88 protein-coding genes and 1 pseudogene are annotated in these 93,073 nt (G+C 72.3%); 57 read left to right on the top strand and 32 right to left on the bottom strand.

Features of this window, described 5'->3' with window-relative positions; genetic code table 11:
• Positions 1 to 120 precede the first annotated feature (120 nt).
• From ACWGO8_RS00965 to ACWGO8_RS00935, 7 genes are all read left to right on the top strand, one after another.
• On the top strand, positions 121 to 879 hold the full coding sequence (locus ACWGO8_RS00965) for a hypothetical protein (RefSeq protein WP_452041292.1): 759 nt from the start codon (positions 121 to 123) through the stop codon (positions 877 to 879).
• Positions 880 to 928: 49 nt separating this feature from the next.
• Complete coding sequence (locus ACWGO8_RS00960; RefSeq protein WP_452041291.1) at positions 929 to 1,654, top strand: hypothetical protein; 726 nt, start codon at positions 929 to 931, stop codon at positions 1,652 to 1,654.
• Positions 1,651 to 2,382 carry a hypothetical protein gene (locus ACWGO8_RS00955; protein ID WP_452041290.1) on the top strand — a complete coding sequence of 244 codons (732 nt, stop codon included), beginning with the start codon at positions 1,651 to 1,653 and terminating at the stop codon, positions 2,380 to 2,382. The genes ACWGO8_RS00960 and ACWGO8_RS00955 overlap by 4 nt, the downstream gene beginning before the upstream one ends.
• 29 nt (positions 2,383 to 2,411) lie before the next feature.
• Positions 2,412 to 3,143, top strand: coding sequence for a hypothetical protein (locus tag ACWGO8_RS00950; protein WP_452041289.1), 732 nt, complete (start codon positions 2,412 to 2,414; stop codon positions 3,141 to 3,143).
• Positions 3,144 to 3,214: 71 nt separating this feature from the next.
• Entirely contained in the window at positions 3,215 to 4,345 is a 1,131-nt protein-coding gene (gene ispG / locus ACWGO8_RS00945; RefSeq protein WP_376957263.1) for a flavodoxin-dependent (E)-4-hydroxy-3-methylbut-2-enyl-diphosphate synthase, read from the top strand.
• A gap of 76 nt (positions 4,346 to 4,421) precedes the next feature.
• Positions 4,422 to 5,420, top strand: a complete 999-nt coding sequence (locus tag ACWGO8_RS00940; protein ID WP_452041288.1) for a hypothetical protein — start codon at positions 4,422 to 4,424, stop codon at positions 5,418 to 5,420.
• A 73-nt stretch (positions 5,421 to 5,493) separates the two neighbouring features.
• Positions 5,494 to 5,673: a hypothetical protein gene (locus ACWGO8_RS00935; RefSeq protein WP_452041287.1), complete on the top strand. Its 180-nt coding sequence runs from the start codon at positions 5,494 to 5,496 to the stop codon at positions 5,671 to 5,673.
• Positions 5,674 to 5,675: 2 nt separating this feature from the next.
• Here the strand turns inward: ACWGO8_RS00935 and ACWGO8_RS00930 are convergent, their stop codons facing one another.
• On the bottom strand, positions 5,676 to 7,106 hold the full coding sequence (locus ACWGO8_RS00930) for an RNB domain-containing ribonuclease (protein WP_452041286.1): 1,431 nt from the start codon (positions 7,104 to 7,106) through the stop codon (positions 5,676 to 5,678).
• An 86-nt stretch (positions 7,107 to 7,192) separates the two neighbouring features.
• Here ACWGO8_RS00930 and ACWGO8_RS00925 point away from each other — a divergent pair, with 86 nt between their 5' ends.
• Positions 7,193 to 8,959, top strand: coding sequence for a proline--tRNA ligase (locus ACWGO8_RS00925; RefSeq protein WP_452041285.1), 1,767 nt, complete (start codon positions 7,193 to 7,195; stop codon positions 8,957 to 8,959).
• A 54-nt stretch (positions 8,960 to 9,013) separates the two neighbouring features.
• Here the strand turns inward: ACWGO8_RS00925 and ACWGO8_RS00920 are convergent, their stop codons facing one another.
• On the bottom strand, positions 9,014 to 9,829 hold the full coding sequence (locus ACWGO8_RS00920; RefSeq protein ID WP_452041284.1) for a DUF1206 domain-containing protein: 816 nt from the start codon (positions 9,827 to 9,829) through the stop codon (positions 9,014 to 9,016).
• A gap of 187 nt (positions 9,830 to 10,016) precedes the next feature.
• On the opposite strand from ACWGO8_RS00920, the gene ACWGO8_RS00915 reads away from it, so the two are divergent.
• Positions 10,017 to 12,026, top strand: a complete 2,010-nt coding sequence (locus ACWGO8_RS00915) for a PhoX family protein (protein WP_452043504.1) — start codon at positions 10,017 to 10,019, stop codon at positions 12,024 to 12,026.
• 103 nt (positions 12,027 to 12,129) lie between these two features.
• Here the strand turns inward: ACWGO8_RS00915 and ACWGO8_RS00910 are convergent, their stop codons facing one another.
• Positions 12,130 to 13,269, bottom strand: coding sequence for a glycosyltransferase (locus ACWGO8_RS00910; RefSeq protein WP_452041283.1), 1,140 nt, complete (start codon positions 13,267 to 13,269; stop codon positions 12,130 to 12,132).
• Complete coding sequence (locus tag ACWGO8_RS00905; RefSeq protein WP_452041282.1) at positions 13,266 to 13,916, bottom strand: TetR/AcrR family transcriptional regulator; 651 nt, start codon at positions 13,914 to 13,916, stop codon at positions 13,266 to 13,268. The genes ACWGO8_RS00910 and ACWGO8_RS00905 overlap by 4 nt, the downstream gene beginning before the upstream one ends.
• 231 nt (positions 13,917 to 14,147) lie before the next feature.
• Between ACWGO8_RS00905 and nusA the strand changes: the two genes are divergently transcribed.
• The 4 genes from nusA (at position 14,148) to rbfA (ending at position 18,927) form a co-directional block, all read left to right on the top strand.
• On the top strand, positions 14,148 to 15,146 hold the full coding sequence (gene nusA, locus ACWGO8_RS00900) for a transcription termination factor NusA (protein WP_376957094.1): 999 nt from the start codon (positions 14,148 to 14,150) through the stop codon (positions 15,144 to 15,146).
• A gap of 27 nt (positions 15,147 to 15,173) precedes the next feature.
• Positions 15,174 to 15,437 (top strand): YlxR family protein, encoded by a 264-nt coding sequence (locus ACWGO8_RS00895; RefSeq protein ID WP_452041281.1) that lies wholly within the window; start codon positions 15,174 to 15,176, stop codon positions 15,435 to 15,437.
• An 87-nt stretch (positions 15,438 to 15,524) separates the two neighbouring features.
• Positions 15,525 to 18,269: a translation initiation factor IF-2 gene (infB, locus tag ACWGO8_RS00890; protein WP_452041280.1), complete on the top strand. Its 2,745-nt coding sequence runs from the start codon at positions 15,525 to 15,527 to the stop codon at positions 18,267 to 18,269.
• Between the two features lie 151 nt (positions 18,270 to 18,420).
• On the top strand, positions 18,421 to 18,927 hold the full coding sequence (gene rbfA / locus ACWGO8_RS00885; protein WP_376957089.1) for a 30S ribosome-binding factor RbfA: 507 nt from the start codon (positions 18,421 to 18,423) through the stop codon (positions 18,925 to 18,927).
• 50 nt (positions 18,928 to 18,977) lie between these two features.
• On the opposite strand, the gene ACWGO8_RS00880 is transcribed toward rbfA, so the two are convergent.
• Positions 18,978 to 19,895, bottom strand: a complete 918-nt coding sequence (locus ACWGO8_RS00880; RefSeq protein WP_452041279.1) for a LysR family transcriptional regulator — start codon at positions 19,893 to 19,895, stop codon at positions 18,978 to 18,980.
• Between the two features lie 58 nt (positions 19,896 to 19,953).
• The gene (locus ACWGO8_RS00875) at positions 19,954 to 20,844 is read right to left on the bottom strand and encodes an A/G-specific adenine glycosylase (RefSeq protein ID WP_452041278.1); all 891 of its coding nucleotides are present in this window, start codon (positions 20,842 to 20,844) and stop codon (positions 19,954 to 19,956) included.
• 48 nt (positions 20,845 to 20,892) lie between these two features.
• Between ACWGO8_RS00875 and ACWGO8_RS00870 the strand changes: the two genes are divergently transcribed.
• Positions 20,893 to 21,495 carry a hypothetical protein gene (locus tag ACWGO8_RS00870; protein WP_452041277.1) on the top strand — a complete coding sequence of 201 codons (603 nt, stop codon included), beginning with the start codon at positions 20,893 to 20,895 and terminating at the stop codon, positions 21,493 to 21,495.
• Between the two features lie 18 nt (positions 21,496 to 21,513).
• On the opposite strand, the gene ACWGO8_RS00865 is transcribed toward ACWGO8_RS00870, so the two are convergent.
• Positions 21,514 to 22,509, bottom strand: coding sequence for a ketopantoate reductase family protein (locus ACWGO8_RS00865; protein WP_452041276.1), 996 nt, complete (start codon positions 22,507 to 22,509; stop codon positions 21,514 to 21,516).
• 57 nt (positions 22,510 to 22,566) lie between these two features.
• Between ACWGO8_RS00865 and truB the strand changes: the two genes are divergently transcribed.
• The 4 genes from truB to ACWGO8_RS00845 are packed head-to-tail and all read left to right on the top strand — an operon-like array spanning position 22,567 to position 25,291.
• Positions 22,567 to 23,475 carry a tRNA pseudouridine(55) synthase TruB gene (gene truB, locus ACWGO8_RS00860; protein ID WP_452041275.1) on the top strand — a complete coding sequence of 303 codons (909 nt, stop codon included), beginning with the start codon at positions 22,567 to 22,569 and terminating at the stop codon, positions 23,473 to 23,475.
• The gene (locus ACWGO8_RS00855; protein ID WP_376957078.1) at positions 23,472 to 23,840 is read left to right on the top strand and encodes a hypothetical protein; all 369 of its coding nucleotides are present in this window, start codon (positions 23,472 to 23,474) and stop codon (positions 23,838 to 23,840) included. The genes truB and ACWGO8_RS00855 overlap by 4 nt, the downstream gene beginning before the upstream one ends.
• 24 nt (positions 23,841 to 23,864) lie before the next feature.
• On the top strand, positions 23,865 to 24,362 hold the full coding sequence (locus ACWGO8_RS00850; protein ID WP_452041274.1) for a hypothetical protein: 498 nt from the start codon (positions 23,865 to 23,867) through the stop codon (positions 24,360 to 24,362).
• Positions 24,359 to 25,291 carry a bifunctional riboflavin kinase/FAD synthetase gene (locus ACWGO8_RS00845; RefSeq protein ID WP_452041273.1) on the top strand — a complete coding sequence of 311 codons (933 nt, stop codon included), beginning with the start codon at positions 24,359 to 24,361 and terminating at the stop codon, positions 25,289 to 25,291. Before ACWGO8_RS00850 ends, ACWGO8_RS00845 begins: the two co-directional genes overlap by 4 nt.
• A gap of 28 nt (positions 25,292 to 25,319) precedes the next feature.
• Here ACWGO8_RS00845 and ACWGO8_RS00840 read toward each other — a convergent pair whose 3' ends face one another.
• Positions 25,320 to 25,991, bottom strand: a complete 672-nt coding sequence (locus ACWGO8_RS00840; RefSeq protein ID WP_452041272.1) for a hypothetical protein — start codon at positions 25,989 to 25,991, stop codon at positions 25,320 to 25,322.
• A 26-nt stretch (positions 25,992 to 26,017) separates the two neighbouring features.
• Here ACWGO8_RS00840 and ACWGO8_RS00835 point away from each other — a divergent pair, with 26 nt between their 5' ends.
• The 8 genes from ACWGO8_RS00835 to ACWGO8_RS00800 all read left to right on the top strand — a co-directional run bounded on the left by ACWGO8_RS00835 (position 26,018) and on the right by ACWGO8_RS00800 (position 34,617).
• A complete protein-coding gene (locus tag ACWGO8_RS00835) occupies positions 26,018 to 27,229 on the top strand; it encodes an MFS transporter (protein ID WP_452041271.1) in 1,212 nt (403 codons plus the stop codon).
• A gap of 207 nt (positions 27,230 to 27,436) precedes the next feature.
• Positions 27,437 to 28,381, top strand: coding sequence for a sugar-binding transcriptional regulator (locus ACWGO8_RS00830; protein ID WP_452041270.1), 945 nt, complete (start codon positions 27,437 to 27,439; stop codon positions 28,379 to 28,381).
• Between the two features lie 54 nt (positions 28,382 to 28,435).
• A complete protein-coding gene (gene deoC / locus ACWGO8_RS00825; RefSeq protein WP_452041269.1) occupies positions 28,436 to 29,443 on the top strand; it encodes a deoxyribose-phosphate aldolase in 1,008 nt (335 codons plus the stop codon).
• 17 nt (positions 29,444 to 29,460) lie between these two features.
• On the top strand, positions 29,461 to 31,038 hold the full coding sequence (locus ACWGO8_RS00820) for an aldehyde dehydrogenase family protein (RefSeq protein ID WP_452041268.1): 1,578 nt from the start codon (positions 29,461 to 29,463) through the stop codon (positions 31,036 to 31,038).
• Complete coding sequence (locus ACWGO8_RS00815; protein ID WP_452041267.1) at positions 31,035 to 31,895, top strand: aldehyde dehydrogenase family protein; 861 nt, start codon at positions 31,035 to 31,037, stop codon at positions 31,893 to 31,895. The genes ACWGO8_RS00820 and ACWGO8_RS00815 overlap by 4 nt, the downstream gene beginning before the upstream one ends.
• A gap of 2 nt (positions 31,896 to 31,897) precedes the next feature.
• Positions 31,898 to 32,137 carry a hypothetical protein gene (locus tag ACWGO8_RS00810; RefSeq protein ID WP_452041266.1) on the top strand — a complete coding sequence of 80 codons (240 nt, stop codon included), beginning with the start codon at positions 31,898 to 31,900 and terminating at the stop codon, positions 32,135 to 32,137.
• A gap of 41 nt (positions 32,138 to 32,178) precedes the next feature.
• Positions 32,179 to 33,657 (top strand): SDR family oxidoreductase, encoded by a 1,479-nt coding sequence (locus ACWGO8_RS00805; RefSeq protein ID WP_452041265.1) that lies wholly within the window; start codon positions 32,179 to 32,181, stop codon positions 33,655 to 33,657.
• 78 nt (positions 33,658 to 33,735) lie between these two features.
• Positions 33,736 to 34,617 carry a glycerophosphodiester phosphodiesterase gene (locus tag ACWGO8_RS00800; RefSeq protein WP_452041264.1) on the top strand — a complete coding sequence of 294 codons (882 nt, stop codon included), beginning with the start codon at positions 33,736 to 33,738 and terminating at the stop codon, positions 34,615 to 34,617.
• Between the two features lie 21 nt (positions 34,618 to 34,638).
• Here the strand turns inward: ACWGO8_RS00800 and ACWGO8_RS00795 are convergent, their stop codons facing one another.
• Genes ACWGO8_RS00795 through ACWGO8_RS00785 form a run of 3 tightly spaced genes read right to left on the bottom strand, consistent with a single transcriptional unit; the run spans position 34,639 to position 36,428 of the window.
• Entirely contained in the window at positions 34,639 to 35,181 is a 543-nt protein-coding gene (locus ACWGO8_RS00795; protein WP_452041263.1) for an O-acetyl-ADP-ribose deacetylase, read from the bottom strand.
• Positions 35,182 to 35,232: 51 nt separating this feature from the next.
• Complete coding sequence (gene mmuM, locus ACWGO8_RS00790; RefSeq protein ID WP_452041262.1) at positions 35,233 to 36,141, bottom strand: homocysteine S-methyltransferase; 909 nt, start codon at positions 36,139 to 36,141, stop codon at positions 35,233 to 35,235.
• Between the two features lie 8 nt (positions 36,142 to 36,149).
• On the bottom strand, positions 36,150 to 36,428 hold the full coding sequence (locus ACWGO8_RS00785; RefSeq protein ID WP_376957052.1) for a metal-sensitive transcriptional regulator: 279 nt from the start codon (positions 36,426 to 36,428) through the stop codon (positions 36,150 to 36,152).
• A gap of 90 nt (positions 36,429 to 36,518) precedes the next feature.
• On the opposite strand from ACWGO8_RS00785, the gene ACWGO8_RS00780 reads away from it, so the two are divergent.
• Together ACWGO8_RS00780 and ACWGO8_RS00775 are read left to right on the top strand one after the other, a co-directional pair.
• Positions 36,519 to 38,957 carry a heavy metal translocating P-type ATPase gene (locus ACWGO8_RS00780; RefSeq protein ID WP_452041261.1) on the top strand — a complete coding sequence of 813 codons (2,439 nt, stop codon included), beginning with the start codon at positions 36,519 to 36,521 and terminating at the stop codon, positions 38,955 to 38,957.
• Positions 38,958 to 39,022: 65 nt separating this feature from the next.
• A complete protein-coding gene (locus ACWGO8_RS00775; RefSeq protein WP_452041260.1) occupies positions 39,023 to 40,993 on the top strand; it encodes a DUF2207 domain-containing protein in 1,971 nt (656 codons plus the stop codon).
• Between the two features lie 20 nt (positions 40,994 to 41,013).
• Here the strand turns inward: ACWGO8_RS00775 and ACWGO8_RS00770 are convergent, their stop codons facing one another.
• Entirely contained in the window at positions 41,014 to 41,220 is a 207-nt protein-coding gene (locus ACWGO8_RS00770; RefSeq protein ID WP_452041259.1) for a hypothetical protein, read from the bottom strand.
• Between the two features lie 311 nt (positions 41,221 to 41,531).
• Here ACWGO8_RS00770 and ACWGO8_RS00765 point away from each other — a divergent pair, with 311 nt between their 5' ends.
• The 6 genes from ACWGO8_RS00765 to ACWGO8_RS00740 all read left to right on the top strand — a co-directional run bounded on the left by ACWGO8_RS00765 (position 41,532) and on the right by ACWGO8_RS00740 (position 47,368).
• Positions 41,532 to 43,655: a DEAD/DEAH box helicase gene (locus tag ACWGO8_RS00765; protein WP_452041258.1), complete on the top strand. Its 2,124-nt coding sequence runs from the start codon at positions 41,532 to 41,534 to the stop codon at positions 43,653 to 43,655.
• A 125-nt stretch (positions 43,656 to 43,780) separates the two neighbouring features.
• Positions 43,781 to 44,812, top strand: coding sequence for a 6-phosphofructokinase (locus tag ACWGO8_RS00760; protein WP_376957042.1), 1,032 nt, complete (start codon positions 43,781 to 43,783; stop codon positions 44,810 to 44,812).
• Between the two features lie 26 nt (positions 44,813 to 44,838).
• The gene (locus ACWGO8_RS00755; RefSeq protein WP_452041257.1) at positions 44,839 to 45,321 is read left to right on the top strand and encodes an 8-oxo-dGTP diphosphatase; all 483 of its coding nucleotides are present in this window, start codon (positions 44,839 to 44,841) and stop codon (positions 45,319 to 45,321) included.
• Positions 45,322 to 45,410: 89 nt separating this feature from the next.
• Positions 45,411 to 46,589 (top strand): anion permease, encoded by a 1,179-nt coding sequence (locus tag ACWGO8_RS00750; RefSeq protein ID WP_452041256.1) that lies wholly within the window; start codon positions 45,411 to 45,413, stop codon positions 46,587 to 46,589.
• The gene (locus ACWGO8_RS00745; protein ID WP_452041255.1) at positions 46,586 to 46,933 is read left to right on the top strand and encodes a peptidase; all 348 of its coding nucleotides are present in this window, start codon (positions 46,586 to 46,588) and stop codon (positions 46,931 to 46,933) included. Before ACWGO8_RS00750 ends, ACWGO8_RS00745 begins: the two co-directional genes overlap by 4 nt.
• Positions 46,934 to 47,038: 105 nt before the next feature.
• Positions 47,039 to 47,368, top strand: a complete 330-nt coding sequence (locus tag ACWGO8_RS00740; RefSeq protein ID WP_376957033.1) for a DUF4190 domain-containing protein — start codon at positions 47,039 to 47,041, stop codon at positions 47,366 to 47,368.
• A gap of 115 nt (positions 47,369 to 47,483) precedes the next feature.
• On the opposite strand, the gene ACWGO8_RS00735 is transcribed toward ACWGO8_RS00740, so the two are convergent.
• From ACWGO8_RS00735 to ACWGO8_RS00715, 5 genes are all read right to left on the bottom strand, one after another.
• Positions 47,484 to 48,272 (bottom strand): FadR/GntR family transcriptional regulator, encoded by a 789-nt coding sequence (locus ACWGO8_RS00735; protein ID WP_452041254.1) that lies wholly within the window; start codon positions 48,270 to 48,272, stop codon positions 47,484 to 47,486.
• 9 nt (positions 48,273 to 48,281) lie between these two features.
• Positions 48,282 to 49,073 (bottom strand): 3-oxoacyl-ACP reductase, encoded by a 792-nt coding sequence (locus ACWGO8_RS00730; protein ID WP_452041253.1) that lies wholly within the window; start codon positions 49,071 to 49,073, stop codon positions 48,282 to 48,284.
• 54 nt (positions 49,074 to 49,127) lie between these two features.
• Positions 49,128 to 50,498: an aldehyde dehydrogenase family protein gene (locus ACWGO8_RS00725; protein ID WP_452041252.1), complete on the bottom strand. Its 1,371-nt coding sequence runs from the start codon at positions 50,496 to 50,498 to the stop codon at positions 49,128 to 49,130.
• Positions 50,495 to 51,223, bottom strand: coding sequence for a gamma-glutamyl-gamma-aminobutyrate hydrolase family protein (locus ACWGO8_RS00720; protein WP_452043503.1), 729 nt, complete (start codon positions 51,221 to 51,223; stop codon positions 50,495 to 50,497). Before ACWGO8_RS00720 ends, ACWGO8_RS00725 begins: the two co-directional genes overlap by 4 nt.
• 76 nt (positions 51,224 to 51,299) lie before the next feature.
• The gene (locus ACWGO8_RS00715) at positions 51,300 to 52,667 is read right to left on the bottom strand and encodes a glutamine synthetase family protein (RefSeq protein WP_452041251.1); all 1,368 of its coding nucleotides are present in this window, start codon (positions 52,665 to 52,667) and stop codon (positions 51,300 to 51,302) included.
• A 239-nt stretch (positions 52,668 to 52,906) separates the two neighbouring features.
• Here ACWGO8_RS00715 and ACWGO8_RS00710 point away from each other — a divergent pair, with 239 nt between their 5' ends.
• Positions 52,907 to 54,505, top strand: a complete 1,599-nt coding sequence (locus ACWGO8_RS00710) for an amino acid permease (protein ID WP_452041250.1) — start codon at positions 52,907 to 52,909, stop codon at positions 54,503 to 54,505.
• Between the two features lie 212 nt (positions 54,506 to 54,717).
• On the top strand, positions 54,718 to 56,232 hold the full coding sequence (locus ACWGO8_RS00705; protein ID WP_452041249.1) for an aspartate ammonia-lyase: 1,515 nt from the start codon (positions 54,718 to 54,720) through the stop codon (positions 56,230 to 56,232).
• A gap of 11 nt (positions 56,233 to 56,243) precedes the next feature.
• Here the strand turns inward: ACWGO8_RS00705 and ACWGO8_RS00700 are convergent, their stop codons facing one another.
• From ACWGO8_RS00700 to ACWGO8_RS00690, 3 genes are all read right to left on the bottom strand, one after another.
• The gene (locus tag ACWGO8_RS00700) at positions 56,244 to 57,119 is read right to left on the bottom strand and encodes a fumarylacetoacetate hydrolase family protein (RefSeq protein ID WP_452041248.1); all 876 of its coding nucleotides are present in this window, start codon (positions 57,117 to 57,119) and stop codon (positions 56,244 to 56,246) included.
• 110 nt (positions 57,120 to 57,229) lie between these two features.
• Positions 57,230 to 57,988 (bottom strand): SDR family NAD(P)-dependent oxidoreductase, encoded by a 759-nt coding sequence (locus tag ACWGO8_RS00695; protein ID WP_376957018.1) that lies wholly within the window; start codon positions 57,986 to 57,988, stop codon positions 57,230 to 57,232.
• Between the two features lie 53 nt (positions 57,989 to 58,041).
• A complete protein-coding gene (locus ACWGO8_RS00690; RefSeq protein ID WP_452041247.1) occupies positions 58,042 to 58,893 on the bottom strand; it encodes a fumarylacetoacetate hydrolase family protein in 852 nt (283 codons plus the stop codon).
• A gap of 144 nt (positions 58,894 to 59,037) precedes the next feature.
• On the opposite strand from ACWGO8_RS00690, the gene ACWGO8_RS00685 reads away from it, so the two are divergent.
• The 8 genes from ACWGO8_RS00685 to ACWGO8_RS00650 all read left to right on the top strand — a co-directional run bounded on the left by ACWGO8_RS00685 (position 59,038) and on the right by ACWGO8_RS00650 (position 70,427).
• Positions 59,038 to 60,339: an L-fuconate dehydratase gene (locus ACWGO8_RS00685; RefSeq protein ID WP_452041246.1), complete on the top strand. Its 1,302-nt coding sequence runs from the start codon at positions 59,038 to 59,040 to the stop codon at positions 60,337 to 60,339.
• A complete protein-coding gene (locus tag ACWGO8_RS00680) occupies positions 60,336 to 61,325 on the top strand; it encodes an aldo/keto reductase (RefSeq protein WP_452041245.1) in 990 nt (329 codons plus the stop codon). Before ACWGO8_RS00685 ends, ACWGO8_RS00680 begins: the two co-directional genes overlap by 4 nt.
• The gene (locus ACWGO8_RS00675) at positions 61,322 to 62,233 is read left to right on the top strand and encodes an amidohydrolase family protein (protein ID WP_452041244.1); all 912 of its coding nucleotides are present in this window, start codon (positions 61,322 to 61,324) and stop codon (positions 62,231 to 62,233) included. Before ACWGO8_RS00680 ends, ACWGO8_RS00675 begins: the two co-directional genes overlap by 4 nt.
• Before the next feature lie 43 nt (positions 62,234 to 62,276).
• Entirely contained in the window at positions 62,277 to 62,717 is a 441-nt protein-coding gene (locus ACWGO8_RS00670) for an RbsD/FucU family protein (protein ID WP_452041243.1), read from the top strand.
• Complete coding sequence (locus ACWGO8_RS00665; protein WP_452041242.1) at positions 62,714 to 64,240, top strand: sugar ABC transporter ATP-binding protein; 1,527 nt, start codon at positions 62,714 to 62,716, stop codon at positions 64,238 to 64,240. Before ACWGO8_RS00670 ends, ACWGO8_RS00665 begins: the two co-directional genes overlap by 4 nt.
• Positions 64,237 to 65,265 (top strand): ABC transporter permease, encoded by a 1,029-nt coding sequence (locus tag ACWGO8_RS00660; protein WP_452041241.1) that lies wholly within the window; start codon positions 64,237 to 64,239, stop codon positions 65,263 to 65,265. Before ACWGO8_RS00665 ends, ACWGO8_RS00660 begins: the two co-directional genes overlap by 4 nt.
• Positions 65,266 to 65,340: 75 nt before the next feature.
• The gene (locus ACWGO8_RS00655; RefSeq protein WP_376957003.1) at positions 65,341 to 66,321 is read left to right on the top strand and encodes an ABC transporter substrate-binding protein; all 981 of its coding nucleotides are present in this window, start codon (positions 65,341 to 65,343) and stop codon (positions 66,319 to 66,321) included.
• A gap of 212 nt (positions 66,322 to 66,533) precedes the next feature.
• Positions 66,534 to 70,427 carry a glycosyl hydrolase family 95 catalytic domain-containing protein gene (locus ACWGO8_RS00650; RefSeq protein WP_452041240.1) on the top strand — a complete coding sequence of 1,298 codons (3,894 nt, stop codon included), beginning with the start codon at positions 66,534 to 66,536 and terminating at the stop codon, positions 70,425 to 70,427.
• A 69-nt stretch (positions 70,428 to 70,496) separates the two neighbouring features.
• Here the strand turns inward: ACWGO8_RS00650 and ACWGO8_RS00645 are convergent, their stop codons facing one another.
• Together ACWGO8_RS00645 and ACWGO8_RS00640 are read right to left on the bottom strand one after the other, a co-directional pair.
• Positions 70,497 to 71,168 carry a FadR/GntR family transcriptional regulator gene (locus ACWGO8_RS00645; protein WP_452041239.1) on the bottom strand — a complete coding sequence of 224 codons (672 nt, stop codon included), beginning with the start codon at positions 71,166 to 71,168 and terminating at the stop codon, positions 70,497 to 70,499.
• A 39-nt stretch (positions 71,169 to 71,207) separates the two neighbouring features.
• A complete protein-coding gene (locus tag ACWGO8_RS00640; RefSeq protein WP_452041238.1) occupies positions 71,208 to 72,779 on the bottom strand; it encodes a DNA-3-methyladenine glycosylase 2 family protein in 1,572 nt (523 codons plus the stop codon).
• A gap of 115 nt (positions 72,780 to 72,894) precedes the next feature.
• Between ACWGO8_RS00640 and ACWGO8_RS00635 the strand changes: the two genes are divergently transcribed.
• The 7 genes and pseudogenes from ACWGO8_RS00635 to ACWGO8_RS00605 all read left to right on the top strand — a co-directional run bounded on the left by ACWGO8_RS00635 (position 72,895) and on the right by ACWGO8_RS00605 (position 80,313).
• Positions 72,895 to 74,292, top strand: a complete 1,398-nt coding sequence (locus tag ACWGO8_RS00635; protein ID WP_452041237.1) for an FAD-binding oxidoreductase — start codon at positions 72,895 to 72,897, stop codon at positions 74,290 to 74,292.
• Between the two features lie 25 nt (positions 74,293 to 74,317).
• Positions 74,318 to 75,481, top strand: coding sequence for a PrsW family intramembrane metalloprotease (locus ACWGO8_RS00630; RefSeq protein WP_452041236.1), 1,164 nt, complete (start codon positions 74,318 to 74,320; stop codon positions 75,479 to 75,481).
• Between the two features lie 74 nt (positions 75,482 to 75,555).
• Positions 75,556 to 76,854 carry a GAF domain-containing protein gene (locus ACWGO8_RS00625; RefSeq protein ID WP_452041235.1) on the top strand — a complete coding sequence of 433 codons (1,299 nt, stop codon included), beginning with the start codon at positions 75,556 to 75,558 and terminating at the stop codon, positions 76,852 to 76,854.
• A 107-nt stretch (positions 76,855 to 76,961) separates the two neighbouring features.
• Positions 76,962 to 78,485, top strand: coding sequence for an acetaldehyde dehydrogenase ExaC (gene exaC / locus ACWGO8_RS00620; protein WP_452041234.1), 1,524 nt, complete (start codon positions 76,962 to 76,964; stop codon positions 78,483 to 78,485).
• Between the two features lie 13 nt (positions 78,486 to 78,498).
• Positions 78,499 to 78,913 (top strand): annotated as a pseudogene (locus ACWGO8_RS00615) (DUF779 domain-containing protein).
• A gap of 163 nt (positions 78,914 to 79,076) precedes the next feature.
• Positions 79,077 to 79,448 carry an FKBP-type peptidyl-prolyl cis-trans isomerase gene (locus ACWGO8_RS00610; RefSeq protein WP_376956987.1) on the top strand — a complete coding sequence of 124 codons (372 nt, stop codon included), beginning with the start codon at positions 79,077 to 79,079 and terminating at the stop codon, positions 79,446 to 79,448.
• Between the two features lie 145 nt (positions 79,449 to 79,593).
• Complete coding sequence (locus ACWGO8_RS00605) at positions 79,594 to 80,313, top strand: lysoplasmalogenase (protein WP_452041233.1); 720 nt, start codon at positions 79,594 to 79,596, stop codon at positions 80,311 to 80,313.
• Here the strand turns inward: ACWGO8_RS00605 and ACWGO8_RS00600 are convergent.
• Positions 80,228 to 80,524: a protealysin inhibitor emfourin gene (locus tag ACWGO8_RS00600; protein ID WP_376956983.1), complete on the bottom strand. Its 297-nt coding sequence runs from the start codon at positions 80,522 to 80,524 to the stop codon at positions 80,228 to 80,230. The two genes, ACWGO8_RS00605 and ACWGO8_RS00600, sit on opposite strands and share 86 nt — an antisense overlap.
• A gap of 64 nt (positions 80,525 to 80,588) precedes the next feature.
• Positions 80,589 to 81,713: a M4 family metallopeptidase gene (locus ACWGO8_RS00595; RefSeq protein WP_452041232.1), complete on the bottom strand. Its 1,125-nt coding sequence runs from the start codon at positions 81,711 to 81,713 to the stop codon at positions 80,589 to 80,591.
• 114 nt (positions 81,714 to 81,827) lie between these two features.
• Between ACWGO8_RS00595 and ACWGO8_RS00590 the strand changes: the two genes are divergently transcribed.
• Positions 81,828 to 82,673 (top strand): CPBP family glutamic-type intramembrane protease, encoded by an 846-nt coding sequence (locus tag ACWGO8_RS00590; protein ID WP_452041231.1) that lies wholly within the window; start codon positions 81,828 to 81,830, stop codon positions 82,671 to 82,673.
• Between the two features lie 132 nt (positions 82,674 to 82,805).
• Here ACWGO8_RS00590 and ACWGO8_RS00585 read toward each other — a convergent pair whose 3' ends face one another.
• The 5 genes from ACWGO8_RS00585 to ACWGO8_RS00565 all read right to left on the bottom strand — a co-directional run bounded on the left by ACWGO8_RS00585 (position 82,806) and on the right by ACWGO8_RS00565 (position 86,921).
• Positions 82,806 to 84,209: a DUF222 domain-containing protein gene (locus tag ACWGO8_RS00585; RefSeq protein WP_452041230.1), complete on the bottom strand. Its 1,404-nt coding sequence runs from the start codon at positions 84,207 to 84,209 to the stop codon at positions 82,806 to 82,808.
• A 102-nt stretch (positions 84,210 to 84,311) separates the two neighbouring features.
• Positions 84,312 to 84,776: a hypothetical protein gene (locus ACWGO8_RS00580; protein WP_452041229.1), complete on the bottom strand. Its 465-nt coding sequence runs from the start codon at positions 84,774 to 84,776 to the stop codon at positions 84,312 to 84,314.
• 73 nt (positions 84,777 to 84,849) lie between these two features.
• On the bottom strand, positions 84,850 to 85,299 hold the full coding sequence (locus ACWGO8_RS00575; RefSeq protein WP_452041228.1) for a CHRD domain-containing protein: 450 nt from the start codon (positions 85,297 to 85,299) through the stop codon (positions 84,850 to 84,852).
• Between the two features lie 87 nt (positions 85,300 to 85,386).
• Positions 85,387 to 85,752, bottom strand: a complete 366-nt coding sequence (locus ACWGO8_RS00570; protein ID WP_452041227.1) for a DUF488 domain-containing protein — start codon at positions 85,750 to 85,752, stop codon at positions 85,387 to 85,389.
• Between the two features lie 35 nt (positions 85,753 to 85,787).
• The gene (locus ACWGO8_RS00565; RefSeq protein WP_452041226.1) at positions 85,788 to 86,921 is read right to left on the bottom strand and encodes an NAD(P)-binding domain-containing protein; all 1,134 of its coding nucleotides are present in this window, start codon (positions 86,919 to 86,921) and stop codon (positions 85,788 to 85,790) included.
• An 89-nt stretch (positions 86,922 to 87,010) separates the two neighbouring features.
• Between ACWGO8_RS00565 and ACWGO8_RS00560 the strand changes: the two genes are divergently transcribed.
• Positions 87,011 to 87,976, top strand: coding sequence for an NAD(P)-dependent alcohol dehydrogenase (locus tag ACWGO8_RS00560; protein WP_452041225.1), 966 nt, complete (start codon positions 87,011 to 87,013; stop codon positions 87,974 to 87,976).
• A 12-nt stretch (positions 87,977 to 87,988) separates the two neighbouring features.
• Here ACWGO8_RS00560 and ACWGO8_RS00555 read toward each other — a convergent pair whose 3' ends face one another.
• Positions 87,989 to 88,861, bottom strand: a complete 873-nt coding sequence (locus ACWGO8_RS00555; RefSeq protein ID WP_452041224.1) for a hypothetical protein — start codon at positions 88,859 to 88,861, stop codon at positions 87,989 to 87,991.
• A 217-nt stretch (positions 88,862 to 89,078) separates the two neighbouring features.
• On the opposite strand from ACWGO8_RS00555, the gene rpsO reads away from it, so the two are divergent.
• A complete protein-coding gene (gene rpsO, locus ACWGO8_RS00550; protein WP_130351110.1) occupies positions 89,079 to 89,348 on the top strand; it encodes a 30S ribosomal protein S15 in 270 nt (89 codons plus the stop codon).
• Positions 89,349 to 89,485: 137 nt separating this feature from the next.
• Here rpsO and ACWGO8_RS00545 read toward each other — a convergent pair whose 3' ends face one another.
• Complete coding sequence (locus ACWGO8_RS00545) at positions 89,486 to 90,034, bottom strand: CGNR zinc finger domain-containing protein (RefSeq protein WP_452041223.1); 549 nt, start codon at positions 90,032 to 90,034, stop codon at positions 89,486 to 89,488.
• Between the two features lie 94 nt (positions 90,035 to 90,128).
• On the opposite strand from ACWGO8_RS00545, the gene ACWGO8_RS00540 reads away from it, so the two are divergent.
• The 3 genes from ACWGO8_RS00540 to ACWGO8_RS00530 are packed head-to-tail and all read left to right on the top strand — an operon-like array spanning position 90,129 to position 92,657.
• Positions 90,129 to 91,139: an EamA family transporter gene (locus tag ACWGO8_RS00540; protein WP_452041222.1), complete on the top strand. Its 1,011-nt coding sequence runs from the start codon at positions 90,129 to 90,131 to the stop codon at positions 91,137 to 91,139.
• Between the two features lie 10 nt (positions 91,140 to 91,149).
• Entirely contained in the window at positions 91,150 to 92,037 is an 888-nt protein-coding gene (locus tag ACWGO8_RS00535; protein WP_452041221.1) for an LLM class flavin-dependent oxidoreductase, read from the top strand.
• A 17-nt stretch (positions 92,038 to 92,054) separates the two neighbouring features.
• Positions 92,055 to 92,657 (top strand): hypothetical protein, encoded by a 603-nt coding sequence (locus ACWGO8_RS00530; RefSeq protein WP_452041220.1) that lies wholly within the window; start codon positions 92,055 to 92,057, stop codon positions 92,655 to 92,657.
• Between the two features lie 8 nt (positions 92,658 to 92,665).
• On the opposite strand, the gene trxA is transcribed toward ACWGO8_RS00530, so the two are convergent.
• Positions 92,666 to 93,064, bottom strand: a complete 399-nt coding sequence (gene trxA, locus ACWGO8_RS00525; RefSeq protein WP_452041219.1) for a thioredoxin — start codon at positions 93,062 to 93,064, stop codon at positions 92,666 to 92,668.
• Positions 93,065 to 93,073 lie beyond the last annotated feature (9 nt).

Raw genomic sequence — 93,073 nt, 5'->3', positions numbered from 1 at the left:
CGGGCCCTAGTCCATATTATGGGTTATGTTTTTGTGGTGGGCCTCCCTCGGGTGCCGCACCGCAGCCATGATCGGAGGAGGCGTCTTCCGAGACGCCGACGATCCAGACCCAGGAGTCCGATGACCCGAACGTTCCGCGCCGGCGCCCTCACCGCCGCCGCGATCTCGCTCATGCTCGCGCTCGCGGGCTGCGTCGGCCCGACGCCGACGCCGACTCCGGATGCCGCGACGCCGCGTCCGACCGTGACGGCGGCGCCGACTGCGGAGCCCGTCGACCCGCTCACGACGGTGACGTCGATCGTCCTGCGGCCCGAAGCCCTCGATCTCGTGGACGCCGCCGGAGCCACCGTCGAGGCGCTCTCCTACGACCTGCCGGCGGTGGCGTTCGTCGACGCGTTGGCCATCGCGATCGGCGCGGAGCCCGAGATCGAGGAGGCTCCCGGGCACTGCTGCGAGACTCCGGCGTCGATCCATTACCGCTGGCCGGGGCTCGAGGTCTGGGACGACCAGGTCGGAGGATGGGACGACGCCGACCCGACCGTCTGGATCCCGAACGATGGTCCCGACCTGCGGGACATGAATCTCGTCGTGATCGCCGGTGCCCCCGACAGTCACGGCACTCCGCTGACGACCGTGCGGGGCGTGCAGGCCGGCGCGGATGCCGCCGCGCTCGCCGAGGACGTCGGGATGCCCTACGTCGGCGACGGGTTCGACGCGATCCCCGTCGAGACCGGCCCGGAACTCGGCCCGCCGAGCGAGCACGTGCTCGACGTGCGCTTCGCGGGGCAGCCGAACGCGTACTCCGTCGTCCTGCAGTCCCTGCCGGACGGAAGCACGCGACTACTCGCGCCGCACAACGTCGGGATCGCGGGCGTCTGAGGACGTCCGCGCGCACCCGACCACCCCGACCACTCCGACAGGAGCCTCGATGACCCGAACGTTCCGCGCCGGCGCCCTCACCGCCGCCGCGATCTCGCTCATGCTCGCGCTCGCCGCGTGCGTCGGCCCGACGCCGACTCCGGATGCCGCGACGCCGCGTCCGACGTCGACGGCGACGCCCACCGCTGAGCCCGTCGACCCGCTCACCACCGTGACCACCCTGGTCGCCCGACCCGAGTCGTTGGTGCTGCACGACGCGGCCGGAGACGAGATCCTCTCGCTCGACTACCTCACCCCTGCGGCTCCGGCCATCGAAGCGCTCACGACGGTGTTCGGTGCGGCGCCGGAAGACGAGGAGTACCCGGGGAACAGCCACTTCCCGCCGACCACCGCGCACCGCTGGGGCGGGTTCGAGCTCTGGGAGACCCGTTACGCCGATCGCTGGGCGGACTTCGCCGACCAGACGCCGACGCTGTACCGCCCGAGTTTCCGCGTGCAGTTCAAGGACTCGCAGAGCTCTGGCGTGGCACTCACCACGTTCGACGGTATCGGGGTCGGGTACTCGTGGAGCGACCTCCAGGCCATACCCGACCTGCAGGTCAATCCCAGTGGATGCTCCGGGCCCTACCTCGACTACATCGAGCGCGACGAGACGTGGGCCGACGGCACGGTGCACGCGCAGCGATACGGCGTGGATTTCACCAATCTCGACGATCCCGATGCCATCACCGAAGTCGGTGCGCCGATGCCGATCCACGAGGACGGTTGCGCGTGACCGCCCTCCGCCCGGGCATCCTCCCCGCCGCTGCGATCGTCGTCGCGCTGGCCTTCACTGGCTGCGTCGGCCAGTCGTCGGCGGAGGACACCTCCGCGCCGTCGTCGCCGGACTCCGTGCCGAGCGCGGCCCCTACCACCGCGCCCGCGGAGCCGGCGATCGCGTCGATCGTCGTCCGCCCCGAGCAGCTCGACCTGCAGGACGGGTCGGGCACCGTCGTCCGGACGCTCTCGTACGACCTGTCGGCTGAGGACTTCGTCGCCGACCTGACCATGGTCTTCGGCGGCGAGCCCACGATCGAGGAGGACCCTGGGTCGTGCTGCGAATCCCGGCCCGCGACGCGGTACCGGTGGGACGGGTTCCAGGTCTCCGACGACCACATGGGCCATTTCGCGGACGACGACCACTCGGTCTGGATCCCCGACGACGGGCCCGACATCGCAGGCCTGAACCTCGAGGTGCAGGTCACGGCACCGACGGTGCGAGGCATCGCCATGACGACTGCACCGGGGTTCGAGGTCGGGGACGACGTCGGCGAATTCGCCGAGCTGATGGGGGAGCCGTACGATGTCGATGGCTACGTCGAGGTGCCCGTCGAGACGGGCCCTGAGCTCGGCCCGCCAGAGGTCGAGGGCAGGGCCAACGCCTACTCCGTGGTGATCTGGAAGGACGGCGCCGACGGCTTCCGCCTCGTCGCTCCCGTCAACATCGGCGTCGCGCGCGTCTAGCCTCTCGCTCGAATCGAACCAGGAGTCCGATGACCCGAACGCTCCGCGCCGGCGCCCTCACCGCCGCCGCGCTCTCACTCATGCTCGCGCTCGCCGGGTGCGTCGGCCCCACGCCGATCCCGAGCCCGACGCCGGATGCCGCGACGCCGCGCCCGACCGCAACGGCTGCACCGGCCCCCGAGCCCGTCGACCCGCTCACGACCGTGACGGAGCTCGTCGCGCGCCCCGATTCGCTCGAACTCCGCGACGCCGCCGGCGGCGTCGTCCTGAGCCTCGGTTACCTGTCGACGCCCTCCGACGCGGTCGTCGCGCTTACGACCGTGTTCGGAGCCGCTCCGGTCGATCAGGCGGTCGAGGGCGGAAACCACTTCCCGCCGCGCACCCTGCACCAGTGGGACGGGTTCGAGCTGTGGGAGCACCATTACGTCGATCGATGGGAGGGCGTCGGGAAGGAACTCTCGCTCGAGCGTCCGGCATTCACGGTCCGCTACACCGGCTCGACGGCTCGCGACGTCTCGTTGTCCACGATCGGGGGCCCCGACGTCGGCGCGGGCTGGGACGAGCTCATCGCACTTCCCGAGCTTCGGCAGAATCCCTCCGGCTGCTCCGGACCGTATCTCGAGTACGTCGAGGAGTCCCGCGCGGCCGTCGGGGGACCCGGCACCGTGAAGATCAGCGTGGAGTTCCGCCCGAGCGAGGACTCCGCGACGATCGCCGCGATCGACGCACCGGTTCCGGTGTACGAGAACGGCTGCGCCTGAGGCATCCGCTCGTCGGCCCGCACTCCCGCAGCCGGAAGTAGACTCGTACGGTGCCTGCAGTGAATCTCGGAATGCCGAAGGTCCCCGAAACCCTGGCCCCGCGACGCAAGTCCCGGCAGATCAAGGTGGGCAAGGTGCTCGTCGGCGGCGACGCGCCCGTGAGCGTGCAGTCGATGACCACCACGCCGACGCCGAACATCAACGCGACGCTGCAGCAGATCGCCGAGCTGACCGCCTCGGGCTGCGACATCGTCCGCGTCGCCGTGCCCAGCCGCGACGATGCCGAGGCGCTGCCGATCATCGCGAAGAAGAGCCAGATCCCGGTCATCGCCGACATCCACTTCCAGCCGAACTACGTGTACGCGGCGATCGACGCGGGCTGCGCGGCCGTGCGCGTGAACCCGGGCAACATCCGGAAGTTCGACGACCAGGTCGGCGAGATCGCGCGCCGTGCGAAGGAGGCGGGCGTCTCGATCCGCATCGGCGTGAACGCCGGCTCGCTCGACCCGCGCCTGCTCCAGAAGTACGGCAAGGCGACGCCCGAGGCGCTCGTCGAGTCGGCCGTGTGGGAGGCGAGCCTCTTCGAGGAGCACGACTTCCACGACTTCAAGATCTCGGTGAAGCACAACGACCCGATCGTCATGGTGAAGGCCTACCGCCAGCTCGCCGAGCGGGGCGACTGGCCCCTGCACCTCGGCGTGACCGAGGCCGGTCCCGCGTTCCAGGGCACCATCAAGAGCGCGACGGCCTTCGGCATCCTGCTCAGCGAGGGCATCGGCGACACCATCCGCGTGTCGCTGTCGGCCCCGCCCGTCGAGGAGGTCAAGGTCGGCCTGCAGATCCTGCAGTCGCTCAACCTCCGCGAGCGCAAGCTCGAGATCGTGTCGTGCCCCTCGTGCGGCCGCGCGCAGGTCGACGTCTACAAGCTCGCGAACGACGTCACCGACGGGCTCGAGGGCATGAGCGTGCCGCTGCGCGTCGCCGTGATGGGCTGCGTCGTCAACGGACCCGGTGAGGCCCGCGAGGCCGACCTCGGAGTGGCATCCGGCAACGGCAAGGGCCAGATCTTCGTGAAGGGCGAGGTCATCAAGACCGTCCCCGAGTCCGAGATCGTCGCGACGCTCATCGCCGAGGCGAACCGCATCGCCGACGAGATGGGGGCGGATGCCCCGGTCGGCAGCCCGCAGGTCGTCACGCCCTGAGCCGTCGCAGGCGCCGTCACCCAATCGAGACCGAACCGATTCGCGACAGCCCGCTCCGCGACGTTACATTCTCGACATGACACGTACGGCTGGCGCCCTACTCGCCGGTATTCTGCTCGCGGCATTGACGGGCTGCGTCCCCGCAGCGGATGCCGCCCCGCCCACGTCCGAGGCTCCGTCGCCGACGGCCTCCGCCACGTCAGAGCCCACGCCGGTGATCGCGCCGAAGCCGGCGATCGCGTTCGACGGTGCGTGCCCGGCCCTTGTCGACGACGCGACGCTGTCCGACCTCGTCGGCGGCGACGTGACGACGTCCACGGACCCCGAGAGCGAGCGGGTGTGGGCCGTCGCGGTGCTCGGGGGGCTCGAGTGCACCTGGGGTTCTGCCGCGAGCGACCCGTACGTCTCGCTCTACGTCATGCCCGCGGCGGGGCTGGAGGCGCAGGTCGCCGATGCCGAGGCGGACTCGCCGTTCTGCTACGGCCGTTGCTCGTTCAGCACGGTCGTCGGCGGCTACTGGCTCTCGGGGATCGTCGGCACGGCGGATGCCTCCTCGGACACCGCCCTCGAGGCGATCGACGTGATCACCTCGCGGGTCGCGGATGCCGCGGCCTCGTCCGCACCCGTCCCCGCCGCGCGTCCGGCCGGCATGTGGTCGGCGGCGATCGACTGCGCGGCCCTCGCGTCGGGCCTCGACACGACGTCGATCCTCGGCGAGCCGTTCGCGGCCGAGCCCGGCGGCTTCGGGGGCGAAGCCGCACCGGGGTTCTACGGCTCGCTTCGCGCTATCGGCGACTTCCCGTGCGCGTGGTCGAGCCCGGCGTCCGGGCGCTTCTTCAACAGCGAGCTGCTGCCGGGAGCGGGGTGGGCGATCACCGAGCTCGCCGGACGCGAGGGTGCCGCGCCCGTCACGGTCAGCGGTGCCGTCGCGGCCGTCGCCGTTCCCGTGGGCGGAGTGACGGCGGTCTACGCGACGGATGGCGTGAACCTCGCCTGGGTCACGGTGCCCGGGGACATCGACCAGGCGTCGTCCGGCGCGGTCGTCTCGGCGCTCATGGCGGCGGCATCGCGGTGACCCCAGCTCGCGGGTAACGTGGGCCGCACGGGATGCCCGTGCACGCGGCATCCGTTCGCGAGAGGGGACCGCGATGAGCGGAGACGGCACGCAGTACGAGTACCCCGACGAGGCCGGGTACCCCGACGGCACGGGCACGCTCCACGAGGGGACCGACGAGGCATCCGGTGAGGCCGCGGAGTCGGACACCGCCGAGGACGAGCTCGACCACTTCGCGATGCAGGACGAGGAGGACGTCGACGGCAACGTCTGACGTCAGGCCGCCCGGAACCGCACCGTACCGGTGCGGATGTCCGCGCCCTCGAGCACGACGGGCAGCTGCGCGCCCGGACGTGCCTCGGGCGGCGCGGGACAGGTCGCAGTCACCGCCGGCTCGACGAGCTGGATGACCGCCGATCCGTTGCGCAGGCCGAGCACCACGGCGTCGAACCGGTCGCCGACGCGATCCGAGAGCACCGCGGCCTCGACGCGAGCGATCGAGGCGGCGTCGAGCTGCGAGGCGCGACGCGTCGATGCGCCCATGAGCGACGGCAGCTCACCGAGGGACGCCCGTGCCCACGCGGGGACGTCGCGCCCGGCGGCGATCGCCTCGCACACCACGAGTCCCCAGCGGTCGACGAGGCGCCGGAGCGGGGCCGTGACGTGGGCGTACGGGGCGGCCAGGGCGGACTGGACGGGGTCGTCGGGCACCGTGCCGTCCATCGCCACGTAGCCGGCCCCGCGGAACAGTCCGCTCGCGGCCTGCAGGATCGCGAGCGACGCGGGCTCGTCGCGCGGCAGCTCATGGAGGTACTCGCCGTAGCCGATCGACTCGGGCCACGGGCGTCCGAGCGCCTCGGTCTGGCGGCGGAACGCCGCGATCTCCTCGTCGGACGGCTTCGGCATGGTGCGCAGGATGCCGACGCGCGCGGCGATCATGAGCTCGGCGGCGGCCATGCCGGTCATGAGCGAGAGCTGCGCGTTCCAATCCTCGACCGGCAGGAGCCTGCGTCGTTCGAGGGCGTAGCCGCCGTCGGGCGTGCGCACGATCTCCTCGTCGGGCACGTTGAGGCTCGCGCCGCCGCGCGCCCGCTCCTGCTCGAGCCGCAGCTCGCCCACCTCCTTCAGCAGGGCGAGGGATCCGTCGGCCGACCCGTCGTCGATGCTCGACTGCGCCTGCGCGTAGTCCAGCTGCGCGCGGGAGCGCACGACCGCGCGCTCGAGGCGGGTCGCGAGCACGGCTCCGGCCTCGTCGAGGTCGAACGACCACACGTAGGCGCTGCGGTCGACGCCGGGGAGCAGCGACGCCCGGTCCTCGCTGAGCACGGGCGGATGCAGCGGCACCCGGCCGTCGGCGGCGTAGAACGTCTGCCCGCGCCCGCGGGCCTCGAGGTCGACGGCGCCGCCGGGCAGCACGAAGCCCGGGACATCCGCGATCGCGTAGTGGACGACGTAGCCGCCTGGGCGTCGAGACAGGTGCAACGCCTGGTCGAGGTCGAGCGAGCCCGGTGGATCGATGGTGACGAACGGGAGGTCGCGCCGGTCGGCGGCGGGCGGCGGCGTCGGGGCCGCCGCCGACTCCGCCTCGTCGAGCACGGCCGGAGGGAAGCCGTCGGGCAGCTCGAGCGTCTCCCTGAGCTCGGCGAGCGCCGCGGCGAGCTCGCTCTGGGCGGCGGAACCGGCGACGTGCGGTCGGCGTCGAGGCATGCGCCAAGCCTAGGCGCGGCCGCGCGAGCGAGCGGTGCGGCGGATGACGCGACGACGCGGCATCCGCGCGTCACTAGAATCGTCGGGTGCCCGTACGCCTGTCGAACTTCTTCCTCCGCACGCTCCGCGAAGACCCGGCCGACGCCGAGATCGCGAGCCACAAGCTGCTCGTCCGCGCCGGCTACATCCGGCGCCAGGCGCCCGGCATCTTCGCCTGGCTGCCGCTCGGCCTGCGCGTGAAGGCGAAGATCGAGCGGATCATCCGCGAGGAGATGACCAACGCCGGGGCGCACGAGGTGCACTTCCCCGCGCTGCTGCCCCGCGAGCCCTACGAGGTCACGGGCCGCTGGACGGAGTACGGCGACGCGCTGTTCCGCCTGCAGGACCGCAAGGAGGCCGACTACCTGCTCGCGCCCACGCACGAGGAGGTCTTCACGCTGCTCGTGAAGGACCTCTACTCCTCGTACAAGGACCTGCCGCTCACGATCTACCAGATCCAGGACAAGTACCGCGACGAGGCCCGGCCCCGCGCCGGCCTCCTGCGCGGCCGCGAGTTCACGATGAAGGACGCCTACTCGTTCGACGCCTCCGACGCCGGCCTCGACGCCAGCTACCAGGCGCAGCGCGACGCGTACGAGCGCATCTTCGCGCGGCTCGGGCTCGAGTACGTGATCGTCAAGGCGGATGCCGGCGCGATGGGCGGCTCGAAGTCGGAGGAGTTCCTGCACCCGACGCCCGTCGGCGAGGACACGTTCGTCCGCTCGGCCGGGGGCTACGCGGCGAACGTCGAGGCGTTCACGACGGTCGTCCCCGAGTCCGTCCCGTTCGACGGGCTGCCCCCCGCCGAGGTGCTCGACTCGCCGAACACCCCGACCATCGCGACGCTCGTCGACCTCGCGAACCTCGAGTACCCGCGTCCCGACGGCCGCGACTGGACCGCGGCCGACACGCTGAAGAACGTCGTGCTCGCGCTCACGCACCTCGACGGCACGCGCGAGGTCGTCGTCGTCGGCATCCCGGGAGACCGTGAGATCGAGGCCAAGCGCGTCGAGGTCACGTTCGCGCCCGCGGAGGTCGAGCCCGCGACCGAGCAGGACTTCGCGCGCCACCCCGGCCTCGTGAAGGGCTACATCGGCCCGTGGTCGGCCGACGGGCCGGTGCTCGGCGCCGAGTCGTCGACCGGTATCCGCTTCTTCCTCGACCCGCGCGTGGTCGACGGCACCGAGTGGATCACCGGCGCGAACATCGACGAGCAGCACGTCTTCGGCCTGGTCGCCGGACGCGACTTCACCGCCGACGGCGTGGTCGAGGTCTCGAACGTGCGCGACGGCGACCCCGCGCCCGACGGCTCGGGCCCGGTGGAGCTCGCGCGCGGCATGGAGATGGGCCACGTGTTCCAGCTCGGCCGGAAGTACGCCGAGGCGCTGGGGCTCAAGGTGCTCGACGAGAACGGCAAGCTCGCGACCGTCACGATGGGCTCGTACGGCATCGGCGTGACGCGCATCCTCGCGATCATCGCCGAGCTCAACAACGACGACAAGGGCCTCGTCTGGCCGGCGCCGGTCGCGCCGTTCGACGTGCACGTGCTCGCCACGGGCAAGGACCAGGCGGCCTTCGACGCCGCCGAGCGCGTCGTCGCCGACCTGGAGGCCGCGGGCTACGACGTGGTCTACGACGACCGCCCGAAGCTCTCGCCCGGCGTGAAGTTCGCCGACGCGGAGCTCATCGGCGTGCCGAAGATCGTGATCGCGGGCCGTGGCGTCGCCGACGGCCTGGTCGAGGTCTGGGACCGCGCGTCGGGCGACCGCGTCGCCGTGCCGATCGACGGAGTGGTCGCCGCGCTCGCCGGCTGAGCCGCGGGCCGGTCAGCTGAGCCGCGCGCTCGGGCTCGCGCCCGCGTTCGCGGCTCAGAGGCGGGCGTACCGCGCCCGCGCGAAGCAGTACACGCCGTAGATCACGAGCCCCGCACCGACGAGCCAGAGCAGGACGCGACCGAACGGCAGCTCCGCCATGCTCCGCAGCGCGGAATCCAGCCCCCCGGCCTTCTCGGGATCGTGGGTCAGGGCCGCGATGACGAACAGCACGCCGACGACCGCCACGGCGACGCCCTTGGCCACGTAGCCGACGACGCCGAGCGCGCGGATGCCGCCGCCGACCGCGCCGGCGGGCAGCGACAGCTGCTTCTCGAAGTCGCGTCGGGCGCCCCGCACGACGAACGCGACGCCGACGCCGAGCACGAGGAGTCCGAGCAGCACGACGAGCACGACGCCGGCGGGGTTCGCGAGGAGGTCGGCGGTGAACGACCGGGTCGACTGCGAGGAGTCGGAGCTCCCGCCGAGGGCGTACACGAGGGCCGTGCCGGCGATCGCGAAGTAGGCGGCCGCGGTGCCGACCTCCTTGGCCCGCCGCCCCCAGCGCCGCTTCGCGTCGGGATCGCGCTCGACGACGGCCTCGCCGACCCGCCAGACGCCGAGCGCCGCGAGCCCGACGGCGATGACCCAGAGCACCACCACGCCGAAGGGGACGCGGGCGATCTGCTCCATGGCCCCGCTCTGGTCGGCCTCGCCGCCGCCCGCACCCGCGGCGATCGACACGGCGATCATGCCGATGACGATGTGCACGAGTCCGAGCACCACGTAGCCGACGCGGGCGGCGAGTCGGAACGCGGTCGAGTCCTGGGCGGCGTCGACGGCGGCGCTGGGGGAGACGGAGGTCGGGTTCATGTCGACACTGTAGGCACGGGCTTGTCGCGCGATCACCCCCTTGCGCTTCACCCCGACGCCATGTCGTGTTCACCGAACCGGTGCCTTCGCGTCTTCTCGGACGACGACGCTCGGATCGACCCGTTCGTCGATCGTGAGGACCCGAGAAGTGACGATTTCCGACCAGACCCCGCTGCGATTGCTCCCCATGGCCGGCCACGTCCGCGGCAAGCGCTCGGCCGTGACGTGCCGGCTGAAGTGCGCCGACGCGTGCCTCGGACCGGAGTGCAACACGTCGGACAACGCGCACTTCCGCGACATCGCATCGGCGGCCCTCACCCGTCGTTCGCTGCTCGGCCTGGGACTCGCCGGCGCCGTCGGGCTCGTGGTCGGCAACGCCGTCGGCGGCGCGTCGGGCGCCGCGTACGCCGCGAAGCCCGGCACCGCCGGCCTCGCGTTCGGCGCGATCGACCCCGTCGACCGCCTCGTCGACGAGTTCACGGTGCCGGCCGGCTACCGATGGAGCCCGATCATCCGCTGGGGCGACCCGCTGTTCGCGTCGTCGCCGTCGCTCGACTTCGCGAACCAGTCGGCCGACGCCCAGGCGGGCCAGTTCGGCTACAACAACGACTACCTCGACATCATCGCCGACCCGAGCGGCAAGACCGGCGTGCTCGTCGCGAACCACGAGTACGTCAACCCGAACATCATGTTCCCGCCCACGAGCGACCCCGCCGAGAAGCGCCGCCGCGGCGACATCTACAAGGCGGCGCAGGGCATGTCCGTCGTCGAGCTGCGCCGTGACAAGGCCGGCGACCCGTGGTCGTACGTGGTGGGCGGCAGCCGCAACCGCCGCATCACGGTCGAGACCGTGTTCGAGCTGACCGGTCCCGCGGCCGGCTCCGACCTGGTGAAGACCGCCGCCGACCCCGAGGGCCGCTGGGTCAAGGGCACGCTCGGCAACTGCGCCGGCGGCACCACCCCGTGGGGCACCGTGCTGTCGGGCGAGGAGAACTTCAACGGCTACTTCGCGTGGGCGGCCGACACGGCGGAGCAGAAGCGCTACAGCGGCACGTCGACGACCTCGACCGAGACCGGCTGGGAGGCGTACGACCCGCGCTTCGACGCGCACCGGGCCGGCTCCGTGAACGAGCCGAACCGCTTCGGCTGGATCGTGGAGATCGACCCGAGCGACCCGACGTCGACGCCGCTCAAGCACACCGCCATGGGCCGGCTCAAGCACGAGGGCGCCAACGTGATCATCGCCGAGGACGGCCGCGTCGTGGCGTACATGGGCGACGACGAGCGGAACGACTACCTCTACAAGTTCGTGTCGAAGGGCCGCTACACCGCGGCGACCTCGACCGGCGCGAAGAAGAAGAACCAGCGACTGCTCGGCGAGGGCGACCTGTTCGTGGCGAAGTTCACGGGCAACTCGCCCGCCGGCGAGATCACGGGCGGCGGTGCGCTGCCGAGCGACGGGCTCTTCGACGGTGCAGGCCAGTGGCTCCCGCTCACGCGGAACGGCCGGAGCGTGGTGCCGGGCATGACGATCGAGGAGGTGCTCGTCTACACGCGTCGCGCCGCCGACCTCGTGGGCGCGACCAAGATGGACCGCCCCGAGGACGTCGAGCCGAACCCGCGCACCGGCAAGGTGTACGTCGCGCTGACGAACAACAGCGCGCGAGGCACGTCCTCGCCGCTCGACGAGGCGAACCCGATCTCGGGCAACCGCTTCGGGCACGTCATCGAGCTCACCGAGACCGCCGGCCAGGCGGGCGAGACGTTCGGCTGGAGCATCCTGCTGCTCTGCGGCGACCCGTCGAAGACCGCGTACACGTACTTCGCCGGCTTCCCGAAGGAGCTCGTGTCGCCGATCTCCTGCCCCGACAACCTCGCGTTCGACTCCGAGGGCAACCTCTGGATCTCGACCGACGGCGCGCCCGGCACGATCGGGTACAACGACGGCCTCTTCCGGGTGCCGCTCGAGGGCGACCAGCGCGGCAACGTGCAGCAGTTCCTCTCGGTGCCGCGCGAGGCCGAGACCTGCGGCCCCGTGATCCACGACCGCGAGGGCCTCGTCTTCGTGGCCGTGCAGCACCCGGGCGAGAACGGCTCCGTGGCCGCGCAGACGTCCCGCTTCCCCGACTACGGCTCGGCGGCGCCCGGTGCCGTCGCCGCGCCGCGCCCGTCGGTCGTGCAGGTCTGGCACGACTGACCGTCGCTGAACGGGGTGCGGATGCGGGGGCATCCGTCACCCGTCGCGGCGGGCGGCCCTGGGGAGCGGCCGCCCGCCGCATTCCCCCTCGAGCCGTGAGCGGTCACGCCTCCTCGGGCGATCGCTCGGGCGCCTGAGTCGGTCGCACGACGAGCGCCAGCAGGCGGTCGGATGCCCCGTCGGCGGCGTCGGCCGACCGGACGCGCCGCCCGAGGTCGGCCGCAGCGGCGGCCATGCGCCGGTCGCCGAGCGCGCGCACCACGGCCTCCGCGATCTCTCCGGGACGCGCTCGCGGCGACAGCGCGATGCCCGCCCCCGCGCGTTCGACCGCGGCCGCGACCATGGGCTGGTCGGCGTGCGGGTTCATCGGGAGGATGACGAGCGGGAGGTCGTGGGCGAGCGCCGTCGAAGTCGTCGAGTGGCCGCCGTGCCCGACCACGAGCGAGGCCTCGGGGAGGACGTCGGCGTGCCGGCGCCGATCGGCCCACTCGACGTTCGGCGGCAGGTCGATCGGTCGGTCGGGCGCGATGCCGCCCGCGGTCACGAGCCCGCGCACGGGCAGCGATCCGAGCGCGGTCACGATGCGCTGGTAGGCCGCGGTCTGGCCGGGCAGCCACGTCGTCGACAGGCTGACCACGACGAGCGGCGGCCGGTCGGGATCGGGGTGCGCCGGCACGCCGGCATCGGTGGGTCCGACCCAGGCCGTGCCGGGCTCGCCGACGTGCCCGGCCGGGTCGAGCGTCGCGTCGGCCGTCACGATGCGCGCGTCGGCGCTCCGCCAGGCGGCGCGCATATCGACGCCCCGGAGCCGTGCGACGACCCCGACGGGCCCACGGGCGTAGGCGTCACGCCAGTATGCGAGGAAGGTGTGGAAGAGGACCGCGGACGGCACGCCCGCGTCGCGGGCGCCGTGCACCGCCGAGGCCGTGAGGCAGTCGACGAGCGCGACGTCGGTCGCGTCGGACCGCAGCCGGTCGGCGACCTCGCGCCGCAGGGCGCCGTCGGACCCGAGCCGGCTGAACTGCCCGAGCGTCGACGGCAGCGAACGCGGGATCGTGCAGTCCCAGAACGCGAGCGCGTCGAGCGGCTCGAAGCGGGCGCCGGTCGCGGCGACGCGGTCGCGCTGGCGCTCGTGCCCGAGGACGCGCACGTCCTCGCCGCGGCGCGCGAGCGTGCGGGCGATGTCGAGCATGGGCGGCGCGTTGCCGCCGGCGTCGACGGTCACGAGCGTGACGGCGGTCATGGTCGTCCCCATTCCCGAGTGGAGGGTCCTCGCGTGGCGGGCTCCGAGCTCGCAGGTGCGTCGATCGAGGCGAGCACGGATGCCACGAGGCGGCGCATGCGCCCGATCGTCGCCGCACGATCGAGGCCGCGGTCGCGCCGCATGAGCTTCCAGGTGTAGAGGTCGGTGGCCGCGACGAGCAGGTCGACCGCCTCGTCGCGGTCGGATGCGGCGAGCTGCTCGAGCGCCGGCGCGAACACGTCGCGCACCCAGTCGCGGTGCAGCATCCGGCCGCTCGCCGTGATCTCCGCGGCGACCGGCTCCCACGACTCCTGCGCGAGCAGCAGCAGCATGGTGCCGCCCCACGCCTCGTAGTGCTCCGCGAGCACCTCGAGCGCGGCATCCGCGTCGCCCACGGGCGTCTCGCGCTGGGCGACGACCTGCTCGCGCCCGCGGGTCGTGGCGGCGGCGAACAGGCCGTCGCGGCTGCCGTACGCGCGCAGCACGGTCTGGACCGACACCCCCGCGCGGTCGGCGATCGCTGGGAGGGTGCACGCCGCGAGAGGGACCTCGCCGGCGAGCGCCACGGTCGCGTCGAGGATGCGCGCCCGGGTGCGGTCGGCCTCGGCCGCACGGCCGCGCATGTCGTAGGTCCTCGTCGTTTTCATGATGATGTCCATTAACACCGAATTCATGGTTCATGTCAATGGGTGTTCACATGAACAATTGAGCGCACGGATGCCGCGAGCCGACGCGGTGCCTGCCGGTCCCGGTCGCGCGAGATCGCGCCCGATCGCCGTCCCGGCCTGCGGATGACGGGCGTCCCGACATTCCGGTACGGTAGAGAGTCGTCCGCTCCGAGGGGAAGCGGCATGAGAGCTGAATAGAGGAGGCCGGCGATGGACATCGACCTCAGCGTGCTCCGCATGATGGAGCGCGAGAAGGAGATCCCGTTCGACGAACTGGTGGAGATCATCGAGCAGGCGATCCTCATGGCCTACTTGAAGCACACCAACCCCGGCCAGCACGGGCACGCGAACCCCGCGGGCGCCCGTGCGCACCTCGATCGCAAGACGGGCCACGTCTCGATCTACGTGCCCGAGTACGACGAGGACGGGAACGTCGTCGGCGAGGCCGAGGACAGCCCCAGCGACTTCGGCCGCATCGCCGCGTTCGCCGCGAAGCAGGTCATCAACCAGCGCCTGCGCGACCTCGCCGACGACGCCGTGCTCGGCGAGTTCCGCGGCCGCGAGGGCGACATCGTCGCCGGCGTCATCCAGCAGGGCCCGAACCCGCGCATGGTGCACATCGACCTCGGTACGGTCGAGGCGATCCTGCCACCCGAGGAGCAGGTGCCCGGCGAGGAGTACCCGCACGGCCAGCGCATCCGCGTCTACGTGACGAGCGTCGCGAAGGGCGCGAAGGGCCCCTCGATCACGGTGTCCCGCACGCACCCCGCGCTCGTGCGCAAGCTGTTCGCGCTCGAGGTGCCCGAGATCGCCTCCGGCGTCGTCGAGATCGTGTCGCTGGCCCGCGAGGCCGGCCACCGCACGAAGATCGCCGTGCGCGCGAACCAGCCGGGCGTGAACGCGAAGGGCGCCGCGATCGGCGAGCTCGGCCAGCGCGTGCGCGCGGTGACCGCCGAACTCGGCGCCGAGAAGATCGACATCGTCGACTGGTCGGACGACCTGGCGACCTTCGTCGCGAGCGCCCTCTCGCCGGCCAAGGTGACGAGCGCCTTCGTCATCGACGAGCAGACCCGCGCCGTCCGGGCCCTGGTGCCCGACTACCAGCTGTCCCTCGCCATCGGCAAGGAGGGCCAGAACGCGCGCCTCGCGGCGAAGCTCACCGGCGCGAAGATCGACATCCAACCCGACTCGATCCTCGAGTCGAACTGACCCGCGAGCCGGGCGTCGCCGGGCCGTATGGCGGGGAGGTGTAGGATGGAACCCGTCAGAACGTGCATCGGATGCCGTTCGCGTGCCCCGCGATCCTCGCTTCTGAGGGTCGTCTCCCAGAACTCCCACGTCGTGGCCGATGCCTCGGCCGTGCTTCCGGGGAGGGGTGCGTGGTTGCATCCGACGCTCGAGTGCTACCGGCTCGCCGTGCGGAAGCGCGCCTTCGGGCGCGCGCTGCGCATTCGCGGCGAGGTGGACACCAGCAACGTAGAGAACAGGCTGAACGGCTAATGGACAACTCATGAGCGGCTCGAAATGAGACCCGTCCGCCATTGATGGTCCGCCCCTGTCCGGGGGTGGGCCCGGAACAGGAGAGAAGTGGCTGCCAAACCACGCGTACACGAGATCGCATCCGAACTCGGTGTCGACAGCAAGATCGCCCTTGAGAAGCTCAAGGAGATGGGCGAGTACGTCAAGGGACCCTCGTCCAGCATCGAACCCCCCGTCGCCCGCAAGCTGCGGGCGGCACTCGAGGGTGCCGCGAAGGCCGAGCCGGCGGCGGCCAAGCCCGCCACCGCGGCGAAGCCCGGCCCCAAGCCCGCCCCGAAGCCGGCGCCCCAGGCGGCTCCGGCCGCTCCGGCTGCCCCCGTCGCCGACGCGCCGATGACGGTCGCCGAGCGCCAGGCGCAGGCCGAGGAGAAGGCGGCGCAGGCCGCCGCGGCCAAGCCCGCAGAGGCGCCCGCCGCGCCCGCGGCATCCGACGTGGTCAAGCCGGCCGCGCCGAAGCCGAGCGGTGCGATCCCGCGCCCGGCTCCGCGTCCCGGCGCCCCGCGCCCCGGCAACAACCCGTTCTCCAGCTCGCAGGGCATGGGCTCGCGCCCCGCCCAGCCGCGCCCCGGGAACAACCCGTTCTCCAGCTCGCAGGGCATGGGCCAGCGTCCGAGCCCGGGCAACATCCCGCGGCCGCAGGCGCCTCGCCCCGGCTCGCCGCGCCCCGGCGCACCCCGTCCGGCCGGTGCCGGCGGCGGTCGCCCCGGCGGCTTCCAGCGCCCCGGCGGTGGCGGCGGTGCCGGTGCAGGCGCGCGCCCGGGCGGTCCCGGTGCGGGCGGCGGCTTCCAGCGCCCCGGCGGCGGCTTCGGCGGCCCGCGTCCCGCGGGCGGCGGCGGCCGTGGTCGCGGCCCCGGCGGTGGCACGGCCGGCGCGTTCGGTCGTGGCGGCGGCAAGTCCAAGGCCCGCAAGTCGAAGCGCACGAAGCGGCAGGAATTCGAGATGCGGGAGGCCCCGTCGCTGGGCGGCGTGAGCGTCCCCCGCGGCGACGGCAACACCGTCATCCGACTGCGTCGCGGCGCCTCGATCTCCGACTTCGCCGACAAGATCGACGCGAACCCCGGTTCGCTCGTCACGGTGCTCTTCCACCTCGGTGAGATGGCCACCGCGACCGAGTCGCTCGACGAGGCCACGTTCGAGGTGCTCGGCGCCGAGCTCGGCTACAAGATCCAGGTCGTCTCGCCCGAGGACGAGGACAAGGAGCTCCTCGAGGGCTTCGACATCGACCTCGACCAGGAGCTCGAGGACGAGACCGACGAGGTGCTCGAGCAGCGTCCGCCGGTCGTCACCGTCATGGGCCACGTCGACCACGGCAAGACCCGCCTCCTCGACGCGATCCGCAACGCCAACGTGGTCGCGGGCGAGGCCGGCGGCATCACCCAGCACATCGGTGCGTACCAGGTGCACACCGAGCACGAGGGCATCGACCGGGCGATCACCTTCATCGACACCCCGGGTCACGAGGCGTTCACCGCCATGCGTGCCCGCGGTGCGCAGGTGACCGACATCGCGATCCTCGTGGTCGCGGCCGACGACGGCATCATGCCGCAGACGATCGAGGCGCTGAACCACGCGCAGTCGGCCGACGTGCCGATCGTGGTCGCGGTGAACAAGATCGACAAGCCCGACGCGAACCCCGCCAAGGTGCGCCAGCAGCTCACCGAGTTCGGCCTCGTGGCCGAGGAGTACGGCGGCGACGTCATGTTCGTCGACGTCTCGGCTCGCGAGAACATCGGCATCCAGGAGCTGCTCGACGCAGTGCTCCTCACCGCCGACGCCGGCCTCGACCTGCGTGCCAACCCCGACAAGGACGCGCGCGGCGTGGCCATCGAGGCGAAGCTCGACAAGGGCCGTGGCGCCGTGGCGACCGTGCTCATCCAGTCGGGCACGCTCCGGGTCGGCGACGCGATCGTGGCGGGCACCGCCTATGGCCGCGTCCGTGCCATGGCCGACGAGAACGGCGACCCCGTGGCCGCCGCGACCCCGTCGCGCCCGGTGCAGGTGCAGGGCCTCTCGACGGTCCCGCGCGCGGGCGACACCTTCCTCGTCACCGAGGAGGACCGCACCGCCCGTCAGATCGCCGAGAAGCGCGAGGCCGCCGAGCGCAACGCGCAGCTGGCCAAGGCTCGCAAGCGCATCTCGCTCGAGGACTTCACCCGTGCGCTCGAGGAGGGCAAGGTCGAGGCGCTCAACCTCATCATCAAGGGCGACGTGTCGGGTGCCGTGGAGGCGCTCGAGGAGTCGCTCATGAAGATCGAGGTCGACGACTCGGTGCAGCTGCGCATCCTCCACCGCGGTGTGGGTGCCGTCACCGAGAGCGACATCGACCTGGCGACGATCGACAACGCGATCGTCATCGGGTTCAACGTCCGCCCCGACGTGAAGGCGCGCGAGCGTGCCGCCCGCGAGGGCGTCGACGTGCGCTTCTACAACGTCATCTACAACGCGATCGACGACATCGAGAACTCGCTCAAGGGCATGCTCAAGCCCGAGTTCGAAGAGGTGCAGTCGGGTGTCGCCGAGATCCGCGAGGTGTTCCGCTCCTCGAAGTTCGGCAACATCGCCGGTGTCATCGTGCGGTCGGGAACGATCACGCGCAACGCCAAGGCTCGCGTCATCCGCGACGGCGTCGTGGTCGGCGACAACCTGGCCATCGAGTCGCTGCGCCGGTTCAAGGACGACGTCACCGAGGTCCGCACGGACTTCGAGGCGGGCATCGGCCTCGGCAAGTACAACGACATCCAGGTCGGCGACGAGATCGAGACGATCGAATTGCGCGAGAAGCCTCGCGCGTAACTCGTGGTACCGGGGCCTCCGGATCTTCCCTTCGGGTGAAGAACGGGGGCCCCTTCACCCCGATTCACCCGAAGGGAAGATCCGGAGGCCCCTCCTGATCGAGCAACGCCTCTCGCTTGCTCGATCGTGAGGGGAGGAAAGGGAGACAATCATGGCCGACCCGCAACGGGCCAGGAAGCTGGCCGACCGCATCAAGGAGATCGTCGCGCGCCGGCTCGACAAGGGGCTGCGCGACCCGCGACTCGGGTTCGTGACGATCACGGACGTCCGGGTCACGGGCGACCTGCAGCACGCGAGCATCTTCTACACCGTCTACGGCACCGAGGAGGAGCGCCGCGACTCCGCGGCGGCCCTCAAGGCCGCGACGGGGATGCTCCGCACCGAGGTCGGGCGCAACATCACGGCGCGCCTCACCCCGTCGCTCGAATTCATCGCCGACGCTATCCCCGAGAACGCCGAGCACATCGAGGAGCTCCTGCGCGAGGCACGCACCCGCGATGAGGAGGTCACCGCCCTGGCGTCGACGGCCGCCTACGCGGGCGACGCCGATCCGTACGTGAAGCCGCGCGACGCCGACGACGACCTCGACGAGCTCGGGGAGATCGACGACGAGGCATCCGACCTCAGCGACGACGCCGAGCTCGGCGGCGCGCGCTAGACCGCAGCCTCCGCTGCTCCCGCAGCCCGCGCGCACCCGATGGCGCGGGATCAGCCGCGCGGCCGTCCGAGGAGCTGATCCTCGACGGCCGCGATGCGCGCCCGCAGGGCCTCGATGAACGCGAGCGCCGTCGGCTGGCGTAGCGCCTCGGGGCGGCAGACCAGCCAGTACGGCAGGCGCTGGTCGATCTCGTGGGCGAAGAGCCGCACGAGGTCGTCGTGCCGGTCGGCGAGGAACGCCGGCAGCAGGCCGAACCCGGCGCCCGACCGCGTCGCGTCGACGTGCACGTACACGTTCGTGCTCGACACCGCGTCGACCATCTCGCGCGTCGGCGTGCGCGCCTCGTCGAGCGCGTCGACCTGCAGCATCGACTCGATGAAGTACACGAGCGGCTGACCGGCGAGGTCCGCCGTCGAGGCGGGCGTGCCATGCCGCGCGAGGAAGTCCCGGCTCGCGTAGAGCCCGAGCGCGTAATCGGCGAGGTGGATCGCCTCCGCGCGATGCACGTGGGGACGGCCGACGACGACCTCCAGGTCGACGCCGACGCGCTGCTGCGCCGCCCGTCGCTGGGTCGCCACGATCTCGAGCGACACGTCGGGATGCTCGCGGCGCACCGCGGCGATCGCGGGCGACGCGATGAACCCGCTGAAGCCGTCGGTGGCGCTCAGGCGCACGACGCCCGAGAGGCGGGGTCGGTCGGGCGCGAGCTCGCCGAGCGCGCGCTCCACGCCCTCGGCCGCGGTGATGGCGTGCTCGCCGAGCGGCGTGAGCACCCAGCCCGCGGCGCCGCGGGCCAGGACGCGCCCGCCCAGCGCATCCTCGAGCGCGGAGATCCGCCGCGCGATGGTCGTGTGGTTGAGCCCGAGCTCGGTGGCGGCCGCGGTGTAGCGGCCCGCCCGCGCGACGGCAAGCAGCACGAGGAGGTCGTCGGGGCTCGGCCGGCGCCCGGGCAGCGTCGTCACGGACATCCCTGCATCCTCGCACACGGAGCGGAGGCGCCCGTGCCCCGACCGACCCGCCTGCGCGTCACGCGGAGGGCAGGGCGAGGCCGCCCTGCGGGTCGGCGACCGCGAGCCCGTCGGCGACGAGCCCGTCGATCGCGCGGTCGAGCTGCGCGGCATCCGCCCACAGGCTCGTCAGCTCGTCGCGCGCGACGGGACGATGGGCCGCGCGGAGCTCGCGCATCACGAGCCCGCGCACCTGGCGGTCGGATCCCTCGAACCGCGCCTGCACCGCCTTGCGCGGGCCGTCGTACGCCGGGTACCCGGCGAGCCGCCAGGCGCAGGCCGTCGCGATCGGGCACGCGTCGCAGTCGGGCGTGCGCGCGGTGCAGACGGTCGCCCCGAGCTCCATGGCCGCGGCGTTGAACACGCGCGCCGCGGCATCCGACTCGGGCAGCACTGCCGACATCTCGGCGAGGTCGCGGGCGGTCGACGGCGGCCCCGGCTGCGCCTGGCCGAGCACCGCGCGCGCGATGACGCGACGGGTGTTGGTGTCGACCACCGGATGCCGCCGGCCGAACGCGAACGCCGCGATCGCGCGCGCCGTGTAGGGGCCGATGCCCTGCAGCGCGAGGAGCGCGTCGAGGTCGTCGGGCACCTCGCCGCCGTGCCGCTCGACGATCTCGACCGCGGCGCGATGCAGCCAGAGCGCGCGGCGCGGGTAGCCGAGCCGGTCCCACGCGCGCACGGCCTCGGCGGGCGGCTCGGACGCGAGCGCGGCGGGCGTCGGCCAGCGCCGGATCCACGCCTCCCACTTCGGCACGACCCGCGCCACCTGCGTCTGCTGCAGCATGAACTCGCTCACGAGCACGGCCCACGGCGACACCTCGGCGGCCCGCCACGGCAGCGGCCGCGCGGCATCCGCGAACCAGGCGTTGAGCGCCGTCGCCAGGTCGGGGGAGGGCGGGCGAGGCATCCCGCCAGCCTATGCCCGGGCGGATGCCGCGCGGCTAGGCTCGGGGCCATGGAGCTCGTCACCACGTCTCGCGTCACGTTCCTGCGCACGCTCGCCGACGAGATCCTGCAGCACTACGGACGCGGACGCATGATCGTCGCGATCGACGGGCCGCTGCGCAGCGGCAAGACGGTCTTCGCGGACGACCTCGCCGAGGTGCTCCGCGAGCGCGGCCACCGCGTGTTCCGGGCGAGCATGGAGCGGTTCCATCGCTCGCGGGCGGCGCAGGACGAGTACGGCGACGACACGCCGCAGCGCTACTACGGCTACGGGTTCGACGAGTCGGCGCTGCGGCGCGTGCTCGTGGAGCCGTTCCGGATGGGCGGGTCGACGGCCTTCGTCACGGCCGCCTTCGACCCGACGCGCGACGCCTGGATCGCGCCGAAGTGGATCACCGGCCCGGCCGACGCGATCCTCGTGCTCGACGGTCGCTTCGTGCTGCGCCCGCGGCTCGCCGACCTGTGGGACGTGCGGATCGCGCTCGACGGCGATCCCGTCGACCCGGCCGACGTCGTCGCCTACGCCGAGGCCGACCCTCGGCTCGTCGCGTCGGCGGTCATCGACGACCGCGATCCCGAGCATCCGCGACGGCGGTTCCTCGACAGCTGCTGACGCCGAGCACGCGACGCGTCAGGCCGGCACCTCCGCGAGCACCCGCTGCTCGGGCAGGAACTCGCCGATGCGCTCCACCTCGTGCACGAGCACCGTGAGCGCCTCGTTCACGGGCGCGTCGAGCTCGGCGAGGACCGCCTCGCGCACGACGGCGCCGTTGAGGTGGTCGACCTCGGTCGGCTGCCCGCGTCGCACGCTCTGCTGCGTCGAGCCGAGGTTCGGCACCTTCCCCATGCGCACGCCCATCATCCACGGCAGCACCTGCCCGAGCGCCACGGGCACGCGGGCGAACAGGCGCAGGCGGGCGTTCGAGAGGCCCTGCAGCGAGCCGAATCGGATGCCGCGGGCCATCCCCACGCGCACGGTCTCGCGCATCGACGCGGCGACCACGCGCCGCAGGCGACGGTCGTGCAGCACCTCCTGCACGCTGCGGCCGACGATCGCCGGCACCGCGTTGAGCATGTTCACGACGAGCTTCGTCCACTGCGCGCCGCGGAAGTCGTCGATGGCGATCACGGGCACCGCCTCGGAGAGGATCGCGGCGATGCGCCGGCTCTCGTCGTCGGCCGGGCCGTCGCCACGGCCGAGGTAGCTCGCGGCGGTCGTGGTCACGCGCACCCGGCCGGGCTCGGTGTAGTTCGCCGCGATGATCGAGAGCACGCCGACGCAGGTCGAATTCGGCAGGAAGCGCTCGGCCGTCTGCACGCCGTCGAGCCCGTTCTGCACGACGACGACCGGCACGCCGTCGATGAGCTCGGCGTGGCGGCCGAGGGCCATCGGGGCATCCTGCGCCTTCGTGCACAGCAGCACGAGCTCGGGCCGCACGGTGAGGGCCTCGACCGCGGCGACGCGCGCGTGCACGTCGCCGTAGCCGCCCGAGAGCCGGATGCCGTCGGCGCGGATCGCCTCCAGCCCGACGCCGCGTGCGGTGACCTCCACGTCGTGCCCGGCGCGCGCCAGCAGCGCGGCGAAGGTGCCTCCGAGCGCGCCCGCGCCGATGATGCCGATCCTCACCCTCCCAGCGTAGGTGCCGTGCCGCCCGCGTCCGGCCGCGCTGTTAGCCTGTACGGCGTGAACAGCGGCATCCTCCTCGTCGACAAGCCGCAGGGGATCACCAGCCACGACGTCGTCGCCCGCACGCGCCGGCTCGCCGGCACCCGCAAGGTCGGCCACGCGGGCACGCTCGACCCCATGGCGACGGGCCTGCTCATCCTCGGCGTCGGGTCGGCGACGCGCCTGCTGCACCACCTCGTCGGGCTCGACAAGGAGTACCTCGCGACCATGCGGCTCGGCTGGGACACCACGACCGACGACGCCGAGGGGGAGCCGCTCGACGCGGCATCCGCCGACCGCATCGCCGCCGCCGACGAGTCGGCCGTGCGCGCCGCGATGCTGGCCTGGACGGGCGACATCGAGCAGGTGCCGAGCACGGTGAGCGCCATCAAGGTCGCCGGCCGGCGCGCGTACCAGCGGGCCCGCGACGGCGAGACCGTCGAGCTCGCCGCGCGCCCCGTCACGGTGTCGGCCTTCGACCTCCTCGACCTGCGCCCCGGCGACGGATCCGTGGACGTCGACGTGCGCGTCGCATGCTCGTCGGGCACCTACGTGCGTGCGCTCGCGCGCGACGTGGGCGCCGACCTCGGCACGGGCGGGCACCTGACCGCGCTGCGACGCACGCGCATCGGCGCCTTCGGCGTCGACGAGGCCGCCGAGCTCGAGGGCCTCGACGTCGCACGGGTCATCCTGCGCCCCGCGGATGCCGCGCGCCGGACGCTCCCCGTCGCGTCGATCTCCGAGCAGGAGGCCGTCGACCTCGGGCACGGTAAGCGCATCGCCGCGCCCGACGAGCTCGCGGCCCTTCCCGGCGGAACCCCGATCGCGGCCATCGATCCCGTCGACCGCCTCGTGGCGATCGTCGAGCGGCGCGGCACCGAACTGCAGGTCGTCACCGGATTCCCGGCCGAGGAGGCGTCGGCATGATCGAGTGGTTCACCTGGGTGCAGGTCGGCGTCGCGGTGGTCGCGGGCGTGCTGTGCCTCGCGCTCGGATTCGCGGGCCGTGCGCCGAGCGACCTCACGAACGGCGCCCTCGTGCTCGTCGAGCTCCTGCTGCTCGTGCAGCTCGTGATCGCGCTGCTCGCGCCGCTGTTCGGCAACCAGCCGTCGGGCAGCGTGCTCGAGTTCTACACGTACCTCGTCGGCGCGCTGCTGCTGCCGCCGGCCGCGGTCTTCTGGGCGCTGCTCGAACGCAGCCGCTGGAGCACCGTCGTGCTCGGCGTGGCCGCACTCAGCGTCGCCGTGATGGTCTACCGCATGCTGCAGATCTGGACCGTGCAGCAGGCGTAGCCGCGAATGAGAGAATCGAACGACATGACTGACGTGCGGAGTGCCCGGCCCGAGACGGATCGCGGGCGGCGGATGAGCGGCATCGGGCGCGTGCTCGTGGCCGTCTACGGGGTGCTCGCGCTCGCCGCCGTCGGCCGCTCGTTCGTGCAGATCGCGACGAAGTTCGACGAGGCGCCGCTCGCCTACGTGCTCTCCGCGCTCGCGGCGGTCGTCTACGTCGTCGCGACCATCGCCCTCGTGCGCTCGGGTCGCGGCTGGTACCGCATCGCGTGGGCGACGCTCATCTTCGAGTTCACGGGCGTCCTCGTCATCGGCACCTTGAGCATCGTCGATCCCGAGCTGTTCCCGCACGACACGGTCTGGTCGTGGTTCGGCCGCGGGTACCTGTTCATCCCGCTCGTGCTGCCCGTGCTCGGCATGTGGTGGCTCGCGAAGCACCGTCCGCCGGCCGCGCCGGCCTCGCCGGCCGCTCCGGCCACCGACTCCGAAGCCGGCACCGGCACGGGGGCGGATGCCGCGTGAAGACCTTCAAGGGCCTCGACGCGGTGCCCGAGGGCTTCGGCCCGAGCGCCGTCACGATCGGCAAGTTCGACGGCGTGCACAACGGCCACCGCGCGGTGATCGACCGCATCCGCCGCATCGCGGCCGACGACGACCTCCGCTCGGTCGTCGTCACGTTCGACCGCAATCCGCTCGCGCTCCTCGCGCCCGACAAGTGCCCCGACCCGCTCGTGAGCGTGCGGCAGAAGCTCGAGCTGCTCGGCTCGACCGGCATCGACGCGACCCTGCTGCTGCCGTTCGACCGCGCGCTCGCCTCGGTGCCCGCGACGGAGTTCGTCGAGCGCGTGCTCGTGGACACGCTCAACGCGAAGGCCGTGCTCGTGGGCAGCGACTTCCGATACGGCGCGCGCGGCGCGGGCGACGTGGCGCTGCTGCAGGACCTCGGCCACACCTTCGGCTTCACGGTGGAGGTCGTCGGCGACGTGGCCCCCGAGGACGGCCGCCGCGTGTCGTCGACCTGGATCCGGGAGCTCCTCGCCGATGGCGACGTGCGGCACGCCACCCGCCTGCTCGGGCACGCGCCGACCGTCTCGGGGATCGTCGTGCACGGTGCCAAGCGCGGCCGCGAGCTGGGCTTCCCGACCGCCAACCTCACGCCCGAGTCCGAGGGACTCATCCCGGCCGACGGCGTCTACGCGGGCTGGCTGACCGACGCCGGCACCCGGTACCCGGCCGCCATCTCGGTCGGCGACAATCCGACGTTCGAGGGCGTGCCGAAGAAGCAGGTCGAGGCCTACGTGCTCGACCGCGAGCTCGACCTCTACGACCACGTGGTCGACGTCGAGTTCGTCGAGCGCCTGCGCGGCATGGTCGCGTTCACGAGCATCCCCGACCTCATCGAGACGATGCACGGCGACGTCGACCGGGCGCGCGAGATCCTCGTCGACTGAGGCGGAGTCGCCCGCGCTGAGCCCGCCGTCAGGCGTGGTCGCCCAGCTCGCCCCGACGAGCGGGTCGCGGCGCCTGCGTGCCGATGCCGGCCAGGAAGCGGATGAGCTCGTGGGCCGTGCCGACGAGCACCGGCCCGTGCCCGATCGTCCACGCGGCATCCGTCGCGTGCAGGCTGTGACCCGAGATCACCGCCCTGATCGGCGTGGGCGCGCCCGCCGCGCGCCGCAGCGCCACGGCGCCCGAGGCGAGCGCCGGAACGGGGATCGGCGCTCCGAGCGCATCGCCGATGCGCACGGCGGCCACGACCGCGTCGTCGAGTTCGACGATTCGCGTCGGCTGCGGGCGCTCGGTGATGGCGAACGCTCGGGCCTCGAGGGCGGCCGCGGCATCCGCCGGCCCCTCGGGCTGCACTTCGGTCGACGGCGTACGGCCGCCCATGCCGAGCACGTGCTGCGCCGACTCGAGCGCGCGACGGGCGGGCGCCCGGTCGAAGCCGGCCACGAGCTCGGCCACGGCGTCGGCGACGGTGGTCGCATCGTCATCGGCGTGCGCCGTCCAGGCATCGTCGTCGGCGGCGCGCAGGGCGGCCGCGATGGAGCCGAGGACGGTCGCGGTGGGCTCGCGACGGTCGCTCGTGACCCCGCGCTCGTCGACGCGCGAGCGCTGGCTCAGCGGCAGGTATCGGGCGAAGTCGGCCACGCCTCCAGCCTAGACTCGGGAAGGTGATGTCGACCTCGCCCCGTCCGCTCTGGGCCGGGCGGTCGCTGGCGCTCATCGGCATCGTCCTCGTCGCGTTCAACCTCCGCACCGCGGTGGCGTCCCTCTCGCCGATCCTCACGATCCTCGAGCACGACGTCACGCTCGCGCCCGCGGTCGTCGGGTTCCTCGGCATGCTGCCACCGCTCTGCTACGCGATCTTCGGCATCCTGACGCCGCTCATCGCGAAGCGGTTCGACCTCGAGCCCACGCTCGTCGTCGCCCTCGCCGCGCTCACGGTCGGCCTCCTCGCCCGCGGCCTCGCGGGCGACGCGCTGTGGCTCGTCCTGGCGAGCGCGCTCACGTTCGCGGCGATCGGCGTGGGCAACGTGCTGCTGCCCCCGCTCGTCAAGCGGTACTTCCCCGACCGGGTGGGCCTGCTCACGGCCGTCTACGTCACCGCCCTGTCGGTGAGCACGTTCGTGCCGCCGCTCCTGGCCGTGCCGGTGGCGGATGCCGCGGGCTGGCGCGTCTCGCTCGGCGAGTGGGCGTTCGTGGCGGTGCTCTCGCTCGTGCCGTGGATCGCGATCATGCTGCGTCCCCACGCCGACCGCGCGGCCGACCTGCCCGAGGAGGCGGAGCGCGGACTGCTCCGCTACGCGGTGCGCTCGCCGCTCGCGTGGGCGCTCGCGATCCTGTTCACGATCCCCGGCATCAACGCCTACGCGATGTTCGCCTGGCTCCCGCCGATCCTGCACGACATCGCCGGCACGACGCCCGCCCAGGCCGGCGCGCTGCTCTCGCTGTTCGCCGCGATGGGCCTGCCGGCGAGCATCATCGTGCCGATCGTCGCCGCCCGCTGGGGCCACGTGAAGCTGCTCGTGGGCATCGCGATCGTGTCGTTCATCATCGGCTACCTCGGGCTGCTGCTCGTCCCCACGACGGCGACCTGGCTCTGGGTCGCGCTCATCGGCAACGGCCCGCTGCTGTTCCCGCTCACGCTCGTGCTCGTCAACCTCCGCACCCGCACGCACTCGGGCTCGGTCGCGCTCTCGGGGTTCGTGCAGTCGGTCGGCTACTTCATCGTGGCGATCGGCCCGCTCGCGGTCGGCCTCCTGCACGAGGCCTTCGACGGCTGGACGTGGCCGCTCCTGTTCCTGCTCGCGTCGATCATCCCCGCCGCGATCGCCGGCGTCGTCGCGGCGCGCCCGAGGTACTTCGAGGACGAGCGCGCCCGCTGAGGTGCCCGGCGCCTGCCGACGACCGGTGTCCGTGCGGGGCGTGCCCCGCGTGTCCGCGCGTGCGTGCGCCCGCCCGGACAGCCGTGCCCGTCGCGGTGCGTCGGCGCGCGGCATCCGCTCGCTCGCTGCTCATATGAGCAGGATCGCCCGCGAGTGTTGCCGATGAGCGACGGCCTGCCTACGCTGGAATGCGGCGAAGGGACAGGTGTGGACGAGATCGACGAACTCCTCTCGATCCGGGCTGCCGAGCTCTACTACGAGGAGAACAAGACCCAGGACGAGATCGGGCAGGCGCTGCGGCTGACCCGGTGGAAGGTCGGGCGCCTCCTCGCGCAGGCGAAGCAGCGCGGCTTCATCCGCATCGAGATCCTGCATCCGCGGGCGCGACGCCTCGCCATCGAGCGACGGCTGCGCGACGAGCGCGGGCTCGCCGACGCGATCGTCGTGTCGACCGCAGGCGTGCACTCGCCCGAGGAGCTGCAGGAGCGCACCGCGCAGGCGGCCGCCGACTACCTCACGGCGCTCCGGCCCGTGCCCCGCACGCTCGGCGTGAGCTGGGGCCGTACGCTCTTCGAGATCTCGCAGCACCTGCGCAACGGCTGGGCCACGGGCGTCAACGTCGTGCAGATCAACGGCGGCGTGAGCCTCAACCGCCGGGCCGGCACCGCCGCGGCCACCGCCGTGGGCATCGCGCAGAAGGGCGGCGGCAGCGCCACCCTGCTGCCGAGCCCCGCCATCCTCGAGCGCCTCGCGACGAAGGAGGCCATCGAGGCCGACCGCGTCGTCGCCGGCGTCATCGAGCTCGCCCGTTCGGCCGACGCCTACCTGTTCAGCGCGGGCGCCGCCGACCACAACTCCGTGCACGTCGAGAGCGGCTACCTCTCGGGCGCCGACGTCGACGTGCTCGTGCAGAAGGGGGCCGTCGGCGACGTCGTCGGCCGCTACATCGACTCCGACGGCAACATCGTCGACCCCGCGCTCGACGCCCGCACGGTCGGCCTCACGCTCGACGAGCTGCGCGACTCGCCGCTCGCGATCGCCGTGATCGCGGGCGAGGCCAAGCACGCCGTCGCCGACGCGGTCGTGCGCTCGGGGCTCTGCACGGTGCTCGTCACCGACGAGGCCACCGCCCTCCACCTCCTCGACGGCTGACGCGCACCCATCGGGCCCGCCCAGCACACCACACACGAAAGCCAGGTCACCACCATGTCAGGCACCTCCCTCGTCACCGCCCGGGAGCGGGCGCTCGCCGTGCTCGGCGGCGAACCCGACGACGCCACGCTCGGGCGCTACCTGCACGGCATCGCGGGCGTCGACGCCGTCGGCCTCGAGCAGCGCGCCGCGTCGCTCGCCACCCGCTCGATCAAGACGTCGTCCAAGCAGTGGGCGCTCGACAAGATCATCACGCTCATCGACCTCACGACCCTCGAGGGCGCCGACACCCCGGGCAAGGTGCGCTCACTCGTCGCCAAGGCGATGACCCCCGACCCGTCGGATGCCACGACGCCGCGCGTCGCCGCCGTGTGCGTGTACGGCGACATGGTGCCCGTCGCGATCGACGCGCTCGGCTCGGTGCACGGCGACCCCGACGAAGGACTCATCTCCGTCGCGGCGGTGGCCACGGCCTTCCCGAGCGGCCGGTCGTCGCTCGAGATCAAGCTCGCCGACACGGCCGAGGCCGTCGCCGCCGGCGCCGACGAGATCGACATGGTCATCGACCGCGGCGCGTTCCTCGCCGGCCGCTACGGCGAGGTGTTCGACCAGATCGCCGCCGTGAAGGAGGCGTGCCGCCGGCCCGACGGCACGGCCGCGAGCCTCAAGGTGATCCTCGAGACCGGCGAGCTGGTGACGTACGACAACGTGCGCCGCGCGTCGTGGCTCTCGATCCTCGCGGGCGGCGACTTCATCAAGACCTCCACGGGCAAGGTGCAGCCGGCGGCCACGCTCCCGGTCACGCTCCTCATGCTCGAGGTCGTGCGCGACTGGCACCTGCTGACCGGCCAGCGCATCGGCGTGAAGCCCGCGGGCGGCATCCGCGCCTCGAAGGACGCGATCCGCTACCTCGTGACCGTCGCCGAGACGGTCGGCGAGGAGTGGCTCGTGCCGCACCTGTTCCGCTTCGGCGCGTCGAGCCTCCTCAACGACGTGCTGCTGCAGCGCCAGAAGATGACCACCGGACACTACTCCGGCCCCGACTACGTGACGATCGACTGAGACGAGAGCACTTCCTCATGAGCTTCCTCGAATACGCACCCGCCCCCGAATCGCGGGCGATCCTCAACCTCCGCGACCGCTACGGCCTCTTCATCGACGGCGAGTTCGTCGACGGCCGCGGCACGCCCTTCCAGACCATCTCGCCCGCGACCGAGGAGCGCATCGCCGAGATCGCCAACGCGAACGAGGCGGATGTCGCCGATGCCGTCGCGGCCGCGCGCCGCGCCTACGACCGCACCTGGTCGCGCATGAGCGGCCGCGATCGCGGCAAGTACCTGTTCCGCATCGCGCGTCTCGTGCAGGAGCGCGCCCGCGAGCTCGCGGTCGCCGAGTCGCTCGACAACGGCAAGCCCATCAAGGAGTCGCGCGACGTCGACGTGCCCCTCGTGGCCGCGTGGTTCTTCTACTACGCCGGCTGGGCCGACAAGCTCGACCACGCGGGCCTCGGCGCGAACCCCCGCTCGCTCGGCGTCGCCGCGCAGGTCATCCCGTGGAACTTCCCGCTGCTCATGCTCGCGTGGAAGATCGCGCCCGCGCTCGCGGCCGGCAACACGGTGGTGCTGAAGCCGGCCGAGACGACGCCACTCACGGCGCTCATCTTCGCCGAGATCCTGCAGCAGGCCGACCTGCCGCCCGGCGTCGTGAACATCATCACGGGCGCGGGCGACACGGGCGCCGCGCTGGTGTCGGCCGAGGGCGTCGACAAGGTCGCGTTCACGGGTTCCACCGCCGTGGGCCGCGCGATCGCCAAGGAGATCGCGGGCACCGACAAGAAGGCCACGCTCGAGCTCGGCGGCAAGGCCGCGAACATCGTCTTCGACGACGCGCCCATCGACCAGGCGATCGAGGGCATCGTCAACGGCATCTTCTTCAACCAGGGCCACGTGTGCTGCGCCGGCTCGCGCCTGCTCGTGCAGGAGAACATCCACGACGAGGTCGTCGAGCGCCTGAAGCTGCGCCTGTCGACGCTGCGCCTGGGCGACCCGCTCGACAAGAACACCGACATCGGCGCGATCAACTCGAAGGAGCAGCTCGAGCGCATCCGCGAGCTGTCCGACATCGGCGTCGCCGAGGGCGCCGACCGGTGGAGCGCGCCCTGCGTGATCCCCGAGAACGGGTTCTGGTACGCGCCGACGATCTTCACGAACGTGCAGACGTCGAGCCGCATCGCGCGCGAGGAGATCTTCGGACCGGTGCTGTCGGTGCTCACGTTCCGCACGCCGGCCGAGGCGATCGCGAAGGCGAACAACACGCCCTACGGCCTGTCGGCGGGCATCTGGACCGACAAGGGCAGCCGCATCCTCGCGGTCGCCGACCAGCTGCGCGCGGGCGTGATCTGGGCGAACACGTTCAACCGGTTCGACCCCTCGAGCCCGTTCGGCGGCTACAAGGAGTCGGGCTACGGCCGCGAGGGCGGCCGTCACGGCCTCGCCGCGTATCTCTCGCCGGCCCCGATCGGCCAGTCCGCGCTGTCGCGTCCCGCGTCGCGTGCCGCGGTCGAGTCGGCGGATGCCGCGGCGGCGCCGAAGTCCCGTCGGGCCGTCCGCTCGTCCACCCGAACCGCCAAGACCGCGACGAAGGGATCGAAGCGATGAGCCGCCTCGCCGTGCCGAAGACGTACAAGCTCTACATCAACGGCGCCTTCCCGCGCAGCGAGTCCGGCCGCACCTACGAGATCATGCGGGCCGACGGCGGGTTCCTCGCCAACGTGGCGAAGGCGTCCCGCAAGGACGCCCGCGACGCGATCGTCGCGGCGCGCGGCGCCGTCGGCGGCTGGGGCGGCGCGACCGCCTACAACCGCGGCCAGGTGCTCTACCGCATCGCCGAGTTGCTCGAGGGGCGTCGCGCGCAGTTCGTCGCCGAGATCGAGGAGGCCGAGGGCGTGTCCCGTGCGGTCGCCTCGGCGCAGGTCGACGAGTCGATCGACCGGTGGGTCTGGTACGCCGGATGGGCCGACAAGTTCGCCCAGGTCGCCGGCAACGCCAACCCGGTCGCCGGTCCGTACTTCAACATCTCGGTGCCCGAGCCCACGGGCGTGGTCGCGATCGTCGCGCCGCAGGACTCGTCGCTCCTCGGCTTCGTGTCGGCCGTCGCGCCGGCGCTCGTCGCGGGCAACTCGGTCGTGGTCGTCGCGAGCGAGCGGTACCCGCTGTCGGCGATCAGCCTGGCCGAGGTCCTCGCCACGAGCGACGTGCCGAAGGGCGTCGTCAACGTGCTCACCGGCTCGACCGCCGAGATCGCGCCGTGGCTCGCGAGCCACAGCGACGTGAACGCGCTCGACCTCGTGGGCGCGGGCGACCTCGACTGGCTCTCGCTCGAGGTCGCGGCCGCCGACACGCTGAAGCGCGTGCTGCGGCCCGAGTCGGGCCCCGATGCCGCGGCGCCCGCGCTCGGCCGGATCAGCGCGTTCACCGAGACGAAGACGGTCTGGCACACGAAGAGCCTGCGCTAGCGATGTCAGGACGCAACGGCGCGTCCGACGAGCGGGGCCGCCTGGTGGCGGACCCGTTCGACTGGCGCGTCACCAAGCAGGGCGGCGTGCTCGTCTCACGGGGCGGGCGCGTCGTCATGACGGTGGGCGGCGGCGACGCCGCCCGGCTCGTCGTCGCGCTGCAACGTGCGGACGATTCACAGGCGCAGCACCTCCTGGCCCGGGCGAGCGGGAACTATCGTCGAGGGAACGAACGGTCCTGACGCCGCGCGTCCGTCGGCGGGATCCGTGACGGGGGTGACGCATGCGAATGCTCGTGACCGGGGCGACCGGCTACATCGGCGGTCGACTGGTGCCTCGACTGATCGGGGCGGGCCACGACGTGCGCGTCCTCGTGCGGCAGCCCGAGCGGCTGCGCGACGTGCCGTGGGCGGCATCCGTCGACGTCGTCGCCGGCGACCTCGGCGACCGCGCCGCCGTCGATCGCGCGATGGACGGCATCGAGGTCGTCTACTACCTCGTGCACTCGATGGGCGGACGGGGCGACTTCGAGTCGATCGAGCTCGAGATCGCGCGGAACGTGGCGGCCTCCGCCCGCGAGCACGGCGTGGGCCGGATCGTGTACCTCGGTGGACTGCATCCCGAGGGCGTGCGCCTCTCGCGGCACCTGCGCTCCCGTGCCGAGGTGGGCGAGGTGCTGCTCGGCTCCGGCGTCCCGACGGTGGTGCTGCAGGCGGGCGTCATCATCGGATCGGGGTCGACGTCGTTCGAGATGATCCGGCACCTCACGGAGGTGCTGCCGTACATGCCCGCGCCGCGGTGGGTGCGCAGCCGCATCCAGCCGATCGCCGTGCGCGACGTGCTGCACTACCTCATCCGGGCGGCGGACGTGCCGGCCGACGTGAACCGGGCGTTCGACATCGGCGGTCCCGACGTGTACCGCTACGGCCAGCTCATGAACGGCTACGCGGTCGAGGCCGGGCTCCCGCAGCGGCCGATCGCGGCGCTGCCGGTGCTCACGCCGTGGCTGGCGGGGCAATGGGTGAACCTCGTGACGCCGATCCCACGGCGGCTCGCCGTGCCGATCATCGAGTCGCTGCAGTTCGACTGCGTGATGCGCGACCACGACATCGACGCGGTCATCCCGCCGCCCGCCGAGGGGCTGCTGCCGTACCGCACCGCGGTGCGGCTCGCGCTCGAGCGCGAGCGGGCGGGCGAGGTCGAGACGAGCTGGCGCAACGCGCAGGTGCTCGGGGCGCCGAGCGACCCGTTGCCGAGCGACCCCGAGTGGGCCGGCCACACGGTGTACGTCGACGAGCGCGAGCAGCGCTCGACGGCGCCGGCCGACGACGTCTGGCGCGTCATCGAGGGGGTGGGCGGCGAGAACGGCTGGTACTCGTTCCCGCTGCTGTGGGCGATCCGGGGATGGATCGACAAGCTGTCCGGCGGCGTCGGCCTGCAGCGCGGCCGCCGCGACGCCGACGAGCTGCACGTGGGCGACGCGGTGGACTTCTGGCGTGTGGAGGCGATCGACCGGGGGAGGTCGCTGCGGCTGCGCGCCGAGATGCGCGTGCCCGGGCGGGCCTGGCTCGAGCTCGCGACGAGCGACGTCGACGGGGGATCCGACTACCGGCAGCGCGCGGTGTTCTTCCCGAAGGGACTCTCGGGGCGCCTGTACTGGTGGGCGATCGTGCCGTTCCACGACGTGATCTTCTCCGGCATGGCGAACCGCATCACGGCCGAGGCGGAGGCGAGCGCGCGGGCCCGTGAACGGGGGAGGTAACGAAACGGTAACGATGCTGCTAGGGTGACGGGCACCGTTCGCGCAACGACGCTCGAACGGTGGAAAGGCCCGACGCCCGTGACCCGAACCCTCCGCCGCGCCGTGCGCATCGCGTGCGCGCTCGTCGGCACCCTCGCGACCGCCGCCCTGCTGATCGTCGCCGCGACGCCCACCACCGCCTCCGCCGTCGATGTGTTCGGGGCGCTCCGGCTCCCCGGCGAGGCCGCGTTCATCGTCGGCCATCGCGGCGACCGCGCCGAGGCGCCCGAGAACACCATGCCGTCGCTCGAGCTCGCGATGGACGACCTCGCGTTCGTCGAGACCGACGTGCAGCTCAGCCGCGACGGCGTGCCGGTGCTGTTCCACGACACCACGCTCGAGCGCATCACGGGGGATCAGCGCACCGTCGGGGACCTCGACCTCGCCGAGCTCGAGCGCCTGGACGTCGGCGCGTGGTACGGACGGGAGCACGCGGGAGAGCGGATGCCCACGCTCGACCGGTTCCTCGCCGCGCTCGCCGAGCGCGAGACCGCACGCGCCCTCGTCGAGCTGAAGGCCGACTGGCGGCCCGACCAGGTGCGCCAGGTGGTCGACCTCATCGAGCGGCACCAGCTGCGTGGGCGGGTCGTGCTGCAGAGCTTCAGCCTCGAGACGCTGTTCGCCGTGCAGCAGGTGTCGCCGACGACGCCGCGCATCATGCTCATCCGCGAGCTGCCCGCGAACCCGGTGCCGCTCGCCGAGCGGCTCGGCATCATCGGGTTCGGCACCACCGCGGCATCCGTCACCGCCGTGCCCGGCGCGCTCGACGCGGCCCACGCGGCCGGCGTCGCGGTGCTCTGCTACACGCTGAACACGCACGAGCGGTGGGAGGAGGTGAGCGCGCTCGGCGTCGACGGCATCATCACCGACCAGCCGAGCGAGCTCGACCAGTGGCTCGCGGTGACCGCGCCCGGGACCTGATCCGAGCGTCGCCGGCGAGGTTCAGGCCACGTCGAGTCCGAGGCGCTCGGCGGCGGCTCGGAACTCGTCGTGCATGCGGTCGGAGAACAGCACGAATCGCACGAGGGCGGGCGCGGCATCCGCGGCCGCCGTCGTCTCGAGGGCGACCAGCGCGGCGTCGTCGGCCGGCCAGCCGTAGATGCCGGCCGAGATGGCGGGGAAGGCGACGGATGCCGCGCCGAGCTCATGCGCGACGCGCGCCGAGTTGCGGTACGCCGACGCGAGCAGCCGGCGCCGAGTCTCGGCCTCGGGACCCGGTCCGGGCCAGACCGGACCGACCGCGTGCACGACCCAGCGGGCGGCGAGCCGGCCGGCGCCCGTGGCCACGGCGTCGCCCGTGGGAAGCCCGTCGGGGAGCACGGTCGCGCGCAGGGCGCGGCACTCCGCGAGGATCTCGGGCCCGCCCGCGCGGTGGATCGCGCCGTCGACGCCGCCGCCGCCGAGCAGGCCCGAGTTGGCGGCGTTCACGATCGCGTCGACGCGCTCCGCGGTGATGTCTCCCATGACGAGCTCGATGCGCGGCATGTGCGGCTCCTTCCTCGTGGTGCGGTTGCGGGTTCCCGGTCGCGACCCCGGTCAGGCCGGGGAGCGCTCCGACGCCAGGACGCGGGCGACCGTGCGGACGTCGTCGGGTCCGGTGCGGCAGCAGCCGCCGATGAGGGCGGCGCCCGCCTCGCGCCACTCGCGCACGAGGGCTTCGGGGAACGCGCCCGTGCCGTGCCAGGTGCGCGACGCGGCATCCCATCGCTCGCCGCTGTTCGGGTAGACGACCATGGGCTTCGGCGTCGCCGCTCGCGCCGCGACGATCGCGTCGGTCACCTCGCCGGGTTGGCAGCAGTTGACGCCCACGGCCAGCACGTCGTCGCTCGCGGCCGCGAGGGCAAGGGCCTCGGCGATCGGCTCGCCGCTGCGCATCCGCCCGCCGGCCGGCGTGACCGACACCCACGCGGGCACGCCGACGCCGTCGAGCTCGGCGACGATGGCCTCCACCTCGGCGAGCGTCGCCACGGTCTCGATGGCGAGCAGGTCGGGCGCCGCGTCGGCGAGCACGCGCAGCCGGTCGTGGTGCCAGGCGCGGAGCTCCGCCACGCCGAGCCCGAGGTCGCGGTACTCCGAGCCGTCGCCGAGCGTCGCGCCGTAGGGGCCGACGGATGCCGCGACGAAGCCGTGTCCCGCCTCGTCGCATGCGCGGCGGGCCAGCTCGACGCTGCGGGCGAGCATCGCGTCCGTGGTCGCTCGATCGAGGCGCGCCCGCGCGAACCCGTCGTGGGACACCTGGTACGAGGCCGAGATCACGACGTCGGCCCCGGCGGCGAGGTACTCGCGGTGCACATCGAGCACGAGCTCTGGGCGCTCGGCGAGCACGGCGGCGCTCCAGAGGGCGGACGACACGTCGGCGCCGCGCTCGTCGAGGCGCGTTCCGAGGCCGCCGTCGAGCACGAGCGGCCCGTCGGCGAGGGCCTCGGCCGGCGTTCGACGCGGCATCCGCTCGACTACCCCCGGTTGTTCGACAGCTCGAAGATGCGCAGCAGCTCGGCGACCGCGGCGTCGCGCTGCTCGCCGCCCGCCTCGTACATCTCGCTGACGTGCGTTCGGAGGTGGTTCTCGACGAGGAGCTTGTTCAGGGAGCCGAGCGACTTCTGGACGGCCAGCGACAGCGTGATGATGTCGACGCAGTAGTCCTCGTTCTCGATCATCTTCTCGATGCCGCGCAGCTGGCCCTCGATGATCTTGGTGCGGTGCAGGGCGCGCTTCTTGATGTCATCGATCACCCGAACAGGATACCTCGTTTGCGCCATATACCCCCACTGGGTATCGTGGGGGTTCGGATTCCACGACGGATGCGACGACGGAGGATGCGGATGACCCCCCAGCACGACGAGCTCACGGTCGACCTCGACATCGAGGGCATGACCTGCGCGAGCTGCGTGTCGCGCGTGGAGCGGCGCCTCGAGCGCATCGACGGCGTGCACGCGCAGGTGAACCTCGCGACCGAGCGCGCCCGGGTGCGCTATGCGCCCGGCGTGGAGGTGGCGGAGCTCGTCGAGGCCGTGCGGTCGGCCGGGTACGCCGCGTCGGTGAGCACGCGCGGGGCGGGGGAGTCGGCGACGGCGGTCCCGTCCGCGACCGTTGCACCGGTCGCACCGGTCGCGTCCCGGACACCGGTGCCCGTGACGATCACCGCGCGTCCCCTCGACCTGACGGCGCGGACGCCCGTGCCCGTGACGATCTCGGCGCGGCCGGTCGATCCCGCGCCGGATCAGGCCCCCGCACCTGACCCGCTCGTCGTCCCCGCCCACCTCCCCGAGCCCGCGCCGCGGCGCGACCCGCTCCGCCTCCGGCTCATCGTCTCCACGGTGCTCACCGTGCCGGTGATCGTGCTCGCGATGGCGCCCGCGCTGCAGTTCCCGGGGTGGCAGTGGGTGTCGCTCGTGCTGGCGACGCCGGTCGTGCTGTGGGGCGGCTGGCCGTTCCACCACGCCGCCGCCGTGAACCTGCGCCACGGCGGCCTCACGATGGACACGCTCGTCTCGCTGGGCACGCTGACCGCCTTCGCCTGGTCGGCGTGGGCGCTGTGGTTCGGCCACGCCGGTGAGATCGGCATGATCCACGGCTGGTCGTTCGGGGTGCGCGGAACGCCGGGCGGCGACGTCTACTTCGAGGTCGCCGCCGGCGTCGTCACGGTGCTGCTCCTCGGGCGCGTGATCGAGGCGCGGTCGAAGCGGCGGGCCGGGGCGTCCCTGCGGACGCTCCTCGACCTCGCGCCGCGCGAGGTCACGCTCGTCGACGACGCAGGGCGCGAGACGCGCGCCGCGGCCGGCGCGCTGCGGGCCGGAGGGCGCTTCGCAGTACGGCCCGGCGAGCGCATCGCCGCCGACGGCGTCGTCGTCGAGGGCGAGGCCGGCGTCGACCAGAGCATGCTCACGGGCGAGCCCGCGCCCGTCGACGTGGTGCCGGGATCGCCCGTGACCGCGGCGACCATCGTGCACGGCGGCCGGCTCGTGGTGCGCGCGACGCGCGTGGGGGCCGACACGCGCCTCGCGCAGATCGCGCGCCTCGTCGAGGACGCCCAGCTCGGGGCGACCAGGGCGCAGCGACTCGCCGACCGGGTCGCCGCCGTGTTCGTGCCCATCGTCATCGCCATCGCGCTCGGCACCGCCGCCGTCTGGTTGCTGACCGGGAGTCCGCTCGAGCAGGCCGTGACCGCCGCCGTCGCGGTGCTCGTCATCGCATGTCCCTGCGCCCTCGGCCTCGCGACGCCCGTCGCGGTGCTCGTCGGCACGGGCCGCGGCGCGGAGCGCGGCATCCTCATCACCGGCCCAGAGGTGCTCGACCGCACGGCCGACGTCGACACGATCCTGCTCGACAAGACCGGCACGCTCACCACCGGCCGCATGCGCCTGCTCCGGGTCACGCCTGCGAACGGTGCCGACGGGCACGCGGGCGTCGACCGCGAGGCCGCCGAGGCCCGGGCGCTCGGCGTCGCGGCGGCGCTGGAGCGCGGGTCGGAGCATCCGATCGCCCGCGCCGTCGTCGTCGGGGCGGAGACCGCCGGTGCGCGGCACGTCGACGTCACGGGCTTCCGGGCGCACAGCGGCCTCGGGGTGACCGGCCGAGTGGACGGGTTCGACGCGGCCGCGGGCCGTCCCGCGTTCCTCGCGGACCTCGGCCACCGCCTGCCCGACGACCTCGCCGCGGTCGCCACGGCATCCGACGCCTCGCTCGTCGCGGTCGGCTGGGACGGCGAGGTCCGTGCGCTCCTCGAGGTCGGCGACGACGTGCGCGACGGCGCCCGCGACGCCGTGGCGCGACTGCGCGCCCAGGGGCTCCGGCCGGCGATCGCGACCGGCGACGGGCCGCGCGCCGCCGAGCGCGTCGCACGTGCGGTCGGCATCGACCAGGTGCACGCGGCGCTCGCGCCCGAGGAGAAGCTCGCCCTCGTTCGGCGGCTGCAGGGCGAGGGGCGCTCCGTCGCCATGGCGGGTGACGGCGTGAACGACGCGGCGGCGCTCGCCGCGGCCGACCTCGGCATCGCGATGGGCGGCGGCACGGATGCCGCGGCGTCCGCGAGCGACCTGGCGCTGCTGCGCGACGACCCGGGCGGCATCCCCGACGCGATCGACCTCGCGCGGGCGACCCGGTCGACCATCCGCGGGAACCTGTTCTGGGCGTTCGCGTACAACGTGGCGGCGATCCCGCTCGCCGCGGCCGGATTCCTCAACCCGATGATCGCGGGCGCGGCGATGGCGTTCTCGAGCGTGTTCGTGGTGCTCAACAGCCTGCGGCTCCGCTCCGCCTGAGCGGCCCCCGATCCGGGGGAGGGCCGATCGTGCTGAGCGGGCCCGCGGAGCGCTACCGTTGGCACATGCTCCGACCCCTCGCCAGGGCCGCCGCCGCGGCCGTCGTCGCCGCCGTGCTCGTGGCGTCTCCCGCGCTCGCGGCGACGGGCGCGACGCGCTCGGCACCGGGCGGCGCGTCGGAGACGGCACCGACCGTGCAGACGGCCCACGCGGCATCCGCCCCCGTGACCGCGGTGCCCGCCGGCGTCGACGATTTCACGTTCGCCTCGTTCGACGCGGTGTTCGAGCTGAGCCGCGATGCGGCGAAGCGCTCGGTGCTGGACACGACCGAGACGCTCGTCGCGGTGTTCCCCGAGTTCGACCAGAACCGCGGCATCCGGCGGGCGATCCCGCTCGACTACGACGGGCACCCGACCGACATCCGGGTCGAGTCGGTGACCGACGGGGACGGCACGCCGCGTTCGTACGAGGTCGAGGAGGACGAGAACGGCGAGTTCCTCCTCGTCACCATCGCGGCCGACGACTACGTGCACGGCGAGCAGACCTATGTCATCCGCTACCACCAGCAGAACGTCACGCTCCAGCCCGACGACGCCCCGATCGACGAGTTCTACTGGGACGTCAACGGCACGGGGTGGGCGCAGCCCTTCGGCCGGGTGCGCGCCGAGGTGCGGATGTCGCCCGACGTGGCGGCCGGGCTCAACGGCGACACCGCGTGCTATCGCGGCTGGCAGGGATCGGGCACCCTGTGCGAGTCGCTCACGACCACCGAGGCCGACCCGCCCGCCGTGATCGCGGAGGCGGCATCCCTGGGGCCGTACGAGAACCTCACGGTCGCGATCGGCTTCGAGCAGGGCACGTTCGCGCCCCGCGACAACTCGTTCGGGGCCTCGCCCGCGGCGATCGCGGGCGCCGTCGCGGCGGGCCTCACGGGGCTCGCGCTCCTGGCGGCCATCGTGCTGCGCGCCACGCGCTGGCGCAACCATCCCGGACGCGGCACGATCATCGCGCAGTACGAGCCGCCCGAGGGCGTGAGCGCGATGGTCGCGGCCGACCTCGTCGGCCACCCCGAGAAGGGCGTCACCGCCACGATCCTCGAGCGCGCCGTCGACGGCGAGCTGCGCGTCGTCGAGACCGGGCGCAAGAAGTACGCCGTCGAATTCGTCGGCGGCGAGCCCGGCGACGCGCATGCGCGGTCGGTCGTCTCCGCGCTGTTCCGCGGCAACCCGGTCCCGGGCGCGAGCCGGCAGCTCACGTCGAGCGACACCGCGCTCGGGCGGCGTCTGCTGTCGATCCGCCAGTCCGTGACGAAGGGCGTCGTGCGCTCCGGCCTGCGGCGCAAGCCCGATCCCGGACTGCGCGTGCTCCTCGCCATCGGCGCCATCTCTGCCGCCACGCTCAGCGTCGTGCTCGGCATCTTCGCGATCGACGACCGCCGCGGCGGTGCATGGCCTGCGATCCTCTTCATCGTGGCGATCGTGGCCGCGCTCGCGACCGTCGTGCTCGTGGGCAACGTGCGGCCGCTCACCGAGCGCGGTCGCGAGTTCCGCGACCACCTCGAGGGCCTGCGGCTCTACATCCGCCTCGCCGAGGCCGACCGGCTGCGCGTGCTGCAGAGCCCGAGCGGCGCGCTGCGGGTGGATCGGCCATCCGCGGCATCGCTGGCCGCAGCGTCGACGACGGGGGCGACGGATGCCGCGACGACGACCGCGACCGCCACGAGTGCCGCCGCGCTCGACCCCGCCGTGGTGCTGAAGCTCAACGAGCGGCTGCTGCCGTACGCCGTGCTCTTCGGACTCGAGCGCGAGTGGAGTCGCGTGCTCGCCGACCTCTACGAGGCGCGCGGCGAGGAGCCGACCTGGTACTCGGGTCGCAGCGGCTTCGACGCCGGCTCGTTCGGCGTGGCGGTGTCGTCGTTCTCGACGGCGTCGAGCACGTCGTGGTCGGGCTCGAGCTCGAGCTCGTCGTCGAGCGGCTCGTCGGGCGGCGGCTCGTCGGGCGGCGGTGGTGGCGGCGGCGGAGGCGGCGGCGTCTGACCCCAGGCGGCGGACCGGGGTCAGCCCTCGTCGTCGGCCGAGCGCTCGTCGCGCAGGTCGACGTGCCGCTCGGCGTCGATGCCCGGCACCTCGTCGTCGAGGCTGTCGTCGAGCGCGCGATGGTCGTCGTCGGGGGCGAGCTCGTCCTCGACGAACTCGGTGTCCTGCGCGACGGTGAATTCGTCGTCGTCGGGCGACGCGGCGCCCGACCCAGCGAGAGCGTCCATGGTCGAAGCATAGGCCGACTCCGGCGCACCCGCACCGGGTGATCCGGCCCGCTGGGAGCCTCCCCGGCGGCGTCACGTCGCGCCGCCCGCATTCCTGCGGCTAGAATGGCATGGCGCCCGACGAATCCGTTCTTCGGCCGACCGCGTGAGCCCGGCTCGCGCGCTGCTCGGTTCGGGATTCGGCGTACCGCATGCGGCATCCGAGACGTCACGAGCGTCTCGACCACCGCATCGGTGTCGAGGGAGCGACCAGCACGGTCGCGCCCGGGGGGCGACCTGACAACGGGAGACCGGCCGGAAACGGGAGGACCATGGCCCAGACGAGGCAGCGCCAGCGCACGCGTTCGCGTGACGACGACGCCCCCATCATCCCGATCCTCGCCCGCAAGGTGCGCGAGGTCGAGACGAAGGCGCAGAAGGGAAAGCTCGGCCCGACCAACCGCACGAAGTTCCAGGTGATCGCGCTGCTCATGCGCGAGGAGCGCGCGCGGGTGAAGGCCGACCCCGACGTCGCCGATGCGGCCCGCGCCGAGCTCCTGAAGCGGCTCGACGGCATCGCGCAGATCCTCGCGAAGACGGCCGCCCGCGACACGAGCCTCATCGCGCTGCTCGAGCCCGACGCGTCGATCTCCACGGTCGCGCAGCGGTTCCGCCGCGACTGGCTGCTCGAGTCCGGCGCCGACCTCAGCCCCGACGAGCTCATCATCACGCGCGAGTCCGCTCCGGCGCCCGAGCTCGCCGAGAACCAGGTCATCCCGGCCTCGGTGCGCTCGCGCCAGCTCGCGAACCCGTTCCTCGCGCCCGACTTCTCCCGGCCGACCGCTCCCGTGGTGCCCGTGCGCCGCCTCGCGAACTGGGAGCTCCTCGGGCCCCTGTTCAAGTCGTTCGAGATCGGCTCCGGCGGCCAGGCCGCCAGCATGGACCTGCCCGAGGCACCGAAGGTCGACCGGCTCTCGCCGCGCGGCCTCGAACTCATGAAGCACCAGATCCGCTTCATCGAGGCCGCACGCGAGGGCCATCGCACGTTCCTGCTCGCCGACGAGCCGGGCCTCGGCAAGACCGCGCAGTCCGTGCTCGCGGCATCCGTCGCCGACGCCTACCCGCTGCTCGCGGTCGTGCCGAACGTCGTGAAGATGAACTGGGCGCGCGAGGTCGAGCGCTGGACGCCGCACCGCCGCGCGACCGTCATCCACGGCGACGGCGACTCGCTCGACGCATTCGCCGACGTGGTCGTCGTCAACTACGACGTGCTCGACCGGCACATGGCGTGGCTGTCCACCCTGGGCTTCAAGGGCATGGTCGTCGACGAGGCGCACTTCATCAAGAACCTCTCGTCGCAGCGCTCCCGCAACGTGCTCGCGCTCGCCGACCGCATCCGGCGCACCACGCCGGGCGGCGACCCGCTGCTGCTCGCGCTCACGGGCACGCCGCTCATCAACGACGTCGACGACTTCCGCGCGATCTGGCAGTTCCTCGGCTGGATCCAGGGCGACAAGCCGTCGCCCGCCCTGCTCGGGCGTCTCGAGGAGGCCGGGCTCACGCCCGCCGACCACGGCTTCTACGCCGAGGCCCGGCGCACGGTGATCGACCTCGGCATCGTCCGTCGCCGCAAGGTCGACGTGGCCGCCGACCTGCCCGACAAGCGCATCGCCGACCTGCCGGTCGAGCTCGACGACGAGCTGGGCCGTTCCGTGCGCGCCGCCGAGCGCGAGCTCGGCAACCGCCTCGTCGGCCGGTTCCGTGCGCTCGTCGAGTCGCGCAACCTGCGCGTCGGCGACCTCGACGAGGACGAGCGCGACCAGTTCATCCGCGCCATCGCACGCGCAGAGCTCGAGGAGTCGAAGTCCGCCAAGTCGGGCGAGAACGTCTTCACGATGGTGCGCCGCATCGGCCAGGCGAAGGCAGGCCTCGCGGCCGACTACGCGGCGCAGCTCGCGCGCTCGGTGGGCAAGGTCGTGTTCTTCGCCAAGCACATCGACGTCATGGACCAGGCGGAGGCGGCCCTCGCGGCCCGCGAGCTCCGCACCGTGTCGCTGCGCGGCGACCAGACCGCCCTGCAACGCCAGGCCGCCATCGACGCGTTCAACAAGGACCCCGACGTGGCCGTCGCCGTCTGCTCGCTCACCGCGGCGGGCGTCGGCGTCAACCTGCAGGCCGCGTCGAACGTCGTGCTCGCCGAGCTCAGCTGGACCGCGGCCGAGCAGACGCAGGCCATCGACCGCGTGCACCGCATCGGACAGGACGAGCCCGTCACCGCCTGGCGCATCATCGCCGCGCACACGATCGACGCCCGCATCGCCGAGCTCATCGACTCGAAGCAGGGCCTCGCTGCCCGTGCGCTCGACGGCAGCGACGTGGAGCCCGGCTCGGCGGACTCGGTGCAGCTCGACGCGCTCCAGCACCTGCTGCGGGCCGCCCTCGACGGCGCCCTGTAGCGTCCCCGATCGGCCCGGATCGGGCCGCGCGGAGCCGACGCTATAGACTGCCGCAGTCGATACGCCCCGACGTCGTGGCATCCGGCACCCGCCATGTCGAACGAGTACCTGGGAGTCCCGCACACATGAAGATCGGTCTGCTCACGAGTGGGGGCGACTGCCCCGGCCTGAACGCGGTCATCCGCGGCGCCGTGCTGAAGGGCGTCATCTCCCACGACACCGAGTTCGTCGGGTTCCGCAACGGCTGGCGCGGCGTCGTCGAGCGCGACATCATGCCCATCACGCGCCACGACGTGCGCGGCCTCGCGAAGACGGGCGGCACGATCCTCGGCTCGAGCCGCACCAACCCGTTCGAAGGCGAGGGCGGCGGCCCCGAGAACATCCAGCGGATGCTCGACGAGGAGGGCATCGACGCGATCATCGCGATCGGCGGCGAGGGCACGCTCACGGCCGCGCGCCGCCTGCACGACGAGGGCGGCATCAAGGTGCTCGGCGTGCCGAAGACCATCGACAACGACCTCGCTGCGACCGACTACTCGTTCGGCTTCGACACTGCCGTGCAGATCGCCACCGAGGCCATCGACCGCCTGCGCACCACCGCCGACTCGCACGGCCGCTGCATGGTGCTCGAGGTCATGGGCCGCCACGTCGGCTGGATCGCGCTGCACTCGGGCATGGCGGGCGGCGCGCACGCCATCCTCATCCCCGAGCAGCCGCAGACGATCGAGCAGATCTGCGAGTGGGTCGAGTCGGTGCGCGACCGCGGCCGTGCGCCGCTCGTCGTCGTCGCCGAGGGCTTCACGCTGCCCGGCATGACCGAGGCGCACTCGCACAAGGGCCTCGACGCGTTCAACCGGCCGCGCCTCGGCGGCATCGGCGAGCTGCTCGCGCCGCTCATCGAGGAGCGCACGGGCATCGAGTCCCGCTCGACCGTGCTCGGCCACATCCAGCGCGGCGGCGAGCCCACCGCCTACGACCGCGTGCTCGCCACGCGCCTCGGCATGGCCGCCATCGAGGCGGCCTACGCGCACGCGTGGGGCTCGATGGTGACGCTGCGCGGCACCGACATCAAGACCGTGTCGATCGCCGAGGCGACCGGCAGCCTCAACCGCGTCCCGCAGGACCGGTACGACGAGGCGAAGATCCTCTTCGGCTGACCCTTCGACGAGCTCAGGGACCACGGATGCCGCTGCCCCAGGTCTGCGTCTGCTACCTCCTGCGCGAGCAGGGCGGCGTCGTGCAGGTGCTCCTCGGGCGCAAGAAGCACGGACTCGGGCAGGGCTACTTCGTCGGCCTCGGGGGCAAGCTCGAGCCGGGGGAGTCGGCCGTCGACGCGGCCGTGCGCGAGGTGTTCGAGGAGTCGGGGGTCGTGGTCGCGGCATCCGACCTCGAACCGCGCGGCCTGCTGACCTACCACTTCCCGCATCGCGAGGCGTGGAGCCAGGAGTCGAGCGTCTTCGTGTGCCGTACGTGGACGGGCGACCCGTCGGAATCCGACGAGCTGGACCCCGAGTGGATCGCCCTCGATGACGTGCCCTTCGACGAGATGTGGGACGACGCCCGTCGCTGGCTGCCCGAGGTGCTCGCGGGAGGCCGCGTGCGGCGCACCTTCGTGTTCGGTGAGGATCTCGCGACCGTGGTGGCTGAGCCGGAGTCGGTCGCGTAGTATCGTCGGGGCACGGCGCTCGCCGGATCCGCAACCAACGTCCCCTGAACATTCGGTGAAACGCACCACCGAGACAGAGAAAGACGCCGGTGGAAACCCTCCTCATCGTCGTGCTGGTCATCGCACTGGCGCTCTTCTTCGACTTCACGAACGGCTTCCACGACACCGCCAACGCGATGGCGACGCCGATCGCCACGGGCGCGCTCCGCCCGAAGGTCGCCGTCACGATCGCCGCCATCCTCAACCTCGTGGGCGCGTTCCTGTCCACCGAGGTGGCCAGGACCATCTCGGGCGGCATCATCAAGGAGGGCGACGGCGGCGTGCTCATCACGCCCGAGCTGATCTTCGCCGGCCTCATCGGCGCCATCGTGTGGAACATGGTCACCTGGCTGCTCGGGCTCCCGTCGTCCTCGAGCCACGCCCTCTTCGGCGGCCTCATCGGCTCGGCCCTCGTCGGCTTCGGCGTGCAGGCGATCGACTTCAGCGTCGTGCTCTCGAAGATCGTGCTGCCGGCCGTACTCGCGCCGCTCACTGCGGGCGTCGTCGCCTACACCGCAACGAAGCTCGCCTACTCGATCACCCGCCGGTACGACGGCAAGCCCGACGGCCGTGACGGCTTCCGGCACGGGCAGATCTTCTCGAGCTCGCTCGTCGCGCTCGCCCACGGCACCAACGACGCGCAGAAGACCATGGGCGTCATCACGCTCACGCTCATCTCGGTCGGCCTCCAGCCCGCGGGCAGCGGCCCCGAGTTCTGGGTCATCGTGGTCTGCGCGATCGCCATCGCGCTCGGCACGTACATGGGCGGATGGCGCATCATCAAGACGCTCGGCACGGGGCTCACCGACGTCAAGCCCGCGCAGGGCTTCGCCGCCGAGACCTCGACGGCGGCCACGATCCTCGCCTCGACGCACCTCGGCTTCGCCCTCTCGACCACGCAGGTCGCGTCGGGCTCGGTCGTCGGTTCCGGCCTCGGCCGTCGCGGGTCGAAGGTGCGCTGGCGCACCGCGGGCCGCATCGGCGTGGGCTGGCTCCTGACGCTCCCGGCCGCCGGCGCGGTCGGGGCGCTCGCCGCCCTCGTCGCCCAGCTCGGCGTCGTGGGCATCATCATCGACACCATCGCCGGTGTGGTGGTCATCGCGACCATCTTCCTGTGGTCGCGGCGCAGCGAGGTCTCGTCGCAGAACGTGGTCAGCGAGGTCGCCGACTCGGGCAGCGCGGTGAAGATCAAGCGCAACCCCAAGCCGAAGAAGCAGGTGACCCGATGATCGACTGGGCCGCGTTCGTCGTCGTCTTCATCGCGGCGTTCCTCGGCGCGACGGTGATCGTGAGCACCTACGCGCTCGGGATCCGGCTGCTGACGATCTCGGGCCGCACGCCGATCGTGACGCCGGCGGAGTTCACCGACGCGATCACCGTCATCACCCCGGCCGAGGCGAAGGCGGCGGCCAAGAAGGCGGCGAAGGCCGCGAAGAAGAGCCCGCTCACCGACGGGCAGAAGCGCGCGGCCTACGTCGGCGCGTGGACCTGCTTCGTGCTCAGCGCGCTCTCGGTGATCGTGGGCATCTTCCTCATCGTGCCGGCGCTCCACCGGTTCATCGGCATCGCCTGACCCCGACGGCAGCGACCCCACGTCCGGTTCGGGGGATATCCCCATACTGCGGCGTGCGCGGCATCCGTAGCGTGGAAGCACACCCACGAACAGGAGATCACCACCATGACCACCGCAGCTCCCACCTCGTCGCAGCAGGCGCCGTTCGGCGAGCCGAACCCCTACGCGACCCCCGCCGCATCCGTGGCCGAGTCGCGCGGATTCAGCATCGCGAGCCTCGTGCTCGGCCTCGTGTCGATCGTCGCGAGCTCCACGTTCTTCGTGCCGATCATCGGCCTCGTGCTCGGCATCATGGCGCTCAGCCGCGAGCCGAACACGCGCACCATGGCCATCTGGGGCATCGTCCTCAACGCGGTCATGCTGGCCGGCACCGTGCTCTTCGCGTTCGGCGCCGCGCTCGTCGGACTCGCGTTCCTGCCGTTCGCGTTCCTCTGATCGGCAGCCCGGCGCGCGTCGGGCAGAACGGGCCGCCCCCTGGCTTCGGGGGCGGCTCGTTCGCGTGTCCGGCGTGTGCCCGCCGCGTGCCGAGCGGATCCCGCGCCGCCTCGCGTCAGGCGTAGAACCCGCGCAGCAGCGCCTCGGTGCCCTCGAGGTGCTCGGCCATCGCGGCCGCGGCATCGTCGGGGCTGCCGCGCAGGATCGCGTCGACGATCGCGCGGTGCTGCTCGTCGGAGTGCGCGATGTTCGGCGCGAGCAGCGGGATCCCGTCGAGGAGCTCGTTGACGCGCATGCGCACGTCGGCGAGCAGCGGGATGACGCTCGGCGCGCCGAGCACCTCGGCGATGAGCAGGTGCAGGCGGGAGTCCGCCATGCGGTACTGGTCGCCGCGGGCCGTGCGGCACTCCTCGTAGGCCTGCCACAGCCGCTCGCGGTCGGCGGCCGCGAGCTCGCTCTCTGCCGCACGGCGGGAGGTGCCCACCTCGATGACCGCACGGAGCGACAAGGTGTCCTCGAGCCGTGAGCGCGGGTCGGTCGGATCGCGGTCGAGCGACGAGATGCGCGGCGACGCGGTGGGCAGCTCGTCGGACACGAACGTGCCGCCGTAGCGCCCGCGGCGCGACACCACCCATCCCGCGTCGGCCAGCGAGCCGATGGCCTCGCGGATGGTGTCGCGGCTCACGGCGAGCATGCCCGCGAGCTCGCGCTCGGGCGGCAGCCGATCGCCCGGTCCGATGAGGCCGAGCCGGATCGACTGCAGCAGCCGCTGCACGGTCTCCTCGAACGCGTTCGCCGGCCGCGCGGGCGTGAGCAGCAGCCCCGCGCTCAGCACTTCCGCGGCGCCGTCGACGGGAGCCGCGGCATCCGCCGCCGCCCGCTCGTCGTGCGCGTCGGTTCGCATGCTTCGAGCCTAGAGCGGCGTGACGTAGGCGGAGCTGATGCCGCCGTCGACGAGGAAGGTCGAGCCCGTGATGAACGAGGCGTCGTCGCTGGCGAGGAACGCGACCGCGGCCGCCAGCTCCTCGGGCTCGGCGAACCGGCCCACGGGGATGTGCACGAGTCGGCGCTGCGCGCGCTCGGGGTCCTTGGCGAACAGTTCCTGCAGGAGCGGCGTGTTCACCGGTCCGGGGCAGAGCGCGTTCACGCGGATGCCCTGGCGGGCGAACTGCACGCCGAGCTCCCGGCTCATCGCCAGCACGCCGCCCTTCGAGGCCGTGTAGGAGATCTGCGAGGTGGCCGATCCCAGGACCGCGACGAACGAGGCGGTGTTGATGATCGACCCGCGGCCCTGCGCGACCATGTGCCGGAGCGCCGCGCGCGAGCAGAGGTAGACCGACTTCAGGTTCACGTCCTGCACCTTCTGCCACGCGGGCAGCTCCGTGGTCTCGATCGAGTCGTCGTCGGGCGGTGAGATGCCCGCGTTGTTGAACGCGATGTCGACGGAACCGTACACGCGGGCCGCCTCGTCGAAGAGGTGGTCCACCTGCTCCTGGTCGGTCACGTCGACCTGCACGAACAGGCCGCCGACGAGCTCGGCCGCGGTCGGGCCCGCCGCGGCGTCCATGTCGCCGATGACGACCGTCGCGCCCTCGGCGGCGAGGCGCTTCGCGGTGGCCAGTCCGATGCCGGATGCTCCGCCGGTGATGACGGCGACGCGTCCGGCGAGCCGCTGGGTGAGGTCGATGCGGGCCAGGTCGGTCATGGTGCTCCTGTCGTAGGGTTCGGGGTCTCGATACGCGACGCGCTGCGCGCGGCGCTACTCGACCAGCGGGGGGTCGACGGCGAGGAAGACGTTCTTCGTCTCGGTGAAGGCGAGCGGGGCGTCGGGTCCGAGCTCGCGGCCGAGGCCCGACTGCTTGAACCCGCCGAAGGGCGTGGCGTAGCGCACCGACGAGTGCGAGTTGACGCTGAGGTTGCCCGACTCGACAGCCCGGGCGACGCGGATGCCGCGGCTCAGGTCTCGCGTCCAGATCGAGCCCGAGAGGCCGTACTCGCTCGCGTTCGCGAACGTGATCGCGTCGGCCTCGTCGTCGAACGGGAACACCGACACGACCGGACCGAAGATCTCCTCGCGCGCCGCGCGCGACTCCCGCGACGGCGTGAGCACGGTCGGCGCGAACCAGAATCCCGCGCCGTCGGGCGCGCTGCCGCGGAACGCGACGTCGGCGTCGTCGGGCACGAACGACCGCACGTGCTCGAGGTGCTGGCGGGCGACGAGCGGGCCCATCTCGGTCGTCTCGTCGGCCGGGTCGCCGACCTTCACGCCGTGGACGGCCGGCTCGAGCAGCTCCATGAACCGCTCGTAGACGCTGCGCTCCACGAGGATCCGGCTGCGGGCGCAGCAGTCCTGGCCGGCGTTCTCGAACACGCCGTACGGCGCGGTCGCGGCCGCGCGCTCGAGGTCGGCGTCGGCGAAGACGATGTTCGCGCTCTTGCCGCCGAGCTCGAGGGTCACGCGCTTCACCTGCTCGGCGCAGCCCGCCATGATGTGCTTGCCGACCTCCGTCGAGCCCGTGAACACGACCTTGCGCACCGTCGGGTTCGTCACGAAGCGCTCGCCGACGACCGAGCCCTTGCCGGGCACGACCTGGAACAGCCCCTCGGGGAGCCCTGCCTCGAGGCCGAGCTCCGCGAGCCGCAGGCTCGTGAGCGGCGTCCACTCCGCGGGCTTCAGCACCACGGCATTGCCCGCCGCGAGCGCCGGGGCGAAGCCCCACGAGGCGATGGTCATGGGGAAGTTCCACGGCGTGATGACGCCGACGACGCCGAGCGGCTCCTGGAACGTCACGTCGAGCCCGCCCGCGACCGGGATCTGGCGGCCGAAGAGCCGCTCGGGCGCGGCCGAGTAGTACTCGAGCACGTCGCGCACGTGGCCGGCCTCCCAGCGGGCCTGCGAGATCGGATGCCCCGAGTTGCGCACCTCGATGGTGGCGAGCTCCTCCACGGCGCCGTCGACCGCCTCGGCGAAGCGCCGCAGCATCCGTGCCCGGTCGACCGGGGCGAGCGCCGCCCAGTCGCGCTGCGCGGCCGCGGCGCGGGCGATCGCGCCATCCGCCTCCTCGATGGTGGCGGACGTGACCGTGGCGACGACCTGCTCGTCGGCGGGGTTCACGATCGTGTGGCTCACGCGATGCTCCTTCTCGTGCGGTGCGTGCGGGCGGCCTCGACGAGGCCGGCGAACAGGCGGCGGTCGGCGGCGTTCTCCTCGGGGTGCCACTGCACGCCCAGCCCGAACGGCACGGACTCGAGCTCGACGGCCTCGATGACGCCGTCCTCGCTGCGGGCCGTGACGGTGAGGCCCTCGGCGACCACGTCGAGCGCCTGGTGGTGGTAGTAGTGCACGGGCAGCGTGCCGTCCTCGTCGCCGAGCACGGTCGCGAGCCGCGACCCGGGCTCGACGCTCACCTCGCCCTCGCCGAACACGGCGGCGGAGGGCTGGTAGCGCTCGCTGCCGACGACGTCGGGGAGGTGCTGCACGAGCGTGCCGCCGAGGGCGACGTTGAGCACCTGCGCGCCGCGGCAGATGCCGAGGAAGGGCAGCTCGGCGGCGATCGCCTCGGTGAGCAGCGCGTCCTCCCACTCGTCGCGGTCGGTGCGCGGCGCCCCGGTGCGCGGGTGGGGCTCCTGCCCGTAGCGCGCGGGGTCGACGTCGGCGCCCCCGGCGACGATGAGGCCGTCGAGCGACGCGAGGACCGTGCGGGCGATCGCGGGGGAGACGGGCTGCGGCGGCAGCAGCACGGCGATGCCGCCGGCATCCGTCACCGCATCGAGGTACACCTTCGGCAGGAACGAGGCCCGCAGGTCCCAGACGCCGGACTGCGCCTGCTCCAGGTAGGTGGTGACGCCGATCAACGGTGCGGATGCCGCCGGCCCCCGTGCCGGGGCATCCGCACCGTCCCCCCTCCCACTCGTCGTCGCGATGTCGGGTTCAGAGTCGTTCGAAGCCACGCACGCGCTCCCAGTCGGTGACGGCCGCGTCGTACGCCGCGAGCTCCACGCGCGCGTTGTTGAGGTAGTGCTCGACGACCTCGTCGCCGAACGCCTCGCGCGCCACGGCGGACTCCGCGAACAGGTCGGCGGACTCGCGCAGGGTCGCCGGCACGCGCGCCACGTCGCTCTCGTAGGCGTTCCCGACGAACAGGTCCTCGGGCTCGAGCTCCTGCTCGATGCCGTGCAGGCCGGCGGCGATGAGGGCCGCGACGGCGAGGTACTGGTTCACGTCGCCGCCGGGCACCCGGTTCTCGACGCGCATCCCGTGCCCGTGGCCGACGACGCGCAGCGCGCACGTGCGGTTGTCGAGGCCCCACGCGATGGCGGTCGGTGCGAAGGATCCGGCGACGTAGCGCTTGTAGGAGTTCACGTTCGGCGCCGAGAAGAGCGTGAGCTCGCGCATGGCGGCGAGCTGCCCGGCCAGGAACCGCCGGAACAGCTTCGACATGCCGTGCGGGGCATCCGCGTCGCTGAAGACCGCCGAGCCGCCCTCGCCGCGCAGGCTGATGTGGATGTGGCAGCTGTTGCCCTCGCGCTCGTTGAACTTGGCCATGTACGTCAGGGACTTGCCGTGGCGGTCGGCGATCTCCTTCGCCCCGTTCTTGTAGATCGAGTGGTTGTCGCACGTCGTGAGCGCGGTGTCGTAGCGGAAGGCGATCTCCTGCTGCCCGAAGTTGCACTCGCCCTTCACGCCCTCGCAGTACATGCCGGCGCCGTCCATGGCGTTCCGGATGTCGCGGAGCAGCGGCTCCATGCGGGTGGAGGCGAGCAGCGCGTAGTCGATGTTGTAGTCGCTCGCGGGGGTGAGGTCGCGGTACCCCTTGCGCCAGGCCTCGCGGTAGGAGTCTTCGAACACGATGAACTCGAGCTCGGTTCCCACGTGCGCCGTGAGGCCCCGCTCGGCGAGCCGCTCGAGCTGGCGCTGCAGGATGCGGCGGGGCGACGCCTCGACGGGCGTGCCGTCGAGCCACTGCAGGTCGGCCGTCACGAGGGCCGTCGCCTCGAGCCAGGGGGCGATGCGCAGCGTCGTGAAGTCGGGGATCATCGCCATGTCGCCGTAGCCGCGCTCCCAGCTCGACATGGCGTAGCCGTCGACGGTGTTCATCTCCACGTCGACCGCGAGCAGGTAGTTGCAGCACTCGGCGCCGTGCGCGGCGACGTCCTCGAGGAAGAGCCGCGCCGAGACGCGCTTGCCGACGAGGCGGCCCTGCATGTCGGTGAAGGCGACGATGACGGTGTCGACGTGGCCGTCGGCGACCGCGTCGCGCAGTTGGTCGAGCGAGAGGTATCCGGTCGGTGCCGACATCCGTGGCTCCTCCTCGAGACGGTGAATGGTCTGCGGTGGCGACCATTACACCACAGCCGACGGCGGCTGCGACACCGCTTGGCGCGCGTCCGCTCTGGTCGGTCTGCGGATGCCCCGCCGTCGCGTCCCCGAAAAAGGTCTGTACGAGCGACCATTGGGAGCCCTATAGTCGGGGCCAACGCATCGCACCCCCCTGCGCCGGCCCCTCCGGCCCGCGCGATGAGAGCAAGGGAGCCGTCATGGCGAAAGACACCTTGAGGGTCTCGGGAGTGAAGTACACGACCGCCGACTCCGGATACTTCGAGAAACGAAAGCTCACCCGCGCCGCCGGCGTGTGGGGCCTGTGGGGACTCGCCGTCGCGGCGGTCATCTCGGGCGACTTCTCCGGCTGGAACTTCGGCATCGACTTCGCCGGCTTCGGCGGCATGCTCATCGCCTTCGTGATCCTCGTGGCGATGTACTACGGCCTCATCTTCTCCATCGGGGAGATGTCGTCGGCCATGCCGCACACCGGCGGCGCCTACTCGTTCTCGCGTGCGGCGATGGGGCCGTGGGGCGGGTTCGTGACCGGCCTCGCCGAGACCATCGAGTACGTCGCGACGACCGCGGTCATCGTGTTCTTCTCGGCCTCGTACGCCGACGCCATCACGAGCGAGCTGCTCGGCTTCTCGATGCCCGGCTGGGTGTGGTGGATCATCCTCTACCTGATCTTCATCGGCATCAACGCCGCGGGCGCGAACATCTCGTTCAAGTTCGCGATCGTGGTCTCGATCATCTCCATCGCGATCCTGCTCGTGTTCAGCGCGATGGCGATCTTCTCCGGCCAGTTCTCCTGGGACAAGCTGTTCGACATCGTGCCCGACGCGGGCCAGACGGCGTTCCTGCCGCACGGCGTGCTGCCGATCCTGTTCGCGCTGCCGTTCGCGATGTGGTTCTTCCTCGGGATCGAGGAGCTGCCGCTCGCAGCCGAGGAGTCGCACGACCCCGTGCGCGACATCCCGCGCGCCGGCCTCATCGCCCGCGGCACGCTCATCGTCACGGGCCTGCTCGTGCTGTTCCTCAACACGGGCGTGGTAGGCGCCGAGGCGACGGGCGTGGCCGCCGAGCCGCTGCTCGACGGGTTCCGTGCGATCGTCGGCGACGAGCTCGCCGCGCTGCTCGCGCTGTTCGCCCTCATCGGCCTGCTCGCGTCGCTGCAGGGCATCATGTTCGCCTACGGGCGCAACATGTACTCGCTCTCGCGCGCCGGGTACTACCCGAAGTTCCTCTCGCTCACCGGCAAGCGGCAGACCCCGTGGGTCGCGCTCGTCGCCGGCGCGGTCATCGGCTTCATCGCCCTCATCGTGCTCGACCTGCTCGCCCAGGCCGACGCCGAGGGCGCCGGTGCGGTGGCCGGCGCGATCGTGCTGAACATCGCGGTCTGGGGCGCCGTGCTCGCGTACCTGCTGCAGATGGTCGCCTTCGTGATCCTGCGGCGCAAGTACCCGAACGCCGAGCGCCCGTACCGCAGCCCGTGGGGCATCCCGGGGGCGGTCGTGGCGGCGGTGATCGCGGCGCTCATCTTCCTGGGCTTCCTGCTCAACCCGACGTTCGTGCCGGCGATCATCGCCATCGGCGTCGTGTACGCCGTGATGCTGCTCGTCTTCGCGCTGTGGGGCCGGCACCGGCTGATCCTGTCGCCCGAGGAGGAGTACGCGGTCTCGGGCGGCCTGCACGGCAACCCGCAGAAGGAGGGCTACGGCGGCTCGGTCGAGGAGGAGCTGCTCGCCGCCGACGGCGTCGACGGCACCGCTGCGGCGGTCGTGGTCGACGACGTCGACGAGCCCGACAAGGTCTGAGGCGCGGGGCGCGACGGGCGGCGGGGCGTGGGGGCGTCCCGCCGCCCTCGTGCGCGCTCCCGGGGGCCTCGGGCCGTCGCCGGCGGGGCCGCCGGGGCGATGCCGGAGCGGTAGGCTCGAAGGGTATCCAGTCGCGGAGACCCCGCGCGCGAACAGCGGGATGCCGCCGCACGAGACGGCGACCGCATGAGGCAATGGAGCCACCTGTGTCGATGACCCGACCCCAACATCTGCCCACCCGTCCGACCGCCGAGGAGGAGTACGTGGCCAGGACCGACGAACCGATCGAGACGCGAACCGAGACGGACTCGCTCGGAAGCGTCCAGGTTCCGGCCGACGCGTACTGGGGCGTGCACACCATGCGCGCGCTCGAGAACTTCCCGATCTCGAAGCGCCCGATCTCCGTCTACCCCGACCTCGTCATCGCACTCGCGCAGGTCAAGCAGGCCGCGTCGCGTGCGAATCGCGAGGTCGGCGCGCTGTCGCCGCAGAAGGCGGCCCTGATCGACGAGGCCTGCCAGCGCATCATCGACGGCGAGCTCAACGACCAGTTCGTCGTGGGCGTCATCCAGGGCGGCGCCGGCACGTCGACGAACATGAACGCCAACGAGGTCATCGCCAACCTCGCGCTCGAGATCGCCGGGTACCCCAAGGGTCGCTACGACATCGTCCACCCGATCGACGACGTCAACCGCAGCCAGTCGACGAACGACACCTATCCGACGGCCCTGAAGCTCGCGATGACCGCGTCGCTGACGACGATGCTCTCCGAGCTCGACCAGCTGCGCATCGCCTTCGGCCGCAAGGGTCGGGAATTCTCCGACGTGCTGAAGGTCGGCCGCACGCAGCTGCAGGACGCCGTGCCGATGACGCTCGGCCAGGAGTTCCACGGCTTCGCCACGACCCTCGGCGAGGACATCGCGCGCCTGCGCGAGACCATCAAGCTGCTGAGCGAGGTCAACCTCGGCGGCACCGCCGTGGGCACCGGCATCACCGCCGACCCGGGCTACGGCGCCTCCGTCGTGCGGCACCTCAGCGAGATCACCGGCCAGTACCTCGAGACCGCGCCCGACCTCGTCGAGGCGACGAGCGACACCGGCGTGTTCATGACGTTCTCGAGCGCGCTCAAGCGCAGCGCCATCAAGCTCTCGAAGATCTGCAACGACCTGCGCCTGCTCTCGTCGGGCCCGCAGGCGGGGTTCGGCGAGATCAACCTCCCGCCGCGCCAGGCGGGCTCGAGCATCATGCCCGGCAAGGTGAACCCGGTCATCCCCGAGGCGGTCAGCCAGGTCGCCTATGCGGTCGCGGGCGCCGACGTCACGGTCACGATGGCGTCCGAGAGCGGCCAGCTGCAGCTCAACGCCTTCGAGCCGGTCATCGCGCACTCGCTGCTGCAGTCGATCACCTGGATGCGCCAGGCGTGCTGGACGCTCCGCGTCAACTGCGTCGACGGCATCACCGCCAACGTCGAGCGGCTCGACGCGATGGTCGCCTCGAGCGTCGGCGTGATCACCGCGCTCATCCCGTTCATCGGGTACCACGAGGCGTCGAAGCTCGCCAAGCAGGCGCTGGCCACCGGCCGGCCGGTCGCCGACCTCGTCGTCGAGGCGGGCCTGATGACCCGCGAGGACGTCATGAAGCAGCTGCAGCCCGGGCGCCTCTCGGGCATCCGGCCGGTCACGCAGGCCATCCCGGTCGTCGACCTGATGGGCGAGGCCAGCGAGTAGGGCCCGCCGCGTCAGACGACGCGGCAGTGCGTCGTCAGCGAGCCGATGCCCTCGATCGACACGGTGACGGTCGAGCCGTCGCGCAGGAAGACCTGGGGGTTGCGGGAGTAGCCCGCGCCCCCGGGGCTTCCGGTGGAGATGAGCGTGCCCGCGGGGATGGTCGCCGACCGCGAGAGGTAGGAGATGATCTCGGCGACGCCCCGCACCATCTCGTTCGTCGAGGCGTCCTGCATGATGCGGCCGTCGAGGTTGGTGGTGAGCCAGAGGTCCTGCGGGTCGGCGATCTCGTCGGCGGTGACCACGACCGGGCCCGTCGGCGTGAAGCCGTCGAACGACTTGCACCGCGACCACTGCGCCTCGCTGAACTGCAGGTCGCGCGCCGTGATGTCGTTCACGACGGTGTAGCCCCAGACGTAGTCGAGCGCGTCGCGCACGTGCACGCCGCGGGCCGGGCGGCCCGTGATGACGCCGAGCTCGGCCTCGTAGTCGACCTGCGTGGTGAGGTCCTCGGGCCAGGTCGTGGTCGCTCCGTGGCCGGCGAGCGAGTTCGGCCAGAGCGAGAAGATCGTCATGGCCGACTCGGAGCGGAGCTTGAGCTCCGAGGCGTGCGCCGCGTAGTTCGCACCGATGGCGATGACCTGGGCCGGACGCAGCACGGCCGACGAGTGGCGCAGCTCCGAGACGGCGGTCAGCTCCGCGCCGTTCCCGAGGGCGACGTCCACGGCCGCTCGCACCTCGGCGAGGCCCTCGCGGCCGCGTTCGATGAGGTCCTGCAGGTCGCGGGGCGCCCGCTCCATGACGTCGTCGAGGAAGAGCGCGGCCTCCGCCACCACCACCGCGAGCCGAGGGGTCGTCTGGCCTTCGGCTCTGAGGTGCGCGAATCTCACCCGTCTAGGCTATCGGCCGCGTTGCCGCCGCCGATGTGCATGGCGTACAACGAACGGATGCCGGGACGCCACGACGTCGACAACCGGGGCACGTCGGCGCAGCGCGCCCGTCAGCTCGAGGCGGGCCGGAGCCGGAGCTCCTGCATGCCGCCGTCGACCGCGAGCGCGACGCCCGTGGTCGAGCCGGCCGCCGGGCTCGCGAGGTACGCGACGGCGTCGGCCACCTCGTCGGCGGCGACGAGCCGGCCGTGCGGCTGGCGGGCCTCGAGCGCGGCGCGCTCGGCCGCCGGGTCGGGCGCCGAGTCGAGGAGCCGCCCGACCCACGGGGTGTCGGCGGTGCCCGGGTTCACGGCGTTCACCCGGATCCCCTCGCGCAGGTGGTCGGCCGCCATGGCGCGGGTCAGGGCGGCGACGGCGCCCTTGCTCGCACTGTAGAGCGCGCGCTGCGGCAGCCCCGCCGTGGCGGCGATGGACGACGTGTTGACGATCGCGGCCGCGGGGGAGCGGCGCAGGTGGGGGATGACCGCGCGGCTCACGCGGACCATGCCGACCACGTTCACGTCGAGCACGCGGTGCCACTCGTCGTCGTCGTTCGCCTCGACGGTGCCCTGGGCGCCGATGCCCGCGTTGTTCACGAGCACGTCGATGCGGCCGAGCTCGGCGACGACGCGCTCGACGCCGGCGCGCACGCTGGCGTCGTCGGCGACGTCGACGGCGACGGCGAGGTCGGCGTGCGGCGCGGCATCCGGTCGCAGGTCGAACACGGCGACGGTCGCGCCGCCCGAGCGCAGGCGCTGGGCGATCGCGGCGCCGATGCCGGATGCCCCGCCGGTGACGATCGCGACGAGTCCGGTGAAGTCGTTCGACATCGTGGGTGACGGTCCTCTCGAAATGGGTGATGGATGAAACGGAGCGGGTGGGGTCAGGCGGCCGCGACGACCTGCTGGCGCTGTCGCCCGAGGCCGTCGATCTCGAGCTCGACGACGTCGCCGGGCGCGAGGTAGGGGAAGCGGCCGGAGAGCGCGACGCCCTCGGGCGTGCCGGTGAGGACGAGGTCGCCCGGCTCGAGCGCGAGCACCTGGCTGAGCTCGTGCACGATCCGGTCGATGCCGAAGATGAGGTCGCTGGTGCGGGAGTCCTGGCGCGGCTCGCCGTTGACCGTGCTGGTCAGGCGCACGTCGTCGGCGTCGAGGTCGTCGGCGGTCACGAGCCACGGCCCGGTGGGGCAGAAGCCCGGGGCGCTCTTGCCCTTCGACCACTGCCCGCCCGAGATCGCAAGCTGCCAGTCCCGCTCCGAGAGGTCGTTCGCCACGACGTAGCCGGCGATGTGCCCGCGCGCCTCGGCGGGCGAGGCGAGGTAGCTCGCTCGACGGCCGATCACGACGCCGAGCTCGACCTCCCAGTCGGTCTTGGTGCTGCCGCGCGGGATCGCGACATCGTCGTAGGGGCCGACGACCGTGTTGGGGGACTTCATGAACATCACCAGCCGCGTGGGCGGCTCCGAGCCCGACTCCGCCGCGTGGGCGGCGTAGTTCATGCCGATGCAGTACACCGCCGAGGGACGCGCGATGGGTGCGCCGACGCGCAGCGATCCGGCGTCGGGGAGCTGGGGGAGGCTTCCCGCATCGAGCGCGGCGCGCGTGCGGGCGAGGCCGTCGGAGGCGAGGAAGGCCCCGTCGACGTCGTTCGTCACGCTGCGCAGGTCGAGGGCCACGTCGCCGTCGAGGACGACGGGGATCTCGCTGCCCACGTTGCCGAGCCGGGCGAATCTCATGGGGGTCCTCTCCATCGTGGCGTGGTCGAACATCGGAACTCTGATCCGGGCGACCGTGGAATCATGGAGATTCTTGCACAGATCTCAGATGTTGACAGCCGAGACATCCGATGTTTATGCTCAGGTCGCCCACGAAAGGACGCCATGAGCACGATCGTCAGTGTTGACACCCGGGACATCCGCTTCCCGACCTCTCTCGAACTCGACGGGTCGGACGCCATGAACCCCGACCCCGACTACTCGGCGGCGTACGTCACGATCCGCACGGACGCCCCCGACGGCCTCGCCGGCGACGCATTCGTGTTCACGATCGGACGCGGCAACGACGTCGAGGTCGCGGCGATCGACACGCTACGCGGCCACCTGCTCGGCCGTGACGTCGAGGAGCTCCTGGGCGATATGGGCGAGACGTCGCGGCTGCTCATGCACGACTCGCAGCTCCGCTGGCTCGGCCCCGAGAAGGGCGTCATGCACATGGCGATCGGCGCGGTCGTGAACGCCCTCTGGGACCTGCGCGCGAAGCGCGCCGGCCTCCCGCTCTGGCAGCACCTGGCGAGCCTCAGCCCCGAGGAGCTCGTCTCGCTCGTGGACTTCCGCTACCTCACCGACGCGATCACGCCCGACGAGGCGCTCGCGATCCTCCGCGCGGCGGAGCCCGGCCGCGCCGAGCGCACCGCACGCCTGCTCGAGGTCGGCTATCCCGCGTACACGACGACGCCCGGCTGGCTCGGGTACTCCGACGAGAAGCTCGAGCGGCTGTGCCGCGAGGCCGTCGCCGACGGGTTCCCGCAGATCAAGCTCAAGGTCGGCGCCGACCTCGACGACGACGTGCGCCGCCTCGGCATCGCGCGCCGGGCGGTGGGTCCCGACTTCCCGATCGCCATCGACGCGAACCAGCGCTGGGACGTGTCCGACGCGATCGCCTGGGTGAACGCCCTCGCCGAGTTCCACCCCGCATGGATCGAGGAGCCGACGAGCCCCGACGACATCCTCGGCCACGCGGCGATCGCCCGCGGCATCCGGCCGGTGCGCGTGGCGACCGGCGAGCACGTGCAGAACCGGATCGTGTTCAAGCAGCTCCTGCAGGCCGGCGGCATGGCCGTGATGCAGATCGACGCCACGCGCGTCGGCGGCGTCAACGAGAACATCGCGAACCTCCTGCTCGCCGCCAAGTTCGGCGTCCCCGTCTGCCCGCACGCCGGCGGAGTCGGCCTCTGCGAGGCCGTGCAGCACCTCTCGATGTTCGACTACGTCGCGGTCTCGGGCAGCATGGACGGGCGCATGATCGAATACGTCGACCACCTCCACGAGCACTTCGCCGTCGCCACCGAGGTCGTGCGCGGGCGCTACCTCGCGCCGACCGCCCCCGGCGCCTCCACCGAGATGCTGCAGGCCTCCGTCGACGCCTACACCTGGCACGGCGCGCACGCCGTGGCGCCGGCATGAGCGCCGGGCAGCGCGGAGCCGCGAACGACGTGACGAGCACCGAACGGCTCGGGCCGCTCGGCTTCGGGGCCGCGCCCATCGGCAACCTCTACCGCCCGGTGTCCGACGAGGACGCCTCGGCCGCCCTCGAGGCGGCGTGGGAGGGCGGCATCCGCTACTACGACACCGCGCCCCACTACGGGCTCGGCCTGTCGGAGCGACGGCTCGGCGCATTCCTCCGCGGACGGCGGCGCGACGAGGTGGTCGTCTCGACGAAGGTCGGCCGCGTGCTCGAGCCGAACCCCGACTTCGCCGGCGGCGACGACCTCGCCGACGCGTACGCAGTGCCGAACGACCTCGTGCGGCGCTTCGACCCGAGCGAGGCGGGCATCCGCCGGAGCGTCGAGGACTCGCTCGAACGGCTCGACCTCGACCGCATCGACATCGCCTACCTGCACGACCCCGACGTGTACGACCTCGATCGCGGCCTGGCCGAGGGCCTGCCCGCGCTCGCGCGCCTGCGCGACGAGGGCGTCGTCGGCGCCATCGGCATCGGCACGAACGACGCGGATGCCGCGGCGCGCGCCGTGCGCGAGGGCGACCTCGACCTCGTCATGATCGCCGGCCGGTACACGCTGCTCGAGCAGTCCGCGCTCGACGACCTCCTGCCGCTGTGCGAGGCGCGCGGCGTCGGCGTGGTCGCGGCGGCGCCGTACAACTCCGGCCTGCTCGCGACCGACACGCCCGCGGACGGCGCCCGCTACGACTACGCCGCGGCGCCCGGCGACGTGCTCGAGCGCGCCCGCCGGCTGGCCGAGGCGTGCCGTGCACGCGGTGTGTCGCTGCCGGTCGCGGCGCTCCGCTTCCCCCTGCGCCACCCGGCGGTGCGCACGGTCGTCGTCGGCTCCGCTCGCGCGAGCTCCGTGCGCGAGAACGCGGCGCGGCTCGCCGTCGAGGTGCCCGAGGGGTTCTGGACCGAGCTGCACGACGAGGGGCTGATCCCGTGAGCGGCCGGATCGTCGACGCGCACCTGCACCTCTGGGATCGATCGCAGGGCGGGTATCCATGGATCACGCCCGAGCTCGGTCCGCTCGACCGGGACTTCGCCCCCGAGGAGGCCGCCGCCGAGCTCCGGGCCGCGGGCGTCGACGCCGCCATCCTCGTGCAGGCCGACGACACCGCGGCCGACACGCGCTTCATGCTCGACGTCGCCGCGACGCACGACTGGGTCGTCGGCGTGGTCGGATGGGTGCCGCTCGACGACGAGCGCGCGGCCGCCTCGGCGCTCGACGCGCTCGACGGGGAGCCGCTGCTCCGCGGCATCCGCCACCTGGTGCACGACGACCCGCGCGACGACTTCCTCGACCTGCCCGACGTGCGGGCGTCGCTGCGCCGCGTGGCCGAGCACGGCCTCGTGTTCGACGTGCCCGACGCGTGGCCCCGCCACCTCGCCGCGGCCGGTCGCGTCGCGCGCGCCGTGCCCGAGCTCACGGTCGTCATCGACCACCTCGCGAAGCCGCCGGCCGGCACCGATGCGCTCCCCGCGTGGGAGGCCGAACTGCGGGCCGTCGCGTCCCTGCCGAACACCATGGCGAAGTTCTCGGGCCTGCACCTGGCGGGCGTCCCGTTCGACGAGGCGACCGTGGGCGCGCTGCTCGACCTCGCGCTCGACGCGTTCGGCGCCGAGCGCCTCGTCTACGGCGGCGACTGGCCCATGTCGGTGCCGCACGGCGGGTACCAGTCGACCTGGCAGGTCATGCGCGCGTGCCTCGACCGCCTCGCGCCCGACGAGCGCGGCGCGGTGCTCGGAGGCAACGCCGAACGCGTCTATCTCGACCCAGAGATCAGACCGATCGTCCCGGAATCGGGCCTATCACCCCGAATCATCGATGAATCCAAACGAAACATCGGATGAGTAGTACACTCATCCCCGTCCATCTCAAGGAAGAGAGGCCCAGGTGCTGACCGGCATCCACCCGATCCTCGCCGGCGAGCTGCTCGCCGCGCTCGATCGGCTCGGGCACGGCGACGAACTCGTCGTCGCCGACGCCAACTTCCCCGCCCACCGCTTGGGCGCCCAGGTCGTCGAGACCCCGGGCCTCCCGTCGCCCGAGGTCGTCGAGGCGATCCGCACGGTGGTCCCGCTCGACGGGTACGAGGGCGCGTCCGTGCTCCTCATGGCCGCCGAAGGCGACGAGCGGCTCGCGGTGCAGCACGAGCTGGTCGAGGCTGCGAGCGCGCCGGCCGACCGCGTCGCGGAGCTCGAGCGCTTCGCGTTCTACGAGCGCGCCGCCGCCGCGCGGCTCGTCGTCCGCACGGGGGAGCTGCGCCCGTACGGCAACCTCGTGCTCCGCAAGGGCGTCGTGAACGCCTACGTCGCGACGGGGGCCGCCCGATGAGCGCGGTCGGCGGCGTGCCGCTCCTCGAGCTCGAGGGCGTGAGCAAGGGATTCCCGGGCGTGCAGGCCCTCGACGACGTGCGGCTCGACCTGCGGCACGGCGAGGTGCTCGCCCTCGTGGGCGAGAACGGCGCCGGCAAGTCGACGCTCATGAAGCTCCTCGCGGGCATCTACACCCCCGACGCGGGCGTGTTCCGGATGAACGGGGACGAACTCGTCATCGACGGGCCCCGGCACGCGCAGGAGCAGGGCATCAGCATCATCCACCAGGAGTTCAACCTGATGCCCGACCTCACGGTCGCGCAGAACATCTTCATCGGGCGCGAGCACCGCAGCGGTGGGCTGTTCCTCGACGACCGGGCTCTCAACCGGCGCGCGCAGGACCTGTTCGACCGCCTCGGCCTCGCGCTCGACCCGGCCGAGCCCGTCGAGCAGCTCACCGTCGCACGGCAGCAGATGGTCGAGATCGCCAAGGCGCTCTCGTTCGACGCGAAGGTGCTCATCATGGACGAGCCCACGGCCGCGCTGAACGACGCCGAGGTCGACGTGCTGTTCGAGCTCATCGGCCGGTTCCGCTCGCCCGAGACCGGCGTCATCTACATCTCGCACCGCATGGAGGAGCTCTCGCGCATCTCCGACCGCATCACGGTGCTGCGCGACGGGCGCTACATCGACACGCTCGAGACCGCCGCCACCGACCAGCGCGAGGTCATCTCGCTCATGGTCGGCCGCGAGCTGCGCGGCGAGCAGCGGCCAGGCGGCGGCCGTGTCGAGGGGGAGCCCGTGCTCTCCGTGCGCGGGCTGTCGACGAAGCGGCTGCTCCGCGACGTGAGCTTCGACGTGCACGCGGGGGAGATCCTCGGCTTCGCCGGGCTCATGGGCGCCGGCCGCACCGAGGTGGCGCGCGCCATCGTGGGTGCCGACCGCCGCGACGCGGGCGTGGTCTCCGTGCGCGGCCGCGAGGTCGGCATCCAGAACCCCGCGGACGCCGCGCGCCTCGGCATCGGCTACCTCTCCGAGGACCGCAAGCAGCTCGGCGTCCTCCTCGAGCGCAGCGTGCGCGAGAACATCGTGCTCGCCTCGCTCCGCGACTACGTCGGCGCCCTCGGATTCGTCAGGAGCAGCCGCATCGAGGCGACCGGCCGGGAGTACGTGCGGAAGCTCCGCATCAAGACCCCGTCGACCGCGCAGCTCGTGCGAAACCTCTCGGGCGGCAACCAGCAGAAGGTCGTCATCGCCAAGTGGCTCGCGAAGGACTGCGACGTCCTCATCTTCGACGAGCCGACGCGCGGCATCGACGTGGGCGCCAAGGAGGAGATCTACGTCCTGCTGCGCGAGCTCGCCGACCAGGGCAAGGCGATCGTCATGATCTCCTCCGAGCTTCCCGAGGTGCTCCGCCTCGCCGACCGCATCGCCGTCATGGCCGAGGGACGGCTCACCGCCGTGCTCGACAACGCCGACGCCACCCAGGAGAACGTCATGGACTACGCCACCCGCTTCAGCGCCGAAGGGACCATCGCATGAGCCCCACCACCACCCCGACGACCGAGACGCCCTCGACGTCGGCCTATGCCGCGGTCGAGGCCGGCACACCCCGGTTCGCGCGGCTGCGAGGCTCGCTGCAGCAGCTGCTCGCGGCGGCGAGCCTCATCGTCATCGTCGTGTTCTTCTCGTTCGCGAGCTCGCACTTCTTCACCGCGAACAACCTCATCTCGATCCTGACCGCGGCGACCGTGACGGGCATCCTCGCGCTCGGCACGACGTTCGTCATCATCACCGGCGGCATCGACCTCTCGATCGGCACGGGCATGGTGCTCTGCGGCGTCATGGCCGGTGTGTTCCTCACATACTGGGGCTGGCCGCTCTGGGCGGGCGTGATCGCGACGATCCTGTTCGGTGCGCTCATCGGACTCGTCAACGGCGTGAACATCTCGATCTTCGGCATCCCGCCGTTCATCGCGACCCTCGGCATGATGCTCATCGCCGCGGGCCTCTCGCTGGTCATCTCGGGCACGAAGCCGATCTACTTCAACGACACCCCCGAGTTCCAGCAGATCATGAACCTGTCGATCATCCCGGGGCTGCGCTTCCCGCTCGGCGTCGTGATCTTCATCGTCATGATCGTCGTGGCCGCGCTCCTGCTGTCGAAGACCATCGTTGGCCGGTACGCCTTCTCGATCGGCTCGAACGAGGCCGCGACCGAGCTGTCGGGCGTGAACGTGCGCCGCTGGAAGATCATCATCTACACGATGGCGGGCCTCTTCGTCGGCCTGGCCGGCGTGCTCTCGGCGTCGCGCCTCTCGTCGGCGCAGCCGACGGGCGGCATGGGTCTCGAGCTCGAGGCGATCGCCGCCGTCGTCATCGGCGGCACCTCGCTGCAGGGCGGCAAGGGCTCCATCGTCGGCACCGTCATCGGCGCCCTCATCATGGCCGTGCTCACCAACGGCCTCCGCATCATCTCGGTCCCGCAGGAGTGGCAGTCCGTCGCGGTCGGCGTCGTGATCCTGATCGCCGTCTACCTCGACATGCTGCGCCGCCGGAGGGCCTGAGACCACCGGGAACCCCACCCCGGATCATCCGCAACACAGCACCAAACACCGAACCACCAACACAAGGGAGTGACCATGTTCAAGAAGCGCACGATCGGGGCCGTGGTCGGCCTCGCGGCTGCGGCGCTCGTCCTCGCCGGCTGCGCGAGCGACGGGGGCGGCTCCGCGGCCGCCGACGGCGAGAAGCCGTACGTCGCACTCATCTCGAAGGGATTCCAGCACCAGTTCTGGCAGGCCGTGAAGGCCGGCGCGGAGCAGGCTGCCGAGGAGTTCGACGTCGAGATCACCTTCGAGGGCCCCGACACCGAGGCCGACGTCGACCAGCAGATCCAGATGCTGCAGACCGCCCTCGACAAGAGCCCGGCGGCGATCGGCTTCGCCGCGCTCGACAGCCAGGCGGCCGGCCCGCTGCTGCAGCAGGCGAAGGACCAGAGCATTCCGGTCATCGCGTTCGACTCCGGCGTCGACAGCGACATCCCGCTGACGACCGCCGCGACCGACAACCTCGCCGCGGCCGCCGAGGCGGCCGAGCACATGGCGGAGGCCGTCGGCCACGAGGGCAAGGTCGCGCTCGTCGTGCACGACCAGACGTCCGTGACCGGCCAGCAGCGCCGCGACGGCTTCGTCGACTACATGGAGGAGAACGAGCCGAACATCGAGATCGTCGACATCCAGTACGGCGGCGGCGACCAGGCCAAGTCGGCCGACCTCGCCAAGGCGATCATCGCGGCGAACCCCGACCTCAAGGGCATCTACGGCTCGAACGAGGGGTCGGCGATCGGCGTCGTGCAGGCGGTCAAGGAGCTCGGCATCGACCCGACGCAGCTCGTCGTCGTCGGCTTCGACTCGGGCAAGGCGCAGATGGACGCCATCCGCGACGGGCTCATGCTCGGTGCGATCACGCAGAACCCGGTCGGCATCGGCTACGAGACGGTGAAGGCCGCCGTCGAGGCGATCGACGGCAAGGAACTGCCGAAGACGATCGACACCGGCTTCTACTGGTACGACGTGTCGAACATCGACGACGACGAGATCCAGGCCGTCCTCTACGAGTGAGCGAGCAGAGGCGGGGTGTCGCAGGCATCCCGCCTCTTCCATGTCCAGTCCCATGTCGAGCGATGGAGGATTCCTCCCCTGATCCCGCGCAGCGGCTCGGATGCCCCGCTGTCGTGATGCACCACTCCCACCGCGCGCTGCGGTGACGCATCCAACCAGTTGGGAACGCGACCCGGCTCGCTTCGGCGTGCCCGATCAATGGAGAGAGAACTGTGCTGACATCGGATCGACTGCATACGGATGGGACCACCGCGCTCGGCGCGAGACCACGCGGGAGGAGGTGGATCTCGGGTTCGCTCGCCCTCGCACTGACCGCGGGCGCTGTCGTCGCACTGGGCACGCCGCCCGCTGCAGCGGAGGAATCCGCGCCGTTCGGCGAGCAGCCGGCGCTGAAGGCCTGGTACGCCGCACCCGCGGGACCGGCGAACGACAAGGCGGGAGCCTGGGAGAAGGAGAGCATCCCGCTCGGCAACGGCTTCCTCGGCGCCAGCATCCTCGGCGGCGTCGACAGCGACGAGATCATCATCAACGACCACACGTACTGGACCGGCGGGCCGGGGCAGAACCCGGCCTACGACGGCGGCTTCAGCTCGAAGACGTCGGAGGAGAACGCGGCCAACATCACGAAGGCCCAGGACCTCATCCAGGCAGCGTGGGACGAGACCGCCCCGGCGACGGTCGACGCCAACGGCAACATCACGCCTGCGACGACGCCGAGCACGGCGAAGATGAACGAGATCACGGGCGTCGTCAACCGGCTCGTCGGCGACAAGGCGAACTTCGGCAGCTACCGGCAGCTGAGCTCGATCGTCATGAACTCGGGCGACGTCATCGAGATCGCCGGGTACTCGGCGAACTACACGAACCCGAACAACGCCGGCGAGACGACACGGTCGCTGTTCGACGGCAGCACGCAGACGAAGATGTACGCCGACAAGTTCGGCGCCCCGAGCACGGCCAAGCCGTACGAGGTCGAGTGGTCGTACTCGAAGGCGTTCGACGCGGCGACGTACCGGCTCGCGACGGGCAATGACAGCCCGAACCGCGACTTCAAGAGCTGGGTGCTCTCCGCGAGGAAGGGCGACGGCTCCTGGGTCGTCGTCGACACGGTGACGGATGCCGCGTTCGGCTCCGCCAGGCAGACCTACAAGTCGTTCACCCTCGACGTGCCCGGCTCGTACGACCAGTACCGGATGTCGGTGACCGCGACCGTAGGCAACGGCGACCCGCAGATGTCGGAGATCGACGTGCCGATCCCCGGGAGCGGCGCGCCGAAGTTCGTCAGCTCCACCGCCAGCCGAGAGCACCCCGGCAATGCGGCCGAACGCTCACCGTCGCTGTTCGACGGCGACACCGGTACGAAGATGTACGCCGACGGCGCCGGGCAGATCACCGAGGCCAACCCGTACACGGTCGACTGGTCGTACACGGCGCCGTTCGCGGTGACGACCTACCGGCTCGCCACCGGCAACGACGTGCCCGGTCGCGACTTCAAGACCTGGAAGCTCTACGGCAAGGCGGGCACCGGCGCCTGGGTGCTCATCGACACCGTCGACAACGCGGGCTTCGGCTCCGAGCGCAAGGCCTACAAGCAGTTCGAGGTCGACGTGCCCGGCACGTACGACGCGTTCCGCATGACGGTCACGGCGCTCTCGCAGCTCAGCCAGCAGCCGCAGATGTCGGAGATCGACGTGCTGCCCACCGCACCCGTCGAGGAGGAGGACCCCGTCACCGACTACCGCCGTGAGCTCGACCTCGACGGCGGCAAGGCCTCGGTCTCGTACACGCGCGACGGCGTCGACTTCGAGCGCGAGTACTTCGTCTCGAACCCCGACCAGGTCATGGCGATCCGCCTCACCGCCTCCGAGCCCGGGGCGATCACGCAGGCGTTCTCGATCAAGCCCATCGACCCGCAGAAGCTCACGGTCGAGGGCGACACCATCACCGCGACCGGCTGGGTCGGCGGCCACAACCAGGCGGCCGACGACGTCAACCGGTTCAACGATGGCCTGCACTACGCCCAGCAGCTCCAGGTGATCCCGCAGGGCGAGCACGCGAAGCTCGTCAAGACCGGCAACGCGATCCGCGTCGAGGACGCCGACTCGGTCGTGCTGCTCACCACCACGAACACCAACTACCAGGAGGACATCACCGCAGACGAGCCCTACCCGGGCGAGGACCCGCTGAACAACTACTTCGACGGTCGGGACCCGCTCCCCGAGGTCGAGGAGCGCATCGACGCGGCATCCGCCAAGGGCTTCGACGAGCTGTACGAGACGCACCTCGCCGACTACTCGGCCCTCTACGACCGCGTGAAGCTGAACCTCGGCAACGTGGCATCCGCGACCTCGAAGACGACGCCGCAGCTGCTCAAGGGGTACCGCGACGGCACCAACACCGCCGACGAGAACCTGTACCTCGAGACGCTGTACTACCAGTTCGGCCGCTACCTGCTCATCGCGTCGTCGCGCGAGGGGTCGCTCCCGGCGAACCTGCAGGGCATCTGGGCCTACGGCACCAATCCGCCGTGGGCCAGCGACTACCACGCGAACATCAACCTGCAGATGAACTACTGGCTGGCCGAGCAGACGAACCTCTCGGAGCTCACCGAACCGCTGATCAGCTACATCGACAGCCTCGTGCCGCGCGGCACGGAGGGCGTCGAGCGGGTCTTCGGCGAGGGCACGCGCGGGTGGACCACGTGGCACGAGAACAACACCTGGGGCAACACCGCGCCCGCGACATCCTCGGCCTTCTTCAGCCCTGAGGACGGCGCCTGGCTCGCACAGCACGTGTGGGAGCACTACCTGTACACGAAGGACGTCGACTTCCTCGCGGAGCACTACGACCTGCTCCGCGGTGCGGCCCTGTTCTGGGTGGACACCCTCGTGCTCGACACGAAGAGCAACAGGCTCGTCGTGAGCCCCTCGTACTCGCCCGAGCACGGACCGTACTCCGCCGGCGCGACGGAGCCGCAGTCCGTGGTGAGCGGCCTCTTCGAGGACGTGATCGAGGCGCACGACGTGCTCGGCGACCGACTCGACGCGGCCGACGCCGCCGCCGGTCTCAAAGGGCGCGCCGCCGAGGACGGGTACCTGGACGAGATCGCCACGGCGAAGGACGGCATGCTCGGCCTGCAGATCGCGCCCAAGGGCACGTACACGCAGGGCGGCCGCACCTACCAGGGCGGTCAGCTGCAGGAGTGGCAGAACCCCATCGCCATCGACTTCACGGGCGACGGGAGCCACCGCCACACCAACCACCTCTACGCCCTGCACCCCGGTGACCAGGTCGTGGCCGGGCGGAGCGCCGAGGAGGATGCGCTCGTCGACGCGATGAAGGTCACGCTGAACACGCGCGGCGACTCCTCGACGGGGTGGTCCATGGCCTGGAAGCTGAACTTCTGGGCCCGGGTCCGCGACGGCGACCGCGCCCACGTCCTGTACAGCACCCTGCTGAAGCAGGGCACGTACGACAACCTGTGGGATGCGCACCCGCCGTTCCAGATCGACGGCAACTTCGGCGGCACCGCGGGTGCGACCGAGATGCTCCTGCAGTCCCAGGGTGACGCCATCGAACTCCTGCCGGCGATGCCGGAGGTCTGGGGCACCGGCTCGGTGACCGGACTCCGGGCCCGAGGAGACGTCGGCGTGGACATCGCGTGGGCCGGCGGCGACCTCACGGAGGCCGTGCTGACCCCCGACGTCTCGCAGACCGTCACCCTCAAGGGCACCGACCTCGCCCGCATGAAGGTGACGGACTCGAACGGCGACGAGGTGCGGTTCGAGGCGGTCGCCGACTACGAGGGCGACCTCGACGGCCACACCATCCGGTTCGACGTGGAGGGCGGTGAGACCTACCGGATCTCGGACGGCGCCGGGTTCTCGACGGTCCACTGGCTCATCGATCGCGCCGAGCAGGTGGGCGACCTCACCGGCGACGTGTCGGACGACGTGCGGAAGCGCGTCGAGCAGGCGGAGGACGTCGCCGACTCGCCCGCGTCGCGCCGGGCCGTGATCGCGCAGCTCGACAACGCCGCCCGGAAGGGCGCGGCGAGCGTGGAGCTCGTGGACGCGATCGGTGCACTGACGGCAACGTTCCGCTGATCCGCTGAACAGCGTGTGCCCGGCGACCTCGGTCGCCGGGCACACCTGCGTGTCAGGCGAGGCGCGCGCTCAGAGGGCGCTGCGGAGCCACTGCTCCACGCCCGACACGTGCACGACGGTCAGCGCGGAGGCGAGGTCGGCGTCGCCGGCCGAGATCGCGTCGAGGATGGCGTGGTGCTCCTGCAGGGTGCGGCCGACGGCGTTCTCCTGGGTGATGCCGCGCCAGATGCGCGCCCGCACGGTGTGGCTCGACAGCGAGTCGATGAGGCTCGCGAGATAGGTGTTGCCGGTCGCCTCGGCGATGCCGCGGTGGAACTCGAGGTCGTGCTCGACGAGGCTCTCGACGTCGGCGGCCTGGTCGACGCTCGCGACGACCTCGCGCAGCTGAGCGACGGCCTCCTCGTCGGCGTTGCGGGCCGCGAGGCCGGATGCCGCGGGCTCGAGGATGCGGCGCACGGCGAAGATCTCCAGCACCGACTGGTCGTCGTGCAGGTCGACCACGAACGACATCGCCTCGAGCAGCAGGCGCGGCTCGAGGCTCGTGACGTAGGTGCCGTCACCACGCCGCACGTCGAGCACGCGGATGACCTCCAGCGCCTTCACGGCCTCGCGCAGCGACGACCGGGAGAGCCCGAGCCGCTCGCTGAGCTCCTTCTCGGGCGGGAGCCGATCGCCGGGGGCGAGGTCGCCCGCGATGATCATCTCCTTGATGCGCAGGATCGCTTCGTCGGTGACCGCCATTCCGGCATCGTAGCGCGAACGGGCGCAGACATCGGACGTCTAGGGCGCGGCGCGCCAGAGGTGCATCGACGCGTAGCTGCGCCACGGCGCCCAGCGCGCACCCTCGACCGCGAGCGCGGCCGCATCGGACGGCAGCCCGAGCGCGGCGGCGCCGTAGCGCAGCACGAGGTCGCTCGTGAGCAGGACGTCGGGTGCGCGGGTGACGCGCATCGACACGTACCCCGCGGTCCACGGCCCGATGCCCGGCACTGCGAGGAGGTCGCGCGCGAGCTCCTCGCGCTCACGGTCGGCCGACACCACGAGGTCGCCGTGCTCGAGCCGGCGGGCGACGTCGACGATCGTGCGGATGCGCGCGGCGGGGCCGCGGAGCACGCGCTCGCCCTCCTCGGCGATCGCCGCCGTCGTGGGGAAGAGCACCGACGGTCCGTCGCCGCCGACGTGCTCGCCGAGCTCGGCGGCGAGGCGCGCGAGCGCCGTGCGCGCGGCCTTCACCGAGACCTGCTGTCCGATGAGCGCCCGGAAGACGAGCTCGTGCGGATCGAGGCATCCGGGCACGCGGATGCCGGGGACGGCGGCGACGGATGCCGCGAGGCGCGGGTCGGCCGCGAGGGCCTCGTCGATCGCCACGGCGTCGGCGTCGAGGTCGAACAGTCGTCGCACGCGGGCGACGAGCGGCGGCAGGTCGGCTAGCGTCGCGAGGCGCGCCTCGACGTCGATCGAGGGGGCGTCGACGTCGCCGCCGGACTCGAACCGCACGAGCGCCGGCCCGCCGGGGAGCCGGAGTGTGCGCCGGTAGTGCAGCGCGCCCGCCTCCTCGACGCCGTCGAGCGCGCGCGTGCCGAGCCAGGTGAACACGCCCGCCGCGTCGAAGGGCGCCCTGGCGGGCAGCCGCAGTCGCACGAGTCCTCCGTGCGGTTCGGCCTCGGCGTCGGGCACCCAGCCCGGGGCGGCCCCGCCGCCGCCGCCGGCGTGCGCGACGGGCGCCGCGAGCCCGCGATCGCGAAGCCGCGCGGTCGCCCGGAGCTCGAGCGGGCTGCGCTCGTACACCGCGCGGATCGTGTCGTTGAACTGGCGGATGCTGCCGAACCCCGACGCGAACGCGACATCGGCGACGGGCAATGACGTGGACGTGAGCAGTGCGCGCGCCGTCTGCGCCCGGTGCGCCCGCGAGAGCGCGAGGGGCCCGGCGCCGAGCTCGGCGGTGAGCACGCGGGTGAGGTGGCGCGGCGTGTAGCCGAGGCGCGCGGCGAGGCCCGGCACGCCCTCGCGCTCGACCACGCCGTCGGCGATGAGCCGCATGGCCCGCGCGGCGAGGTCGTCGCGCAGGTCCCACTCGGGGGAGCCGGGGACCGCGTCGGGCAGGCAGCGCTTGCAGGCGCGCAGCCCCGCCTCGTGCGCCGCGGCGGCGGTGAGGTAGAAGCTCACGTTCGTGGCCTTGGGGGAGACCGCCGGGCAGCTCGGCCGGCAGTAGATGCCGGTCGAGTGCACGCCCGTGATGAACTGGCCGTCGAATCGCGCGTCGCGGGCGCGCATGGCGCGGTACCGCTCGGCGAACACGGGGTCGGCGAGGGGATCGGCGGGCCGCCTGGTGGTGGCGTTCGGCGGGGTCATGCGTCCAGCCTCGCACGCGGCACCGACATCGACCAGCGGGAATCGGACATGGCCTCCGAGGCGCGATGGAGCCCCGCCGACACGGCCGGCCGGGCGCAGCGGCTAGCGTGGTCGGATGCCGACCGACGTGCTCGCCCGCCTCCAGGACGCCCTCGGGGCATCCGTCATCACCGACCCCGCCGTGCTCGACGCGACGCGCGAGGACAAGTCGGGCTGGCGCAGCGCGACCCCGCCGCTGGCGGTCGTGGACGCGGCATCCGTCGACGACGTGCAGGCCGTCATGCGCCTCGCGCACGCCACCGGCACGCCCGTCGTGCCGCGCGGCGCCGGCACGGGCCTCGCGGGCGGGGCGCTCGCGAGCCCGGGTGCGATCGTGCTCGACCTGACGCGCATGAACCGGATCCTCGAGGTCTCGGAGGCCGACGAGCTCGCCGTCGTCGAGCCGGGCGTGCTCAACGGCGACCTCAACGCCGCGCTCGCACCGCTCGGACTCTGGTTCGCGCCCGATCCGGCGAGCCGCGCGATCTCGTCGATCGGCGGCAACATCGCGACGAACGCCGGCGGGCTCCTGTGCGCGAAGTACGGCGTCACGCGCGAGGCCGTGCTCGGGCTGGCCGTCGTGCTCGCCGACGGACGCCTGCTGCGCACCGGGCACCGCACCGTGAAGGGCGTCACCGGCTACGACCTCACGGCGCTCATGGTCGGCTCCGAGGGCACGCTCGGCGTCATCGTCGAGGCGACGCTGCGGCTGCGGCCAATGACGCCCGGCGATGTCGTGACGGTCGCGGGGGTGTTCCCCGACGTCGAGGCGGCCGCCGCGGCATCCGCCGCCGTCACCGCCGCGCGCATCAGGCCCGCCGTGCTCGAGCTCATCGATGCGGCCGGCCTCGCCCGGGTCGCGGCGCACCTCGGACCCGAGGAGCTCGCGGGCACGCCCCTCGAGTCGCTCGCGCCCGGCGAGGCGTTCCTGGTCGCGCAGAGCGACGGCGGGGCGTCCGTGGCCGAAGCGGCCCGCATCGGCGAGGCCTTCGCCGGCGCCGGCGGCCGGGTCACGGTGTCGACGGATGCCGCGACGGGCGAGCGGCTCCTCGCGATCCGCCGCTCGATGCACCCGGCGCTCGCCGCGTCGGGGCAGGTGCTCATCGAGGACGTCGCCGTGCCGCGCTCGCGCCTGCCCGAGATGTTCCGCGCGATCGAGGAGATCGGCCGGCGCCACGGCGTGGAGATCCCGACGCTCGCGCACGCAGGCGACGGCAACCTCCACCCGAACTTCGTGTTCACCGGTGACGAAGTGCCTGCGCACGTGTGGGCGGCGGCCGACGAGATGTTCCGCGCGGCGGTCGCGCTCGGCGGCACGCTCACGGGCGAGCACGGCGTCGGCATCCTGAAGCGGCGCTGGCTCGCCGACGAGCTGGGCGAGGACTCGTTCGAGCTGCAGCGGGGGATCAAGGCGCTGTTCGACCCGACCGGCATCCTCAACCCGGGCGTCATGTTCGAGGCATCCGCCCGCTGACGCACCCGCTCGATATGCTGCGCGAGTGAGCACCGTGCCGCTGCAGCCTCCGCCGCCGAACCCGTCGCCCGCGCCGCCGCTGTGGTCCGCGCCGCCGCCCAAGGGGCGCAGCGGGGGCATCGCGTTCGCCGTCACCGGCATCGTGATCGCCGGGTCGGTCGGGCTGCTCGTGGTCGGCTACCTCGCCCTCGCGCTCGGGGTGCCGACCGTCGCACTCGGCGCGGCGCTCGCGCTGCTGCCGCTCGCGGTCGTCCTGCTGACCATCCGGTGGGTCGACCGCTGGGAGCCCGAGCCGCGGTGGGCGCTGTGGTTCGCGTTCCTCTGGGGCGCCGCCGTCTCGGTCGCCTTCGCCCTCGTCGTCGACCTCGGCATCCAGCTCGCCGTCGCGTACGCCGAGTCGGGCGCGACGCTCGACGAGGCGATGCAGGCCGTCGTGCAGGCGCCCATCGTCGAGGAGACGGCGAAGGGCATCGGCGTGCTGCTCATCTTCGCCTTCTCGCGGTCGCACTTCGACGGTCCGGTCGACGGGCTCGTCTACGGCGCGACGGTCGCCGCCGGGTTCGCGTTCACCGAGAACATCCTCTACTTCGGAGCCGCGCTCATCGAGGGCGGCGCGGAGGAGCTCGGCGCGACCTTCGTGGTTCGCGGCATCTTCTCGCCGTTCGCGCACGTGCTGTTCACCGCCTGCACGGGCATCGCCATCGGCATCGGCGCCCGACGCGGCGGCGGCGCGGGCGTGATCGGCTGGTTCCTCCTCGGCCTGACCGGCGCGATCCTGCTGCACGCGCTCTGGAACGGCTCGCTCGCGTTCGCCGACGACGCGATCGGCCTCTACTTCACCGTGCAGGTGCCGATCTTCATCGGCTTCATCCTCGTGACCGTGTTCCTCCGGCGCGAGGAGGTCAGGGTCACGCGCACACGACTCGCCGAGTACGGCGCGGCCGGCTGGTTCAGCCCGGCCGAGGTGCAGATGCTCGCCACGCCGGCAGGGCGGCGGCAGGCGCGGGCGTGGGCGAGGCGGCAGACGCCGCCGCGCACCGCCGAGATGCGGCGGTTGATCACGGATGCCACGCACCTGGCGTTCACGCGCCAGCGGCTCGTCACCGGGCGGTCGGGGCTCCGCTCGTCGGTCGACGAGGATGCTCTCCTGCGCGCCGTCATGGCGGATCGCGCGGCGCTGCTGCGCTGACCGCGCGCCCCGATGCCGCCCGGGTGCCGCGACTAGGATGACGGCATCCGGAATCGACGGCGATCGGAGACGGCATGCCCGTGCCGCGGCATCCGCAGGGCTACGACCTGCACGACCTGCGCGACCGTCTGCTGCGCGCCCAGGAGACGGCGATCGCCACGGGCACCGTGCCGCCCACCCTCCGCCCCGTCGTGCGCGAGTCCTGGGAGCGGGCCCTCCGCGGGCAGATCGACCCCGACCATGCGCTCCCGCGCGTCGACCTCGACGAGGACGAGTTCCGCGAGTACCGCGCCTCGCACGCGCTCGCGCCCGTGCTGCCCGTCATCCGTCGGCTGCTCGTCGACGGCGCCGACGATGCGGGCCTCGTGGTCGCAGTGGGCGACGAGCACGGTCGGCTGCTCTGGGTCGAGGGCGACCCCGGACTCCGCCGACGCGCCGAGGACATGCTGTTCATCGCCGGCGCGGACTGGTCGGAGGCGAGCGTCGGCACGAGCGCGCCGGGCACGGCCCTGCAGCTCGACCGCGCCGTGCAGATCCGAGGCGCCGAGCACTACAACCGGATCGTGCACCCGTGGAGCTGCACCGCGGCGCCGGTGCACGACCCGGCCAGCGGCGAGATCCTCGGCGTCATCGACATCACGGGCACCGACCACGCCGTCGCGCCGCACACCCTCTCGCTCGTGCAGGCGACGGTCGCCGCCGTCGAGGCGGAGCTGCGGATCGCGAGCCTCGAGTCCACCGTACGCGCGACGCTGCGCCGCTCGCGCATGACCGCCGTGCCGGCACCGCGTCCGACGCGCACGCCGCTCACGGTGCTCGGCGAGCGTCGTCCGCGCCTCGGCGCCGTGGAGCTGAGCCCGCGGCACGCCGAGATCCTCACGCTCCTGGCGTGGCATCCGCGCGGCCTCGGCGCCGAGCGTCTCGCGAGCCTCGTCTACGAGAGCGAGGCGTCACCCGTCACGCTCCGCGCCGAGCTCGTGCGTCTCCGTCGCGTGCTCGAGGGCGCGGGGGAGCCGCCGCTCGAGTCGCGTCCCTACCGCCTCGGACGCGAGGTCGACCTCGACGCGGCATCCGTGGCGAAGCTGCTCGCGCAGGGTTCGCTGAAGCGCGCCGCCGAGCGCTACGCGGGCCCCGTGCTGCCCGCCTCGACGGCGCCCGGCATCGTCGAGCTGCGGGACGAGCTCGCCGGACGACTGCGCGAGTCGATGCTGTCGGATGCCTCGCCCGAGGTGCTCGCCGCCTACGCCGAGCGCGACGAGTGCCGCTACGACGCCGAGGTCTGGCGGGCGCTCCTCGAGGTGCTGCCGCCGCGCTCGCCGCGACGTGCCTCGGTCGTCGCGCACCTCGAGCGCATCGAGGCCGCATTGCGCTGAGCCCGTTGCAACGTCCTTGCAACCCTGGGGCAACGGGGCGGCAACCCGCGCGCGCCTAGCGTGGCAGCGCCCGCTTCGGGCACAGACGACGACGTCGAGGAGACACGATGACCGTGTACGCCGCGCCCGGCACCACCGGCGCACTGATCGAGTTCAAGCCGCGCTACGAGCACTTCATCGGCGGCGAGTGGGTGAAGCCCGCCGAGGGCGCCTACTTCGAGAACATCTCGCCCGTGAACGGCAAGCCGTTCACCGAGGTCGCCCGCGGCACGGCCGCGGACATCGACGCGGCACTGGATGCCGCGCACAAGGCCGCGCCCGCGTGGGGCCGCACGAGCGCCGCGCATCGCGCCGGCATCCTGAACGCCATCGCCGACCGCATCGACCGGCACCGCGAACTGCTCGCGGTGGCCGAGACGTGGGACAACGGCAAGTCCGTGCGGGAGCCGCTGAACGCCGACCTGCCGCTCGCGAGCGACCACTTCCGCTACTTCGCGAGCCTCATCCGGGCGCAGGAGGGCAGCTTCACGCAGCTCGACGAGGACACCGTCGCGTACCACTTCCAGGAGCCGCTCGGCGTGGTCGGGCAGATCATCCCGTGGAACTTCCCGCTGCTGATGGCCGTGTGGAAGCTCGCGCCGGCGCTCGCCGCGGGCAACGCCGTCGTGCTGAAGCCGGCCGAGCAGACGCCGACGTCGATCCTCGTGCTCGTCGAGCTCATCGCCGACCTGCTTCCGGCCGGCGTCCTCAACGTCGTGAACGGCTTCGGCGTCGAGGCCGGCAAGCCGCTCGCGTCGTCGAACCGCATCCGCAAGATCGCGTTCACGGGCGAGACGACGACCGGCCGGCTCATCCTGCAGTACGCGTCGAACAACATCATCCCGTCGACCGTGGAGCTCGGCGGCAAGAGCCCGAACATCGTGTTCGAGTCGGTCGCCGACCGCCGCGACTCGTTCTACGACAAGGCGCTCGAGGGCTTCAGCCTGTTCGCGTTCAACCAGGGCGAGGTCTGCACCTGCCCGAGCCGCTCGCTGATCCAGAAGTCGATCTACGACACCTTCCTCGACGACGCGATCGAGCGCACCAAGCTGGCGAAGCAGGGCAACCCGCTCGACACCGAGACGCAGGTCGGCGCGCAGGCCTCGAACGACCAGCTCGAGAAGATCCTGAGCTACATCGACATCGGCAAGCAGGAGGGCGCGAAGCTGCTGCTCGGCGGCGAGCGCGTCGACCTCGGCGGCGACCTCAGCGAGGGCTACTACGTCGCGCCGACGATCTTCGAGGGCCAGAACCGCATGCGGCTCTTCCAGGAGGAGATCTTCGGGCCGGTCGTCGCGGTCACGAGCTTCCGCGACTACGACGACGCGATCTCGATCGCGAACGACACGCTCTACGGGCTCGGCGCCGGCGTCTGGAGCCGCAACGGCAACGAGGCGTACCGCGCCGGCCGCGACATCCAGGCCGGTCGCGTGTGGGTGAACAACTACCACGCGTACCCTGCGGGCGCGGCGTTCGGCGGCTACAAGTCCTCGGGCATCGGCCGCGAGAACAACAAGCAGGCCCTCGACCACTACCAGCAGACGAAGAACCTCCTCGTCAGCTACAGCGAGAACCCGCTCGGGTTCTTCTGATCGGAGCGGACCGATGTCCCTGGCACGCCTGGCCCACGGGGTCGTCGCGTCCGTCACGATCGGTGGGGAGTCGTCGCCGCGGGTGGAGCTGTCACCCGCGGCGGCGATGCTCCTCGACCGGCTCTGGGCGAAGCACGGCCCCTCATGTTCCACCAGTCGGGCGGATGCTGCGACGGCAGCGCCCCGATGTGCTACCCCGCGGGGGAGTTCCTCACCGGCGACGCCGACGTGCTCCTCGGCGAGCTCGACCTCGGGCCCGACGCCGACGGACCCCGGGTGGCGCCGTTCTGGATGAGCGCCGAGCAGTTCGCCACTGGCGGCACACGTACCTCGTCGTGGACGTCGTGCCCGTCCGGGGAAGCGGGTTCTCGGTCGAGGCGCCGGAGGGCGTGCGCTTCCTGATCCGCTCCCGGCTCATGGATCGCTGATGGCCCCCGTGCACAAGGAAACTCGCCGCCTTGTGGTGTGGCAATGCCGACATCTCTACCGGGCGACGAGTTCTCCGGATTCCAGCGTGCAGGCTGTTCGCAGTCAGCGCAAGAGGAGGGTGGACGGTTGTCCGCGACGGCCGTCTCCAGTTGGATGGAACGCATGACTGACACCAACAGCAAGCCCGAGGTCGACGCCCCCGAGGGCCCGGCCCCCGTCGAGCTCGTCATCGAGGACATCGTCGTCGGCGACGGCCCCGAGGCCACCCCGGGCTCGACCGTCGATGTGCACTACCTCGGCGTCGAGTACGACACCGGCGACGAGTTCGACTCGTCGTGGAGCCGCGGGCAGTCCATCAACTTCCCGCTGCAGGCCCTCATCGCCGGCTGGCAGGAGGGCATCCCGGGGATGCGGGTCGGCGGTCGTCGCCAGCTCATCGTGCCCCCGCAGAAGGCCTACGGCCCCGCGGGCGGCGGCCACCAGCTGAGCGGCAAGACCCTGATCTTCGTGATCGACCTGCTCGGCGTGAGCTGAGCTCCAGCGAACCGGGCGGAGGCCGGCGGGCGACGTTCCCGCCGGCCTCCGCCATGCCCGGCGCGGCTCGTGGCGGGCCTCGGCGCAACTGCCCGGCCGACGCCCGTTACGATCGGGGGGACCCGACCCCGAGAGGCACGACGACGTGACCGATTCCCGCCCCGATTCCGGCGACCGCCGCCGGCTCCTGCCGGCCTTCCTGCCCTACCTCGTGCTGTCGGCGGTGCACCTCGTCCTCCTCTCCACCGGGCCCGCGTGGGCGGTCACCGCGACGAAGGCGCTCCTGATGCCGCTGCTCGCGCTCGCGGTGGTCATGGTCGCCCGGCCGCTGCGCGGCCGGACGATCGGCCTCCTGCTCCTGGCGATCGCGCTGTCGTGGGGCGGCGACGTCGCACTGTCGTTCCCGGGCCAGCTGCTCTTCGTCGTCGGGCTGTGCCTGTTCCTCCTCGGGCACGGGGCGTACATCGCGCTGTTCCTCCGGCTGCGTCCGCGCGGTCGGCGCCTGCCCGTGTGGACGCTCGTCTACGTCGCCTGGTACGCCGCGTTCCTCGCGCTGCTCGGACCCGACCTCGGCGTGCTGTTCGTGCCCGTCGCGATCTACGGGCTCGTGCTCGGCGCGATGGCGGCGCTCGCCGGCGGGATCGGCGGGGTCATCGCGCTCGGCGGTGCGCTGTTCGTCGTGTCCGATTCGGTGCTCGCCCTCGGGCGGTTCCTGCCGGGCTACGAGTTCGCGCTGCACGACCTCACGGTGATGTCGACCTACCTCGCCGCGCAGGGCCTCATCGCGCTCGGCGTGGTGCGGCTCTCCGCTCCGGCTCCGTCGTCTCCTGCACCCGGTCGACCAGCTTCCGCCACGGCCCGGTGAGCTGGCGCTCGGCGAGCGTCGCCTCGTGCGGCGCGCATCGGATCCGGTAGACGAAGCGGTCGGGCTCGGGCGGCACGGGCGGGGGCTGGCTCCAGGGGATCTCCTCGATGAGGAGGTACCAGTCGTCGGCGTCGGGCTGCTCGTCGACGCGCACCTCCCACGTGAGCCGCAGGCCCGCCAGGCCGCCGCTCCGCGACACGATGACGTCCATGCCGCGATCGTACTCCCGGCGCCGCCGAGCCGACCCGGCCGTGAAGCCGACACTGCCGTGCGGGTCACGACGTGGGCGGCACCTCGATGCCGACGCTCTCCCACCCGTTCGCGACGGCCCGCGCCTCGCGCGAGGTGCGCCCGTAGCGCTCGCGCGCCGCGCGAACCGTCTCGGTCGCGAACGTCGCGAAGTCGGTGTCGGGCTCCAGCCGACCCGACGTGAGCACGTCGTACCAGATACGACCCACCGTCTCCCACGCGAAGCCGCCGAGCTCGATGGCCGCGAGCGCGAAGGCGCGGTTGGGGATGCCCGAGTTGAGGTGCACCCCGCCGTTGTCCTCGTCGGTCTCGATGTATCGATCGAAGTGGTCGGGTTGGGGGTCGCGTCCGAGCACGTCGTCGTCGTACGCGGTGCCGGGCTCCTTCATGGAGCGGATGGCGCGACCCTCGACGGCGTCGGTGAACACGCCCTCGCCGATGAGCCACGTCGCGGACGCGGCATCCTGCCCCATCGCGTACTGCTCGACGAGCGCGCCGAACACGTCGGAGACGTGCTCGTTGAGCGCGCCCGACTGGCCCTGGTAGCGCAGGCGGGCGGTGCGCTCGGTGACGCCGTGCGCGAGCTCGTGCCCGATGACGCTGATCGACTCAGTGAAGCCGCGGAACACGTCGCCGTCGCCGTCGCCGAACACCATGCGCTCGCCGTCCCAGAAGGCGTTGTCGTAGCGGTCGCCGTAGTGCACGGTCGCCTCGAGCGGCATGCCGGCGTCGTCGATCGAGTCACGGGCGAAGACGCGCGCGAACATCTCGAAGGTGTCGCCGAGCCCGTCGTACGCCTGGTTCACCGCGGTGTCGGCGCTCGGCGGCTGGCCCTCGCGGCGAACGAGCCGGCCGGGCAGCTTGTCGTCGCCCTCCGCGTCGGAGATGCGCCGGTCGGGCTGCGGTGCGGTGCCGGGCGCCGCGGCGGGTCGCTCGTCGCGCACGGGGCGCTCGGGTCCCATGAACGACGGCAGCTCGCCGGCCACGCGGAACTCGCGCAGCGGCGCATCGCGGAGCAGCGAACGCCGGGCGGCGTCGGCGGCGTCCGCATAGGCGGGATCGTCGGTTCGTGCGATGCGCGCCAGCAGGTAGGGCGGCACGATGGCCGCGTGGGCCGACGGATGGGGGTAGGGCCGGGGCATCCGTGTCATGCACCCGATCGTGCCACGTCGGGCCGACACGCGCGCCCGCACTCGCCGCGTGCGACACGCCGCGGCGCGGGGCCGCCACTTGCCCCGGGAAACACCGCTTGCGAAGCTGGAACAGTGACCGCCGCTCCCGTCGCCGCCCCGACCGAGGTGCGCACGCATCCGATCGGCCTCGTGCCCGCGGTGCTGGTGTGCGGCGCAGCGGTGCTGCTGTTCGGGTTCCTGCTCCCGCTCGCCGGGTACGCGATGCTCCTCGCCGGCCTCGTCGCGGCGTGGTTGACCGACCGCTCAGGGCGCACGAGCCGGCTCCTGCCCGACCTCTTCCTCATCGCGCTCGGGCAGGCGATCATCTCGACGATCTCGCTCGAGGCCGACATCAGCTACCCCGCGATGCTGCGCTTCGCCGTGGTGCTCGGCGCCGCGGTGGCCGTGCCCTACGTGATCTCGCGGTACTGGTACGGCGACCGGGTCATCCGCTTCCCGTGGCGCGCCGGCCGCCGCTGGACCCGCACCCAGTGGATCTACCTCGTCGCGGTGACGGTGACCGGCTGGCTCGTCCTGCCGTTCTACTTCATCACTTCGGGCGTGTACCACAACTGGCCGACGGTGACGGAGCCCGACGAGATCGCTCGCCTGTTCGTCGGCGTCAACGCGGTGGGCACGTGGGACGAGCTGTTCTTCATCTGCACGGTGTTCGCGCTGCTGCGACGCCACTTCCCGACCTGGCAGGCGAACCTGCTGCAGACAGTCGTGTTCGTGTCGTTCCTGTGGGAGCTCGGCTACCAGTCGTGGGGTCCGCTCCTGACCATCCCGTTCGCCCTGGTCCAGGGCTACACGTTCAAGCTCACGAAGTCGCTCACGTACGTGCTGGTCGTGCACCTCATCTTCGACGCGGTCGTCTTCTGCGTCATCGTCTACGCGCACACCGGCTGGCCGGCGATCTTCCCGCTCGTGCCGTCCTGATCGAGGCGGGCGAAGCGGGCGCGACGGGCGAGCGGATGCCGCGATGCGCCGGATCCTGCGGAGCACTCGGCGCACGGCGTCAGACGGCGCACTTCGTCAGAACCGCGCACTGCGTCAGAACCGCGCACTGTGTCAGAACGGCACCGGCTCGTAGCGATCGAGGATGGCCTGCCACTCGTCGTCGAAGGACCGGAGCGGGTCGGGCGGGATCGGCGGCTCGATCGGGGTTTCGCCGGTCTCGGGGTCGGAGCCTGGTGGCGCGACGCCCTCGCCGACTCCCACCGGAATGAACGGCCGCTCGGGCAGCGTTCGCAGCACGTGACCCGCGGGGGAGGTCCAGCGCATCACGCCGCCGGGCTCCTGCAGCACCCGCCACCGGCTCTCGTGCTTCAGGTGATGGTGGCCTTCGCAGAGCGCGGCGAGGTTGGTCGCGGAGGTCGCGCCGCCGCGCGCGAAGGCCGTCGTGTGGTCGAGATCGGCGTGCGTGGCGGGCCGCGGGCAGCCCGGGAATCGGCACTGCCCGTCGCGGAAGCGCACGAGCCCCGCGAGATCGGACGGAACGCGATAGCGCTCACGCCCGTAGCTCAACACGGCGCCGGTCTCGGGGTGCACCAGGATGCGACGCATCCATGGCGCGTGCGCGGTGAGCAGGCGGGCGGTCTCGGGGTCGATCGGGCCGTACCCCTCGAGCTCGGCGGGCTCGTCGTCGAGCCCGAGCAGGGTGAGCACCGGCACGGTCACGTTGATGCGCGGCACCACCATGCCGGTTGCGGCGGCGGTATGACGCGCGCCTTCGTCGTCGGGGAGCACGCCGCACAGCAGCAGGTCGGCCGCGATGTCGAGCGCACGTTGCAGCGACGTGCGGACGTCGCCGGCCACGCCAGGACCCGCCGTGAGCGAGGTCAGGCGCGCGTCGATCGCGACGGCCCGCTCGGCCTCGAGGTGCAGGCTCAGCCACGCCATGCCGTCGGGGGCGGGATCGAGGCACACGCGCCGACCGTCGGCGGCCCGTTCTCGTCGTTCGGCCAGCGGCTCGGGATGCAGTCGCTCGCGCACGCGCCGCATTCGCCGTCGCACCTCGGCGTTCGTCGACACGATGCCCCCCGTCGCCGCGGCGGAGGCCGCGTCGAGGGCGACCTGCTCGACCGCATCGGCGATCTCGCCGGGAAGATCCTGCGTGAGTTCGAGCACCGACCGCACCTGCGTGAGCGCGAGCTCGCCGGTCGTCAATGCATCGAGCGTCGCGTGGCGCGGGCCGGTGAGCCGCTCGGCCTCGCCGACGAGACGAGCAGCGGATGCCTCGTGACAGCCGAGCGTCGTCGCCAGCTCGGCGGCGAAGGAACGCTTCGCCATCTCGCGCTCACGTGGACTGCTCGATTCGGTCACGCGCTCGACGTCGGCCGCGAGCTCGCGAGCCCGCTGGATGCACCGGTACTGCCCCGCCTGGAGCTGTCGGATCGCCGTCTCGAACGTGGAGATCGCCGCCAGCTCCGCCTCGAGCGCCGCTTCGTGCGAGAGGTCGAGGCTGGCTGGCATGGTTCCATCCAAGCAGGACCCACCGACATCGCTTGGACGCCACGAACCGCAGGTCAAGTGCGAAATCCGAACAATGTGCCGCATTCCACGCGCGAGTGCAGACTATGTCGACGCGCGCACCCGCCGCGCGCTCCGCACCGCCAAGACCGCGAGCGCGACCGATGCGGCCACCGCCGCGGCGCACAGCACCCACTCGAGCACTCCCGGCGGCTCGGGCGGCGTCTCGTACGCCGCGCCCGACCCGTCGAGGTAGACGGTCGCCGTCGAGCCGATCTCGAGGTCCTCGCTGCGCAGGTCGGTGAGGGCGCCGTCGGGGAGTTCGACCGTCACGACGCGGACGGTCTCCGTGCGGTTCCCCCGCCGGTCGGCGACCATCAGCTGCTCGCTGTGCTCGTCGACGACGGTGGCCTGGAGCGGCGTGTACGACGCGAACGCGCGGGACGAGGTCTCGACGATCATGACGACCGCGACCACGGCGAACACGACGGCCGCGATCGCGAGCACGGCGGCGGTGACCGCGGGCGGCGGGTATCCGGCGCGGTCGTCGCTTCGTCGGTCGTCGGTCATCGTTGGGGGCGACCTCCCGGTCAATCGCGATCCCGACCACGCGAAGGGCGTGAGGCGGCGGCGCTGGCCGGCGCTACTTCAGCTGCCCCCGGATCTCCCCGGGCATGTTGTTCGCGTTGTGCACGTTCACGTAATAGGCGCTCGGGTTCGCCGCGATCGCGTCGAGCAGCGCCTCGTCGTTGACGGTCGTGCATCCGCTGACCGAGAAGTCGGTCGCATTCGGTACGCCCAGCGGGATGACGACCGGACCCGGGGTGTTGCGCGGGGCGACGTGCACGTGGGCGGCCGTCGCCGGCGCGGAGAGTCCGTTCACGACGAGCGTGTAGCAGAACTGGTTGAGGTCGTCGTCGATCTCGTAACTGAACGAGCCGTGCGCGCCGAAGTTGTTCGGCCTCGGCGACTCCTGTCCGCCGGTCAGCGGGATGGCGGGTGCGGCTTGGGCAGCGCCGGCGCCGGCGAAGGTGATCGCGGCGGCGACGGCGAGCGTCAGTGCCGCGGTCCGAGCATGCCGATGGGTGATCATGATGATTGCTCGCTTCCTCGGGTTTCTCGGCACGCTACGCCGACGCCCGAGCGCCTGCAAGAGCCCCGCCCCGCGGCATCCGCGCCCCTACGACTCGACGGATGCCCCGTGCGCCGCGAGCCACTCGAGCAGCACGCTCACGTGGTTGACCTGCTCATCGCGCGCGGCGAACACGAGGGTCACGCGATCGTGCTCGCGGCCAGTCTCGAGCAGCTCCTGTGCGGCCGGACTCGCGTCGAGCTCCGCGCGGTACTGCGCCGCGAACTCGTCGAACCGCTCGCGATGGTGATGCCACTCGGTGCGCAGCTCGGGCGAGGGTGCGACGTCCTTGTCCCACTCGTCGAGCTCCGCGCGCTCCTTCTTCACCCCGCGCGGCCAGAGGCGGTCGACGAGCACCCGATAGCCGTCGGATGCCTCGGCCGGCTCGTACACGCGCTTCATCGTGAACGCCATGCCGCCAGTCTGCTCCCGACGGGGCGGGGCGGCAATCAGGCCGCGGAGGCGGCGACTTCCGCTTCGACTCCGTCGCTGCGCGTCTTCTCCGCCATCACGATCTGCTGCACCGCCGCGCGCCCGGCGCGGTTCGCGCCGACCGTCGACTGGGATGGCCCGTAGCCGATGAGGAACAGGCGCGGTTCGTCGAGCGATCGCGTGTCGGCGACGCGGAAGCCGCCCTCGGGGGTGCGCAGCCGGAGCGGCGCGAGATGGTCGAGCGCCGGGCGGAACCCGGTCGCCCAGAGGATGACGTCGGCCTCGATGAAGGAGCCGTCGGGCATGCGCACGCCGTCCTCCTCGATCGCCGCGAACATCGGATGCCGCACCAGCACGCCCCGGGCCTGGGCGGCGCGCGCCCACGGGGTCCAGTGCATCCCGGTGACGGCGATGACGCTGCCCGGCGGCAGGCCCCGACGGACGCGTTCCTCGACGCCCGCGATCGCCGCGCTGCGGGCGGCGAGGTCGAAGTCCTCCTCCACCCACTCGGGCTCGCGCCGCGTCATCCAGACGGTCTCGGCGACGTGCGAGATCTCGTCGAGCAGCTGCACGGCCGAGATGCCGGCGCCCACGATGACGACGCGCTTGCCCGCGAACTCCTCGGTGGAGACGTAGTCGGCCACGTGCAGCTGTCGCCCGCGGAAGCGCTCGATGCCGGGGTAGTACGGACGGAACGGGCGGGTCCAGGTGCCGGTCGCGTTGATGACGTACCGCGCGGCCCACGTGCCCCGGTCGGTCTCGACGAGGAGGCGCCCGTCGGGGTCGTCGTCGGCGCGGCGCACCGCGCGCACCGAGACCGGACGCTGCACGTCGAGGTCGAAGCGCCGCTCGTACTCGGCGAAGTACGGCGGCAGCGCGTCGCGGCTCGACATGGCGGGGTCGGCAGGCGGCACCGGGAACCCGGGCAGCTCGTGGATGCCGTTGACGGTGGCCATGCGCAGCGAGGCCCACCGGTGCTGCCAGGCACCGCCGGGGGCCGTGTTCGCGTCGAGGACCACGAACGTCCGGTCGGCCGACGTCTCGCGCGTCACGGGCACGAAGCCGCGGCGCCGCAGGTGGTGCGCGGCGGAGAGTCCTGCCTGCCCCGCGCCGATCACGGCGACGTCCACCTCGATCACATCCACATGCATCGGAACCGGCGCGAGGTCGCCGGTATTCCGCGAGAGACAGGCGACAGGCCCGTGCCGCGAGGGCGTGGCCGCCTCGATAGGCTCGCGGCATGCGGGCGGTGCGGTACGAGCGGTACGGCGGCCCCGAGCGCCTGCGGCTCGTCGACGCGCCGACCCCCGAGGCCGGTCCGGGCCAGGTGCTCGTGCGCGTGCACGCGGCAGCCGTGAACTCGTGGGACTGGGACCTGCTGCGCGGGCGGCCGCTGTTCGCCCGCATGGGCGGCCCGTTCCGGCCGCGAATGCGCGTGCTCGGCGCCGACGTCGCGGGCGAGGTGGTCGCCGTCGGCGACGGCACGACGGGATTCGCCGTCGGCGACCGCGTGCACGGCGACCTGTCGGGCGCGGGCTGGGGCGGGTTCGCCGAGTTCGTCGCCGCCGATGCGACGGCGTTCCGGCGCATCCCCGACGGCATCGGCTTCGTCGACGCCGCGGCGCTGCCCCAGGCGGGCGGGCTCGCTGTCCAGGGCCTCGCGCTCGCCGAGGTCGCCGTCGGCGACCGCGTGCTCGTGAACGGCGCGGGCGGGGGAGCGGGCACGCTCGCCGTGCAGCTCGCGCACCGCGCCGGCGCGATCGTCACGGCGGTCGACCGCGCCGACAAGCTCGCCATGCTGACCGGCCTCGGCGCCACGCAGGCGATCGACCTCGCGGATGCCGCGGCGGCCGCGCCGCCCGACGGCGGCTACGACGTCATCATCGAGCTCGTCGCCCAGCGTCGCCTGCGCGACTACCAGGCGATGCTCGCACCGGGCGGGCGGTTCGTCATCGTCGGTGGTCGGATGGGCATCATCCTCACGACCTTCGCCTTCGGCTCGCGGCTCGGGCGCGACGGGCGGTCGTACCGGGTGCTGGCGGCGAAGCCGAACGAGGGCCTCGAGGAGCTCGACGCCCGCGTCCTGGCGGGCGAGGTGCATCCGGTGATCGATGCCGTGCTGCCCCTGGCCGAGGTGCCCGAGGCGCTGCGCCGCATCGGCGCCGGCGAGGTGCACGGCAAGCTCGTCATCGACACGACGGCCTGAGCGGCGGACTTCCTAGCCCGGCGTGCGCCGCACGTCGAAGGTGCCGTCGGCGTGCCAGTCGACCGTCAGCAGGTCGGTGCTCGACGTGTCGCCCGAGATGCCGTCGCCGTCGAGGTCGGCGTCCGTGCCGAGGTTCGCCGGGATCGACGCGTGCAGGCGCATGCCCTCGTCGAGCACGTCGCGGATCGGGCGGCAGTTCCACACCATGCCGCTCGCGTCGAGCCGCACGATCAGGCATGCCGTGGTGTAGTCGGTCGTGGCCGCGTACACGCTCACGCCGGGGATCGGGCCGTCGGCCGACGCGACGAGACGCGCGACCCGCGCATCGGGGAAGACCTCCCGCAGCCACGTGGGCAGCGAGCCGGGGTCGCGGGACGGGTCCCGGAAGACCTCCATCGCCGGGGCGCTGTAGAGCGTCTCGTCGGCGAGCATCTCCGACGCCGTGGGCGCGGGCGTGAACGCGAGCTCGAGCACCGGTGCCCGGCCCGCCGCGCGGACGGCCCAGAGCCCGCCGGCGACGAGGGCCGCGCCCGCGGCGAGCCCGACGACCGCAGCGACGATCGTCGCCGTGGCGGGCCGCCGCCGCCGCGCCGGCGCGGCATTCGTCGAGCCCGGCCGGATATCGGCCCCGCCCGGCCCGTCCGGACCGACCGGACCACCCGCACCGCCCGCGGCCGCCTGTTGGTCGACCGAAAGAGGCGACGGCACGCCCTCGCCCGCGGCGGCGCGCATGGCCCGGTCGGCCTGCAGCAGCATCCACTCGCTCTCGGAGACGACCAGCGTGACCCCGGTCTCGGGATCGAAGCGCTCGACGCGCGGCTCGTCGGCCCCGGCGCGGGAGTAGACTCGCGCCTCGAGCTCCGATCGTGCGTCGTCCAGAGCCACCTCGACCACCTGTTGCGAACGCTACACCGCCGTGCGAACGCCGTGGAGTCGCCAGAGTGGGGGACGAACGCGGCGGACGCGGCGGATACGGGGCCGTCCGCCGTGCGGCATCCGCTCTGGTAGACTCTTCAGGTTGCCGTCATGACGGCCGCGCATCAAGAGAGCCCAGGCAGAAGGCCCCGGGCAGCGCGCAACGAGGAGAAAGGGGATCCCATCTATGGCACTTGAAGCTGATGTCAAGAAGGCGATCATCGAAGAGTACGCGACGCACCCCGGTGACACTGGATCCCCCGAGGTCCAGATCGCGCTGCTCACCAAGCGCATCAAGGACCTCACGGAGCACCTCAAGGAGCACAAGCACGACCACCACTCGCGTCGTGGCCTGCTGCTCCTCGTCGGTCAGCGTCGTCGTCTGCTCGGCTACCTCGCCGACGTGGACATCAACCGCTACCGCTCGCTCATCGAGCGTCTCGGCCTGCGCCGCTAAGCGTCTCTCCAGACGCGGCTCTCGCTGATACCGCGAACTTCTTGCGAAGGCCCCCACCGTGCATGCATGGGCGGGGGCCTTCGTCATGCTCGGATGCCGCGGGCCGGATGCCGCGGGGTCGCCTGCCGCGACGCGGCCTACCCCGTGCTGCGCGCCCGGTACGCCCGCACGGCCATGCGGTTGCCGCACCGCGTCGAGCAGAACCGGCGGGAGCCGTTCTTCGAGAGGTCGAGGAAGATGCCCGTGCAGTCGTCGGCCGCGCACGCGCGCATGCGGTCGGTCTCGTCGGCGCGGATGACGTCGACGAGCGCCATCGCCGCCTCGACGAGGATGCGCTCGGCGAGCGGGGCGTCGAGCGACGTGGCGTGGATGTGCCAGTCGAGCGTGTCGTGCCGCACCAGGCGGGGGACCGCCCTCGACTCGGCGAGGATCGCGTTCACCTCGACCACCGCGGCGTCGCGGTCGAGCGCCCACAGCGCGCGCAGCCGCTCTCGCGCGGCGACCACCTCGGCGAGCTCGCGCTCGTCGCCGTCGCGGCGCCCGGAGTAGATCCACGCGTCGAGCAGGTCGTTCAGCTGTGCCGTCGTCGCGAGCTCGTCCTCGCCGGACTCGGAGGCCTCGGGCACCGTGTCGGCGAGCGCCGCGACGAAGTTCAACGCCGCGGTCGTGTCATCGGTGAAAATCATTTGACTCCTGACATCCGGCTCCGGTACTGTCATCAGCATAACGGCGTTCGCCCATGACAGCGCCGAAGTCGACGAACATTCCGGGGAGGCAGCCGTGCGCGCATCGCGTGGCCTGATCGGCATCGCACTCGGTCTCGCGGCGGGGCTCGCGTTCGGCGCCGGCGGCGTGTTCGTGAAGCCGCTCCTCGAGAGCGGATGGTCGCCGGGCGCCGCCGTCCTCGCGCGCATCACCGTGGCGGCCGTCCTGCTCGCGGTGCCCGGCCTCATCGCGCTCCGCTTCGACCTGCGTCCGCTCTGGCGCGCGCGCTGGACCGTGCTCGTCTTCGGCCTCGTCGCCGTCGCGGGCGTGCAGTTCGCGTTCTACGCGTCGCTCGAGCGCATCCCCGTGTCGACGACGCTCCTCATCGAGTACCTCGCGCCCATCGCGCTCGTGCTCTACGCCTGGGTCCGCACGCGACGGATGCCGCAGCGCATCGTGCTCGCCGGCTCGGCACTGGCGATCGCCGGGCTCGTGCTCGTCATCGGGCCCGGCGGGGGCTCGCTCGACCCGATCGGCCTCATCTTCGCCGCCATCGCCATGATCGGCGTCTGCGTCTACTACGCGGTCGGCGAGCGCGCCGCCGAGCAGCTGCCGCCGGTGGCGCTCATCGCAGCCGGCTTCGTCGTCGGCGCCGTCGCGCTCGCGCTCACCGGGCTGGTCGGCCTGCTTCCGATGGAGGCGACCTTCACCGACGTGCCGTTCCTGAACGGCACGGCGCCGTGGTGGGTGCCGCTCCTCACGGTCGGCGCGGTCTCGACCGCGTTCGCGTACGTGGCGGGCCTCGCCGCCATACGCATGCTCGGCGCGCGACTCGCGGCGTTCCTCGGCCTCTCCGAGGTCGTGTTCGCGGGCATCGTCGGCTGGATCCTGATCGGCGAGGCGCTCGGCCCGCTGCAGATCCTCGGCGGCCTGCTGATCCTCGGCGGCATCGTCTGCGTGCGCATGGAGCGCCCCGCGCCCGCGGCGGCGCGCGTGGTCGAGCTCGGCGGCGAACCCGTGCCGATCACGGCGTCGACCACCGTGCGCGCCGCCCCGACCTCCGCCGCGGCCGCCGACCCCCGCTAGGCTCGGGCCCATGCGGTTCGGCGTCGTCATCCTGCCCCAGTACGACTGGCCCGAGGCGGCGCGACGCTGGCGCGCAGCGGAGGACTACGGGTTCGACCACGCGTGGACCTACGACCACCTCGCGTGGCGCGGCCTCGCGGGGGAGCGCTGGCACGCCACCGTCCCGACGCTGACGGCGGCGGCGACCGTGACGACCCGCATCGGCCTCGGCACGTTCGTGGCGTCGCCGAACTACCGCCATCCCGTGCCGTTCGCGAAGGACATCGCCTCGGTCGACGACGTCTCGGGCGGGCGCGTGCTGCTCGGCCTCGGTTCCGGTGGCACCGGCTTCGACGCGTACGTGCTCGGCCAGTCCGAGCTCACCCCTCGCGAGCGGTTCGAGCGGTACGCCGAGTTCGTCGAGGGGCTCGACGTGCTCCTGCGTTTCGAGGCGCCCGGGTCGGGCGGCGTCTCGTTCGAGGGGTCCTGGTACACCGCGTCGAACGCGCGCATGGTCGGCGAGCCGTCGCAGCATCCGCGGATGCCGCTGCACCTCGCCGCGAACGGGCCGAAGGCGCTCGCGCTGGCCGCCCGCCTCGGCGACGGATGGGTCACCACGTCGCGCGGCGACGACGACGTCGAGGGATGGTGGCGCGAGGCCGGCGAGCTCTCGAAGCGGCTCGACGACGCGTGCGCGGCGATCGGGCGCGACCCGTCGACGATCGCGCGCACGCTCTCGCTCGACTCCGAGGCGTTCCACAGCCTCTCGAGCGTCGGCGTCTTCGAGGACGCCGTGGGCCGTGCGACCGAGCTCGGGTTCACCGACGTGGTCTCGCACTGGCCCCGCGAGCACGGCCTCTACGCCGCCGACGAGGCGGTGCTCGACGAGGTCGCGGCCCGGCTTCCCGGCCTGCGCTGACCGATAGCCTGAGGGGCATGCCCGCTCCGCGCTCGAAGCCCATGCTCGCCTGGGAGCCGCTCCCGTTCCTCGTGCTCGTCGGGCTGCTGCTGCTGACCGGGGTGATCCGCCCCGAGGGCCCGCCCTCGGTGTTCTGGCCGTACCTCGTGGTCATCGGCCTCGCGGTCGCGTGGCTCATCGTGTCGCTGGTGCGCGGGCTCCGGCGTACGAACCCCGACCGCTGGGGCGACCTCTCGACGCTCGAGGGGCTCGACGTGCTCGACGCGCCCCGACGCGACCGCGAGGTGCGGTCGGTCGTGCCGGTCGACGAGGCGAACCGGCACCAGCCCGCCATCGAGTTGGCACGGCTCTACGGCGGCGCCGAGCAGCACGCGGTGCTCGTGCCGCGCGCGAGCCGCTGGCTGAAGCGGCGCTACCGCATCGGCGTGCAGCTCGTGGGCGGCGACCGGCCGCGCCACGCCGGCTTCCTCGGCCGCGTCGCCGAGGACCGCTGGGTCGACCTGCTCGACGGGCTGCGCGAGCGCGGGACCTACGTGCGCGTCCCCGCGATCATCGTGGGCGCGTCACGTCCCTACGGCATCGACCTCGACCTCAGCGGGCTCGAGGGCCTCGACGCCTGACCTCCGGCTCAGGCCTCGGTCGCCTGCGAGGAGCCGACCGCCTGCTCGGTCTCGCGCTGCGCGAGCTCGGCGCGCACACGGTCCATGTCGAGCGCCCGCACCTGCGAGATGAGGTCGTCGAGCATCGGGCGGGGGAGTGCGCCGGCCTGGGCGAACACGCCGATGCCGTCCTTGAAGGCCATGATCGTCGGGATCGACGAGATGTTCATCGCGGCGGCGAGCTGCTGCTGGTCCTCGGTGTCGACCTTCGCGAAGACGAAGTCGGGGTTCGCCTCGGACGCCGCCTCGTAGTTCGGCGCGAACTGGCGGCACGGGCCGCACCACTCCGCCCAGAAGTCGACGAAGACGGTACCGCCCTCGAGGATGGTCTTCTCGAAGTCGTCAAGGGTGAGCGCCACGGTAGCCATGCGACCACC

The sequence above is a fragment of the Agromyces sp. NPDC055661 genome, assembly GCF_053618135.1.
The sequence above is the reverse complement of the archived record's forward strand: the minus strand, read 5'-3'. Positions and strand labels throughout refer to the sequence as shown.

Coding starts and splice junctions, on each gene's coding strand:
- ACWGO8_RS00965 (WP_452041292.1), top strand. CDS start 121: ATGACCCGAACGTTCCGCGCCGGCGCCCTCACCGCCGCCGCGATCTCG.
- ACWGO8_RS00960 (WP_452041291.1), top strand. CDS start 929: ATGACCCGAACGTTCCGCGCCGGCGCCCTCACCGCCGCCGCGATCTCG.
- ACWGO8_RS00950 (WP_452041289.1), top strand. CDS start 2,412: ATGACCCGAACGCTCCGCGCCGGCGCCCTCACCGCCGCCGCGCTCTCA.
- ispG (WP_376957263.1), top strand. CDS start 3,215: ATGCCGAAGGTCCCCGAAACCCTGGCCCCGCGACGCAAGTCCCGGCAG.
- ACWGO8_RS00940 (WP_452041288.1), top strand. CDS start 4,422: ATGACACGTACGGCTGGCGCCCTACTCGCCGGTATTCTGCTCGCGGCA.
- ACWGO8_RS00935 (WP_452041287.1), top strand. CDS start 5,494: ATGAGCGGAGACGGCACGCAGTACGAGTACCCCGACGAGGCCGGGTAC.
- ACWGO8_RS00930 (WP_452041286.1), bottom strand. CDS start 7,106: ATGCCTCGACGCCGACCGCACGTCGCCGGTTCCGCCGCCCAGAGCGAG.
- ACWGO8_RS00920 (WP_452041284.1), bottom strand. CDS start 9,829: ATGAACCCGACCTCCGTCTCCCCCAGCGCCGCCGTCGACGCCGCCCAG.
- ACWGO8_RS00915 (WP_452043504.1), top strand. CDS start 10,017: ATGGCCGGCCACGTCCGCGGCAAGCGCTCGGCCGTGACGTGCCGGCTG.
- ACWGO8_RS00910 (WP_452041283.1), bottom strand. CDS start 13,269: ATGACCGCCGTCACGCTCGTGACCGTCGACGCCGGCGGCAACGCGCCG.
- ACWGO8_RS00905 (WP_452041282.1), bottom strand. CDS start 13,916: ATGAAAACGACGAGGACCTACGACATGCGCGGCCGTGCGGCCGAGGCC.
- nusA (WP_376957094.1), top strand. CDS start 14,148: ATGGACATCGACCTCAGCGTGCTCCGCATGATGGAGCGCGAGAAGGAG.
- ACWGO8_RS00895 (WP_452041281.1), top strand. CDS start 15,174: ATGGCGGGGAGGTGTAGGATGGAACCCGTCAGAACGTGCATCGGATGC.
- rbfA (WP_376957089.1), top strand. CDS start 18,421: ATGGCCGACCCGCAACGGGCCAGGAAGCTGGCCGACCGCATCAAGGAG.
- ACWGO8_RS00880 (WP_452041279.1), bottom strand. CDS start 19,895: ATGTCCGTGACGACGCTGCCCGGGCGCCGGCCGAGCCCCGACGACCTC.
- ACWGO8_RS00875 (WP_452041278.1), bottom strand. CDS start 20,844: ATGCCTCGCCCGCCCTCCCCCGACCTGGCGACGGCGCTCAACGCCTGG.
- ACWGO8_RS00870 (WP_452041277.1), top strand. CDS start 20,893: ATGGAGCTCGTCACCACGTCTCGCGTCACGTTCCTGCGCACGCTCGCC.
- ACWGO8_RS00855 (WP_376957078.1), top strand. CDS start 23,472: ATGATCGAGTGGTTCACCTGGGTGCAGGTCGGCGTCGCGGTGGTCGCG.
- ACWGO8_RS00850 (WP_452041274.1), top strand. CDS start 23,865: ATGACTGACGTGCGGAGTGCCCGGCCCGAGACGGATCGCGGGCGGCGG.
- ACWGO8_RS00835 (WP_452041271.1), top strand. CDS start 26,018: ATGTCGACCTCGCCCCGTCCGCTCTGGGCCGGGCGGTCGCTGGCGCTC.
- deoC (WP_452041269.1), top strand. CDS start 28,436: ATGTCAGGCACCTCCCTCGTCACCGCCCGGGAGCGGGCGCTCGCCGTG.
- ACWGO8_RS00820 (WP_452041268.1), top strand. CDS start 29,461: ATGAGCTTCCTCGAATACGCACCCGCCCCCGAATCGCGGGCGATCCTC.
- ACWGO8_RS00815 (WP_452041267.1), top strand. CDS start 31,035: ATGAGCCGCCTCGCCGTGCCGAAGACGTACAAGCTCTACATCAACGGC.
- ACWGO8_RS00810 (WP_452041266.1), top strand. CDS start 31,898: ATGTCAGGACGCAACGGCGCGTCCGACGAGCGGGGCCGCCTGGTGGCG.
- ACWGO8_RS00805 (WP_452041265.1), top strand. CDS start 32,179: ATGCGAATGCTCGTGACCGGGGCGACCGGCTACATCGGCGGTCGACTG.
- ACWGO8_RS00795 (WP_452041263.1), bottom strand. CDS start 35,181: ATGCCGCGCATCGAGCTCGTCATGGGAGACATCACCGCGGAGCGCGTC.
- mmuM (WP_452041262.1), bottom strand. CDS start 36,141: ATGCCGCGTCGAACGCCGGCCGAGGCCCTCGCCGACGGGCCGCTCGTG.
- ACWGO8_RS00780 (WP_452041261.1), top strand. CDS start 36,519: ATGACCCCCCAGCACGACGAGCTCACGGTCGACCTCGACATCGAGGGC.
- ACWGO8_RS00775 (WP_452041260.1), top strand. CDS start 39,023: ATGCTCCGACCCCTCGCCAGGGCCGCCGCCGCGGCCGTCGTCGCCGCC.
- ACWGO8_RS00770 (WP_452041259.1), bottom strand. CDS start 41,220: ATGGACGCTCTCGCTGGGTCGGGCGCCGCGTCGCCCGACGACGACGAA.
- ACWGO8_RS00765 (WP_452041258.1), top strand. CDS start 41,532: ATGGCCCAGACGAGGCAGCGCCAGCGCACGCGTTCGCGTGACGACGAC.
- ACWGO8_RS00760 (WP_376957042.1), top strand. CDS start 43,781: ATGAAGATCGGTCTGCTCACGAGTGGGGGCGACTGCCCCGGCCTGAAC.
- ACWGO8_RS00755 (WP_452041257.1), top strand. CDS start 44,839: ATGCCGCTGCCCCAGGTCTGCGTCTGCTACCTCCTGCGCGAGCAGGGC.
- ACWGO8_RS00745 (WP_452041255.1), top strand. CDS start 46,586: ATGATCGACTGGGCCGCGTTCGTCGTCGTCTTCATCGCGGCGTTCCTC.
- ACWGO8_RS00740 (WP_376957033.1), top strand. CDS start 47,039: ATGACCACCGCAGCTCCCACCTCGTCGCAGCAGGCGCCGTTCGGCGAG.
- ACWGO8_RS00735 (WP_452041254.1), bottom strand. CDS start 48,272: ATGCGAACCGACGCGCACGACGAGCGGGCGGCGGCGGATGCCGCGGCT.
- ACWGO8_RS00730 (WP_452041253.1), bottom strand. CDS start 49,073: ATGACCGACCTGGCCCGCATCGACCTCACCCAGCGGCTCGCCGGACGC.
- ACWGO8_RS00715 (WP_452041251.1), bottom strand. CDS start 52,667: ATGTCGGCACCGACCGGATACCTCTCGCTCGACCAACTGCGCGACGCG.
- ACWGO8_RS00710 (WP_452041250.1), top strand. CDS start 52,907: ATGGCGAAAGACACCTTGAGGGTCTCGGGAGTGAAGTACACGACCGCC.
- ACWGO8_RS00705 (WP_452041249.1), top strand. CDS start 54,718: ATGACCCGACCCCAACATCTGCCCACCCGTCCGACCGCCGAGGAGGAG.
- ACWGO8_RS00695 (WP_376957018.1), bottom strand. CDS start 57,988: ATGTCGAACGACTTCACCGGACTCGTCGCGATCGTCACCGGCGGGGCA.
- ACWGO8_RS00690 (WP_452041247.1), bottom strand. CDS start 58,893: ATGAGATTCGCCCGGCTCGGCAACGTGGGCAGCGAGATCCCCGTCGTC.
- ACWGO8_RS00685 (WP_452041246.1), top strand. CDS start 59,038: ATGAGCACGATCGTCAGTGTTGACACCCGGGACATCCGCTTCCCGACC.
- ACWGO8_RS00680 (WP_452041245.1), top strand. CDS start 60,336: ATGAGCGCCGGGCAGCGCGGAGCCGCGAACGACGTGACGAGCACCGAA.
- ACWGO8_RS00665 (WP_452041242.1), top strand. CDS start 62,714: ATGAGCGCGGTCGGCGGCGTGCCGCTCCTCGAGCTCGAGGGCGTGAGC.
- ACWGO8_RS00660 (WP_452041241.1), top strand. CDS start 64,237: ATGAGCCCCACCACCACCCCGACGACCGAGACGCCCTCGACGTCGGCC.
- ACWGO8_RS00655 (WP_376957003.1), top strand. CDS start 65,341: ATGTTCAAGAAGCGCACGATCGGGGCCGTGGTCGGCCTCGCGGCTGCG.
- ACWGO8_RS00645 (WP_452041239.1), bottom strand. CDS start 71,168: ATGGCGGTCACCGACGAAGCGATCCTGCGCATCAAGGAGATGATCATC.
- ACWGO8_RS00640 (WP_452041238.1), bottom strand. CDS start 72,779: ATGACCCCGCCGAACGCCACCACCAGGCGGCCCGCCGATCCCCTCGCC.
- ACWGO8_RS00635 (WP_452041237.1), top strand. CDS start 72,895: ATGCCGACCGACGTGCTCGCCCGCCTCCAGGACGCCCTCGGGGCATCC.
- ACWGO8_RS00625 (WP_452041235.1), top strand. CDS start 75,556: ATGCCCGTGCCGCGGCATCCGCAGGGCTACGACCTGCACGACCTGCGC.
- exaC (WP_452041234.1), top strand. CDS start 76,962: ATGACCGTGTACGCCGCGCCCGGCACCACCGGCGCACTGATCGAGTTC.
- ACWGO8_RS00610 (WP_376956987.1), top strand. CDS start 79,077: ATGACTGACACCAACAGCAAGCCCGAGGTCGACGCCCCCGAGGGCCCG.
- ACWGO8_RS00600 (WP_376956983.1), bottom strand. CDS start 80,524: ATGGACGTCATCGTGTCGCGGAGCGGCGGCCTGGCGGGCCTGCGGCTC.
- ACWGO8_RS00595 (WP_452041232.1), bottom strand. CDS start 81,713: ATGACACGGATGCCCCGGCCCTACCCCCATCCGTCGGCCCACGCGGCC.
- ACWGO8_RS00585 (WP_452041230.1), bottom strand. CDS start 84,209: ATGCCAGCCAGCCTCGACCTCTCGCACGAAGCGGCGCTCGAGGCGGAG.
- ACWGO8_RS00580 (WP_452041229.1), bottom strand. CDS start 84,776: ATGACCGACGACCGACGAAGCGACGACCGCGCCGGATACCCGCCGCCC.
- ACWGO8_RS00575 (WP_452041228.1), bottom strand. CDS start 85,299: ATGATCACCCATCGGCATGCTCGGACCGCGGCACTGACGCTCGCCGTC.
- ACWGO8_RS00570 (WP_452041227.1), bottom strand. CDS start 85,752: ATGGCGTTCACGATGAAGCGCGTGTACGAGCCGGCCGAGGCATCCGAC.
- ACWGO8_RS00565 (WP_452041226.1), bottom strand. CDS start 86,921: ATGCATGTGGATGTGATCGAGGTGGACGTCGCCGTGATCGGCGCGGGG.
- ACWGO8_RS00560 (WP_452041225.1), top strand. CDS start 87,011: ATGCGGGCGGTGCGGTACGAGCGGTACGGCGGCCCCGAGCGCCTGCGG.
- rpsO (WP_130351110.1), top strand. CDS start 89,079: ATGGCACTTGAAGCTGATGTCAAGAAGGCGATCATCGAAGAGTACGCG.
- ACWGO8_RS00545 (WP_452041223.1), bottom strand. CDS start 90,034: ATGATTTTCACCGATGACACGACCGCGGCGTTGAACTTCGTCGCGGCG.
- ACWGO8_RS00535 (WP_452041221.1), top strand. CDS start 91,150: ATGCGGTTCGGCGTCGTCATCCTGCCCCAGTACGACTGGCCCGAGGCG.
- ACWGO8_RS00530 (WP_452041220.1), top strand. CDS start 92,055: ATGCCCGCTCCGCGCTCGAAGCCCATGCTCGCCTGGGAGCCGCTCCCG.
- trxA (WP_452041219.1), bottom strand. CDS start 93,064: ATGGCTACCGTGGCGCTCACCCTTGACGACTTCGAGAAGACCATCCTC.